Origin of the sequence: Candidatus Tisiphia endosymbiont of Dascillus cervinus (assembly GCF_964026405.1) — a bacterium.
Lineage (GTDB): Bacteria > Pseudomonadota > Alphaproteobacteria > Rickettsiales > Rickettsiaceae > Tisiphia.
In genome coordinates this window covers 1,268,772-1,384,114 of record NZ_OZ032146.1, presented here as the reverse complement: position 1 = coordinate 1,384,114, position 115,343 = coordinate 1,268,772, and the positions used below count along the sequence as shown (strand labels likewise).

The 115,343-nt window shown below is 32.1% G+C and carries 108 protein-coding genes, 5 tRNA genes, 1 other RNA gene and 8 pseudogenes (1 of these 122 only partly in view); 61 read left to right on the top strand and 61 right to left on the bottom strand.

All coding sequences use genetic code 11. The annotated features are described in order from the left end of the window. Positions 1-824: the 3' portion of an IS982 family transposase gene (locus tag AAGD19_RS06835; protein WP_341747213.1), read on the top strand. 55 nt of this gene lie to the left of the window's left edge; only the last 824 of its 879 coding nucleotides appear in the window; its start codon lies off the left edge, out of view; the stop codon is at positions 822-824. A 56-nt stretch (positions 825-880) separates the two neighbouring features. On the opposite strand, the gene AAGD19_RS06830 is transcribed toward AAGD19_RS06835, so the two are convergent. Further along, entirely contained in the window at positions 881-1,312 is a 432-nt protein-coding gene (locus AAGD19_RS06830) for a hypothetical protein (protein ID WP_341747689.1), read from the bottom strand. A gap of 202 nt (positions 1,313-1,514) precedes the next feature. Further along, positions 1,515-1,856, bottom strand: coding sequence for a hypothetical protein (locus tag AAGD19_RS06825; RefSeq protein WP_341747688.1), 342 nt, complete (start codon positions 1,854-1,856; stop codon positions 1,515-1,517). Between the two features lie 408 nt (positions 1,857-2,264). On the opposite strand from AAGD19_RS06825, the gene AAGD19_RS06820 reads away from it, so the two are divergent. Next, the gene (locus AAGD19_RS06820) at positions 2,265-3,218 is read left to right on the top strand and encodes a recombinase family protein (protein ID WP_341747687.1); all 954 of its coding nucleotides are present in this window, start codon (positions 2,265-2,267) and stop codon (positions 3,216-3,218) included. Further along, complete coding sequence (locus AAGD19_RS06815) at positions 3,197-3,358, top strand: hypothetical protein (RefSeq protein WP_341747686.1); 162 nt, start codon at positions 3,197-3,199, stop codon at positions 3,356-3,358. The genes AAGD19_RS06820 and AAGD19_RS06815 overlap by 22 nt, the downstream gene beginning before the upstream one ends. 398 nt (positions 3,359-3,756) lie before the next feature. Here the strand turns inward: AAGD19_RS06815 and AAGD19_RS06810 are convergent. Continuing rightward, positions 3,757-3,847 (bottom strand) — tRNA-Ser (locus AAGD19_RS06810). Between the two features lie 292 nt (positions 3,848-4,139). Between AAGD19_RS06810 and AAGD19_RS06805 the strand changes: the two genes are divergently transcribed. Next, positions 4,140-5,123, top strand: coding sequence for a transposase (locus AAGD19_RS06805; RefSeq protein WP_341747233.1), 984 nt, complete (start codon positions 4,140-4,142; stop codon positions 5,121-5,123). A gap of 175 nt (positions 5,124-5,298) precedes the next feature. On the opposite strand, the pseudogene AAGD19_RS07560 reads toward AAGD19_RS06805, so the two are convergent. Beyond that, positions 5,299-5,427, bottom strand: a pseudogene (locus AAGD19_RS07560) (transposase); the annotation flags it as partial. Between the two features lie 378 nt (positions 5,428-5,805). On the opposite strand from AAGD19_RS07560, the gene AAGD19_RS06800 reads away from it, so the two are divergent. Further along, positions 5,806-6,471 (top strand): IS110 family transposase, encoded by a 666-nt coding sequence (locus tag AAGD19_RS06800; RefSeq protein ID WP_341747685.1) that lies wholly within the window; start codon positions 5,806-5,808, stop codon positions 6,469-6,471. Positions 6,472-7,118: 647 nt separating this feature from the next. On the opposite strand, the gene AAGD19_RS06795 is transcribed toward AAGD19_RS06800, so the two are convergent. Beyond that, positions 7,119-7,373: a hypothetical protein gene (locus AAGD19_RS06795; protein WP_341747684.1), complete on the bottom strand. Its 255-nt coding sequence runs from the start codon at positions 7,371-7,373 to the stop codon at positions 7,119-7,121. A gap of 350 nt (positions 7,374-7,723) precedes the next feature. Between AAGD19_RS06795 and AAGD19_RS06790 the strand changes: the two genes are divergently transcribed. Beyond that, entirely contained in the window at positions 7,724-8,341 is a 618-nt protein-coding gene (locus AAGD19_RS06790) for an HD domain-containing protein (protein ID WP_341747683.1), read from the top strand. On the opposite strand, the pseudogene AAGD19_RS06785 reads toward AAGD19_RS06790, so the two are convergent. The 5 genes and pseudogenes from AAGD19_RS06785 to AAGD19_RS06765 all read right to left on the bottom strand — a co-directional run bounded on the left by AAGD19_RS06785 (position 8,328) and on the right by AAGD19_RS06765 (position 14,472). After that, positions 8,328-9,615: pseudogene (locus AAGD19_RS06785) on the bottom strand (MFS transporter). The gene AAGD19_RS06790 and the pseudogene AAGD19_RS06785 sit on opposite strands and share 14 nt — an antisense overlap. A gap of 47 nt (positions 9,616-9,662) precedes the next feature. Further along, positions 9,663-11,030: an MFS transporter gene (locus AAGD19_RS06780; RefSeq protein WP_341747682.1), complete on the bottom strand. Its 1,368-nt coding sequence runs from the start codon at positions 11,028-11,030 to the stop codon at positions 9,663-9,665. 96 nt (positions 11,031-11,126) lie between these two features. Further along, positions 11,127-11,750 (bottom strand): hypothetical protein, encoded by a 624-nt coding sequence (locus AAGD19_RS06775; RefSeq protein WP_341747681.1) that lies wholly within the window; start codon positions 11,748-11,750, stop codon positions 11,127-11,129. Between the two features lie 21 nt (positions 11,751-11,771). Then, positions 11,772-13,160, bottom strand: coding sequence for a hypothetical protein (locus AAGD19_RS06770; protein WP_341747680.1), 1,389 nt, complete (start codon positions 13,158-13,160; stop codon positions 11,772-11,774). A 328-nt stretch (positions 13,161-13,488) separates the two neighbouring features. Continuing rightward, the gene (locus AAGD19_RS06765; RefSeq protein ID WP_341747233.1) at positions 13,489-14,472 is read right to left on the bottom strand and encodes a transposase; all 984 of its coding nucleotides are present in this window, start codon (positions 14,470-14,472) and stop codon (positions 13,489-13,491) included. A gap of 142 nt (positions 14,473-14,614) precedes the next feature. Here AAGD19_RS06765 and AAGD19_RS06760 point away from each other — a divergent pair, with 142 nt between their 5' ends. Next, positions 14,615-15,961, top strand: coding sequence for an MFS transporter (locus tag AAGD19_RS06760; protein WP_341747679.1), 1,347 nt, complete (start codon positions 14,615-14,617; stop codon positions 15,959-15,961). On the opposite strand, the gene AAGD19_RS06755 is transcribed toward AAGD19_RS06760, so the two are convergent. Then, entirely contained in the window at positions 15,855-16,592 is a 738-nt protein-coding gene (locus tag AAGD19_RS06755; protein ID WP_341747678.1) for an HD domain-containing protein, read from the bottom strand. The genes AAGD19_RS06760 and AAGD19_RS06755 overlap by 107 nt on opposite strands. 270 nt (positions 16,593-16,862) lie before the next feature. On the opposite strand from AAGD19_RS06755, the gene AAGD19_RS06750 reads away from it, so the two are divergent. The 9 genes and pseudogenes from AAGD19_RS06750 (at position 16,863) to AAGD19_RS06710 (ending at position 29,495) form a co-directional block, all read left to right on the top strand. Then, entirely contained in the window at positions 16,863-19,970 is a 3,108-nt protein-coding gene (locus tag AAGD19_RS06750; protein WP_341747677.1) for an N-6 DNA methylase, read from the top strand. Between the two features lie 263 nt (positions 19,971-20,233). Then, positions 20,234-20,474 (top strand): annotated as a pseudogene (locus AAGD19_RS06745) (integrase core domain-containing protein); the annotation flags it as partial. Between the two features lie 482 nt (positions 20,475-20,956). After that, the gene (locus tag AAGD19_RS06740; RefSeq protein WP_341747676.1) at positions 20,957-21,811 is read left to right on the top strand and encodes an SDR family oxidoreductase; all 855 of its coding nucleotides are present in this window, start codon (positions 20,957-20,959) and stop codon (positions 21,809-21,811) included. Between the two features lie 9 nt (positions 21,812-21,820). Beyond that, the gene (locus AAGD19_RS06735; protein WP_341747675.1) at positions 21,821-22,831 is read left to right on the top strand and encodes a polysaccharide biosynthesis protein; all 1,011 of its coding nucleotides are present in this window, start codon (positions 21,821-21,823) and stop codon (positions 22,829-22,831) included. Continuing rightward, positions 22,824-23,951 carry a non-hydrolyzing UDP-N-acetylglucosamine 2-epimerase gene (wecB, locus tag AAGD19_RS06730; protein WP_341747674.1) on the top strand — a complete coding sequence of 376 codons (1,128 nt, stop codon included), beginning with the start codon at positions 22,824-22,826 and terminating at the stop codon, positions 23,949-23,951. Before AAGD19_RS06735 ends, wecB begins: the two co-directional genes overlap by 8 nt. Next, positions 23,948-25,018: a hypothetical protein gene (locus AAGD19_RS06725; RefSeq protein ID WP_341747673.1), complete on the top strand. Its 1,071-nt coding sequence runs from the start codon at positions 23,948-23,950 to the stop codon at positions 25,016-25,018. Before wecB ends, AAGD19_RS06725 begins: the two co-directional genes overlap by 4 nt. Before the next feature lie 503 nt (positions 25,019-25,521). Next, positions 25,522-26,493 carry a glycosyltransferase family 2 protein gene (locus tag AAGD19_RS06720; protein WP_341747672.1) on the top strand — a complete coding sequence of 324 codons (972 nt, stop codon included), beginning with the start codon at positions 25,522-25,524 and terminating at the stop codon, positions 26,491-26,493. Further along, positions 26,493-28,238 (top strand): glycosyltransferase family 2 protein, encoded by a 1,746-nt coding sequence (locus AAGD19_RS06715; RefSeq protein WP_341747671.1) that lies wholly within the window; start codon positions 26,493-26,495, stop codon positions 28,236-28,238. Before AAGD19_RS06720 ends, AAGD19_RS06715 begins: the two co-directional genes overlap by 1 nt. Positions 28,239-29,237: 999 nt before the next feature. After that, positions 29,238-29,495, top strand: coding sequence for a hypothetical protein (locus tag AAGD19_RS06710; RefSeq protein WP_341747670.1), 258 nt, complete (start codon positions 29,238-29,240; stop codon positions 29,493-29,495). On the opposite strand, the gene AAGD19_RS06705 is transcribed toward AAGD19_RS06710, so the two are convergent. Beyond that, positions 29,475-30,458, bottom strand: a complete 984-nt coding sequence (locus AAGD19_RS06705; protein ID WP_341747233.1) for a transposase — start codon at positions 30,456-30,458, stop codon at positions 29,475-29,477. The genes AAGD19_RS06710 and AAGD19_RS06705 overlap by 21 nt on opposite strands. 130 nt (positions 30,459-30,588) lie before the next feature. Here AAGD19_RS06705 and AAGD19_RS06700 point away from each other — a divergent pair, with 130 nt between their 5' ends. From AAGD19_RS06700 to AAGD19_RS06670, 7 genes and pseudogenes are all read left to right on the top strand, one after another. Beyond that, positions 30,589-31,275, top strand: a complete 687-nt coding sequence (locus AAGD19_RS06700) for a phosphatase PAP2 family protein (protein ID WP_341747669.1) — start codon at positions 30,589-30,591, stop codon at positions 31,273-31,275. Then, on the top strand, positions 31,262-31,672 hold the full coding sequence (locus AAGD19_RS06695; protein ID WP_341747668.1) for a phosphatase PAP2 family protein: 411 nt from the start codon (positions 31,262-31,264) through the stop codon (positions 31,670-31,672). Before AAGD19_RS06700 ends, AAGD19_RS06695 begins: the two co-directional genes overlap by 14 nt. Before the next feature lie 182 nt (positions 31,673-31,854). Beyond that, the gene (locus tag AAGD19_RS06690; protein WP_341747667.1) at positions 31,855-32,142 is read left to right on the top strand and encodes a hypothetical protein; all 288 of its coding nucleotides are present in this window, start codon (positions 31,855-31,857) and stop codon (positions 32,140-32,142) included. Between the two features lie 251 nt (positions 32,143-32,393). Next, positions 32,394-32,930: a demethoxyubiquinone hydroxylase family protein gene (locus tag AAGD19_RS06685; RefSeq protein ID WP_341747666.1), complete on the top strand. Its 537-nt coding sequence runs from the start codon at positions 32,394-32,396 to the stop codon at positions 32,928-32,930. A 20-nt stretch (positions 32,931-32,950) separates the two neighbouring features. Beyond that, a pseudogene (locus AAGD19_RS06680) lies at positions 32,951-35,428 on the top strand (UvrD-helicase domain-containing protein); the annotation flags it as partial. Further along, positions 35,429-36,139 carry a PD-(D/E)XK nuclease family protein gene (locus AAGD19_RS06675; protein WP_341748491.1) on the top strand — a complete coding sequence of 237 codons (711 nt, stop codon included), beginning with the start codon at positions 35,429-35,431 and terminating at the stop codon, positions 36,137-36,139. 26 nt (positions 36,140-36,165) lie between these two features. Next, the gene (locus tag AAGD19_RS06670; protein WP_341747665.1) at positions 36,166-36,474 is read left to right on the top strand and encodes a nucleoside triphosphate pyrophosphohydrolase; all 309 of its coding nucleotides are present in this window, start codon (positions 36,166-36,168) and stop codon (positions 36,472-36,474) included. 402 nt (positions 36,475-36,876) lie between these two features. Here AAGD19_RS06670 and AAGD19_RS06665 read toward each other — a convergent pair whose 3' ends face one another. Then, positions 36,877-38,751: a hypothetical protein gene (locus tag AAGD19_RS06665; RefSeq protein ID WP_341747664.1), complete on the bottom strand. Its 1,875-nt coding sequence runs from the start codon at positions 38,749-38,751 to the stop codon at positions 36,877-36,879. A gap of 79 nt (positions 38,752-38,830) precedes the next feature. Here AAGD19_RS06665 and AAGD19_RS06660 point away from each other — a divergent pair, with 79 nt between their 5' ends. Further along, positions 38,831-39,709: an IS982 family transposase gene (locus AAGD19_RS06660; protein ID WP_341747213.1), complete on the top strand. Its 879-nt coding sequence runs from the start codon at positions 38,831-38,833 to the stop codon at positions 39,707-39,709. A 13-nt stretch (positions 39,710-39,722) separates the two neighbouring features. Here AAGD19_RS06660 and AAGD19_RS06655 read toward each other — a convergent pair whose 3' ends face one another. Continuing rightward, complete coding sequence (locus tag AAGD19_RS06655) at positions 39,723-39,947, bottom strand: hypothetical protein (RefSeq protein ID WP_341747663.1); 225 nt, start codon at positions 39,945-39,947, stop codon at positions 39,723-39,725. A gap of 37 nt (positions 39,948-39,984) precedes the next feature. After that, positions 39,985-40,707, bottom strand: a complete 723-nt coding sequence (locus AAGD19_RS06650; protein ID WP_341747662.1) for an alpha/beta hydrolase — start codon at positions 40,705-40,707, stop codon at positions 39,985-39,987. 224 nt (positions 40,708-40,931) lie between these two features. On the opposite strand from AAGD19_RS06650, the gene AAGD19_RS06645 reads away from it, so the two are divergent. Both AAGD19_RS06645 and AAGD19_RS06640 read left to right on the top strand, forming a co-directional pair. Further along, the gene (locus AAGD19_RS06645) at positions 40,932-41,915 is read left to right on the top strand and encodes a transposase (protein ID WP_341747233.1); all 984 of its coding nucleotides are present in this window, start codon (positions 40,932-40,934) and stop codon (positions 41,913-41,915) included. A gap of 94 nt (positions 41,916-42,009) precedes the next feature. After that, positions 42,010-43,668: a hypothetical protein gene (locus AAGD19_RS06640; protein WP_341747661.1), complete on the top strand. Its 1,659-nt coding sequence runs from the start codon at positions 42,010-42,012 to the stop codon at positions 43,666-43,668. A 4-nt stretch (positions 43,669-43,672) separates the two neighbouring features. On the opposite strand, the gene AAGD19_RS06635 is transcribed toward AAGD19_RS06640, so the two are convergent. The 6 genes from AAGD19_RS06635 to dapD all read right to left on the bottom strand — a co-directional run bounded on the left by AAGD19_RS06635 (position 43,673) and on the right by dapD (position 49,191). Next, positions 43,673-45,748 carry an ATP-dependent DNA helicase RecG gene (locus AAGD19_RS06635; RefSeq protein ID WP_341747660.1) on the bottom strand — a complete coding sequence of 692 codons (2,076 nt, stop codon included), beginning with the start codon at positions 45,746-45,748 and terminating at the stop codon, positions 43,673-43,675. Between the two features lie 221 nt (positions 45,749-45,969). After that, positions 45,970-46,581, bottom strand: a complete 612-nt coding sequence (locus tag AAGD19_RS06630) for a ribonuclease H-like domain-containing protein (protein WP_341748490.1) — start codon at positions 46,579-46,581, stop codon at positions 45,970-45,972. A gap of 14 nt (positions 46,582-46,595) precedes the next feature. Beyond that, positions 46,596-46,913 (bottom strand): septum formation initiator family protein, encoded by a 318-nt coding sequence (locus AAGD19_RS06625; RefSeq protein WP_341747659.1) that lies wholly within the window; start codon positions 46,911-46,913, stop codon positions 46,596-46,598. Continuing rightward, entirely contained in the window at positions 46,891-47,571 is a 681-nt protein-coding gene (locus AAGD19_RS06620) for a phosphatidate cytidylyltransferase (RefSeq protein ID WP_341747658.1), read from the bottom strand. Before AAGD19_RS06620 ends, AAGD19_RS06625 begins: the two co-directional genes overlap by 23 nt. Then, positions 47,558-48,247 carry a polyprenyl diphosphate synthase gene (gene uppS / locus AAGD19_RS06615; RefSeq protein ID WP_341747657.1) on the bottom strand — a complete coding sequence of 230 codons (690 nt, stop codon included), beginning with the start codon at positions 48,245-48,247 and terminating at the stop codon, positions 47,558-47,560. The genes AAGD19_RS06620 and uppS overlap by 14 nt, the downstream gene beginning before the upstream one ends. Positions 48,248-48,369: 122 nt before the next feature. After that, positions 48,370-49,191 carry a 2,3,4,5-tetrahydropyridine-2,6-dicarboxylate N-succinyltransferase gene (dapD, locus tag AAGD19_RS06610; protein ID WP_341747656.1) on the bottom strand — a complete coding sequence of 274 codons (822 nt, stop codon included), beginning with the start codon at positions 49,189-49,191 and terminating at the stop codon, positions 48,370-48,372. Between the two features lie 95 nt (positions 49,192-49,286). Here dapD and AAGD19_RS06605 point away from each other — a divergent pair, with 95 nt between their 5' ends. From AAGD19_RS06605 to AAGD19_RS06585, 5 genes are all read left to right on the top strand, one after another. Next, the gene (locus AAGD19_RS06605; RefSeq protein ID WP_341747655.1) at positions 49,287-49,937 is read left to right on the top strand and encodes an MJ0042-type zinc finger domain-containing protein; all 651 of its coding nucleotides are present in this window, start codon (positions 49,287-49,289) and stop codon (positions 49,935-49,937) included. Between the two features lie 105 nt (positions 49,938-50,042). Further along, positions 50,043-50,528, top strand: coding sequence for an RDD family protein (locus tag AAGD19_RS06600; protein ID WP_341747654.1), 486 nt, complete (start codon positions 50,043-50,045; stop codon positions 50,526-50,528). Between the two features lie 364 nt (positions 50,529-50,892). Then, on the top strand, positions 50,893-51,492 hold the full coding sequence (recR, locus tag AAGD19_RS06595) for a recombination mediator RecR (protein WP_341747653.1): 600 nt from the start codon (positions 50,893-50,895) through the stop codon (positions 51,490-51,492). A gap of 279 nt (positions 51,493-51,771) precedes the next feature. Continuing rightward, complete coding sequence (locus tag AAGD19_RS06590) at positions 51,772-52,449, top strand: HAMP domain-containing sensor histidine kinase (RefSeq protein WP_341747652.1); 678 nt, start codon at positions 51,772-51,774, stop codon at positions 52,447-52,449. Between the two features lie 80 nt (positions 52,450-52,529). Then, complete coding sequence (locus AAGD19_RS06585) at positions 52,530-52,913, top strand: response regulator (protein ID WP_341747651.1); 384 nt, start codon at positions 52,530-52,532, stop codon at positions 52,911-52,913. A 79-nt stretch (positions 52,914-52,992) separates the two neighbouring features. Here the strand turns inward: AAGD19_RS06585 and grxD are convergent, their stop codons facing one another. Next, the gene (grxD, locus tag AAGD19_RS06580) at positions 52,993-53,325 is read right to left on the bottom strand and encodes a Grx4 family monothiol glutaredoxin (protein WP_341747650.1); all 333 of its coding nucleotides are present in this window, start codon (positions 53,323-53,325) and stop codon (positions 52,993-52,995) included. A gap of 50 nt (positions 53,326-53,375) precedes the next feature. Here grxD and nth point away from each other — a divergent pair, with 50 nt between their 5' ends. The 3 genes from nth (at position 53,376) to AAGD19_RS06565 (ending at position 55,389) form a co-directional block, all read left to right on the top strand. Continuing rightward, entirely contained in the window at positions 53,376-54,014 is a 639-nt protein-coding gene (gene nth, locus AAGD19_RS06575) for an endonuclease III (protein WP_341747649.1), read from the top strand. Positions 54,015-54,427: 413 nt separating this feature from the next. Then, positions 54,428-54,515 (top strand) — tRNA-Ser (locus AAGD19_RS06570). Between the two features lie 337 nt (positions 54,516-54,852). Continuing rightward, a complete protein-coding gene (locus tag AAGD19_RS06565; protein WP_341747648.1) occupies positions 54,853-55,389 on the top strand; it encodes a transposase in 537 nt (178 codons plus the stop codon). 482 nt (positions 55,390-55,871) lie between these two features. Here the strand turns inward: AAGD19_RS06565 and AAGD19_RS06560 are convergent, their stop codons facing one another. Beyond that, positions 55,872-56,063, bottom strand: a complete 192-nt coding sequence (locus AAGD19_RS06560; RefSeq protein ID WP_341747647.1) for a hypothetical protein — start codon at positions 56,061-56,063, stop codon at positions 55,872-55,874. 46 nt (positions 56,064-56,109) lie between these two features. Next, positions 56,110-56,736 carry a superoxide dismutase gene (locus AAGD19_RS06555; protein WP_341747646.1) on the bottom strand — a complete coding sequence of 209 codons (627 nt, stop codon included), beginning with the start codon at positions 56,734-56,736 and terminating at the stop codon, positions 56,110-56,112. 235 nt (positions 56,737-56,971) lie between these two features. Between AAGD19_RS06555 and AAGD19_RS06550 the strand changes: the two genes are divergently transcribed. Further along, on the top strand, positions 56,972-57,955 hold the full coding sequence (locus AAGD19_RS06550) for a transposase (RefSeq protein ID WP_341747233.1): 984 nt from the start codon (positions 56,972-56,974) through the stop codon (positions 57,953-57,955). A 98-nt stretch (positions 57,956-58,053) separates the two neighbouring features. Here AAGD19_RS06550 and AAGD19_RS06545 read toward each other — a convergent pair whose 3' ends face one another. Both AAGD19_RS06545 and AAGD19_RS06540 read right to left on the bottom strand, forming a co-directional pair. After that, a complete protein-coding gene (locus tag AAGD19_RS06545) occupies positions 58,054-59,325 on the bottom strand; it encodes a hypothetical protein (protein ID WP_341747645.1) in 1,272 nt (423 codons plus the stop codon). 64 nt (positions 59,326-59,389) lie between these two features. Further along, positions 59,390-60,397 carry a transposase gene (locus AAGD19_RS06540; protein ID WP_410520841.1) on the bottom strand — a complete coding sequence of 336 codons (1,008 nt, stop codon included), beginning with the start codon at positions 60,395-60,397 and terminating at the stop codon, positions 59,390-59,392. 1,082 nt (positions 60,398-61,479) lie between these two features. Between AAGD19_RS06540 and AAGD19_RS06535 the strand changes: the two are divergent. Beyond that, positions 61,480-62,823 (top strand): annotated as a pseudogene (locus AAGD19_RS06535) (IS110 family transposase). Positions 62,824-63,143: 320 nt separating this feature from the next. After that, positions 63,144-63,449, top strand: coding sequence for a hypothetical protein (locus AAGD19_RS06530; RefSeq protein ID WP_341747643.1), 306 nt, complete (start codon positions 63,144-63,146; stop codon positions 63,447-63,449). Positions 63,450-63,495: 46 nt separating this feature from the next. Here the strand turns inward: AAGD19_RS06530 and AAGD19_RS06525 are convergent, their stop codons facing one another. The 5 genes from AAGD19_RS06525 to AAGD19_RS06505 form a co-directional block, all read right to left on the bottom strand. After that, positions 63,496-63,723 (bottom strand): HU family DNA-binding protein, encoded by a 228-nt coding sequence (locus AAGD19_RS06525; protein WP_341747642.1) that lies wholly within the window; start codon positions 63,721-63,723, stop codon positions 63,496-63,498. A gap of 3 nt (positions 63,724-63,726) precedes the next feature. Then, the gene (gene sppA, locus AAGD19_RS06520) at positions 63,727-64,641 is read right to left on the bottom strand and encodes a signal peptide peptidase SppA (RefSeq protein WP_341747641.1); all 915 of its coding nucleotides are present in this window, start codon (positions 64,639-64,641) and stop codon (positions 63,727-63,729) included. 99 nt (positions 64,642-64,740) lie between these two features. After that, positions 64,741-65,199, bottom strand: coding sequence for an SsrA-binding protein SmpB (smpB, locus tag AAGD19_RS06515; protein WP_341747640.1), 459 nt, complete (start codon positions 65,197-65,199; stop codon positions 64,741-64,743). After that, a complete protein-coding gene (gene dapA / locus AAGD19_RS06510) occupies positions 65,186-66,082 on the bottom strand; it encodes a 4-hydroxy-tetrahydrodipicolinate synthase (RefSeq protein ID WP_341747639.1) in 897 nt (298 codons plus the stop codon). Before dapA ends, smpB begins: the two co-directional genes overlap by 14 nt. A 25-nt stretch (positions 66,083-66,107) precedes the next feature. Further along, positions 66,108-67,010 carry a branched-chain amino acid transaminase gene (locus AAGD19_RS06505; protein ID WP_341747638.1) on the bottom strand — a complete coding sequence of 301 codons (903 nt, stop codon included), beginning with the start codon at positions 67,008-67,010 and terminating at the stop codon, positions 66,108-66,110. 53 nt (positions 67,011-67,063) lie between these two features. Here AAGD19_RS06505 and AAGD19_RS06500 point away from each other — a divergent pair, with 53 nt between their 5' ends. From AAGD19_RS06500 to lpxC, 9 genes are all read left to right on the top strand, one after another. Next, the gene (locus AAGD19_RS06500; protein WP_341747637.1) at positions 67,064-67,744 is read left to right on the top strand and encodes a response regulator transcription factor; all 681 of its coding nucleotides are present in this window, start codon (positions 67,064-67,066) and stop codon (positions 67,742-67,744) included. Continuing rightward, on the top strand, positions 67,728-69,029 hold the full coding sequence (locus AAGD19_RS06495) for a sensor histidine kinase (RefSeq protein ID WP_341747636.1): 1,302 nt from the start codon (positions 67,728-67,730) through the stop codon (positions 69,027-69,029). Before AAGD19_RS06500 ends, AAGD19_RS06495 begins: the two co-directional genes overlap by 17 nt. Positions 69,030-69,227: 198 nt before the next feature. Beyond that, a complete protein-coding gene (locus AAGD19_RS06490; RefSeq protein WP_341747635.1) occupies positions 69,228-71,111 on the top strand; it encodes an LTA synthase family protein in 1,884 nt (627 codons plus the stop codon). A gap of 59 nt (positions 71,112-71,170) precedes the next feature. After that, a complete protein-coding gene (locus tag AAGD19_RS06485; protein WP_341747634.1) occupies positions 71,171-72,283 on the top strand; it encodes a ComEC/Rec2 family competence protein in 1,113 nt (370 codons plus the stop codon). Between the two features lie 104 nt (positions 72,284-72,387). Next, positions 72,388-73,371 (top strand): transposase, encoded by a 984-nt coding sequence (locus AAGD19_RS06480; protein ID WP_341747233.1) that lies wholly within the window; start codon positions 72,388-72,390, stop codon positions 73,369-73,371. 537 nt (positions 73,372-73,908) lie between these two features. Continuing rightward, positions 73,909-74,283 carry a cupredoxin domain-containing protein gene (locus AAGD19_RS06475; protein WP_341747633.1) on the top strand — a complete coding sequence of 125 codons (375 nt, stop codon included), beginning with the start codon at positions 73,909-73,911 and terminating at the stop codon, positions 74,281-74,283. A gap of 16 nt (positions 74,284-74,299) precedes the next feature. Then, complete coding sequence (locus AAGD19_RS06470) at positions 74,300-75,127, top strand: FTR1 family protein (protein WP_341747632.1); 828 nt, start codon at positions 74,300-74,302, stop codon at positions 75,125-75,127. A gap of 8 nt (positions 75,128-75,135) precedes the next feature. Next, positions 75,136-75,678 carry a septation protein A gene (locus AAGD19_RS06465; protein ID WP_341747631.1) on the top strand — a complete coding sequence of 181 codons (543 nt, stop codon included), beginning with the start codon at positions 75,136-75,138 and terminating at the stop codon, positions 75,676-75,678. A 229-nt stretch (positions 75,679-75,907) separates the two neighbouring features. Further along, positions 75,908-76,768: a UDP-3-O-acyl-N-acetylglucosamine deacetylase gene (lpxC, locus tag AAGD19_RS06460; protein WP_341747630.1), complete on the top strand. Its 861-nt coding sequence runs from the start codon at positions 75,908-75,910 to the stop codon at positions 76,766-76,768. A gap of 329 nt (positions 76,769-77,097) precedes the next feature. On the opposite strand, the gene AAGD19_RS06455 is transcribed toward lpxC, so the two are convergent. The 4 genes from AAGD19_RS06455 to AAGD19_RS06440 form a co-directional block, all read right to left on the bottom strand. Next, a complete protein-coding gene (locus AAGD19_RS06455) occupies positions 77,098-78,381 on the bottom strand; it encodes an MFS transporter (protein WP_341747629.1) in 1,284 nt (427 codons plus the stop codon). A gap of 168 nt (positions 78,382-78,549) precedes the next feature. Continuing rightward, on the bottom strand, positions 78,550-79,533 hold the full coding sequence (locus tag AAGD19_RS06450; RefSeq protein ID WP_341747628.1) for a transposase: 984 nt from the start codon (positions 79,531-79,533) through the stop codon (positions 78,550-78,552). Positions 79,534-79,610: 77 nt separating this feature from the next. Beyond that, entirely contained in the window at positions 79,611-80,420 is an 810-nt protein-coding gene (locus AAGD19_RS06445) for a transposase (RefSeq protein ID WP_341747627.1), read from the bottom strand. A gap of 48 nt (positions 80,421-80,468) precedes the next feature. Beyond that, positions 80,469-80,594, bottom strand: a complete 126-nt coding sequence (locus AAGD19_RS06440; protein WP_341747626.1) for a hypothetical protein — start codon at positions 80,592-80,594, stop codon at positions 80,469-80,471. Positions 80,595-80,797: 203 nt separating this feature from the next. Here AAGD19_RS06440 and AAGD19_RS06435 point away from each other — a divergent pair, with 203 nt between their 5' ends. Then, positions 80,798-81,088 carry a Panacea domain-containing protein gene (locus AAGD19_RS06435; protein WP_341747625.1) on the top strand — a complete coding sequence of 97 codons (291 nt, stop codon included), beginning with the start codon at positions 80,798-80,800 and terminating at the stop codon, positions 81,086-81,088. 123 nt (positions 81,089-81,211) lie between these two features. Here AAGD19_RS06435 and AAGD19_RS06430 read toward each other — a convergent pair. The 5 genes from AAGD19_RS06430 to AAGD19_RS06410 form a co-directional block, all read right to left on the bottom strand. After that, positions 81,212-81,288: transfer RNA gene (locus AAGD19_RS06430), tRNA-Arg, on the bottom strand. Between the two features lie 57 nt (positions 81,289-81,345). After that, a complete protein-coding gene (locus AAGD19_RS06425) occupies positions 81,346-82,194 on the bottom strand; it encodes a M23 family metallopeptidase (RefSeq protein ID WP_341747624.1) in 849 nt (282 codons plus the stop codon). Further along, positions 82,195-83,472: an APC family permease gene (locus AAGD19_RS06420; RefSeq protein WP_341748489.1), complete on the bottom strand. Its 1,278-nt coding sequence runs from the start codon at positions 83,470-83,472 to the stop codon at positions 82,195-82,197. Positions 83,473-83,801: 329 nt separating this feature from the next. Then, positions 83,802-83,876, bottom strand: a tRNA-Glu gene (locus tag AAGD19_RS06415). Positions 83,877-84,140: 264 nt separating this feature from the next. Then, positions 84,141-84,602 carry an outer membrane protein assembly factor BamE gene (locus AAGD19_RS06410; RefSeq protein ID WP_341747623.1) on the bottom strand — a complete coding sequence of 154 codons (462 nt, stop codon included), beginning with the start codon at positions 84,600-84,602 and terminating at the stop codon, positions 84,141-84,143. Between the two features lie 108 nt (positions 84,603-84,710). Between AAGD19_RS06410 and rpmF the strand changes: the two genes are divergently transcribed. From rpmF to AAGD19_RS06385, 5 genes and pseudogenes are all read left to right on the top strand, one after another. Continuing rightward, positions 84,711-84,911, top strand: a complete 201-nt coding sequence (gene rpmF, locus AAGD19_RS06405) for a 50S ribosomal protein L32 (RefSeq protein ID WP_341747622.1) — start codon at positions 84,711-84,713, stop codon at positions 84,909-84,911. Positions 84,912-84,917: 6 nt separating this feature from the next. Beyond that, positions 84,918-85,871 (top strand): beta-ketoacyl-ACP synthase III, encoded by a 954-nt coding sequence (locus tag AAGD19_RS06400; protein ID WP_341747621.1) that lies wholly within the window; start codon positions 84,918-84,920, stop codon positions 85,869-85,871. Continuing rightward, complete coding sequence (locus tag AAGD19_RS06395) at positions 85,865-86,164, top strand: HU family DNA-binding protein (RefSeq protein WP_341747620.1); 300 nt, start codon at positions 85,865-85,867, stop codon at positions 86,162-86,164. The genes AAGD19_RS06400 and AAGD19_RS06395 overlap by 7 nt, the downstream gene beginning before the upstream one ends. Positions 86,165-86,345: 181 nt before the next feature. Further along, a pseudogene (locus AAGD19_RS06390) lies at positions 86,346-86,453 on the top strand (hypothetical protein); the annotation flags it as partial. Between the two features lie 57 nt (positions 86,454-86,510). Beyond that, positions 86,511-86,648, top strand: coding sequence for a hypothetical protein (locus AAGD19_RS06385; RefSeq protein ID WP_341748506.1), 138 nt, complete (start codon positions 86,511-86,513; stop codon positions 86,646-86,648). Positions 86,649-86,801: 153 nt separating this feature from the next. Here the strand turns inward: AAGD19_RS06385 and AAGD19_RS06380 are convergent, their stop codons facing one another. Then, on the bottom strand, positions 86,802-86,960 hold the full coding sequence (locus AAGD19_RS06380) for a hypothetical protein (protein WP_341747619.1): 159 nt from the start codon (positions 86,958-86,960) through the stop codon (positions 86,802-86,804). Positions 86,961-87,388: 428 nt separating this feature from the next. Here AAGD19_RS06380 and AAGD19_RS06375 point away from each other — a divergent pair, with 428 nt between their 5' ends. Further along, positions 87,389-87,556: a palindromic element RPE1 domain-containing protein gene (locus tag AAGD19_RS06375; RefSeq protein ID WP_341747618.1), complete on the top strand. Its 168-nt coding sequence runs from the start codon at positions 87,389-87,391 to the stop codon at positions 87,554-87,556. Positions 87,557-87,667: 111 nt separating this feature from the next. Here the strand turns inward: AAGD19_RS06375 and AAGD19_RS06370 are convergent, their stop codons facing one another. From AAGD19_RS06370 to mnmE, 8 genes and pseudogenes are all read right to left on the bottom strand, one after another. Beyond that, positions 87,668-89,431, bottom strand: a complete 1,764-nt coding sequence (locus AAGD19_RS06370; RefSeq protein ID WP_410520840.1) for an ABC transporter ATP-binding protein — start codon at positions 89,429-89,431, stop codon at positions 87,668-87,670. 23 nt (positions 89,432-89,454) lie between these two features. Continuing rightward, positions 89,455-89,529, bottom strand: a tRNA-Thr gene (locus AAGD19_RS06365). Between the two features lie 201 nt (positions 89,530-89,730). Further along, entirely contained in the window at positions 89,731-90,066 is a 336-nt protein-coding gene (gene rpsP / locus AAGD19_RS06360) for a 30S ribosomal protein S16 (protein ID WP_341747616.1), read from the bottom strand. A 14-nt stretch (positions 90,067-90,080) separates the two neighbouring features. Next, the gene (rpmG, locus tag AAGD19_RS06355; protein ID WP_341747615.1) at positions 90,081-90,251 is read right to left on the bottom strand and encodes a 50S ribosomal protein L33; all 171 of its coding nucleotides are present in this window, start codon (positions 90,249-90,251) and stop codon (positions 90,081-90,083) included. A 130-nt stretch (positions 90,252-90,381) separates the two neighbouring features. Further along, positions 90,382-90,672: a SemiSWEET family sugar transporter gene (locus AAGD19_RS06350; RefSeq protein ID WP_341747614.1), complete on the bottom strand. Its 291-nt coding sequence runs from the start codon at positions 90,670-90,672 to the stop codon at positions 90,382-90,384. Between the two features lie 281 nt (positions 90,673-90,953). Then, positions 90,954-91,373, bottom strand: coding sequence for an RNA polymerase-binding protein DksA (dksA, locus tag AAGD19_RS06345; protein ID WP_341747613.1), 420 nt, complete (start codon positions 91,371-91,373; stop codon positions 90,954-90,956). A 63-nt stretch (positions 91,374-91,436) separates the two neighbouring features. Continuing rightward, a pseudogene (locus AAGD19_RS06340) lies at positions 91,437-92,381 on the bottom strand (tyrosine recombinase XerC). A gap of 3 nt (positions 92,382-92,384) precedes the next feature. Further along, the gene (gene mnmE, locus AAGD19_RS06335; RefSeq protein ID WP_341747612.1) at positions 92,385-93,806 is read right to left on the bottom strand and encodes a tRNA uridine-5-carboxymethylaminomethyl(34) synthesis GTPase MnmE; all 1,422 of its coding nucleotides are present in this window, start codon (positions 93,804-93,806) and stop codon (positions 92,385-92,387) included. 323 nt (positions 93,807-94,129) lie between these two features. Here mnmE and AAGD19_RS06330 point away from each other — a divergent pair, with 323 nt between their 5' ends. The 6 genes from AAGD19_RS06330 to AAGD19_RS06305 all read left to right on the top strand — a co-directional run bounded on the left by AAGD19_RS06330 (position 94,130) and on the right by AAGD19_RS06305 (position 103,661). Beyond that, positions 94,130-98,953 carry an NAD-glutamate dehydrogenase gene (locus tag AAGD19_RS06330; RefSeq protein WP_341747611.1) on the top strand — a complete coding sequence of 1,608 codons (4,824 nt, stop codon included), beginning with the start codon at positions 94,130-94,132 and terminating at the stop codon, positions 98,951-98,953. 6 nt (positions 98,954-98,959) lie between these two features. Further along, positions 98,960-99,304, top strand: coding sequence for a helix-turn-helix transcriptional regulator (locus AAGD19_RS06325; protein ID WP_341747610.1), 345 nt, complete (start codon positions 98,960-98,962; stop codon positions 99,302-99,304). A gap of 217 nt (positions 99,305-99,521) precedes the next feature. Next, a complete protein-coding gene (locus tag AAGD19_RS06320) occupies positions 99,522-99,839 on the top strand; it encodes a cell division protein ZapA (RefSeq protein WP_341747609.1) in 318 nt (105 codons plus the stop codon). A 42-nt stretch (positions 99,840-99,881) separates the two neighbouring features. After that, a non-coding RNA gene (gene ssrS, locus AAGD19_RS06315) (6S RNA) lies at positions 99,882-100,040 on the top strand. Between the two features lie 15 nt (positions 100,041-100,055). After that, positions 100,056-102,281, top strand: a complete 2,226-nt coding sequence (locus AAGD19_RS06310; RefSeq protein ID WP_341747608.1) for a DNA translocase FtsK — start codon at positions 100,056-100,058, stop codon at positions 102,279-102,281. A gap of 396 nt (positions 102,282-102,677) precedes the next feature. Next, on the top strand, positions 102,678-103,661 hold the full coding sequence (locus AAGD19_RS06305) for a transposase (protein WP_341747233.1): 984 nt from the start codon (positions 102,678-102,680) through the stop codon (positions 103,659-103,661). On the opposite strand, the gene AAGD19_RS07555 is transcribed toward AAGD19_RS06305, so the two are convergent. After that, positions 103,641-103,760, bottom strand: coding sequence for a winged helix-turn-helix domain-containing protein (locus AAGD19_RS07555; RefSeq protein ID WP_410520809.1), 120 nt, complete (start codon positions 103,758-103,760; stop codon positions 103,641-103,643). The two genes, AAGD19_RS06305 and AAGD19_RS07555, sit on opposite strands and share 21 nt — an antisense overlap. A 212-nt stretch (positions 103,761-103,972) precedes the next feature. Here AAGD19_RS07555 and AAGD19_RS06300 point away from each other — a divergent pair, with 212 nt between their 5' ends. Next, complete coding sequence (locus AAGD19_RS06300) at positions 103,973-104,326, top strand: hypothetical protein (protein ID WP_341747607.1); 354 nt, start codon at positions 103,973-103,975, stop codon at positions 104,324-104,326. A gap of 344 nt (positions 104,327-104,670) precedes the next feature. Beyond that, positions 104,671-105,072, top strand: a complete 402-nt coding sequence (locus tag AAGD19_RS06295) for an ATP-binding protein (RefSeq protein ID WP_341747606.1) — start codon at positions 104,671-104,673, stop codon at positions 105,070-105,072. Between the two features lie 506 nt (positions 105,073-105,578). On the opposite strand, the gene AAGD19_RS06290 is transcribed toward AAGD19_RS06295, so the two are convergent. The 11 genes and pseudogenes from AAGD19_RS06290 to AAGD19_RS06240 form a co-directional block, all read right to left on the bottom strand. Then, positions 105,579-106,127 (bottom strand): hypothetical protein, encoded by a 549-nt coding sequence (locus AAGD19_RS06290; protein ID WP_341747605.1) that lies wholly within the window; start codon positions 106,125-106,127, stop codon positions 105,579-105,581. 213 nt (positions 106,128-106,340) lie between these two features. Further along, a complete protein-coding gene (locus tag AAGD19_RS06285; protein WP_341747604.1) occupies positions 106,341-108,191 on the bottom strand; it encodes an AAA family ATPase in 1,851 nt (616 codons plus the stop codon). Between the two features lie 82 nt (positions 108,192-108,273). Continuing rightward, positions 108,274-108,525 carry a hypothetical protein gene (locus AAGD19_RS06280; protein ID WP_341747603.1) on the bottom strand — a complete coding sequence of 84 codons (252 nt, stop codon included), beginning with the start codon at positions 108,523-108,525 and terminating at the stop codon, positions 108,274-108,276. A gap of 218 nt (positions 108,526-108,743) precedes the next feature. Beyond that, positions 108,744-109,898 (bottom strand): ankyrin repeat domain-containing protein, encoded by a 1,155-nt coding sequence (locus AAGD19_RS06275; RefSeq protein ID WP_341748488.1) that lies wholly within the window; start codon positions 109,896-109,898, stop codon positions 108,744-108,746. A gap of 51 nt (positions 109,899-109,949) precedes the next feature. Then, positions 109,950-111,041 (bottom strand): ankyrin repeat domain-containing protein, encoded by a 1,092-nt coding sequence (locus AAGD19_RS06270; RefSeq protein ID WP_341747602.1) that lies wholly within the window; start codon positions 111,039-111,041, stop codon positions 109,950-109,952. A 3-nt stretch (positions 111,042-111,044) separates the two neighbouring features. After that, complete coding sequence (locus AAGD19_RS06265) at positions 111,045-112,028, bottom strand: transposase (protein WP_341747601.1); 984 nt, start codon at positions 112,026-112,028, stop codon at positions 111,045-111,047. 28 nt (positions 112,029-112,056) lie between these two features. Continuing rightward, positions 112,057-112,524 (bottom strand): hypothetical protein, encoded by a 468-nt coding sequence (locus AAGD19_RS06260; RefSeq protein WP_341747600.1) that lies wholly within the window; start codon positions 112,522-112,524, stop codon positions 112,057-112,059. A 212-nt stretch (positions 112,525-112,736) separates the two neighbouring features. Next, complete coding sequence (locus AAGD19_RS06255; RefSeq protein WP_341747599.1) at positions 112,737-112,880, bottom strand: hypothetical protein; 144 nt, start codon at positions 112,878-112,880, stop codon at positions 112,737-112,739. Between the two features lie 561 nt (positions 112,881-113,441). Continuing rightward, positions 113,442-113,897 carry a hypothetical protein gene (locus AAGD19_RS06250; RefSeq protein ID WP_341747598.1) on the bottom strand — a complete coding sequence of 152 codons (456 nt, stop codon included), beginning with the start codon at positions 113,895-113,897 and terminating at the stop codon, positions 113,442-113,444. A gap of 236 nt (positions 113,898-114,133) precedes the next feature. Continuing rightward, a pseudogene (locus AAGD19_RS06245) lies at positions 114,134-114,520 on the bottom strand (helix-turn-helix domain-containing protein). 247 nt (positions 114,521-114,767) lie between these two features. Beyond that, the gene (locus AAGD19_RS06240) at positions 114,768-115,052 is read right to left on the bottom strand and encodes an ATP-binding protein (RefSeq protein WP_341747597.1); all 285 of its coding nucleotides are present in this window, start codon (positions 115,050-115,052) and stop codon (positions 114,768-114,770) included. Positions 115,053-115,343 lie beyond the last annotated feature (291 nt).

The following is a 115,343-nucleotide window of genomic DNA, read 5'->3' as shown; positions in this document are numbered from 1 at the left end:
TGGAAAATAATTTGCCTACAATTAATAGTAGTAAATTTAAACCTGGTGTAAGTAATTATTTATCAATAAGCGAAGTATTAACCATATTAATTGGTTACTATGATTCATATTGTGATTGTTTTAAGCATTATTACAAACAAGTAATCTTACATAATTATACAGAAGATTTTAAACTTGTTAGTTATGAACATTTTACTAAATTGATAGGTAGAAGTATGCCTTATTTAGCAATATTACTGAATCATTTGCTTGCTGAATGCACAGGTCTGTCTTTTGTAGATGCTACAGGTATAGCCGTATGTAAGAATTATCGTATAAGTTCACATAAGGTTTTTAAAGGAATAGCGGCAAGAGGAAAAACCACTAAGGGGTGGTTTTATGGACTAAAGTTACATTTAATCATAGATTCCGAAGGTAATCTGATAAAGGTATCTTTCAGCAGTGGTAATAAGGATGATAGGAAAGGACTTAAAGGAATGATATTTGGTATATATGGCAAAGTTTTTGGCGATCGCGGTTATATATCTAAAGAATTATTTGATGATTTGTATGACAAAGGCATCCAACTTATTACTCGGGTTAAAAAGAATATGAAAAATATATTAATCCCTATTATAGATAAGGTTATGTTGCTCAAAAGAACTCTGATAGAAACCGTAATAGGCAAACTTAAATTTCTTGATAAGTTAGAGCATTCTAGACATAGATCAGTTACAAATGCATTTAGTCATATGCTATCCTGCCTAATCAATTATCAGTTGCTAGAAAACAAACCTTCTATCAAAACTTTGCTTCCTATAGAACTTTTTGATATACAAAATTAATTGGCAACTGGGGTTAACTAATATTGCTTTGCCATAATAGTATCCTCCAAAATTATTTATTTTTTATTATCTTCCTTTAACGTTCCTCTTTTACCTGTAACGTTAGGAGTGGGGTTCGATGAATCAATCACACATCTATTAGTAGTATTAGCATTAAATCTCACTGCTGCAATTAGTTTAGATTTTTTATCTTTAACCGGATCTTTCTGCATAGATTTCACTCTATCTTCTATAATTTTATCTCGATCCGGGTTTTTAACAAGCTCTGTTCCAGTGGTTATGGCAACATGTTGTTCTTCCATTAATTGTGCAAATCTTTTCAATTTTACTTTTTCTGGATGTGAATTTGATAAACTATCAGCAATTTTGTGATACATTTTATGTTCATCCACTTTTTGAGCTTGTATCTTTTTTATATTTTCCACATGTTCATCAGCTCTTTGCTTGATTGGAGCATGCTCCTTTTGCTGTTTTTGGACAAGTTTCAATTCATTGGCAATTTTCCATCCGATGATGCTGAGTTTTGAGTTTAAACTAGCTTCTGTGATTGTAGTTTAGCAAGTACCTCTAAAGCTTGATCATAACATTCTAAGGTTTGCTGTAATTTTCCTAACCAATGTAAGGATATAGCTTTGATGTGCCAAGTCTCAACATTATTACCGTCTTTATCTATGATAAATTGGCTAACTTCTAGTGCTTTTTGGTATCTTTCAAGTTTAAGCAGTAGATTTGCTTTTGATAGTAATCCGTTACTATTTTGGGATTCAGTGTTAAAAGATGATCAATATCTGATAAGTCGTCTTTACACCTATTAAGCAAAGCAAAGGTTATAGCTCTTCCAATCCATGCTTCTTCATACTTATCATCTAGTGAAATTAGTTTATTATATGATTGAAGAGCCTCTTCGTGTCGCTTTAAAATATTGAATGCTATAGCTTGATGTAGATAACTAATACCATCAGCAGGATTAAGTTCTATCGCTTTAGTGTAGTATATCAGTGATTCCTCTATCTTCTTAAGATCATACTGCAAAATATAACCCGTAGAGTAGTCAAAACTTACGCTATTTAGAACCTTACATAGCGTAAGTTTTGTAGTATAAACTATCCACTCTAGAATTAACAGTTATCCATTGGTCAATCGACTTAATTACTTCCTCATATAATCCAGCATTTTTTGAGGTAGATCGCTCAATTGCCCTTCGTTAGAATGGTTTAACAAATCATTAGTCATGGTGTACTCCTTAATTACTGCAAGTTAGTTTAGTCAGAACGCCCTCGCTTAGCGAGGGCGTTCTGACCAAAAATTATTAATGCTAAAAAAATGTGACACTTGGCTCTAATACTGAGGTTACTTGGATAATTTAATGCAAACTCAACTTGACTCATCCAGTATTTAATCTATCTCTGAATGCATAATACTTGTATCAAAGGGAAAAATATGACAGACAAAGCAACAAAATCAATAATTTTAGTTCGTGTTTCAACAAAAGAACAAGAAGAAGGGTATTCAATTGAAGCTCAAAAATATAGATTAGTAGAATATTGCCAACGTAAAAATCTTGAAGTTATCGAAACTTTTGAAATTATTGAATCTTCAAGCAGAGGTGATCGCAAACAATTTAAAGAGATGATCAAATTTGCTAAAAGCCATAGAGAAACAATTGCTATAGTTGCTGATAAAGTAGATCGAGTACAAAGAAGAATCTCAGAAATTTCATTACTAGAAGAACCAATAAAAGCTGGTAAGATAGAATTACATTTTAGAACAGAAGGTTATATAATAGATAAAGATTCTCAGTCTCATGCAAAGCTAATGTGGGGAATGAACGTATTGATGGCACAATCTTACGTTGATAGTTTAAGTGATAACGTTAAAAGAAGCCTAGATCATAAATTGCGTAAAGGAGAGTGGATAGGACCAGCTCCTCTTGGTTACCTAAATAGTCGAGATGAAAGAGGAAACAGTATAGTAATTCTCGATCCTTTAAGAGGTTCTATCATAAAAAAACTCTTTGAAGAATATGCAACAGGAATGTATACTCTTAATTATTTGACTGAAAAAGCTAAGAAGCTTGGTCTTAGAAGCAAAAACAATTGCTACGTCAATAAAACAGTAGTGCATCGGATGATCCAACAACCATTTTATTACGGTGAAATGAGAGTAAAAGGAGAGATGTGGTCACATGGTTACCAAGCAATTATAACAAAAGAGACTTTTATGGCATGTAAAGATGTACGTTTAGGGTGGAAGAAGAAGCCTTTTAAATATGGTGGTAAGGATTTTCTTTTTAGAGGATTAATCACCTGTGCAGTAACTGGTAAAGTTGTAACAGCTGAAACTCACAGCAAAACATATTCAGAGATGGCAAAGTGGACGAATGGACTTATTTAGGTACATGGGATACAAAGAATCCAAACAAAAAGATTTATGTAAGAGAAGATGAGGTTTTAAAGCAGGTAGAAGAGGTTTTTAAAAGAATAGGTATAAGAAGAGCTAAAAGAGACTCTAGCCTATTTAAAAAACACAAATGAGCTAAAGAAAGATGAGCATGGGCAAGCAACAGCTGCTTTAAAGAAAGAACATACCGAAAATGAGAATAGATTAAATTCATTAATAGATTTGCGACTCAATGGAGAACTTAGTACAGAAGAATTTCAAAGAAAAAAACAACAATTAAAAGATCGCCTATATGAAATTGCTCGTTTAATTAAAGTTTATGAGGAAGCAGACGATAAATTTACTGATACCACTACAACGCTGATAACTCTAGCATCTGAAGCCTATGAAACTTTTAAAGGTTCTGAAATGCCCCAAAAACGCAAAATGATAAATTTCGTATTTCAGAACCTCAAACTGAGGAGCAAAAAACTTGAGACCTCTCTACGTTTCCCGTTCGATATTTTTGAAAAAACAACAACTTGTACAAAAATGGCGGAGAGAGAGGGATTCGAACCCTCGATACGGTTAACCCGTATAACGGTTTAGCAAACCGTCGCCTTCAGCCTCTCGGCCACCTCTCCAAATCATAACATGATTATATTATGAGTCACTTATAGCATTGAATCGTTTATATTTCTATAATTATTTTATATAAGTTCAATAGGGTAATTTAAAAGTCACAATCAATAGTTGATGCACATAGTGTATACTAGGGTTCTGATACTGTCTTAAGAGTCAAGGATTAAAATAGGCAAAACTTACGCTATGAGAAAAAAAAATGGTACATTATGTTGAGTATAATTTACAAATGCCAAGAGGATAAAATTGCAAGCAATACCAGTTAATAGGACAGATTACTGTCAATTTCTAATAGTGAGTCAAAAGAATTATAGTTTGACCTACTATGCTGAACATGCCAAAAAATGTAGCCATGATGTTATTAATAGATTTTTAAAAAATGAAAAATATACACCTTCTTTGTTATGGGAACATATTAAGGATGATGTTATTTTATCGCCTAACGGATATACAATATTTGATGATACGGTGTTAAATAAAAGAAATACCAAGAAAATAGAAATTGCTAGATCACAGTACAGTGGGGCTACAGGTGGTATTACTACTGGTATAGGAGTAGTAAGTTTGGTATATTATAATCCGGATATTAATAAGTTTTGGGTAATAGATTACCGAATTTTTTCGCCCGAACATGATGGAGCGACAAAAGTAGAACACCTATTAAATATGTTAAATAATGCTGTGTATAGCAAAAAGATTCCTTTTCAAACTGTGCTTTTTGACACATGGTATGCTACGCATAAAATTATGCAACATGTTGATTCCTTGGGTAAATATTATTATGCTCCTATTAAAGCAAATAGAAACGTTACTAAAACTTCCTCTTCTAAGCCTTATAAAGCTGTTAGCAAGTTAACGTTTTCAGATGAGGAAATTAAGAGCGGAGTGGAGATTCATATAAAGGGCTTTGCAAAAGATAAGCATGTTAATTTGTTTAAACTTACTGTTTCTACCAACAGAGTTGATTATATTGTTACCAATAACAAAACTCAAAAATCTTCTAAAGCCGTACAAGATGAGTGTGGCTTTCGTTGGGTAATTGAGAGCATGCATAGAGAAATCAAGCAACTTACCGGTATAGAACGATGCCAATGCAGAAAACAACGCATCCAGCGTAATCACATTAGTTGTGCATTTTTAGTGTGGGCTTTTCTAAAAAGAACTGCACACAAAATAGGTAAGACGGTTTATCAAATAAAGTTAGGGCTTTTAGATCATTATATGCAACAGCAGTTACGTTCACCCTCTTTACGCTATTTAGAACCTTACATAGCGTAAGTTTTGTAGGATTAAAGATAGAATTATTTTTAATTACTCCAAAGACAATATGTAATAATTTACGCATAATAGCAACAATAATAGCCTTAGTAGGTTTACCCTTACTAGATAGCTTTTGGATAAATTGTTTAAATATAGGGTTATAATTTTTAGCTACTATAGCAGGAAAGTATAGTGCTTTACGTAGTTTAGCTGAACCAATCTTTGATATAGCACTTTTCCCCTTAACTGATGTACCAGATACTCTATGTTTAGCTGTAAGTCCTGCATAAGCAGCAAACTCCCTAGCACTATTAAAAGAAATCTAAATCTGGAGATTCTGCCAATATAGCAACAGCTGTAAGTTTACCTATACCTAGAATGGTTTGCATGTTATCTATTTTTTGTGTTAGTTCAATATTACTAACAAGTAAGCAATTGTAAGTAAAAAGTATGATATAATAGATATTAAAGTCAATATAAATTATTATTTATATTGACTTATAAGGAGGTGTTACAGCGATAGTCATTAATAATATAAATGACTATCGCTGTGCAGGCGTGAGCGACCGTGAAGCAATTGGTTTTAAGATCGTATAGATCCTGGTACTCTAGCCCAAATCCCCGAGACGTTTGAATAGTTGATTGGGATGCCTTTGCACTCCCGCTTACAATCGTAAACATTAAAAGTCTTCGAGGTATTATGCTATTATATAATAATTTTATCGGTCTTGATATAGGAAAATTCAATTTTGTTGTTACTATTCATGGAAAAAAAGAAACTAAAGAATATAATAACAACTCTAATGGAATAGCTGATTTTATCAAGGATTACAAAAAAGAGATTAGTTCTGGATTATGTGTTTTAGAAACCACAGGTGGATACGAAATGGAACTATTACTAACGCTTTTCAATCAGGGTTTTGCTGTACATAGAGCCAATACTCGCAAAGTTAAAAACTTTATTAGGTCTTTTGGTAATGCAGCTAAAACTGACAGTCTTGACGCTAAAGCTTTGGCACTTTATGGTTTTGAACGATCAGAAAGATTAGAGCTATTTAAAGTACAATCTAAGCAAGCTTTAAACTTGTATGAATTAGTAGGACGTAGGAACGACCTCAAGCAAATGTTGATTGCAGAAAAAAATAGGTTTCAATCTCCAAGAGCTGATTTAATCAAGTCTAGTTGTGTTAAAATAATCGAAGTACTAGAAGAACAAATTGCATCTATTACTAAAGAAATAGATGACTTAATAGCAAAAGATAAACTCTTGCAGGCTAAGAAAGAGACTCTGCAAACTATTAGTGGTATAGGCACAGTAGTATCTAATGAGCTTATAGCTTTGTTACCTGAACTTGGGACATATTGAACCGCAAACAAATAGCATCATTAGTAGGTGTTGCACCAATATCTAATGATAGCGGTAACCTCAGTTCGATATAAGACATAATCGTCTATTTGATCTTATACCATATAAGTAACATATTATTTGCATCTTAAAAAATAATACAGGCTCAATTGATGCACGAACATTTTTTAGTTATTTCATAGATAAAAGACAAGTCTAATTCTTTACTTTCATGAATTCTCACTAATAAATGATCATCAGGTATCATGCACCTTAAGCTAACTCTATCAGGCTCACACCTTCTTGATCAGATTTATAACCCTGCATCTTTACACCTTCATTTAAGCAAAAAAATACATCTTATTTCTTATCTTAACTTTCTTCCACTCTTTCTTATGACTTTTTCAACAGTCCGAAGATTTGATCTTAAATATTACTAACCATCATACCCTAAAACTAGACTAGAACGTTCTATGGATGGATCATCTATGGAAATAGTTAGTGTTCTTGGTAACTTTGCAATTTTTACTTTTTTCCTAAAAATACCATCTGATTTAAAGCGTTTCTAAAGTAACAAATTTTAAATCCATATAACAACTCTATCGCTCTTAAAAACAGTCTTATGTTGTCCTTTCAACCAATAAACTAATTTCTTTAGCCAAATCTACCTATTTTGCTGAGCTATTTGGTGTTGATATATTTTGACTTGTTTGTTCTTTTAGTAGTTTACTTTTTTCTTCTATTGAATTAAGAAAGAAATAAGTGAAGGTTAGGAAACCAACTAAAAGCGGTATAAATACAAAGAGAATTGCCTTTAGTTTCCTAGCTGATTCTTTACGATCCAGTCGTTTTTCTCTTTCTTCTTCTGTTTCAACAAATTTACTATCGGTATTTCTGCCAGTATCTAAATTATCTTTTGACATTTCTATAATCTAAAAATCGCATTAGTTACCTAGTATTATAACATAATAGCATAATATTATTATTTTTCAAAATGTTTTCTACATTTTTTTTTGTTTATCCTAAAAAGCTGATAATATTTGTCTAGTCACTTATAGTTTACACAACGATTTATAGGATATGTGAATATAAAGAAAGTAGCTGTTTATTTATACAACAACAAAATGCAAAAATATTCATCTTTTTCAAAAAATATAATAAATTCCTAGTAATATTCTAATTTTTAGTTTAACTTATATATTTAAAATATAGAGTATGGTTTTTTTATGGAAGAAGAAGAAATCAATTATTGGGACAACTCAAAGTATGCACCTTGTCAATAGCTACTAGGTTACTGGACAAATTACGTAAGATGAATGAGGAAGTAAACCGACCAATAGATATTGATGAGGTTAGAAAGGCTATTTATTACGCCAAGAAATATCATGGTAGCCAAATGCGGCAGTCAGGCGAGCCTTATTACTCCCATCCACTAGAGGTAGCATATATGATTTCTGATTATCTTTATCGCACTGACATTATTGTTACCAGCATACTGCATGACACCATTGAGGATACAGAACTTACCGAAAAGATGATTGCTTATATTTTTGGGGAGCAGGTTGCTAGTCAAGTAGAAGACTTAAGCAGGAACAAGCCACACGGGAAGATTAGCTCGGCGGAGATGATGGAATCGTTATATAGACAAAAGAAATATGATACCTTAATTATTAAGATATTTGATAGGCTTCACAATATTGAGACTCTAGAAGCTAAGTCTCCGGAAAAAGCGAAGAAGATTATTGAAGAAACTTTAAAGTATTCTTTAATTTTATGTGAAGTAGTAGAGCTACCATGGCTTTGTGATATCCTATACGAGAAATGTTATAAGCACAACATAAGATTGGGAGTTATAAAAAATAATGCTGATATTTTTACTAAACTACTATAAAAAAACCTATGCCCACAGGTACTAGAATTAAAAATAACCCCCAATAACCTAAGTATTCTGTAGTGAATACTAAACCAAAAGAGGTTATAAAATAAGTAAACAATTTGGCTATGGCACTTAATATACTAGCATGAGTAAATCTTTTGAAAACAGGAAAATGTCGATAAAATATTGGTGTTGCAGGCACATTATCAAACACAAATAAAGCAGCTAAACATTGAAAAATAAAAATATAATTCGAGTTTAGGCTATAGGATAACACCATGGGGAATAAAATAATTGAAGCAAAAAATAAATAGAGCTTTGCTTTAAGTATCTTTAAAGGATGGATTATATAGCTAAGATAAGCTAGCATAATTAAACCAAATAAATCTACCAGTGACACCCAAAAATTTTGATTAATAACTTGATTAGCCGAAAAACCACATTTTTGTTTTAATATGTCTCCATAATATATATAAATGAAATAAAAACATGGCGATCTAGCACATTGAATAAAAAAATATGCGATTGAAGTTGAAATTGGCACTGGCTGATTAATAATTTCTTCATTCAACTTTATTATCTATAAGTCTATTTTTTAACCTCTTTTTTCTATTTACAAACTCACGGGTTTCCTTTAGACTAGTCCTAGCAACAGAACCAATTAACGCAATACCAGACCCAAACCAAAAAGCTGTACGCCAGCTGAATTCATTCTGATAAATATGTGTACTAGTAAAAATTGAAGCAATTCCAAGTGCTGCTGTTGTTCCTACAGCTGAAAATACAGTTATTAAGGCAACTAATGAATATTGAATAGGCGGGCTTGAACTTTCAGTTAAATAAATCTCTGCTCCACATGCTTCAGCACTTGCTGCCAAACCTTGTATCATACAACAAATTACAAGTATCCAAGACGCAGTGATCCCTATTTGAGCATAAGTAGGTAAAGTCGCAATAATAACACACGAAATACCCATCAAAAAAGTAGTTATAATTACGACAGTCTTTCTACCTAAATAATCGCCAATATAACCAAACAATAACGCTCCAAAAGGTCTTAATACGTAAGTAGAAGAAAAGGCAGCAGCCGAAAGCAATGAAGTGGTAAAAGGATCATATTTGGGAAAGAATAATTCATTTAGTAATACTGCTAAATGTACATATAACATCAGATCAAAATACTCTAGAAACGTCCCTATTGAAAGTAACCCAACAGCTCCTTTTTGTTCTCTTGTTAGACTGGTTTGGGGATGGATAACCCTGCCATCTTCTCGTACAAATTTGCTCATATTAGTGTTTAAACCTTTACTTTATGTTATCAATATTTACCTATATATTATCCAGCCTTTGCTGCCAAATCAATTTTTGGTTGAAAATAATTTTTGCTCTTCTTCTCCAACTTTTCAAAATGTAATAACCCAAATGCGAATCCTATATTTATAGGGATCATAATAATCAATAACCCCCAATTGCCAAAATATTTAGTAAGGTAGGCAAAACCAAAAGAGGTAATAACATACATAAAAGCTCGAGATAGAGCAAATATGACGGTAATACTAGTAAAACGTTTAAAAACAGGAAAACTTTTATAAAAAATGGGATCAGCAGGTGCCTCACATTGGGCAAACAAAGTAACAATGGACTGAATCAAAAATAACTCATAAGGAGAATGAAGATTATTCAGCCAATATGGACAAAATAAAACAAAAATAGAAAATATTATCAGTATAATTTTCAGGATTACTAATGGATAAATTTTATAACTTAAGTAAGCTAATGTTAACACACTTAAAAACTGTATTATAGCAACAATAAAATTATGATGAATAACCTCAGATGTTGTATAACCAAAATTGGTCTTGAGAATAGTGCCACAATGCATATAGATAAAATAAAAACATACTGGTGTGACACATTGTATCAAAAGGAGGGCTATAAATGTTTTTTTCTTAACTTTTTCTTTCCAAATAGGATGGCTTTCTAAAGTACTGATATCTGTATTAGTTTGTGCAAAAACTTTTTTTAGTTGACGTTTGGCATCAGCAAATTCTGGTGTTTCTCGTAGTGTTGTTCTAGCAATAGAACCGATTAATGCCACTATTGCACCTAGCCAAAATGCTGCACGCCAGTTAAAAGCATAAGAAGTAACCAATGAAGCAATTCCTAAAGCAGCTATCCCCCCCCCTAGACAAGAGAAAGCTCCTATCAATGCCACACTTGCATATTGGGCTGGTGGATTGATTGTTTCAGTTATATATAGTTCTGCCCCTACTATCTCTCCCATAGAAGACATGCCTTGAGCAATACGGCAGATGGTTACTATCCAAGCTGCCAAGCTGCCTATTTGAGCATAAGTGGGCAGGTTAGCCATGACAAGACATGATGCAGCCATCATAAGAGTTGTGATGATCACTGTTGACTTACGTCCTATATTATCGCCTAACCAACCAAATATTAACGCACCAATAGGTCGGAAAACGTAAGTTGAACAAAAGGCAAAAGCCGTCATTAAAGAGGCTGTGTGAGGATCAGTAGGTTCAAAAAATAACTCATTAAGAAAAGCCGCCATATGAACATATAACATCAAGTCAAAATATTCTAGGAATGTCCCAATCGACAGCAACCCAACAGCTTGTTTTTGTTCTCTCGTTAGACTGGTTTGGGTATAGACAATCCTGCCATCTGGTTGTACAAATTTGCTCATATTAGTGTTTAAACCCTTAAGTTATATTGTCTAGAGTTGTATATAATTGTGTTAAAAAACCCCTATACCAATTGGCATAGGGGTATGGAATTGATACTACATAATTTCACAACACATATGAAGCTCAGTAGTCTTTCCTGCTAGTGCTGTACCTTCTTCTTCCGAGTCAGACTCAGGACAAGTTTCGTACGAAGCATTAAGCTGGGAAGAAGATGCTCCCGGATATGAGTGAGATTGTTGACAATGCGATTCTAATTGTTTATCAGCCCAAACTGAAGCAGACACAGAAATTTCTTCATCCTTGTTTGGATATCTTGTGGTAATGACTTTAATAGCCTCAAGCCATTTTTTAGCTTCCGAAGCAACATCTTTATGATCTCGTTGAGGCAGTAATTCTTTGCAAGATGGATCGCCTAATTTAGCCCCAATAGATACGTAAAGTTTATCCTTATATTCACTCTTTTCTACTCCTAAACCTTCGCGATAAAGGTAAGCAAGCCCAGCAGCAGATTCTGCTTTTCCAAAAAGTAAGGATTCATGCCAATATCCAGCAACTGCTTTGTACCCACTAATCACTTGAGGTACTAAACCAACATGTTCTTTTACACTCTCTGCTTTATCAAATTGTTCAGAAGCATATTCATATAAATTATTACTAGTATGTAATACTGTCTTTTTTGAGTCTATATAATTTTTTGATGAGTCTGTTGATTTTGCCATAATTTACCTATTATTTAATAATTACCTTTGTTTGTCATCCTTGTGTAGAGTAGTAAATTTGGGATTAGGAGTTGGCACAGGTTTTAGAGGAACAGCCTTTGCCTCAGATAATCCCTTAGTAATATGCTGATCTAAATGTTTTTCTGATACTTGATTCATTACTGCCACTTGGTCATCATATCCTAATTTTTGTATTATTTTATCCCCAAGCTTATGTGATTCGTCTTTTAGAGTTTTATTAAGATTGGTTGTTGGTGTTTTATCTTGTTCTTGGTCAATAGTTTTAGAATCTTGTGGTGTTTTATCATTTGCTACTTCAGTTAGCTTAGAGGGGGAAGATGGTGTGTTAGTTTCTGCTATTTCAGGTTCTAAATTTTCTGCATTTTTAGTTTTATCGGTAAATTCACTACGAAGTAATGTATCATTAACCACTCCATCATTAATAATAGCATCTTCTTGATTTTTAAGCAAAGTAGTAAATTTATTTAACTTCTTATATTTATCAGGATTTGTCTGTTGAAATTGTTTAGCTAGTTCATTAAGATCATCTATTCCTTTCTCAAAATCTTTGCGGTTCTCTATCTTCTGAATCTTAGCATCCACCTCATCTTTCTGCTTCTGAGCTTGTTCCACAACAAGGGCAAAATTCGTAATTTTCTTATCCTGATCTTTTATTTTTTGCGTTACTTCTTCAAACACACTTGGTGAATGGATTTCTTTCGGTTTTTGTTTCTCTTTCTCGGCTTCCTTTTCTAACCTTACCTTCTCTGCTCTTAATTTCTCATCGTGCTTCATTACTCCATCATAATGTTCATGTACTTTATCACGATGTTCAAGTAAATTTTTATATTCTGTATTTTGTTTTTTAATCTGATCTTCGCTTTTTACCAGTTTCTGCAGTTCACTTTCTATATCTTTGCCATCTTTAAGATCTTTAACCACATCGTGCAACTGATTTGTCCAGCCTTTCCTTGCGGTTAAAAATGCATCAGCATTTTTGTTAAACTCTGTATGTTGTTCTTTTAATTTTATACTGTCTTGGTGAAATTGTGCTGACCGCTTAGCTTCTAGCCTCTCAGCCTCCTTTTCTAAAAACTCTATTTGTTCTTGCATCTTAGTTGCGGCTTCCTCTTCTTGCCTGTAAGTAATATTTTGTTCAGCACGTTGCTCTTCTTTGGCAACAGCAGCTTGTAAAGCTTCCAAACTTTTTAGTATTTTTGCTGGAAGATTACTAGCTAACAAACTACTTATAGCACTATTGAGTCTCGCTAGCTCAGATGGGTTAGTAGTATGCAGCTGAGATTTGATATCATTAATAACATTCTCAAACTGAGTAAAATAAGCAGAGTCTTCTTTCTCTTCTTTGCCCATATCCCCAACATCAAAATCACTGACCATGTTATTTTTCATTTGTATTAATAAGTTTATTTATATTACCATAATTTAATTAGAATCAATTCTAAAATATTAGTCAACTTATTTTTAATAAAAATTAATTATTTTTTATAATATAAACAATATCCAATATTCTACTTACATAAACTATATTAATTCTGATATTTAACATTCTTTGATCTCAGCCTATATTTTTACCAAATATCTCCTTTCCCCTTTCTAATTTGTTTATAGAATTGTGATATTGTTACAACCAAGATTTATTATTTCAATTTTCTATATTATTTTTTCTTGCTATCGTTCAACCAAATCATCAATATCCATTAGTATTAATAAACAAAACTTACGCTATGTAAGGTTCTAAATAGCGTAAAGAGGGTGAACGTAACTGCTGTTGCATATAATGATCTAAAAGCCCTAACTTTATTTGATAAACCGTCTTACCTATTTTGTGTGCAGTTCTTTTTAGAAAAGCCCACACTAAAAATGCACAACTAATGTGATTACGCTGGATGCGTTGTTTTCTGCATTGGCATCGTTCTATACCGGTAAGTTGCTTGATTTCTCTATGCATGCTCTCAATTACCCAACGAAAGCCACACTCATCTTGTACGGCTTTAGAAGATTTTTGAGTTTTGTTATTGGTAACAATATAATCAACTCTGTTGGTAGAAACAGTAAGTTTAAACAAATTAACATGCTTATCTTTTGCAAAGCCCTTTATATGAATCTCCACTCCGCTCTTAATTTCCTCATCTGAAAACGTTAACTTGCTAACAGCTTTATAAGGCTTAGAAGAGGAAGTTTTAGTAACGTTTCTATTTGCTTTAATAGGAGCATAATAATATTTACCCAAGGAATCAACATGTTGCATAATTTTATGCGTAGCATACCATGTGTCAAAAAGCACAGTTTGAAAAGGAATCTTTTTGCTATACACAGCATTATTTAACATATTTAATAGGTGTTCTACTTTTGTCGCTCCATCATGTTCGGGCGAAAAAATTCGGTAATCTATTACCCAAAACTTATTAATATCCGGATTATAATATACCAAACTTACTACTCCTATACCAGTAGTAATACCACCTGTAGCCCCACTGTACTGTGATCTAGCAATTTCTATTTTCTTGGTATTTCTTTTATTTAACACCGTATCATCAAATATTGTATATCCGTTAGGCGATAAAATAACATCATCCTTAATATGTTCCCATAACAAAGAAGGTGTATATTTTTCATTTTTTAAAAATCTATTAATAACATCATGGCTACATTTTTTGGCATGTTCAGCATAGTAGGTCAAACTATAATTCTTTTGACTCACTATTAGAAATTGACAGTAATCTGTCCTATTAACTGGTATTGCTTGCAATTTTATCCTCTTGGCATTTGTAAATTATACTCAACATAATGTACCATTTTTTTTCTCATAGCGTAAGTTTTGTAAATATATTAAGGTGAATACAATGATAGGATATCAGCAGGAACAAAGAAGCCTAACTAAAGAACAAAAATCAGCTATTGGATTGCTTTCAATCGGGACGTTCTTGGAGTATTTTGATCTGATGCTTTATGTCCATATGGCAGTATTTCTTAATGAGTTGTTTTTTCCTCAAAATGATCCACATACTACAGCAATTTACTCTGCTACGGCTTTCTGTTCTAGCCTTATTTTTAGACCTGTTGGAGCGTTAATTTTTGGCTATATAGGTGATAATATAGGGCGTAAGACTACTGTTATCATAACAACTTTTATCATGGCTTTATCATGTATTACCATGGCTAATCTCCCTACTTATGCCCAAATAGGCATTACCGCCTCTTGGTTGATCACCATATGCCGTATACTACAAGGAATGTCCTCTATGGGAGAGGCAATAGGAGCAGCACTTTATTTAACTGAATCTATAAATCCACCAGCCCAATATCCAGCTGTTTCGTCAGTTGCGATTTTTGGTACTTTAGGAGAAGTTGCTGCTTTAGGCATAGCATCGTTAGTGACCTCCTATGGATTTAATTGGCGTATAGCCTTTTGGATGGGAGCAGGCGTAGCATTGATTGGCACAGCAGATCGAAGGAGTCTTAGAGAAACACCAGAATTTGCTGATGCCAAGCGTCAACTAAAAAAAACTTTTCAGCAGCCTTCAAATGTTGCCAGCATAGATCTCAAAAAACTAGAAAATAATCCAATATGGAAGGAAAAAGCGAATAAAACAACAATTTTAGCGTTGTTCTTAATGGAATGTATGTGTCCCGTATGTTTTTATTTTGCTTATATGCATTGTGGCAATCTTTTAAAAACTTCTTTTGGCTATAGTGCTGAACAGGTCATTCATCAAAATTTTATTCTCTCCATATTTTCCTTCTTAAGCACTTTGGTATTAACATATTTAAGTTATAGAATATATCCGTTAAAAATTGTAAAAACCTTATTATTGATATTTTGTCTATTTGCTTTAGCTTGCCCTTATTTATTAAATAATGTTAATAGCTCATTTGATGTATTTTTAATTCAAGTATTTATTATGTTATTTGTACCTATCGGTCCTAACCTAGGACAGTCAATATATTATAAACATTTTCCTGTTTTTAAACGTTTTAGCTGTGCTAGTCTTATCTTTGCCATATCTCGCGCCTTAATGTATGTAGTTACCCCTTTTTCAATTGTTTACTTAACTGAGTATTGGCATCATTGGGGGATAATGATTATATTGCTTCCAATTTGCATAGGTTTTGCATTCGGACTATTTCATTTTGAAAAGTTGGAGAAAGAGGCTGGGAATTATCCACAAAAGCCTTATGTAGAGGTATAGATAAATGTTGACAACATAATGTAATAATTCGTTTTGTTACTGTTGGTATTTTTAAATGCATAGCTAAAGTTAAAAAATGTATTACAGTTTCTTCTACTATCTTTTTAGCTTTTTCCAGCGATTTATCTCCTAGAGTTTCTAAATTGTGCATTCTATCAAAAAGTTTAATCAGTGCTACATCATGTTTTTTTTGCTGAATTAATAAATCTAGTGTTTCTGCCGAGCTAATCTTGCCATGAGGCTTGACCCTGGTCAGGTCTTCTACTTGACTAGCCACTTGACTGCCAAAGATGTAAGCAATCATCTTTTCGGTCAGTTGTGTATCCTCAATGGTGTCGTGTAGCAATGCAGTCACAATCATGTCGGTTCTAAACAATCGTGGAATTTCTAGGGCTGTGTACTGGGCTACCATATACGCCACTTCAATCGGATGTGAATAATACGGCTCGCCGGACTGCCTCATTTGACTGCCATGATATTTTTTAGCATAGTAGATGCCTTTTTTGACTTCATACATGTTTATTGGTTGCTTTACTTTTTCATTTAGCAAAATTAACTCATTAAGCAACCTCTCAGCATATGCACAATACTGGTATTTTGAATTATCCCAATAGTTATTAATATCTTCCATAAAAATCATAATATTTTAATTCTAAAGTTATTTAGAACTAAAATTTCGACTATTTAAAGCATTTACTGCTTGTTATTTTTAAAAAGATACAATATTTTCTAATCTTGTTGTATAAATCACAGTTTACCCGAATTCGCGTTATTGGACAATTTCATAAGGTTAGTAAAAAATATCTTAAATATCTATTGTCGATGAGTTTTGTTTTGGATATAACTAAAGGGACAATAATACTACTTTTGATTTGTTATTGAATAATTGTGTGATTTAGTTATGAGCGAAGAACTTCTGCAACGAGATTTAATCAAGAATCCCCAAAAAATAGGGACTTGGAATTTTTATGATATTGGTGCAATAACTATTAGTGCTTTAAAAAAAGCTGATATAATAAGAAGTATAGATTATGGGGATATATCAAACAAGAGAGTTGATGCCATTATCACAAAACAAAAAGAAGTTATTGCTATTGTGGAATTTAAACTACCTGAAAACTTTAATACCAAGGATAAAAAAAATAATGCCATTTTGCAAGAAATTGAGGTTGCCAAAAAACTAAAAACAAAATTAATTATTGCAACTGATACCCAAGAAACGGTATGGATTAATGTTGCTACTGGTAATAACGTAAAAAACGAAAAAGGTGATGATTTTAAGTATCTTTTTAACTCCAAAGATACAAACTTGCAAAAAGTTATCAATGAAATAATACAATCAATAAATGAAAAAAATGATAGAATTCTACCAAAAAAACTAATCAATCCAACCGACTTAGCAAAACAAATATGGCAAGATGTTTGGAGTGTTAGTGGTGCGACCCCTGAGAATTGCTTATACACATTTGTTGAATTATTTATATTCAAATATCTCAGTGATTTAAAAATATTGCAAGGTACTTATAATTTTTATACTTTACTGCGGATGTATGAAGAAGGCAATGAAACTAACACAGTTTTGCAACATTACGCAAATATTATCAGACCACAAATAAAAGAGCTGTTTCCTGAAAATGCCCTAGACAAGACCACCATAATAAATGGTAGCATATTTATCAGTAAAGAACAAAAAGCTGTAGATGGTTACGGAACAGTCTTTAAAAAAGTTTTACAAAAATTTAGAGATTATGGAAAACTTGAGCATGTTGACCATGATTTTAAAAGTAAGCTTTTTGAAAGTTTTTTGAAAGAAAGTATCAGTAAGAAAAATGGGGGACAGTTTTTTACTCCAATTAAAGTTGTTCGTGCTATCAACGAAATGGCAGAAGGTGAACTAAAAGATGGGATGACTATTTGTGATCCAGCATGCGGAGTGGGTAAATTTCCATTAGAATTTATAAAAGACAATCTTGATAAGCTTTTTAAAGTTGAAAACAATAAAATAATACAAAAAGTTAAAATAGTTGGTTTTGATAAAGATGAACAAAAAACCATCATTTTAGCAAAAGCCAATATGCTTATTTATTTTTGTGAACTGATAAAAGATAATATTGGACTAACTAGAGAATTTGCCAAAATATTTAATGAGAGTTTTATTTTAAAAACAAATTCAATACTTGGTACGCTTTCTGAAGCAGAAGAAGAGAAATATGATTTAATTTTAACAAATCCCCCTTATGTAACAAGTGGAAGTAGTAATTTAAAAAAAGAAATATCTACGAGTCTTACTTTAAAAAACCACTATAAAATCAATGCCATGGGTATTGAAGGGCTTTTTATGGAGTGGATCATTAAAGCTCTAAAAAAAGGTGGCAAGGCTTTTATAGTTGTACCTGACGGTATCTTTAATAGACAGAATGATAAAAATTTAAGGCAATATATTTTAGATAGTTGTTATATTGACGCAATTATTTCTTTGCCATTAAAGACATTTTTTACAACACAAAAAAAGACCTATATTTTAGCAATTACAAAAAAATCTGATATTTCTGATATTCAAACTGATCCTGTATTCACTTATTTAGTCAGTGAAATAGGTGAAAGTAGGGATGTAAATAGATTTGATATTGAGCAAGATGACTTAAAAGAAGCTGTTAATTTATATAATGCTTTTAAGGGCAATAAGAAGTATTTTACAACTCTTAATCATGATAAGAGGTGTAAGATAGTTTCGATAAATGAATTTGACAGTGAGAAAAATTGGTCTGTAGAAAGATGGTGGAGTAAAGAAGAAAAAATTGAATTAGGCATTGAAGGAATAGACCAAGTAGTTTCAATTAGTGAGTTTAGTGATATAATTAGCGATTTAGTAACGAGCTGTAATGAGTTTACTACATCTTTGCAAGATATTGGTTTTAATGTAACTCAAGAAAAAAAAAAGTACTTAGAAATACCTTTAAATGATTGTAGCTATTTTAAATTATTTATAGGTAAAAGAGTTTTAAAAAGGGATTTAATAAATATTAAAGCTGGCAATATACCCGCATATAGTGCAAATGTATTTAATCCAGTTGGTTTGATAAAAGATAGTAATATAAAAGATTTTGATAGTAATTTTGTTATATGGGGTATTGATGGTGATTTTAAATTTAATTTTATTAGAAAGTACATCCCATTTGCAACAACTGATCATTGTGGAACAATAAGAATATTAGAAGATACTATCTTGCCACAATATTTAATGATTGAGCTAGACAGAATTAAGGATGTTTATGGTTTTGATAGGGGATTAAGAGCTTCTCTAAAAAATATGCAGAATATCATTATTAGATTACCTGTAGATGTCGATGGGAATCTTGATATTGACATCCAACAAGATATTATAGAAAAATATCAAGTAATCTCTGAAATTAAGCAAGAAGTTGGGGAATACAAACATAAAATAGATAAACTTGTTATCAAAATTGATGATGCAATCGAGTATTGCCAAAGTGTAAAAATAGAGGATATTTTTAATATAAAAAAAGGAATAGCAAAATACACTAAGACTTATATTAAAAAACATAAAGGTTCGTATCCTATCTACTCAGCAAACACAAAACAAGATGGTGTTTTAGGTTATATAAATCATTTTGATCATGATGTTGAATCTATCCAGATTACTACCAATGGATATGCTGGCACAGTTTTTTATAGGTCAAAACATAAATTTAGCATAAATGGAGATGCAAGATTGTATATCCCAAAATGTGATAACCTTGATTGTTTATATCTATCGTTTGAATTACAAAAAGTATTAGATAAAAATAACTTTAACTGGGAATACAAGCCAACCATAGAAAGAACAAGAAATATTGAAATCAAAATCCCAATTACTGCAACAGGTGAATTTGATTTACCAAAACAAAAGGAGATAGCAGAAAAATATCGTAAAATCGAAGAAATAAAAAATAGTGTAAAAAGAGAACTTGAAAAAATAGAAAATATAAAAGTTGATATTGGTTTATAATTTTATCTATACTCAAATGATTTAAAGAATTGGAACGAAAAACAAGGAGTGAGTAAGCTCAAGAAGTGCAATGAGCTATGCGAGCATATCAATTATTCGTGCAAATATTTGTAGAGTCAATTTGATGTGGCAGAGGATTGCTAAGTGTTAGACTGTGAACAGAGCCTAACAGACCGGTATAAAATTATCTGAAACTAGTAGCACCATGGTCTCTAACAGTTGCTAAGGGTAGTTGTCTTTCTTGTGCCTTTATTTTCTGACCACTCTCAATAAACGGTAAAGGCAGGAGTATTGATAATATAATTATTGAGAGATTTTTTAGAACCTTGAAGTATAATTGTATATTTATTAATGATTTTAGCAATATTAAAGAACTAAAAGATGCTATTGATAATTATATGAATAAATATAATTATCAAAGATTCCATTCAGCTATTGGTTATAAAAAAACCTATGCATGTCTATCTTAATTATATGCAAAACTACATGCAAATTGCTGCTTAATAAAAATGCAAAATAGGAAACAAATTTATCTTTTTTTTGTCTAATTCTTTCAGTCCATTATAGAAGAAGGAGATTATATCATGAATAAAATAATAGGTCTAGATGTAAGTAAAAAATGGCTTGATATATGTGTATATATGTCAAATAATAAACCAATGTGCTTCTGATACTGTCTTAAGAGTCAAGGATTAAAGATAGAATTATTTTTAATTACTTCAAATCAAGTACTTATAACACCTCTCTTCCTTAAACTCTAGTTTCGAAGGCTATTGCCTCATTACAAATCTAACTACTCAATAACCGTTGCTTCATCCATTCTCCAACTGTTCCAATGGCTTGTATAGTGACAACTAAAATTACCGGATGGCGACAATATGACAAGATTTGGAAAAGTTATCTATTTTAAAGAATGAGTTTGGTGATATAATAACATAACCTCATGAATCCTAGCAAAAACTGAATAAAAGCTTGAAGAATAATCTATGAAAATATTAATCCTTGGTATAACAGGCATGCTTGGCAATGCCATGTTTAGGTTTATGGCTGAAGATCATAACCTTAACGTTTACGGGACAGCTAGGAATAATGGTGCTTGCCGTTATTTTTCTGAAGAGTCATCTAAACAACTCATTGCCCCAGTAAATATAGAAAATCATGATTCTCTTATTAAATTATTTGCAACAATTCGACCTGATGTGGTAGTAAATTGTATTGGGCTAATTAAACAACTAGAGGATGCAAATGATTACCTACAAGCACTATCAATTAATGCTTTGCTTCCTCATAGACTTAGTATAATATGTCAAGCTATAGGCTCTCGTTTTATACATGTTAGTACAGATTGTGTATTTTCCGGGTCTAAGGGTAACTATACAGAGAGTGATTTTGCAGATGCTAATGATCTCTATGGTCGCTCAAAGTTTTTAGGGGAAGTAAGTTATCCTAACACTATAACACTTCGTACTTCAATTATCGGGCATGAGTTATCAGGAGGTAAGAGTCTCATAGGCTGGTTTCTTGCACAAAAAAACCAAGTTAGAGGATTTGTCCAAGCCGTGTTCTCTGGACTTCCAACTATTGAATTAGCAAGGATAGTTCGTGACATCGTTATACCGCGACCCGATATGTGTGGACTTTATCATGTCGCAGCAAAACCGATCAATAAATATGATTTGTTAAAACTTGTGGCTAGTACTTATAAAAAAACAATCGAAATAATTCCATCTAATGAACTGGTCATTGATCGCTCACTTAATGCCGAGCTTTTTAATAAGGCAACGGGATATGCACCGCCTGAGTGGTCAGAGTTAATTCAACGTATGTATAAATTTCAATAAAAGGTAAGAATGTTTGTTAATAAAATTTTAATGATTACTGGAGGTACGGGGTCATTTGGTAACACAGTAATGAAACGATTACTAGAAAGTGATATTAAAGAAATTCGCATATTCAGTCGGGATGAAAAAAAACAAGAAGATATGAGGATTGCTTTCAATAACCCAAAGCTTAAGTTTTATATTGGGGACGTAAGAAATTATGATAGTATTTACTATGCTATGAAAAATGTTAATTATGTGTTCCATGCTGCAGCCTTGAAGCAAGTTCCATCATGTGAATTTTATCCGATGGAAGCAGTGCGGACTAATGTACTGGGAACTGAAAATATGATGAATGCAGCTATTGCCAATGGTGTTGAGCGGATTGTGGTACTCAGTACTGATAAGGCGGTATATCCTATCAATGCCATGGGGTTATCAAAAGCAATGATGGAAAAACTGTTGATAGCTAAAGCTCGAATGAGTTCTAAAGGAGATACCGTTCTGTGTTGTACTCGTTATGGTAATGTAATGGCTTCCCGTGGCTCGGTAATACCTCTTTTTGTTAATCAAATTAAAGAGGGAAAACCTCTAACTATTACCGACCCAAATATGACACGTTTCTTAATGTCACTTGAAGATTCTGTAAACTTAGTGTTATATGCCTTTGAACATGGGCAACAAGGTGATATTTTTGTCCAAAAAGCTCCGGCTTCAACAATTGAAGTATTAGCTCATGCTATAAAAGAATTATTTAATGCTAATAATGAAATTCGTTTAATTGGTGTACGTCATGGAGAAAAGATCTATGAATCTTTGATTTCTTGTGAGGAGATGGTCAAAGCTGAAGATTTAGGAAATTATTACAGGATTCCTGCCGATAATCGTGATCTCAATTATTCAAAGTTTTTTGTAGAAGGAGATCTAAACGTTGCTACTCTAAGTGACTATACATCAGGCAATACAGAAAGATTAAATATAGAACAAGTTAAAAAGCTTTTATTAACACTTGACTTCATTAAAGAGCAACTTAATGCTTAAAGTAATGACCATTATTGGTACTCGCCCAGAACTTATTAAAATGTCTAGAGTAATTTCTGAGTTTGATGAGTATACGAACCATATTTTGGTTCATACAGGGCAAAATTTTGATTATGAACTGAATCAGATTTTCTTTGATGATCTTAACATTCGTAAGCCAGATTATTTTTTAGAAGCTGCTGTTAGTGGTAATGCAACACAAACCATTGCACGCATTATTGAGAAAACTGATGAAGTTTTAGGAAAAGAACAACCAAATGCATTGTTGCTTTATGGTGATACAAATTCCTGCCTTTCGGTTATCGCAGCCAAAAGGCGAAAGATACCAGTTTTTCATATGGAAGCCGGCAACCGTTGTTTTGATCAAAGAGTACCAGAAGAGCTAAATCGTAAAGTAGTTGACCATTTAAGTGATATCAATATAGTTCTGACTGAACATGCTCGCCGTTATCTTATTGCCGAAGGAGTATCGCCAGAGCGAATTATCAAGTCTGGTTCGCATATGCAAGAAGTGTTGGGTTATTTTATGCCTAAAGTGCGTCTATCAAATGTGCTAGATAAACTAAAACTTCAAGCTCATCAATATTTTTTAGTCAGTATTCATCGTGAAGAGAATGTAGATGTGTCAGCCAATTTACAGGACTTACTTAATACTTTACAGATGTTGGTTAAAGAATATGATATGCCCGTGGTTGTATCAACACATCCTCGTACACGTCAGCTGTTAGAAAAATTAGGTATTAAAGGTTTGGATAAACAAATTCGCTTTTTAAAACCATTCGGTTTTCTAGATTACATAAAATTGCAAATGGAGGCTTTTTGCATTTTATCTGATAGTGGTACAATTACTGAGGAAGCTTCTCTTCTTAAATTACCAGCAATTACCATTCGTAATACTCACGAAAGACCTGAGGGTATGGATGAAGGTGTTTTAATAATGAGTGGTCTTAAAGTAGAAAAGGTTCTAGATGCTGTACGCATTGTAACCAAACAACATAGTAAATATAGTCATTTACAAACAATCGTTTCAGATTATAATGCTGGCTTAGTATCTCAAAAAATACTCCGTATCGTTTTGAGCTACGTGGATTATATTAATAGAGTTGTGTGGTTTAAGTGAAAAAAACTAATCAAATGCTAGAGTGGTGTGATAGCCAAACATTTTTTAAACGGGCTTCTGAGCTAATTGAAACTGTTTCTATTGTGATGGATATTGGTTGTGGTATTCGTCCGCAACAGTTTGTAATACCTGACTTTCTCATTTGTGTTGAGCCTCATCTTGAATATGTTGAGATACTTAAGAAAAACCTAGATGGAACAAATTCAATAATTATTTCGCTTGATGCGAAACAGGCACTATCAGCACTGCCTGATAATGCTGTTGATTCGATATTTTTAATTGATGTCATTGAACATATGACTAAGGAAATTGGCCTAGAGGTCATTAGTGAATCTGAGCGTGTTGCACGTAAGCAAGTAGTGTTATTCACTCCGTTAGGTTTTATGCCTCAGGAAACTCATGCTAGTAGTTTAGATGGGTGGAATTTACATGGTGGAACGTGGCAGGATCATAAATCCGGGTGGTATCCAGAAGATTTTTTAGATTGGCATGTGCTTGCATGCAAGCATTTACATATCGCTGATTTTAAAGGTCAGCCAATTAACCCTCCGTATGGTGGGTTCTACGCCATAAAGACTTTAGTCAAATCTATAAACTATTTCAACGAAATATATTCTCAAGAAGTTCTATTAGATAGCACAAGTAATTTAAATGCTATTCGGACTATTTTCCCTCAGTTTATAGATCAAGTAGTTTCTCGTGAGATTGAAAGGAGTAATATGAAATGTGCTATTCAGTCATGTCAAAGGACAACGATATTATTTATTGAACAAAAAGCTACGAAATCGGTAAATGAGATCTTTGATATAATAACTCTTGAAAAAACAGATAATTATTTGAAGGAAGCACGAGAATATAATGCAAAAATACGAGAATTTGCTTCTCAATTTCTAGATTTTAATTTCCGGGAATCTGAACTAAAGGTTCGTGATGAGCTACTTACGGCTCGTGAAGCTGAATTAAGAGTTCGTGATGAGCTAATTACGACTCGTGAAGCTGTTATCTCTAAAAATATATATGTAAGAATTTATAGGAAGCTTAAAAATTTATTTGATATAGCTAAATAAGAAGATAACTATGGACTGACTATTTTTCTAGGATATGGTCTTTTTATTTATATAATTTCAGATTTTTTTAACAAAAGGGTACTAGATATTCACAAAATTTTTACCTGAAACATAATTATATTTCTTAGCAGCAATAATTGCTTATTTTACCTGCATTAGGGGGTTGTTGACTTATGCTTTTGGAGGGGCGGTTAAGGAGATGAATATCATCCATGGGTTGCAATTTGCAAATCAAAGTAGCGTATTATTTCACAACTATGCACGACTAGCAACTATATTCCAATGTGAGTAACTACAAACTAATAGTATTAGGACTGATAAAAGATGTATTTCATCGTTTAACACAAACAAGCCTATTAATCCTCTTTTAGCGGTTTATATTATATGACAAACGCCCACTTTTAGTGGAGTGATTGTCTATGTTATGGTAAATTACTAGATACAATTTTGAGGGTGTTTATTTGGTTATATAATTTATCAAATATTTTATACAAGGAATTATTATGAATGTTAATATACCGCAAAAACAAGAGTATAACCCTATAGTTAGTGTGATTATACCTACGTATAATCGTGAGCAATTCATAGGTGAAGCTATTCGTAGTGTTCTTGGGCAAAGTTTTACAAACTTTGAAATTATAGTAGTTGATGATGGTTCTTCGGATAATACAAAAGAAGTTATAAAAATATTTAAAGATCCTAGAGTGTACTATTATTACCAAGAAAACAAGGGGAGATCTAGTGCAAGAAACTACGCTATACTTCTTTCGAGAGGTAAGTATATAACATTTCTTGATTCAGACGATCTTTACATATCAAGTAAATTAGAGTTGCAAGTTAATTATCTAGATTCACATCCAAACGTAAGCATGATATACACGTCGGCTAATTGTATTGATGAAGTTGGGAATTTCTTAAAACACAGATATAATGCTAGTTCTTCTGGTTACCTGTACCAAGAGATTGCATTTTTTGTACCATTAACCATAACTTTACCAACCGTCATGGTTAGGAAAGAGGTATTTAATCATGTTGGATACTTTGATGAAAAAATGCATAGGTTTGAAGATACTGATATGTGGCGTCGTATATCAAAAATCTATGAAATAGATGCTATACCAATATATAGCTGTCATCTAAGAACTCATAAAGACAATGAATTGTTAAATCAAGATCCGCAAGTAATTGAATCTGCTCTAAAATATTATTCTGCGAAGATTTTTCATGAAGATAATGAATTTGATCTTGAGTTACGCAAGCACGGCATAGCAAAAATGTATAGATATTACGGTTATGCATTGATTAGCATTCAACAATTTCAGGATACCGGAAAAAAGTTTTTGAAGATTGCGGATACATTTCATAGCCAACGAATATCATGGTTTCGTTTAGTTGTAAGATTTGTATATTATAGATCACTGCATTTAATCTATAAGTCTTATTGTCAATTTAGAAAATATATAAAGAGAAAATAGTGAATAAAATAATAAATATATACCCAAAGGTTTCACTTGTTATTCCCGTTTACAACGGTGCTAATTATATGCGTGAAGCAATAGATAGTGCGGTTGCTCAGACTTATAAAAATTTAGAAATTTTAGTTGTTAATGATGGATCAAATGATAATGGTGAAACGGAACGTATAGCTTTATCTTATGGTAACAAGATTCGTTATTTTTCCAAACCAAACGGTGGGGTAGCTTCAGCCTTAAATTTGGCAATTAAGGAAATGACAGGAGAGTATTTTTCGTGGCTTAGTCATGATGATGTTTACAATCCAAATAAAATTGAACATCAAATTAATATACTTAATACTCTTCCCAATCGTAATACGATTATTTACGGAGGGTATGAGGTTATAGATCATAACTCTAAGTCACTGTCTTTTATAAGACCAGATAAAATATTATCAGCAAAAAAATGTAATATCCCATTATTCCCTCTTATGCGAGGATTAATTCATGGATGTGCTCTTTTAATACCTATAAAATATTTTTGTGAAATTGGTACTTTTGATGAAACATTATTAACTACCCAGGATTATGCACTTTGGTTTGAGTTTTTACGGATAGCACCTATTCATTTTGATGATCATATTTTAATTAAAAGTCGTACTCATCTAGACCAAGGAACACACAAAATTACTAGCCATATGAATGAATGTAGTGAATTATGGTCTAGGTTTCTCAGAAGATTAACTTTAGAAGAAATGACTATAATGGAAGGATCACCTTATTTATTTCTGCATCGTACTAGTATTTTTCTTGCATATTACCAACAACCATCTAAGCTAGCTGAATCAATGGCTAATGCTCTTTTAGCTGACATTAAGATTAGTGTAATTATGCCAATTTATAATAGAATTGATTTAGCAATTGAGTCTATAAAGAGTGTTATTGCTCAAACTCATCAGTGTTTTGAATTGATTATAGTAGATGATGGTTCTGAAGATGATGTATCTAGGTTAATTGAGGAATGTAATAAAGATAGTAGAATTAAATATATTCGTAAGGAAAATGCAGGACCAGCGACGGCACGTAATCTAGGTATTAAACATGCAACTGGGCAGTACATAGCGTTCATTGATTCTGATGATTTGTTTTATGACAATAAACTTGAGGTTCAATTGAAGTTTATGGAGGATAATAGTTTGTTATTCTCGCATACTTCTTACCATAGGATAGATTGGGCTGGAAATTTGATAAAATATATAAGCTCTGGTACTTTTAGCAAGCAAGTCTTTCCAAACATTATTACTAAATGTCCAATAGCAATGTCTAGTGTGATGGGAAAAACCTCCCTTTTTATGTCAAACAAATTCCCTGAAAATATAGGAATTGGTAAAGATGTATGCTTATGTATCTCTATAGCAAGCAAATATGAGGTAGGAGCGATTGACATCGCATTATCGAAGGTTAGAGTTAATTACAGTACTACTACATGCTTAAATACTAAAAAAACAATAATAGGATTAATCAATATTGCATCATTTGTTATGAACGATGAATATTTAAGTCAATTTGATAAGCACGTTCAGTTGTTACTATTTTCTGCAGCAAATATATCTAGCTTGCCATTAGATAAATTAATAAAATTTAATGACTGCCCATCTGAGAGACGTAATCCTAATATAGTAGTGAAGTTAATTAGATCGTTGCGTGTAGATGGCTTTAGAATAACATGGAACAAAATTTGTAGGAAACTAGGTATACTCCAATGATGGTTTTGATACTGTCTTAAGAGTCAAGCATTAAATTAGGATTATAGTGATATCAAAAAAATATTTCATATCAACTTAATATATTTTGTGTTGAGCGATATAAGCTCTCCATTATATCACGGTCAGACTATATTTAGAAAAATGGACAGGGAACATCCAGTAGACTTACATCTTGCTGATATACCCGAGTTGCCAATTAATTATACTGGCAAAAGCTATATTTAACGCTGGTTTCATGTGAGGCTCGATACTAAAACATTTTTAATACAAACATATTTCTAAAAAATATAGTTTTTATTAAGTGTTTTAATGTTACAAATTAACTTCAAATGTTCATAAAACCTAGCTCTGCTCTTATAAATTAATTGGCAACTCGGGTTATTTAATTGGCAACTGGGGTTAAAAAAATATTTAAAATATTAATTTTCTAGAGATATTGTTACTTTTTTAGAGGGGGCATTTTCCGTTACAATCTTTGCTCTAAAGGGGGCAAAACCTGATTACAATTTACAGTGAATCACTAACTTTAACTGGTTGTGGAATTATGGATAACTTCTAACGAAGTTTCCCACAATTCCACAACCACAACCATCTAAATTTTAAAAAAAAAATTCACAATAAAACGGACAATTACCTTGTTACAAAACCCGAACATTTTAGAATGTTATTGACAAGATTTTTGAAAATTTTTTATAAGAAATTCAATTTTTATATAGAACTTAAGATTATTTATTAGTTGAAAATTTATTAAAATATCTATTTATTAAATTTATAATAGTTGTATTTTAGTAAATTTAAACTATTAATTGTTATTTGGGTGAAAACAACAACCATATTTATACTCCTGTTTATAATTTCTGTAACAAACAAGATTTATGCATCAGCTTGGTTAATTGACTCAGGAAGTACAAATATACGGTTACTGCTAGCAATATTGATAAAAATTCTAAAAATATTAAACAAGTAAGAGCCAATCTTTTTCTACAAATTCAGTGTAAATTGGCATATTTAAAAGATCGTATTAAGTTGGTTAATAATTCATCAGCTCTTTATAATAAGTTATTTAGGCAAATTCAATTTTTAGAGCGTAGATCTAGAGAAATATCCTCATACCAAGACGAATTAATGCGAATTTTTGCTATCGAATATGGAATTAATAAAAACCAAAATTTAGGAATTCAATTACTTTATAAAGAAAATAAATTCCAGGGAAGTAATGACATGAACTACCAAAACTTACGCTATGTAAGGTTCTAAATAGCGTAAAGAGGGTGAACGTAACTGCTGTTGCATATAATGATCTAAAAGCCCTAACTTTATTTGATAAACCGTCTTACCTATTTTGTGTGCAGTTCTTTTTAGAAAAGCCCACACTAAAAATGCACAACTAATGTGATTACGCTGGATGCGTTGTTTTCTGCATTGGCATCGTTCTATACCGGTAAGTTGCTTGATTTCTCTATGCATGCTCTCAATTACCCAACGAAAGCCACACTCATCTTGTACGGCTTTAGAAGATTTTTGAGTTTTGTTATTGGTAACAATATAATCAACTCTGTTGGTAGAAACAGTAAGTTTAAACAAATTAACATGCTTATCTTTTGCAAAGCCCTTTATATGAATCTCCACTCCGCTCTTAATTTCCTCATCTGAAAACGTTAACTTGCTAACAGCTTTATAAGGCTTAGAAGAGGAAGTTTTAGTAACGTTTCTATTTGCTTTAATAGGAGCATAATAATATTTACCCAAGGAATCAACATGTTGCATAATTTTATGCGTAGCATACCATGTGTCAAAAAGCACAGTTTGAAAAGGAATCTTTTTGCTATACACAGCATTATTTAACATATTTAATAGGTGTTCTACTTTTGTCGCTCCATCATGTTCGGGCGAAAAAATTCGGTAATCTATTACCCAAAACTTATTAATATCCGGATTATAATATACCAAACTTACTACTCCTATACCAGTAGTAATACCACCTGTAGCCCCACTGTACTGTGATCTAGCAATTTCTATTTTCTTGGTATTTCTTTTATTTAACACCGTATCATCAAATATTGTATATCCGTTAGGCGATAAAATAACATCATCCTTAATATGTTCCCATAACAAAGAAGGTGTATATTTTTCATTTTTTAAAAATCTATTAATAACATCATGGCTACATTTTTTGGCATGTTCAGCATAGTAGGTCAAACTATAATTCTTTTGACTCACTATTAGAAATTGACAGTAATCTGTCCTATTAACTGGTATTGCTTGCAATTTTATCCTCTTGGCATTTGTAAATTATACTCAACATAATGTACCATTTTTTTTCTCATAGCGTAAGTTTTGATTAGTAAGTATGTTATTTAATTTTGCTCTAAAAATTACATTTCAAGTACCACTATCCGCTCATATTGGTAAACAAGGTTTTGCTTTTCCAAGTGGTCATATGCAGTCTTCAGTTGTTTTGTGTGGTCATATGCAGTCTTCAGTTGTTTTGTATGGTTGGCTGATGACAAAAACACAAAGCCGTATATGTAAAATTCTGATAACTGGCTTGCTATTTGGAATAGGAGTGAGTTTAGTCTATTTTGGCTATCATAATTATTTTGATATTCTAGGAGCCATATTTTTTGGTTCTTTATTAATAGCCTTTTATACATTTCTTGCAAGCACAAAAAAGCAAATATTGCCACCAGTTTTATTGACTTTTACTACATTTTTGATGTTGTACATTGCATCTATACATAAGGTAGAAGAACATCTATATATGGCATATTACGCTCTTATTGGAGTAATATTTTCTGAAAACATTTTTACAAAAAAAATAACAATTATAAATCTACGAAGCAAAATATCAGCAACAATACTGTGTTTTTTCATGCTCTTTATAGTCAAAATGCTTTTTACAATTGGTTATATCTCCTCTTTACCATTAGCTATCAGGCAAATACAATGGGCTATAATCGGATTTTGTATCCCAGCATCAGTTTTTATTGTAAACTATATTAATCATTATAAGCGTTCTTTCCATGATAGATTCTAGTTGGATTGTAGAAATAAGAACAGATTTTCTAACAACCATGTTTAAGTTATTTCCATTTTTTGCTAGTGATTACTTTTATATTACCATTACTGCTTTAGGATATTGGTTAAATCCATCGGCATTATTATTTAGATCATTAGGATTTTTAATACCTTTTTGTACTTTACTTAATTGCTTGTTAAAGAATTTATTTAAAATATCGCGTCCTGACATATCTTTACATTTAATATCTGTGTATGATCCTTTTGGCTTTCCTAGTGGTGATGTTCAAGTGGCAACCACTTTTTGGCTAGCAATCTTTTTAAGTCTTAAAAATAGTCCTTTCAAGTATTTATGCTTACTGCCAATAATTGGTATTGGTCTTTCAAGAGTATATCTTGGTGTTCATAGTATATAACCCGAGTTGCCAATTAATTTATAAGAGCAGAGCTAGGTTTTATGAACATTTGAAGTTAATTTGTAACATTAAAACACTTAATAAAAACTATATTTTTTAGAAATATGTTTGTATTAAAAATGTTTTAGTATCGAGCCTCACATGAAACCAGCGTTAAATATAGCTTTTGCCAGTATAATTAATTGGCAACTCGGGTTATATATGATGTAATTGGTGGTTTGATATTTGGATTTTGTGTTTTACATATATGGAAAACATATTTAGAAAGAGCATTGCTTGTAGAAGTGTTTCAACATAGTTGCAAAAAATTTTGGTTTTTACTTGCTATAATAATTTCACTATACACCATAGTGTCTCAATCTTTACCATGGCCACCTATGATACCGATGGCAATAGGAGCTCTCATTGGCTTTGGGTTATCCTTACGATGGATAGAAAATCAGGCAGTTGGTCTACCAGCACAAAATTAGTATTCCAACCGCTCTAATATCCCTAGCCATTTTAATTGGCATAGCAAAATTCATACCTACTCTAAAAATAAACATTTTTATTTTCTATTGTAGTATTATATTAAAATATAGTGTTCTTGTTTTTGGAATTTTTGTATTAATTCCTAGTACTATCTCTAAGATCACTAGATCTAATAAAATTGATATATTATAAAATACCCGAATTCGCGTAATGCAATAAATTATCCGTTATTTAGATACTAAGGCAGCATATGGCAAGACCCGATTTCACCAATTCAGACAATATCATAAAAGAAATGATTAGAGTAAATCATGCTGGAGAATATGGGGCTAAACGAATTTATCAAGGGCAATTAAATTATTGCAAAAACCACGAAGATTCCTCTACAATAAAACATATGATGCAGCAAGAAGAAGTACATTTGAGCTACTTTACTAACTTGTTATTACAACATAATGTTAGACCAACTATTTTGATACCATTTTGGCATATTATTGGCTATGTACTTGGTAGTGGATCGATATTGATAGGAACAGAAACTGCCATGCTACTAACGCAAAGTGTAGAAGAAGTGATTGAACAACATTATCAGAAACAAATAGATTATCTCGAATTGTATAATTTAGAGAAAGAATTAGTAAATAGCATAAAACAATTTCAGGCTGAGGAAATTGAACATAAAGATATAGCTCTAGTACAAAGCAGTAAGGTAGTATTTGCTTCCTTAATTAATAAAGTTATTAAATTAATGTGTAATATGGCTATTAATGTGAGTAAAAAAGTTTAAGTTACTCAAATAGAAATAAAATGAATGAATTACAACAACAAGCATCTGACCCAGAATATTCTGTTTGGGTTTCTGCCTCAGCTGGTACAGGCAAAACCAAAATTTTAACAGATAGGGTGCTACGGTTACTAATTAAGGGAGTTCCATTTGAAAAGATCCTATGCTTAACTTTTACTAATGCAGCCACCCTTGAAATGCAGAGTAGGATTAAAAATAAGCTTGCTCAATTTGCTGCAAACGAAACCGCTAAATTAACTGAAGAGTTAGGTTTATTACTTACTAGAGAGCCTTTAGAAAGTGAGGTGCAATATACCAAAACTTTATATAACAGACTACTAAACTCTGAAGATGGTATTAATATTTACACTATCCATGCTTTCTGTCAGAAGATGCTTAAATTATTTCCTTTTGAAGTTGGCATTAATCCAGAATTTCAGGTTCTTGACGAGATTACAACACAAGGGGTTCTTAGCAAAATAAGAAACCAAATCTATTTAGATCCGACTTATAATGAGCTGATTAGTTTTTTTCTGACAAATTTCCATGAAACAACTATCAATGATATTTTCTCTGAAATAATCCAGCAGAAAATTAAGTTTAAGAAATTATTGGTCAAACAAATGGATTTTGTAGAGTACGATGCTCAAACTATTTTTGCACAATTATCAAATATTTATGACCAAGCTAGGCAATTATTGGCAAAATACTCAATAGCTGTTGACCTAGATCAAGAAATTCAACAATTTTTTCTTACTAAAGAAAACCTTAAGCGTAAGAATATATTGCCTAAATCTATGGCAATGAAGTACCCAAAGTTATTGAATGAACTTGAATATATTCAAGAGAAAATTTTTCAGCTAGATCAACAAGCTAAAATGCAAGATATGGAGAATTACTCAAATTCATTACGTAACTTGGCAAAGATTTTTCTTGATAAATATGATTCCTACAAAACCCAGCATAGTTTGCTTGATTATGATGATTTAATTTATCTTACGCAGTTATTATTAACGGATAATGCTGCAAAAAATTGGATAGCTTATAAACTTAATGGCGGGATTGACCACTTGCTTGTTGACGAAGCACAAGATACTAGCCTGGAACAATGGGACATTATCACTGCAATTATAGCAGACTTTACTTCTAGCACTAAGCAAAAAAGTACTATTTTTGTTGTAGGCGATGAGAAACAGTCGATTTTTAGTTTCCAAGGAGCAGATATTAGCTCTTTTAGTTATGTTAATGAAAATTTGTATAAAAACCTATCTGATGCAAATAAGAATTTCAGAAATATTACTCTCCAGTGGTCTTATAGATCTACTAAAGAAATTATTGATATTGTCTATCTAATTTTTCAACAAATTAAACATACTACTCCACAATTATTTACATCTGATAATCCTAAAATTTTGCCATTTCGTCAAACTCATAAAGGTAGAGTTGAACTTTGGCCATTAGTTAAGGGTGAAAAAGAGAGTAAGTTGTTTTGGCCTTTACTAGAAGAGCATAATAAATCCAAATCTGCTCAGCAATTACTTGCACAACAAATTGCTAGTTTTATAAAAAGCCAAATAGCAAGTAGAAGAATCCTGCCTGCTACTAATTCCGCAGTCAAAGAATCAGATTTTATGATTTTGGTACGCAAGAGAGATGAGTTGATTTTTGAGATTATTAACTGTCTTAAGCAACATGGTTTGCCAGTAGAAGATGTTGATCGGATCACTTTAAATAAAAGTTTGTCAGTATTAGACTTAATGAGCATAGCAAAATTTGTACTACTACCTCAAGATGACTTGAATTTGGCTAGTCTATTAAAATCACCAATAATTGGTATGAGTGAACAGGCACTACAAACTATTTCAGTTTCTCGGGGCAAGAATTCTATTTGGGGTTACCTACAAACTGTCCTAGACTATGCAAGTATATATAAGAAACTATGTCATTTCTTGCAGCTATATAAGGTTGCTAATTGTGAGAATTTTTTTTCACTTATTGTCGATTGTTTGGATGTTAGAAAAGTTTTAGTTGAGGCTAATGGATTTGATAGTAATGACGTAATAAATGAATTGATATATTTGAGTAGCAATTATGCTAATAATATAGATAGCTCATTGCAAAGCTTTGTTTATTGGTTTGAAAATAACAAAATTGAGATTAAAAGAAATTTAGAATCGTCAAGTAAGATAAAAATTATGACCGTGCATGCTTCTAAAGGTCTGCAAGCACCTATTGTTATTCTGTGCGATACTAGTTCAGTACCAACTAATAGTAATAAATTCATTTGGGACGAAAATCAAGTGTTCTCTACCACTCAATCAGCCAATAGCCCAGAATTCTTTAAAGTTCTCAAAGAAAAGGAGCAACAAAAAGACTTACAAGAATATATTAGACTACTTTATGTTGCAATGACTAGAGCCGAAGACCATTTAGTGATATGTGGTTATCAGCCAAGTAGTAAGCTACCACAAAATTGTTGGTATGAGTTGGTTGCTAGAACAATGAATATGCACGGGAAGGTACAGGAAAATGGTATTATAGTTTATGAATCAGTTATTGAAGGAAGTGGAAATGGGCAGGAATCTAAAGAAATAGACCAAAAAGGTGCTTTAGATATTCTAGATCCCGCACCAAAGCAGGATGACATTGAAGGCAGCCGGAATGACATTGAAGATTGGATACCAAACCTTTTTTTAATTAATAAAATCACCAAAAATACAAAGCAAAATTATTCAGTCAATTCTCCTCTTATAGTTAATGATCATTTGAAATATGGTAAGATATTTCATAAAATTCTAGAAGATGCCACAAAGATCAATGATTTTTCTATGATGAATAAACATCCGTTTATTCACAAGTTACCAACAACTCTGCAAGAAAAGATTCATAGCAATATTGATAAATTACTGAATAATATAGAATTTATGGCACTTATTTCCCAAGAGCTAAAAACTGAAGTGACGATAGGGACAACTCTAAATGATGAGGTTAAGATAGGAAGAATTGATTTACTTGCCATTGATACGGGAAAAATAACCATTATTGATTATAAATCCGATGCTGGGTCACCTAAAACCTGTCAATTAGTTAAGGAATCTTATATTGATCAGTTGAATTTTTACCGACATATAGTAGCAAAACTATATCCTAACAATGAAATTATTTGCAAAATTTTATGGCTAGAAAATGCCAATTTTATGACGATTGGTTAACCTTTAACCAATAATACACAGGTAATATGACAAAATTAGTGAGAGATTTAGTTCCGCAAATTATCTTAAAATCTGGTCGAATACCAGTCTTTCGTATTGCAGAATTGGCTGAGTATAAACAATTATTAAGACAGAAACTTTCTGAAGAGGTAGAAGAATTTTTAGAAAGTGAATCTATCGAAGAAATTGCTGATATCATAGAAGTACTTGAGGCAATATGTAATAGCAACTCTTATAAATTAAAGGATATACTAAACATTAAAAAGCACAAAAAAAATACCAATGGTGCTTTTGACAATAAAATAGTTTTAGAAAAAATAACCATAAAAACCTAAGCTACTCAATAACAATCAAGTGAGTCAATTATTAAAGGGCTGGTGACTAATTTCAAAGATTGTAGTGATAAGCTGGAAGACATGGCGGTTTAAAAGTCACAACTAATGATAGAAAAGTTTGTTTTTTTAAAATGCATAAATGTCATTGCGAGAAGGCGATGGAAGCGGCGACGTGGCAATCTTTTGAAGTAATACTTGTCCCTATTTCACAAGATTGCTGCGTTGGCGATTCCATCGCCTCCTTGCAATGACCTTGGTTATTTTTCTGCAACTTTTAAACTGCCATGATGAACTCTAAAACTGCTTCCTCTTCGAACTTTCGATAGCTCTGACCTACGATCCCTGAAGACGATAACGCAATTCTTGATTTTCTATCTGAGTATACCCTGCAAGGTCTTTTGTTTATCTTACTTTACCCATTCTAGCTTTTGGTGTAGATTTTACCGTTACAGGTTTTACTTTGGGTTCTAACAATATTTCTTTAATTTTTAGGCTTTCAGCTACAACCTTTTCTGTGTCATCTATCTTAGCCAATTTTTCAGGAGTAATTTTATGCATCAAATGCTTCGATAAACTAGGGAGTCCTATTCTTTCACAAAAATTTGCTGCCTTATAACATATCTTCTCTACATTAGTTAAATTAGGGGTCGTCATTCCCATTAGCTGAACTGTCTCTGCAACATCCATGATATAATATGGATCTTGCCTTATTTTCTTAACATCTTCATCAGTAAGGTAATTTTCTTTTTTAAGATGGGTCAATAATTTGTCATAGAAATTCTTTAGTTTTTCCATAATATTATCGTTACTTGCTGTTACTGTTTCTTTTATGAAATCCTCAACTTTCTTTCCAAAAGATTCAAGACGTTTGTCTATATCTGCAACATATTCTGTTGGATTCAAACTTGTTACACTTTTTTGAACCTTCGGCACCGAGACTTCTAGCTCTTGCCATTTACCATCTAGACTCTTTTGCCATTGTTGTTCTTGAACATTTATTGTTACAGGTTGAGTAGGAACTTTAATTTGATAATCATGTTCGCTAGCCCACTGTAAAGCACTTTTTCCTTCAATTTGAATATTATGGTGAGCTGCATAGGCTACTGGGTCTTTAATAGGAGATTCAGCAAAAGTTTCTAACCACTGACCGTTTTTAAATTCAGGAGATACATTACTAAATTTAGCTACTGTGTCTGCTGCTCTTGCTACCTCTTTCATATTATTGAGGTTTTCCTTGATATGTTCTTTATAAAATATACTTAATTCATTAAAATCATTAATTTGCTTTAATTCAAATTTATTACCTTCAAATCTAGCTGCTACAATGAGACCTTCTAGAGAGAACCCATGTTTTCTCAACTCATCAACTTTTTGATCAATTATAGCATCTATTTGCTGATCATTTAACTGATTGGTCATTTGTGCTAATGCTTTACTATATTTTTCAATGTTAAACGATAAGTTACCTACCTTAATAGCTTTAGTATAGTTAACTGCATTCTCTGAAAACATTTTATGTGTTGCCTCAATCATCGCACCAAAATCTTGGTGAAACATTTCAAAAGATCTACCGTGATCTATTTTAGTTACAGTCTTCCCATCCTGCACCATCAAATTACCGGCATGATAATCCAATTCCCCTAACATATGACAAGCAGCAATAACCTTTTCAAATCCTTCTAATTCTTTTAATTTTTGATCATTTGCTCCAACGCTAGTAGTATAAGTACCCTTAGCAAACTCTGCAAGCTGCACCACGTTATTAAAAAATTTAGAACGTATAGCAATTGATGGTGAATTGACCTGATCAGATACTACTAATGCCTCTTTAGGGGTGCGATCATATAATAAAAACTGATACATAGAAGAACCGATTAACTCCCGCACACCATCATCCTGATCTGCTAAAGCTTGCTGCTGTTTTTCTCCCTGTAGAGCTAAACAACTCCTATGATGTTTATAGAAACGTTTTAACATGAAAGTATTACCAGTTGCGGTTTCCTTAGCAATATATCCAGCAGATACACCAGCTTGCTTATTACCTTTTTTTGTAAATTCTGTATTTTTAACCGTTATTCTATCTCGTAGCATAGTTTCAAGCGGATCTTTTTTGGATTCTTCTAGCTTTTTTGGACGTGCTGGCTTATTTTCTGCAGCTAATGCATCCATAAGTGGAATATCTATTAGCTCTCTTAATATTTGATTTTGATCTCCAGGAAATGCTTCTTTTATTACCTTTAATGCTTCACTTACAATGTATTTAACCCCAGTTGCCAATTAAATAGGAGAGATGAAAGGTAGATTTTAAAAGGGACATAGGTTATTTTATCTTTTTCAACCAATAACAAAATAACCTATGAAAAAAGATTTTACCGCAATTTACTGTTTTGTCGACGATTTTATAAAGAATTTGGAAAATAATTTGCCTACAATTAATAGTAGTAAATTTAAACCTGGTGTAAGTAATTATTTATCAATAAGCGAAGTATTAACCATATTAATTGGTTACTATGATTCATATTGTGATTGTTTTAAGCATTATTACAAACAAGTAATCTTACATAATTATACAGAAGATTTTAAACTTGTTAGTTATGAACATTTTACTAAATTGATAGGTAGAAGTATGCCTTATTTAGCAATATTACTGAATCATTTGCTTGCTGAATGCACAGGTCTGTCTTTTGTAGATGCTACAGGTATAGCCGTATGTAAGAATTATCGTATAAGTTCACATAAGGTTTTTAAAGGAATAGCGGCAAGAGGAAAAACCACTAAGGGGTGGTTTTATGGACTAAAGTTACATTTAATCATAGATTCCGAAGGTAATCTGATAAAGGTATCTTTCAGCAGTGGTAATAAGGATGATAGGAAAGGACTTAAAGGAATGATATTTGGTATATATGGCAAAGTTTTTGGCGATCGCGGTTATATATCTAAAGAATTATTTGATGATTTGTATGACAAAGGCATCCAACTTATTACTCGGGTTAAAAAGAATATGAAAAATATATTAATCCCTATTATAGATAAGGTTATGTTGCTCAAAAGAACTCTGATAGAAACCGTAATAGGCAAACTTAAATTTCTTGATAAGTTAGAGCATTCTAGACATAGATCAGTTACAAATGCATTTAGTCATATGCTATCCTGCCTAATCAATTATCAGTTGCTAGAAAACAAACCTTCTATCAAAACTTTGCTTCCTATAGAACTTTTTGATATACAAAATTAATTGGCAACTGGGGTTATTTAGAATGTGTAAGTTTCCGCATTTTCTTTTTATACAAATCAATATTAGAGTCTGATGGCTCTTGAGCAAGTGCTATCACGCTACTAGCAAGTTTTTCACATTTTTTAGAGATTCTATCATTTACAACTTGATCTTTATCATTTGACTTTGTCAGTTTTATTAAAGTTGTAAATAATTGGGTATGTAAAGATTGTTTAATTTCTTCTTGGTTTGTTGCCATAAAAATCTAACTCTTTATAATTAATTGTTAATTGCAGTTAATCTAAAAAAACCTTTTGTAGCGGTTTGTTTGCTAAATTTTCTTCAGTAAAAAAATCCTTCTTTAAATGCGTAACCTGATTATTCAATAACCTTAATTGTAAGTAATCATTAATTGCTTGGGTAAATTCACCAAGCTTGTTTCGAAAAAAATGATCGGCTCCTTGGATAATCTTATAATCGACAGTTATATGTTTCTGCTTAGATAATTTATCTACTAGTTCAAGCACTGATTCTTCTGGTACAATACTATCATTGTCACCTTGTATTACAAAACCAGAAATAGGACATTGAGATAAGAACGAAAAATCATATTTATTCACTGGCGGAGATATCGCAATAAAATTATTAATCTCTGGCCTTCTCATGATAAGTTGCATGGCTATCCATGCTCCAAAAGAAAACCCCGCTATCAAATTTAGACTGCTAGTAGGATTGTTAAGTTGCAGCCAATCAAGTGCTGTTGCAGCATCAGTCATTTCGCCAATACCATTATCAAACTCTCCTTGGGAACGTCCAACGCCCCTAAAATTAATTCTGAGTACTGTGAACCCATTAGCTACTAATGATTTATATATATTGTAAATCACTTTGTTATTCATAGTACCACCGTAAAGCGGATGTGGATGTAATAATAAAGCAAGGGGGGCTTTAGGATTACTAGATTTAGTATAAAGCCCTTCGATCCGACCGGCAGGACCATTAAAAAAAACGTTAGCCATAATTATAACATATAATATATCAATTTATATCGATCACTAAGACCAAAAAATAAAATTATAACATGCCATTTTATAGATTTCAAGATAACTATATGTTAGTAATCAAAACTTACGCTATGAGAAAAAAAAATGGTACATTATGTTGAGTATAATTTACAAATGCCAAGAGGATAAAATTGCAAGCAATACCAGTTAATAGGACAGATTACTGTCAATTTCTAATAGTGAGTCAAAAGAATTATAGTTTGACCTACTATGCTGAACATGCCAAAAAATGTAGCCATGATGTTATTAATAGATTTTTAAAAAATGAAAAATATACACCTTCTTTGTTATGGGAACATATTAAGGATGATGTTATTTTATCGCCTAACGGATATACAATATTTGATGATACGGTGTTAAATAAAAGAAATACCAAGAAAATAGAAATTGCTAGATCACAGTACAGTGGGGCTACAGGTGGTATTACTACTGGTATAGGAGTAGTAAGTTTGGTATATTATAATCCGGATATTAATAAGTTTTGGGTAATAGATTACCGAATTTTTTCGCCCGAACATGATGGAGCGACAAAAGTAGAACACCTATTAAATATGTTAAATAATGCTGTGTATAGCAAAAAGATTCCTTTTCAAACTGTGCTTTTTGACACATGGTATGCTACGCATAAAATTATGCAACATGTTGATTCCTTGGGTAAATATTATTATGCTCCTATTAAAGCAAATAGAAACGTTACTAAAACTTCCTCTTCTAAGCCTTATAAAGCTGTTAGCAAGTTAACGTTTTCAGATGAGGAAATTAAGAGCGGAGTGGAGATTCATATAAAGGGCTTTGCAAAAGATAAGCATGTTAATTTGTTTAAACTTACTGTTTCTACCAACAGAGTTGATTATATTGTTACCAATAACAAAACTCAAAAATCTTCTAAAGCCGTACAAGATGAGTGTGGCTTTCGTTGGGTAATTGAGAGCATGCATAGAGAAATCAAGCAACTTACCGGTATAGAACGATGCCAATGCAGAAAACAACGCATCCAGCGTAATCACATTAGTTGTGCATTTTTAGTGTGGGCTTTTCTAAAAAGAACTGCACACAAAATAGGTAAGACGGTTTATCAAATAAAGTTAGGGCTTTTAGATCATTATATGCAACAGCAGTTACGTTCACCCTCTTTACGCTATTTAGAACCTTACATAGCGTAAGTTTTGTAATGTTATAAGACTGACTTTTAAACTTCCACTAGATATTAATTAGTGTTTCTGCTAGGGTTCTTATTATTTAAATTTGTATGTTTAAATGACCATGAAGAATATATTTTTTATTAAACTATTAATTTTATTATTTATAATTAAACCCGCTTTGGCACAGCCATTGTCAATTGATAGCATATATCAACATTTATTGATAACATATCCAAGTTACAACAATATTACCTATAATAAACCTTCAACCAATTATTTAATACCAAATAATTGGTTACTACAAACACCAAATATTTGGGGTGCTACTTTAGAAGAATATGGAGAAGGGCTTACGCCAGTTGCAGATAACGTGATAGATGCACAATTTTTTGTCCCAACATGCCGTACTCAATCAGACTGTCGTGGAATCAGTACTTGTAAAACTGCTGATTTTACTTTGGATAATAGAACATTATGTTTAACAAATGCATATAATGTGTTAAACACTATGTATAATACAATTATTAACGCTACTACATCTGTAGATATTACAACTCTTGGTAGAGATTACTTTAGTTCAGGAGCATTTACTGCTATGTTGCAAAATGCTATCATAACGCTAGGTAAAAAAAGCATTAATTCTCCTCATCTTATAACTATACGCTTATTATATGGTACGTATAAAGAAGTCCCACCTGAATGGATGAAAAGCTATTTAAATAATATTATTTCTAAATTACCAACCAATAATAAACTAATTATATCAATTGCTAATATTAGGTCATGTACATTTAAATCCAATTGTGGAAATCAAGAGAAACAACATGATATCTCTCTTGATTTCTCTTGGAATCATGGCAAAATTATTGCGGTGGATGGTAATACATTAATCACTGGTGGAGAAAATTTATTTGGTCAGGATTACACTCAAGCAGAGCCAGTTAATGATGCCAATATTAAAATATTTGGACCTGTTGTAAATGGGGCAACAACTTATGCTAATATATTATGGAAATATGTACAACATCATCGAGCTATAGCAGTAAACCGTTGTTATACATATAAGAAGGGGTATATTTCAACAAAATGTGCTAAAGCTATTTCCTTAAATAACGAATTTAATGTTAATAGTTCATTACCTGTACAGGCAATGTTTATTAGTAAATTGAACAATGGAATTGGCATTGGTGATGATGCTGATCAATCAGAAATTGCAAGGGTATTTGCTCTAAAAAATGCTACTCGCTCTATCAAAATTAGCCAACAAGCCCTATTTTTTAAAGAGAGTAATTATCCACTGCTAGATAAAGTACTGCCACCAATTAGTACTGTTAATGGCAATATTATTCAAGCAATAGCATATGCTATACATAATAATGCAGTAGATACATATATAGTGACCAGCAACTTATTCAGATTTAATTACTCAGATCATGTAGATTTACAATATTTATATGATTATATACTTAATACGATAGTTTCTAATTATCATGTTGAGAGTAAAATAGCCGCACAAGAATTAAAACAGCATCTCCATCTTGCTTATATAAGTTATAATCATATTATCAATACCAATGCAAGAAGCCATAATAAGTTTTGGATAGTAGATGACAAAGTTTTTTATTTTGGTAGTCATAATTTTTACCCAACATCATTACAACAATTTGGCATTATTGTAGATAGTATAGAAGCTAGTAAAATATTATTGGAATCCTATTGGAACCCTATGTGGGAATATTCTGCTAAATATAACTTCAGAATGAATAACGGTTGAACTGTTAGTTCAATTCATTAAACTCTACTCTAGCAAATAATTTTATTTGAAGTAGAGAGAGTTCAGAATGATCTTTTGAACCTTCTTCTGCTAATTTATTGGCTTTAGTTAAAAGGTCTAAATCTCTAGCTAGATCAGCGAAAAAGAATCTTATTTCACCACTTTGCTTTGTTCCTAATATTTCTCCGCTACCTCTTAGGAGCAGATCTTGCTCTGCTATATAAAAACCATCATTGCTATTTCTCATCACTTCAAATCTAGATTTTGCAACCATAGTTAATTTTTGAGGATCATATAGAAGAATACAATGAGATTGTAAAGTTCCACGTCCAACTCTACCTCTTATCTGATGTAACTGAGCTAAACCAAACTGTTCAGCATTTTCTATTACTATTAAGGTTGCTTCTGGTACATCGATACCCACTTCAATTACAGTTGTAGCAACCAAGATTTTAATATTACCATTCTTAAATTGGTGCATAATCATATCTTTTTGCTCATTTTTCATTTTGCCATGTATAGTACCTGTAATGTTAGGGTAGGCATTCTCAATGGTAACTAGTCTAGTGTTGATGTCGGTTAATCCTGTATTTTTTGCCTGTGTTGTTAACTCTTCATCATTTTGATCGATAAGGGGACATATCCAGTAAATTTTCTCTCCAAATTTTAGCTTTTTATCTAAAACTGAGATTACGTCATTTAGCTTGGTCTTTGGCAATATGCTAGTAATAATTGGTAGTCGATTTTTTGGTTTGCTTGTTAATTTAGCAATATCCATATCTCCAAACATGGTCAAAGTAAGACTTCTAGGAATAGGGGTTGCGGTCATCACCAAAACATCGGGATGAGAGGCTTTATTAATTAAATCTAACCGTTGTTGTACACCAAATTTATGCTGTTCATCAATGACGATATAACCTAAATTTTTAAAGTTTACTTTTTCTTGAAATAATGCATGAGTGCCAATTAATATATCAATATCTCCGTTTTCTAAGCTTGATAGAACTTTGTTTCGTTCTTTGGTAGATATTTTTCCAGTAAGTAAACCAAGCCTTATTCCGGTTTCACTTAAGGCTTTAACGAAGAATTGGTAATGCTGGTTTGCTAATAAATCGGTAGGGGCCATTAGTGCAGCTTGAAATTTATGGTATGCTACAGTGACCATTGTCAATAAAGCTACTAATGTTTTACCAGAGCCAACATCGCCTTGGAGTAAACACATCATTTCTGTAGGAGATAATTGATGTTTTTCAATTGCTTCTATTACTTTTTTTTGGTCGGATGTGAGTTCAAAGCCTAATGTCTTAAGTATTGATTGTTGTAGCTGACTAGACCCCGTAAATGAATTACCTTGTTTTAATTTTGTTTGCTGGCGGAGATATTGTAATGAAATTTGATTAGCAAAAAGTTCTTTTTCTGCCAATTGTCTTAAAGCTTGAGTATGTAATTCTTCTAATTGCTTAGTTTTAACCTGATATAAATGTAAAGTTTTTAAATCTTCTAATAATGATTTAGTATAGTCCTTCACTTCTTGAAAACTCTTAGGAATACAGCACCACTCTTTCTCAAACAAATCAAACCCCTTTATTATATAGGAATAAAGTTGCTTATTAATTATCCCATAGGTCAAAGGATATATTGGTTCTAGGGGGCTGGTAAGTTTTTGATCCAAAATAAATATTGGATGGACTATTTGAGGTAAGCTAGAAAAAACTTGTACCTTACCATTAATTGTATGTTTACTACCTACTGTAAGTTTACTTAGGATAAAATAAGAGGGTCTATTAAAAAATATCAGCAGAATTGAGCCAGTCTCATTGTATCCTAAGATTTTCAAAGGCTGTTTTTTGTTCTTAGGCACAAGCACTTCTTCAATTGTTATTTCAGTTTGAATTAACTGACCATTTTTTAGTGAAGATAAACTTGGTGAAATTATTTTAACTTGATAAGAAGTAGGGCGGTAAAATAACAAATCTCTTAAATTGATTATTCCCAATCTTTTAAGTCCAATAATTATATTATCACTAACGTTAATACGTGATTTAATTGGTAAGAAAAAAAACTTACTGATAGTTAACATATATTTTTTTAATTAACCTGAATTCGATGTAATATACTCAAATGATTTGAAAAATTGGATTTGAAAATGAATGGTGAGCAGGCGTAGCATACATATAGTATAGTTACGCATGCGAGTCCATGATATTTTCAAAAAACAATTCGTAGGAGCAGAAGAGTATATTAATTTGTTACATCGAACTCAGGTCAATAATAACTATATTTGTTCGCAGCATCTAGAGTTTAGTGCATAAAAATATCAATATCGTTCCATCCTACTAGGTCTAAGTTGGCTCTAATAGGTAAAAACTTAAAAATCTGTTTTGCAATATCTAACCTATTTTCGGCCAGTAACATATCTTGCAAGGTAGCACGAAGTTGATGTAGGTAAAGGACGTCTTTGGCAGCATATTCTTTTTGTTCAGCTGTAAGATCCAACCTTCCCCAGTAGGAAGATTGTTGTTGTTTAGAAATTTGGACTGAAAGTAATTCACGGCATAAGTCTTTTAAACCATGAGCATCAGTATAGGTTCTAACTAGTTTAGAAGATATCTTTGTACAAAATATGTTCTCCAAATCTATTCCAAGATATTTTCTTATTGCTGCTAAATCAAATCTAGCATAGTGAAATATTTTGCATCGATTCTTATCAAGCAATAGTTTTTTTAAATTAGGTGCTGCGTAATTCTTGTCAATAAAGTTTACTAAGTAAGCCTTACCATCTCCATTACTCAGTTGCAAAAGGCATAACCTATCCCTATGTAAGTTTAATCCCATCGTTTCTGTATCGATTGCTAGGTCTCCTGCAATATTAAAATCTTCCGGGAGATCATTCTGAAAAACTATAATACTGATAATAACCTCCTAAGTTATTTTATGGTAAAAACCTGTTCTTTTGGCGACGCTACCCCTAGAACTCTTCTTGCTTCTTGGTCAAGCATATCTCTATCTAGAGATTCTGGTCTAAGTAGTTTTACTTTATGTTCAAGTTCAATGCGTTCTGCCATTAAATTTTCTAGTTCACTATAGGTTTTTTCGAGTCGTTGATTTAATGTAAAATAAGCAATTATCCCTCTATTACCACAAATAGAATGGAAGATAAAATAAGCTAATAATAAAGATAGCAAAACATTAAATATTATCTTTTTGGAATTTTTAACTGAATCAATAAAATATTGATAATTCATAATATTTTAATAATAAAAATAATATTGGGGCGGTAAGAATTATGCTATCAAATCGGTCTAGAACACCGCCATGACCTGGTATTATAGTACCAGTATCTTTTATAGCAAATTTACGCTTAAAATATGAAATAAATAAATCGCTCATTTGTGCTATTAGTGCTAAACAAATAGCTGCTATAATTAAGTGCCGTTTGTTTAATAAATAGTCAGTTGGTAAGTCAAAGCTAGGTACTAAACTTAATAAAAACGCTGTAAGCCCACTAGCTAATACCCCTATGATTAATCCACTCCAAGTTTTGTTAGGACTAATCTTGGGGGTCAGCTTAGGTCCGCCTATATTCTTCCCACCAATCATAGCAAATATATCAACTGACCATATTATAATGAAATATAGTAATAATAGCCATCGATTTTTATCTTCAGTAGCAATTATTATTAAAGATATAGTGGGAATGGGAATGATAACAAAGCCCAGTAATATATGGGAAAAGGACGATTTTGTCATTTGATACCATTCATATGACATAATTATGGCAATTAATAACATAATTATATAAAATAATGACTTAATGAACATTATCGCTATAATAAATACTGGTCCTATTACTAGGGCTGATAATATTCTTACTACTATATTAGGCCTCTTATCTAGCACCAAAATTCCTTTTTCTTTTTGAATAATCGTTTAACGCTTCTAGTATATCTTGTTTGTTAAAGTCAGGCCAGTATTTAGGTAAAAAATATAGTTCAGCATAGGCAGCTTGCCATAGTAGAAAATTACTGATTCTACATAGACCACCAGTACGAATTAACAAATCTACATCAGGCATTCTTGGATCATATAGATAATTACCAAACTCATTCTCGCTAATTTGTGTTTTACTAGAATTGATGATTTTCTGACATGCGTCAACAATCTCTGCTCGCCCGCCGTAACTAAAAGCAATACAAAGAGTTATGTTATTATTATGTTTTGTTAATTCTATAGCATCATGGATTTGTTTTTGTAACATATTATCTAACATATCCAATCTACCGATAACTTTTATTTTGACTCCGTTTTCGTGTAGTAGTGTAGTCTCATTTTTTAGATAATAACGTAATAATTTTAGTAAAAATGTCACTTCAGTCTTTGACCTACGCCAATTTTCTGATGAGAAAGTATAAAGTGTCACGTAAGGTATATTAAGTTCTATAAAATCTGGTAATAATTTCTTTACTCTATTAGCACCTGCTCTATGTCCCTCAGATTTTGGTAAGCCTTTTTTTAAAGCCCACCTTGCATTACCGTCCATGATTATGGCTAAATGATTTACTGTGTTGATTATACTCATATTTATTGTATATACGCTGGGATGACTAGAAGTTATCACCATTACTATTGCTCAGGTTAGCTATATAATAACACAGAAATGCCATTAATGAACATATATTTGCGGTCAGTTATAGGAAATTTTCATCGTAATAGATCATTTATGGATACTTTACTTCTAGTTCCTTTATCCACCTGTTTAACGATTACTGCACAATATAAACTTGGTTTTCCTGAATCAGCAGGTAAGCTGCCTGGTACTACAACTGAGTAGGCCGGAACTCTACCATAAATTATTTTTCCACTTTCCCTATCTACTATCTTGGTAGATGCACCAATAAATACTCCCATACTAATTACACTTCCTTCTTCTACTAAAACCCCTTCTGCTATTTCTGATCTTGCACCTATAAAACAATTATCTTCAATTATTACCGGGGTATCTTGTATTGGCTCTAGTACCCCACCAATACCTGTTCCGCCGGAAATATGACAATTCCTTCCTATTTGTGCACATGATCCTACGGTGGCCCAAGTATCAATCATTGTTCCTTCTCCTATATATGCACCTATATTAATAAAAGAAGGCATAACAATAACGTTTTTAGCTAAATATGCCCCCGTTCTTATAAATGCTCCGGGAACGATACGACAGCCATGGGTTCTAAATAATTCTTCATTATGATTTGTAGCAAATTTGGGAGCAATTTTATCATACCATTTCATACAATCACCAGAATGGATTTGCGAATCAGTTACAATAAAATGTAATAAAATTGCTTTTTTTACCCAAAGATTAACTCGCCAATCAGCCCCTTCTTTTTCACAAACCCTAATTAATCCTTGATTTAAACCATCAATAATATTATTCAATATTTGTTTAGCGTAGTTAGTTTTTTCTGAATCCTTAGTTAATTTATCGCGTATTTGCCACAATTCTTCTATAGTATTGATATGTTTTTGCATAACGTCCTTGCTAAACTATTAAAAAAATCATAATTTACTTTATTTTTAAGTCAACCTATATACTCAAATTTGAGTATACAAATTAGATCACGTAAATGAGTATTGCTTGCCCAAATTGTAACACTACCTTTATAGTTTCAAAAGAACAAATAGGTATGACTGGTAGGAAGGTCAAATGTTCAAAATGCCACCATATATGGTATCAAAAGGCAGAGCTTGATCAGCAAGAACCTCCCATTATATCAGATAATAACACAAAAAACGCTAGCACTAATGAAAATAATAAAATATATTTAACCAAAGGTACTAACTTACCGGCTTTATTACCAACTAAAATTCCTGAGCAATCGCATATTTTATCTATATTATTGTGGCTTAGTTTAATTGTCTTCTTATTATTAATGTTATTTCACGAGAAGTTTAATATACCAGCTCTGTATAAAGAGAATAATAATATATTAACTATAAGAAATATACATGTTGAACAAAATAAAGAAATGGGACAAATTAAAGTTTCCTACAGGATAAGTAATACTTCTAACCATGATGTGACAATACCACTTATTCGGGTTAGATTGCTCAATAAAAAATATGTAACAGTAAAATCCTATATAATGAATCAAAAAAATATTAAATTGCCACCTAAGCAACATATCGACATCGCTACGTATCTTGATGTAGTTCCTCGTTCAAGTGAGTTGTTAAATATTATGCTTGGTAATAGTTTGGATTTCATATTACATTAGACTTCTTTTGAAAGAGACTTATAATCAATTCAAATACTCCCATAACATAACCGGAAGTTCGATGTAGCTTGTTACATCGAACTTCCGTGATATATATAGAAAAAAATGAATAAACAAATTATATACCCTAAACTAATTCCTAGGCTCTTTGCTTCTTGCCTAGATTCGTTTTTGTTGTCAATTTTTACAACTTCGATCACCCACTTTATGTTATCTAGACTGTCTTTATTTTTTTTTAAAGCTAGTATAGCGGACATACTAATAATGGGTAGCACGAAACCGGAGTTAGTTCAAAATGTAACTGCTAGTAATGTTCTTACATTATTTATTTTAATGTTTATAATTAATTTTGCCCTAGCTGCAACATATTTTATTGGTTTTTGGATTTATTTGGGTGCTACTCCAGGAAAAATGGTTATGCATATGAAAATAGTAGACGCAATCACTTTTGGAAAACCTAGTAAATGGCAATTAATTAAAAGATTTTGTGGATATGTATTAGTGCTAGTTGGTATTTGGTTTATACTCTTTTCTAAACAACGCCAAGCTTTGTATGATAAAATTGCTGGAACAGTGGTTATTAAAAGTTAAAACACAATAGTATTAATTTTAAAAGTTGTAGTATACTCTTCTGCTTTGAAGAATTGTTTTTTGAAAATATCATGGATTCGCATGCGTAACTATACTGTATGTACGCCTAGCATGCTCACCATTCATTTTCAAATCCAATTCTTCAAATCATTTGAGTATATCACTAGATTATTAGTAGTAAAAATGATGTCATCAACTATGATTTTTTTATTTTAAACCTTTTTTTAATTTCTTAAAAATCATAGTTGATGACATAGTAGCTAGCAGAGATGATATCTCATCTCTAATGAGGATGATACTGAGCCTAATATTAACTTGTTACATCGATATTTGAGGTTATTATAAGTAGTAAAGGTATGCTAAAATGAATAAACTAAATGAAATAGATCAGTTGATCTATCTTTTCTCCAAACTACCTAGTCTTGGTCAAAGATCAGCAAGGCGTATAGTCCTGCATCTTTTACAAGAAAAAGACGTTAGGTTAAAAGGTTTAATTTCAGCTCTTTCTTACGTAGATAATAATGTTGTCAAGTGCGATATTTGTGGCAACATAGATTCTCATCATATTTGTAGAGTATGTTCATCTGATGATCGCAACAAATCTATTATAGCAATTGTTGAAACAGTGACAGAATTGTGGGCAATAGAGCGTAGTGGCATTTTTAATGGATATTATCATGTACTAGGACATAATTTGTCAACTGCAAATAGCCATAATTCTAAAGCATTAAGACTACCAGAATTACTAGCTAGATGCCAAGAGAATAACATTAATGAAATAATTATTGCAACTAATTCCACCTTAGAAGGTCAAACTACAGCTTATTTCATTACTGAATATTTTAAAGATTATACTATCAAAATATCAAGATTAGCTAGCGGCATTCCAATAGGTGGAGAACTAGACTATTTAGATGAAGGAACTTTATCAGCTGCAATAACCTTAAGACAGCCTTTTGACTAATTTATTAAAAATTATTTATTGTGTTGAAAAATTTAATATAATATATAAGCTGTTGGTTATATATTATATTAAATTTTGTTAATAAATTATCAAAGATTACTAAATTAGAATTATTTATATGAAATGTTAATTTGAAATTTTTAGATATTTTCATTAGTTTATTTTATATTTTACCTTGCATATAATTATTTTAACTAAAGTAAGCATATGTACCAATTTTTTTGGACTATTTTAGTCATATTTTTGATTCCTGTAGTTCTTTATATTTGCAGGTACAAGATGTTTTCGTGGTTTAATTTAAGAAATAATTCAAAAACTAAAATATTAGAGTTAGAACAAAAGATATCAGAGCAAGATAATATTTTGAATCACGTTACTCACGAAATTAGGACTTCGATACATGGGGGAAGTAGTATCGCTCAGTTTTTATATGAAAATTGGGATAAAATGGATGAGCAAGAACACGTAAAGTATGTCAGTATAATAGCTAAAAATAATCAACGTCTTATAAAATTAATTAATGACCTACTAGACCTATCTAAGTTTAGTACCGGGAAAATGCAGTTTAATTTTGTTGCTATGGATCTATTATCTTCTATAAAAGAGACCGTGCAGCAACTTACAGAATTAAACATAATTAACGATCGAATTAATATTATTCTTATTGATCATAGTATTACAAAAGCAATGATTAATGGAGATAAAATTAGGATTAACCAATTATTAAATAATTTATTTAATAATGCACTCAAATATACTAAGGAAGGATTAATTATAGCGGTAATTGATTTAAAAAATCATGAAAATATTCCTTATTGGTGCTTTAGCCTAATCGATACAGGTATAGGAATTCCAGACTCAGAACTTGAGACTATTTTTGAAGTATTTACTCGTAGTTCACGAACTAATAATAATTTTCTTGGTACAGGTGTTGGTTTATCTATTTGCCGAGAATAACCGTAAAAGAGGAACAAAATTAGAATTTATGATTCCTGTATACGATAAAAAAGAGACATAAAATGCTTACAAAGGATAATATGGCAAAAGTATTTACTATACTTTTTGTTGATGATGAACCAATTTGCCATGACGTAATAAACTTAGTGCTACATTATGAACAAAAATATAAAATTATCAGTGCTTATTCCGGACAAGAAGCAGTTAATTTATCTAAAACACATGCTAATACAATAGAGTTAATATTTCTTGATATTTCTCTTCCTGATATGACAGGTTGTGAAGTACATAAACAAATAAGAAGTGATGAGAACCTTGCACATATTCCTATAATTTTTCAAACTGGTTTGTCTAGCAATCATCAGGAAATGCAAAAGCTCTTACAAGAACAAGCAACATACCTAATCCATAAACCTTATAAAAACGAAGAACTGCTTGAAACTATAAGGCAGTTCCATAACTAGATATATACTCAAAGCAGAAGAGTATACTCATTTATAAGGCAATTAGATATAAGATAAATATTCTTATATCTAATTGAGGTTACTTAGATATTATATGTTTATTTTTTAATAATGAAACAAGGTCACCGTTTTCATACATCTCACGTACTATATCGCAGCCACCTATCAATTCCCCTTTTATATAAAGCTGTGGTATGGTAGGCCAATCACTGAAAGATTTGATATCTTCACGTAAGCTAGGATTGGTTAAAACATTAATATCACGAAATTCTACGCCAAGTTTTTTTAAGATAGAAACAACGGTAGCAGAAAAACCACATTGAGGAAAATTGGCAGTGCCTTTCATAAATAATACAATATCATGATTAGCAATTTCATTTTTTATAAAATCAAAATTTCTATTCTCTAACATTCCTAAACCTGATAAAAATTATAACTTCTTTTACTCTTAAATGTTATATTATGCAAGCTCAAATAGTTGATAAAATTTTTGAAATTTTAAGCCAAAATAATCCTACTCCCCGAACGGAACTAGAATATGTTAATAATTTTACTCTATTAGTAGCGGTGATATTATCCGCACAAGCAACTGATGTTTCAGTTAATAAAGCAACTAGATTATTGTTTGTGAAGTATAATACACCAGAAAAAATATTAGAGCTCGGGGAAGAAGGGGTAAGAACCTATATAAGATCAATAGGTTTATTTATAACCAAAGCAAAAAATATTGTTGCACTTTGTCGAATTTTGATAGATAAGTATGACAGCAAAGTACCTAACAATTTTGATGACTTAATTAAATTGCCAGGTGTCGGAAGAAAAACTGCTAATGTAGTATTGAATTGCCTCTTTGGTAAGTTAACTATCGCAGTTGATACGCATGTATTTAGAGTTTCTAAAAGATTAGGACTGGCAAATAGTAATACTCCCAAAAAAGTAGAACTTGAATTAGTTAAAGTTATCGATAAAAAATGGTTACAACATGCTCATCACTGGTTGATATTGCTTGGTAGGTATATTTGCAAAGCACGAGTACCAAATTGCCCTGCTTGCCCAGTTAAAGAATATTGTGAATATTATGCTAATAATTTTCTGAAGTAGCAAACTGTAGATACACTTCTGCTTTAAAGAATTGGCTAGGAGTACGAGTGGCAAGTTAACTAATCGTATATTTAGTATGTGAGTACGCAAAGTCCCGATAGTAAGACAATGCTAACACTTTAAAGACGAATAGTATACCAAACCTATTGCTTACGTAACCTTAGTTCGATATAAGAATTAATAATTCTTATATCGATACTTGCTTTGTTATAAGGAAAAATGCACTCTTGAAGCGGCTGACGCGAGTGCATTTTAACTTTTTTCATCATTCAATATGTGATTTTAATTATTAAAATCACATATTGAATGGAGTATTATATTTTAACAATCAGGTGGGCAGCCGCTTCAAACCTGATTGTTTCTATATATAATACTGAATTCGATGTAACTTGTTATTCTGAATTCCCATAGATGGAGAGGTGGCCGAGTGGTTTAAGGCGCTCGCCTGGAAAGCGTGTTCACGGTAACGTGTCAGGGGTTCAAATCCCCTCCTCTCCGCCAGTTCTTATCAGGATTTCAGGATTTTTTTACTTTACTAAAAATTTCATATGTAATTCATATGTAACTTCTCAGACAAATTTCCTGAAATTTGACCTACAAAAAAATATATTCTTAACCCTATTACAAGGGGAGAATATGACAGAATCGTTAATTTTCCTCGCCCTATAGTTGAAAATCAAGATATTATCTTTTATAATTTTGTTGGTAATTTCATCCCGCCTGAGTGGCGAAATCTTACCAATAATTGTGGTAAACAATTAAGTAAAACGTCTCGTCAACTTTTATCGTTGATAGTTTCTTGCATGAAAACTGGTAATTTGTAAATTGTAATCAGGTTTTGCCCCCCTATTGTAATAGACTTCTTTCGAAACTCGCTTGTGCTGAGGGATTTGAAGGAGACGCTTCACCTCGAACCGCAGCGTACTCTAATTCCGTTACGGATTCGAGTACCGCATCGACGTACAAATCACCAGCAGAAGTAGAGTTTCGAAAGAAGTCTATTACAATAGGGGGGCAAAACCTGATTACAATTTACACAGGTTGGCTATTTGCTGATAAGGGGTATTTAGGACAGCCTATTATTAAGCAGCTTAAAAAGCAAGCAGTAGATATATTTACCAAAGTGAGAAAGAACATGAAAGTACGTATAATGACAGAGATTCAGGAGTTCTTTTTAGGTAAAAGGGGTATCGTAGAGACTGTAATAGATCAGTTAAAAAATTGCTGCCAAATTGAGCATTCAAGGCATCGAAGTCCAACTAATGCATTTGTCAATATAATCTCAGGGCTTATAGCTTATTGCTTCAAACCACGCAAACCAGCAATAAAGCATAATAAATTAAAAGCACAAAAATTGCTCCTTACGTCAAACTGAGGTTAAGTTATTATTTTTTTATTGACTTCCATTACGGATGCTTGCGTAAATTGTTTTAACTATGGCTTTCATCATGAGAAACTCCTGTACACTCTATGCTAGGATCGATAGGTATATCTTGCTGTATATCACGAGATAAACTTTTAAAGTAATGTTCTAAATTTAGGTCTGTTTCATTAAATTTAGGTATTTTTAATTGTAATAGTTCATTTATCTGTTGTTCCTAAATAGTGGCGATTCTTCCTCAACGATTTGATTTAATTTTGCCATCAAGGCCATCTTAATTTCTACAGGCTTTATATATATTAGGTTTTATAATAGACTCCTCAACTCTATCTTTTATATTTTTAGCTTCATCTTCTGAGCAACTTGTTTTTTTATCCATAGAGTTACGGAATGTTAATCTATCTGGTAGTTCTATTTTATGTTTTCGGGTTACTTTAATAAGCTTTAATACACCTACGACACCGTAGCAGTTTGGATCATAAGTCGCAGAGTTCTTTCTTCTTCTTTATGTCTAATGAATCTTGTACTTCTCTTAGTGCTGTTTTAAGATATCTCTTATCATGCTTTTCTAGTTCGCTGTAGTGTTGTGAATCTGCATAGGAACAAAGGTCTTGATATTCCTTTACATTTACTAATGATTTTTCTATATCAGTATGCTTTCTTTTCATAACTAATTACCTTAATTATTGATTGTATTTTTTCTAAAATTAAGTTTCAAAGATGGCTTTCAGCAAATTGCCAATTAATCATATGTTCTATATAAACTGAGACATAGTCCGGACGCTTATTGCGATAATCTATATAGTAGGCATGCTCCCAAACATCACAGGTAAGCAAAGGTTTCATAGATTTAGTAATAGGAGTTTCACCATTACTAGTTTTTACTATTTGTAATTTCCCATTATTAGAGACTAACCACGCCCAGCCGCTACCAAATTGGCTTACTGCTGCTTGCTTAAATTCAGTAGCAAAATTCTCATAACTACCAAAATCTTTATTTATCTGTTCCAATATCTTACCAGTAGGCTTCCCTCCACCTGAAGGCTTAATAGAATGCCAAAAGAAAGTATGATTCCATATTTGTGCTGCATTATTAAATATGGCTGCTTCAGTTGGTTTTATGCTTGTAGAAATTATTAATTCTTCCAAACTTTTTTTCTGCAATTCCTGATTATCTTGTAAAAAATTATTCAGGTTAGTTACATATGTTTGGTGGTGTTTCCCATGGTGGTAGTCAAAAGTTTCAGGGGAAAAATGCGGAACAAAATCACTTTTACCATAAGGTAATTCCGGTAAGACAAAAGGATAAGATGTTTGGTTAGATTGTTTGCAATATATCATAATTTCCTCAATTTTAGTATAAAATACTTACTTTTTTATTAAGCACTCTCGTTGTCATTCCAATTTTGGATTAATAAAATTAATCCGAAATTGAGGTTTAGTATATCATAACTATCAAAACTTACGCTATGAGAAAAAAAATGGTACATTATGTTGAGTATAATTTACAAATGCCAAGAGGATAAAATTGCAAGCAATACCAGTTAATAGGACAGATTACTGTCAATTTCTAATAGTGAGTCAAAAGAATTATAGTTTGACCTACTATGCTGAACATGCCAAAAAATGTAGCCATGATGTTATTAATAGATTTTTAAAAAATGAAAAATATACACCTTCTTTGTTATGGGAACATATTAAGGATGATGTTATTTTATCGCCTAACGGATATACAATATTTGATGATACGGTGTTAAATAAAAGAAATACCAAGAAAATAGAAATTGCTAGATCACAGTACAGTGGGGCTACAGGTGGTATTACTACTGGTATAGGAGTAGTAAGTTTGGTATATTATAATCCGGATATTAATAAGTTTTGGGTAATAGATTACCGAATTTTTTCGCCCGAACATGATGGAGCGACAAAAGTAGAACACCTATTAAATATGTTAAATAATGCTGTGTATAGCAAAAAGATTCCTTTTCAAACTGTGCTTTTTGACACATGGTATGCTACGCATAAAATTATGCAACATGTTGATTCCTTGGGTAAATATTATTATGCTCCTATTAAAGCAAATAGAAACGTTACTAAAACTTCCTCTTCTAAGCCTTATAAAGCTGTTAGCAAGTTAACGTTTTCAGATGAGGAAATTAAGAGCGGAGTGGAGATTCATATAAAGGGCTTTGCAAAAGATAAGCATGTTAATTTGTTTAAACTTACTGTTTCTACCAACAGAGTTGATTATATTGTTACCAATAACAAAACTCAAAAATCTTCTAAAGCCGTACAAGATGAGTGTGGCTTTCGTTGGGTAATTGAGAGCATGCATAGAGAAATCAAGCAACTTACCGGTATAGAACGATGCCAATGCAGAAAACAACGCATCCAGCGTAATCACATTAGTTGTGCATTTTTAGTGTGGGCTTTTCTAAAAAGAACTGCACACAAAATAGGTAAGACGGTTTATCAAATAAAGTTAGGGCTTTTAGATCATTATATGCAACAGCAGTTACGTTCACCCTCTTTACGCTATTTAGAACCTTACATAGCGTAAGTTTTGCTATATAACTTTTGTAGGCTATTTTTTGAATTCCCACTTTTAGCTAGGAATGACATCGAAGACTATTGAGCTGGATTGCACTGTTTTGTCGGTTACCTAGTATGTGTATCTGTTTTTTGTTTAAGCTTTACCCCCAAATTTGGTGTAGGTGCTTCTGTTTCTTTTTGAGGAGAAGTAGCTGCTTTCCTCAACCCTGCTAGTGCATTTGTGATATCTGCTGAGCCGACAACAAACCCCGGTCTCTTTTGCTCAGTCTGTGGCTTGGTTGTTGGAGATACTTCTACAGCTGTTTCTAATTTTCTAATATTAGGTAGCGAGTTTGTACTAGGCGAAGAAAGTGGAGGTGGTGGTGGTGGTGGAATTTCTCCAAGCTTAGATTGAGCCTTAGGAGGAGATAGTATCTTTTCAGCTGCTGCCTTCTTTTCCGCCTCTTCCTTTAGTGCTGCTGCTATCCTTGGAGCCTCTATCTCCTGTCTTTTTTGGCGTGCTTCTTCTTCTCTTCGCAGCCTTTCAAATTCAGCAGCGTCTTTAGCATATGTTGGAGATACCTTCTTATCGTCTTGTCCCTCAACAAATCCTCGACGTACTGCCAACTTTTTCTGCAACTCATTCATAAAGGGATCATCTGCTTGGTCTGCAGGTAATTCATTTAATGTTCGGTCTTCTACTTTGTTTAACTTAAAGTTACCTTTTGTTATAGCCGCCAACAAATCAGCTTGAGATATCTGTTGCAGCATTACATTAGAATGAAGAGGTGAAGGCGGAGGAGGTGGTGGCGGTGGTGCTGGTGGTGGCGTAACTGGATCGTTAGGAGGAGTAACTGTTGCCTGCACTGAGATAGTAAAGTGTGCAGTTTCATGTACTACTACCGGTGCTGTGGTAGCCGTCATTATATGAGGTTTCTGCTGAGTTTCTACCAAAGATGGGGGCAAAACCCCGGTTTCTTTTACTGGAATGCTTGTAGATATTTGTTCTTGCACAGGGGAAATAGCCTTATAGTAACTTTTTATAAGTCCAAGCTCTTTAATAAAATCTGATTCTACTTGTTTTAACTCTTCTTTATGTTGTTTACTAAATGGAAATTTTAAAAACTTAATAAGAGAACGAGTCCATTCCCTTGCTTTAATAACAATTGGGGAACGATTTTTACTGTTTTCCACCTTTTTGGTTAACGTTTCTATATTTTTCTGTAAGTTACTTCCATCCGCAACATTTATCGTACTAGTTATAATCTCAGCAACATCTTCTAAATTTTTCTTATCAGGAGAAGATGGTGGTAAGCTAACATAGGCTGCAATTGCAGCCTCAGCTAGCTTATTCACAGATTCATTGGCAAACCTTAAGTTTTCTTTACCACTTATCATACAACTACTCCTACTTAATTAATATTTCTTAAGTATACAATCAAAACTTACGCTATGTAAGGTTCTAAATAGCGTAAAGAGGGTGAGAACGTAACTGCTGTTGCATATAATGATCTAAAAGCCCTAACTTTATTTGATAAACCGTCTTACCTATTTTGTGTGCAGTTCTTTTTAGAAAAGCCCACACTAAAAATGCACAACTAATGTGATTACGCTGGATGCGTTGTTTTCTGCATTGGCATCGTTCTATACCGGTAAGTTGCTTGATTTCTCTATGCATGCTCTCAATTACCCAACGAAAGCCACACTCATCTTGTACGGCTTTAGAAGATTTTTGAGTTTTGTTATTGGTAACAATATAATCAACTCTGTTGGTAGAAACAGTAAGTTTAAACAAATTAACATGCTTATCTTTTGCAAAGCCCTTTATATGAATCTCCACTCCGCTCTTAATTTCCTCATCTGAAAACGTTAACTTGCTAACAGCTTTATAAGGCTTAGAAGAGGAAGTTTTAGTAACGTTTCTATTTGCTTTAATAGGAGCATAATAATATTTACCCAAGGAATCAACATGTTGCATAATTTTATGCGTAGCATACCATGTGTCAAAAAGCACAGTTTGAAAAGGAATCTTTTTGCTATACACAGCATTATTTAACATATTTAATAGGTGTTCTACTTTTGTCGCTCCATCATGTTCGGGCGAAAAAATTCGGTAATCTATTACCCAAAACTTATTAATATCCGGATTATAATATACCAAACTTACTACTCCTATACCAGTAGTAATACCACCTGTAGCCCCACTGTACTGTGATCTAGCAATTTCTATTTTCTTGGTATTTCTTTTATTTAACACCGTATCATCAAATATTGTATATCCGTTAGGCGATAAAATAACATCATCCTTAATATGTTCCCATAACAAAGAAGGTGTATATTTTTCATTTTTTAAAAATCTATTAATAACATCATGGCTACATTTTTTGGCATGTTCAGCATAGTAGGTCAAACTATAATTCTTTTGACTCACTATTAGAAATTGACAGTAATCTGTCCTATTAACTGGTATTGCTTGCAATTTTATCCTCTTGGCATTTGTAAATTATACTCAACATAATGTACCATTTTTTTTCTCATAGCGTAAGTTTTGCAATATAACGTTATTAATTTAACGAAGTCAAGGACTCTAAGCAAAAAAACACAAATTGCGATGTAATAAATTATCAGTATAATTCCCTTAGGGCTGAAGCATTGATTCCCTTTCGATGTCACCCCCCTGCTAGCCACAACTGTTGAAAGTTAAAAATCGTCTATTAGCGAAGTGCTGTTGTAAGGCTTAAACCGTCATTGCGAGGAGTCGCTGCAAGCGACGACTTATCTTCGGTGTACCAAGAGTACGAGTCACTGTAGAAGTGAGGAGTGGTGCTGTACTTAACATGGTGGTAGGTCCACCGGAATCGGCTGGTATGAGCAGATATCAAACTACCTTAAGCTGCTGTATTCTAAGGAATATGGTGGTGAGTGTTAAGGAAAAGGCTGGAAACAGTCAGGTATGACCTATGGAGGTGAACGAAAGTGAATCACTGTATTTAAGTATCGAGAGAGTCTTCTTTTTGTCAAAATTATGGGTTTCGAAGAGCTTGTAAGATAAGGTAACTAGCTGTCATACAATAGTCGAGTTACTGGCAAACGGTACATAGGTGGCACGAACATAGGTTAGGGTTAGGTATGGAACTTGGAAACCAATAGCAAATTTTCCATGCTATTGAGGCGGATGAAGTTGGAGTAGTGATGAAGCTCCTGTAATGGGAGTGGAGCGAAGGGCTTCATGTGGAAAGCACCAAACAAAATGCTTCGCATTATGTAATAACATAAACAAACTGTTATCGGTGAACTATCAACCACAAGGGGTGGTGTTTGCGGTTATCCTGTGTTAAAGTTTAAGTCAGCCGAGTTGGTTAAAGAGATATAACCGGTACTGTCAATGGTGCAATGCAAGTCCGTTGGGAAGCATGGTTTTGGAGCTGTTGGTAAAATCATTGATAGCATTATGTGTTCTATAATACATAAGTGACCTCGTTTAAGAGATTAATTTCACTAAACACTCCATCTTTAAATTAGCTCGGTCTAATTTAATGGAGTAGTAATTTTATGACAAATAATAAAGAGCAAAAATTGGCTGTAATTAATCCTGACGCAGCAGGTATCGATGTTGGTTCTAGAGTACATTACGTTTGCGTACCAGTTGATAGGGAAGAAAAGAACGTGCGAAAATTCGCCGCTTTTACCAGTGATTTGAGAGAAATGGCAGATTGGTTAAAAAAATGTGGAGTTAAGACGATAGCTATGGAATCAACAGGGATATATTGGATACCAGTATACCAAATACTCTAACAAAGAGGTTTTGAAGTATATTTGGTCAATGCTAAATATGTTAAAAATGTCCCTGGACGCAAAAGTGATGTACAAGACGCCCAATGGCTACAAAAATTACATAGTTGTGGTTTATTACAGTCATCATTCAGACCTGAAGATAGTGTTTGTGTACTAAGAAGTTATATACGTCAAAGAGAGCGTCTGATCAAAAACTCTACAACGCATGTATTTCGTATGCAAAAAGCTTTAACAGAGATGAATATGCAACTACGTAATGTAATTACCGACATCACAGGTACAACAGGTATGGCAATCATTAGAGCGATTATAGGTGGTGAGCGTGATCCAGTAAAATTGGCAAAATTTAGAGATTACCGAATCAAAAGTAGTGAAGAAACTATAATTAAGTCACTTCAAGGTGATTATCGCAAGAAACCTCTCTTTGTGTTGAAGCAGGAGTTTGAATTATACATGGATTATCTAAAAAAAATTGAAGAGATTGATATTGAAATAGAAGGACATTATAAAGATTTTGAACCGAAAGGGAATGAAGTAATAAAAGATGACTCAAAAAGAACCGGTAGCAACAGACCTAAATTTAATCTTAAGCAGGAGCTCTATAACATGACTGGTCTTGACTTTAGTACAATACCAGGACTTAATGTACTAACTATCCAAACAATTATATCTGAAGTCGGTACAGATATGTCGCAATGGAAGTCAGAAAACCACTTTGCTTCATGGTTGGGTTTAAGCCCTGCTAATAAAATAACTGGTGAAAAAGTCTTTAGTACTAGAACTCGAAAAGTAATCAACAGAGCTTCCACTGTTTTCAGAATTGCAGCTGCCGCAGCAGGTAAAACCAAAACCGCTATTGGAGCATTTATGCGTAGAATAAAAATCAGTAAAGGAACTCCAAAAGCTATCACAGCAACTGCCAGGAAAATAGCTTGCTTATTTTATAGGTTGTTGAAATTTGGACAAGTATATGTTGAGCAAGGTATAAGCAATTATGAACAAAAATACAAGACCAAATTAGTACAGACTCTTGAAAAACGTGCAAAAGAATTAGGATTTACTTTAACAGCAGAAAATACTGAAAATCAATATGTTATGTAGCAGTTTGTTGGAAGAGTAAGCAAATGAGCAAAGAAGTAACTGCTAATAATTATGAAACTAACCCTACTTCTATATCAAGGCATTTTCTACTTACATCTAGACCTATTATTTTATTCATGATATAATCTCCTTCTTCTTGTGCAAGGCTACTGTATTTCAAGCACCTTCTGCAATTTGTTCAAAGCAAACCTTGTAAGAGGGTACTTATTCTGTGAACGACTATTTCTGTCTAGAACCTATCAAGTCACCCTCTTATAACTACTTATAACATGTTTTTAAGATATAAGAGCCTAATTTGAGTAAGTAAAAAGTCAAAAAATATGCCAAATCCAATAACTTACACAATAGAAAACTTAAGCGATGCACGAGAGTTCTTATCCAAATTCCATGAGCCGGTTATTTTAACTAACAAAAGTGGTAGCACGAGATATTACGGTATGCTAGTGTGGGATTATATTTTTAAAAAACTAATTGAAGAATTTCCCCAAATCGTAAAAATTATTGTTAATGTAGGAAACGATCACACAGCTTTATTTACCGCTATCAAACTTAATTACCAAAATATAGTTTATACTGGTAAATCAGCAGAGGCTAGGAAGTTGGCTTTGGCTAATAGTATAACATGAGAACGCGAATTCGGGATAAGAATTATTCCCTCCCTTTTCCAAAAGCCTAGCGATGTCCACGATAATAGATAGTTTTATATGACCGCTCACTATTGGGAAATTTCCGCTCCCTAATTGAGAAGCTACCGAAGCCTCTAATTTCAATACGATTTTGCTCAGCGAGGCTAAACTGTAAATAATCAAATACCAAATCTATAGAATCTTTTATATCTTCCTTAGAAAGATAATTAAGTTCCTTAGATATTTTATCCACTAAATCAGACTTTCTTGCCATAAATTAAAAAATTGCTTTTATTCCTTGAAATTTATTTTTAAAAAAACTTGGTAAAACACTATCAAAATCCTCCATAATAATTTCAAGAAATTTTGATTTCGGTTTTATTTTAAATTCTTTTACCTTCAAATCTTTATCAATTTTTTTGACTTCCTGTAACCATTTAATCGCATCATCCTCAGAACCCACAGCATCAACAAGTTTTAGTTTCAAAGCTTGGCGACCAGAATATATCCGACCATCAGCTATTTTTTTAACTTCTTCAATTGCTAATCCCCTTCTTAAAGCAACGAGTTCAATAAAATAATCATAAGTATCCTGTACATTAGACATTATAGCTTGACGAACAGCTTTTGTAACTTTCTCAGTAGGATTAGGAGCAGCTTTTAATTCCCCAGATTTAAAATTATTGAAGGTAATACCTAGTGTCTTTGCTAAATCTGTTACTTCTAGAGTTTGGAAAATCACACCAATTGAACCAGTAATCGTTCCATTATGACTAATTATGTAATCCCCTCCTAATGATATCAAATATCCTCCACTCGCTGCCAATGTGCCCATAACAATCACTACCGGTTTTTTTGCTGATATTTTTCTGAGTATATTGTAAATTTTCTCTGATCCAACCACAGTTCCACCAGGAGAATTAACATTAACAATTAGAGCATTAATCTTATCATCATCAATGATTTTCTCCAATCTTTTATCACGTTTTGTATCCTCAAAAATTATATCTTCTATTGAAACTACAGCTATATAGTTACTATTAGTAGTTACATATTCAGAACTTGGCAAATTAAATTTCTTAATCATCACAACAATTAAAACTATAAACATTAAAATTGTTGCTAACTTCCACAGCCTTAATTTTAATTTATTTTGTTTTCTTTCAATTATGTAGTCAGGAGTTATTGTCATTAACTTTACCTATTTGTTTATATGGAAGTATAATGGGTGCTTTAGGCTCTAAGAAGTTAAGGTGCTGTGAGTTGGGTTCGCATAAAAATTATTTTTATCCTACTTCGCACGCATAATCCGACCTTGATCCCTCTTCCAATCTTGTTCTTTAATAGACTGTCTTTTATCATGTAATTTTTTACCTTTTGCTATGCCTAACTCAACTTTTACTTTATTTTTTTTATTGAAATATAAAGAAAGCGCAAGAAGAGTGTAGCCTTTTAGGCGAATTTTACCAATTATTTTCTTTATTTCACTAGAATTAAGAAGCAACTTACGAGTTCTTCTAGTCGAATGATTAAATCTGTTAGCTTTGTCATATTCCGCAATATGGCAATTATATAAAAACACTTCATTTGCAGAATTTTCTGCATGACTATCTTCTATACTAGCTTTTCCTTGACGCAGTGATTTAACTTCACTCCCGGTTAATATTATGCCAGCTTCAATTTTTTCTTCAATAAAGTAATTGAAATATGCTTTTTTATTTTGTGCTATTATTTTCTTATATTCCGACATAGTCCATAGCTTTATTTACTTTTTCCTCAGTAACTTTCAACGCTGAAGTTAAAGGAAGCCTTAACTCGTTAGAACATAACCCTAATCTGCACGCTGCATATTTCACTGGTATTGGGTTTGTTTCTGCAAATAATGCTTTATATAAGGGTAGTAACTGCTGCTCTATTCGCAGAGCTTCTTTATAATTACCAGCATGACAATTATCCTGTAATTTCTTGCACAAACTAGGTGCTATATTAGAGGCAACAGAAACGCACCCTACTCCTGATTGAGCATTATAAGATAACGCTAATCCATCATTACCACACAATAAGTTAAAATCTTTGCTTACAGCAGCCTTAATTCTCAAAGGACGTTCTAAATCATTACCTGCATCTTTAAAAGCTACAATACGTGGTAGTTTACTGAGCCTAACTATCGTGTCATCTGAAAAGTCAACCACAGTTCTACTAGGTACTGAATACAGCATTATGGGCAAATTACTTGCCCTATCTATAGAAGCATTATGTATAGCTTCAAAATGTAAATAAATTCCTTCTTGCATGGGTTTTACGTAAGAAGGAATACTACACATAAGCCCATCAACAGGAATTTTTGTACATATTTTTATCATATCTATGGCTATACTGGTAGTAATAGCGGAACAACCTGCTATTATTTGGGTACGGTTTTTAGTAATTTCTACAGCTATTTCTAACAAAGATTGATATTCCTGTAAACTTAAGCTAGGGCCTTCACCAGTAGAACCAGCAATCACTACTCCATCAACTTTATTATCAATTTGATAGTTAAGTATTTTCTCCAAAGAAACAAAATCTAATTTATTATCCTTAAACGGGGTTATAATAGCTGTAATAAGCCCTTTAAATATATTATTGTTCATCGCATCAGTTCCATTATATCACTATTTATTTACGCACTAAGCTATTATATTCTTTTTTTAACAAATTAGTAATTTTACTATCTTCAAAGATAATATTTTGATCACCACGGTTAATCGATTTAATCCCCTTAACTTCTGCAGCTGTACCAGTCATAAAACATTCATTAAACTCCCCTAACCTATCTAGAGTTATGTACTCTTCCTTAACCTCAAGATTTAACTCTTTAGCAAGTTTTATAACTGTTTGACGCGTTATGCCATTTAAAAAACTATCAGCTATCGGTGTAAATAATTGCTCTCCTTTTACAAAAAAGATATTTGTAGTAGTACATTCAGCAATAAATCCTCGCCAATCTAATATAACTGCATCACTATAACCCAAAGACTTAGCTTCTTTTTGGCATACTATCATCATATTGTAATGTCCTGACGATTTACACTGCGGCGGCAACGAGTTTGGATGGCATTTCCGCCAACGTGCAATATGCAAACTTAAATCATCAGAAGGTCTAGGAGTTGATGGAACAGCAGCAATTAATAAATTAACCGATAAATTCGTATTAGTCAGATTAAGAGATTCACTACCAAACCAAATTAATGGACGAATATAAGCATCTTTAATATTATTCTTTGTTATAAGTAACTGGTGAGCTGTTATAATATCTTCAAAACTATACGGTACCTCTATACTTAAACTTTTTGCCGACTCTATCAAACGTTGGGTATGTTCTTCTAATTTAAAGATTTTGCCATTATAGGCTTTTTCTCCTTCAAAAACTCCACCAGAATAATGTAAACTATGAGTAAGAGCGTGTGTCTTAGCCTCCTGCCAATCAATAAATCTACCATTAATCCAGATATAACCTGATAGTTGATTAAGATTTTTAAACGGCTTTTCAGTTAATGTATTTTCTTGTATTATTGTCATTGTCAATGTTCCACTATTAAACTATAGTAATTCTTATCACCGAAAATTTATTTATGCAAAGCTCAAAACCCCACATTCTTGTAGTCGATGATGATACTCGAATACAAAAACTTTTAAAACAGTTTTTGTATAAAAACAACTTTTTAGTATCAACAGCAGCTTCTGTCCAAGAAGCTGAGGAACTATTAAAATCCTCTATTTATGACTTAATTATTCTAGACGTTATGTTGCCGAATGTTACAGGGCTTGATTTTGCCCATACTATAAGATCAAGTAAAAACCTTATACCAATTGTTATGCTAACTGCACTATCACAACCAAGTGATCGTATCAAGGGATTAGAATCTGGTGCATCTGATTATCTGACCAAACCTTTCGAACCGAAAGAATTATTACTCAGGATTAATAACCTATTAAATAGCTATAATAATTATAAAAAACAAGATGAAATCAAGCGATTTGGCAATAATTATTATAATTTAGAATCAAAGGAATTTATAAAAAATAATCAACCTGTACAATTGAGTTCTACAGAACAAAAATTGCTAGAAGTATTATTAAAAAACATTGGGCAAGAAATGAAACGTGATGAATTATCAAAAATAATGGGCGGTCTTAGCCCTCGTTCTATCGACGTACAAATTGTCAGAATAAGAAGTAAGATTGAAGATGATCCTAAAGAACCTAAATATTTAAAAACCATTCGGAATAGCGGGTATGCTATCTATACATAAATTTATCCCACAAACATTACTGACCAGATTTGTACTCATTATCATTGTTCCGACATTAATAGGACAAATTCTAGCAGTGTTTTTATTTTATGATCGTCACTGGTATAATGTCTCTTACTATACTAGCAATATTATTGCTAATGAAATTATTTCCCTTCTTGAACAAGACGACAATAATCTATTAGAAAAAAACACAACAGAGACAAATTATTTAAATTTGTCGTATCAGTTTCATCAAAAATTAAACTTGCCACGCAAACAACCTAGAATTAGTGAAGAATTAGAGATTTTTAAAAATATTATTAACGTAAAAATTAATAAGAAAAATATAGTACAGATTAATGATGCAGGAAGAATTGAAGTATTATTCCAATTGACTGATGGTTTACTAAAAATCACTTTCCCCGCAAAATTATTGATGAATCCAACTGCTTATATTTTTGTTTTATGGTTAATCTTTTTAACTATTTTATTACTTTCTGTTTCTTTGATCTTCTCTAAAAATCAAATTAAGTCCATTTTAACTCTTGCAGATGCTGCTGATCAATTCGGACAAGGAATTACAAGATTACAAACATTTAAACCTTCTGGTGCAAAAGAAATTAAAAAGGCTGGTATTGCTTTTCTTAAAATGAAAGAACGAATTGAAAAACAAATCACTACAAGAACTAGAATGTTCGCTATGATTTCACATGATTTATGTACTCCTTTAACTAGAATGAAATTACAACTGGAGTTAATGAACAAATCTGAAGAAACAGAAGGTCTTAAGGAAGATATACTGACCATGCAACAAATGATAAAATCATACCTTGACTTTGCTAAGGGTGAAAATGGTGAAGAAGCTCAAATAATTGAGTTATCTTCTTGGATGTCTACTATCATAAATAAATGGCCTGTTGCCAATATTGAGTTGCTTGCAACAGAGCAGATAACAGCACAAATCAAGCCTATCAACTTTGAACGTGCAATATCTAACGTAATAAGTAATGCTATAAAATATTCTACAAAAATAAGAATTACTGTATATTCTAGTTCTACTAATGCCATAATAAAAATTGAAGATAATGGTATTGGCATAAAGGATGAAGAGAAATTATTAGTATTTAAAGCATTTTATCGTTCAGATAAGTCACGTTCGCTTAATAATTCAGGGAATGTTGGACTTGGTCTTGCTATTACTAAAGAAATAATTATTGATCATGGCGGTACAATATCTTTGCAGGATAGCAAAACTTTAGGCGGTTTATTGGTTGAAATTTCACTGCCTAATCTCAAGTGTTGATGTAAGGCATCGGTGTTTAATAGCCTAGGGTATCAATCCCTACGTAGGCAGCTTCCTATTACCCATAAGTTTTTCTTGACATTTATGGTAATAGGAAGACTAATAGCTAGGGAGATAAGTTAAAATCGTCCTTTTAAAGGAAAGAAATAAACCGTCATATATGGACGAAGTCCATATATGACGTTAATTTAGATATATATGATAAAAACACTGTTTCATTTTCCTATTGTTAGAATTTACCTAATATTTCAGTTTATTACTTGTATTCTATTAAGCTCATATGCTTTATGGCAACAACAAATAACCATATCTGATCTAGTGTCAATTTTTGTTATTGGTACATTTAATGATCTAATATCTCTTTGTTATTTTTTACCAGTAATTTTACTGCTGATCAGTGGCTTTTACAAATTATTGGCTCGGTATAAATTTTTGTATATAAGCTGCTCTTTTATCGCTTATTTTTGTACTATTGCACTACTAATATTTATTGCCATTGCCGAGATTATCTTTTGGGATGAGTTCGGTGTTAGATTTAATTTTATTGCTGTAGATTATCTAATTTATACCCATGAAATCATTGGTACTGTAAAGGAATCTTTGCCCTATATAGAAATATTACTAGGCATTATAATTATTACACTATTAATTGTTTTTTTCTTAAGAAAATATATAATTAATCAAGCAAGTACTATAAAAAATAGTAAGAAATATGTTATCTGCACAATAATGCTATTTTTGTTTAGCTTACTTGCTTTTAATTTCTATAACCCTAATAAAATTGCTTTTAATTCTAATAAATATGCTATCGAACTTGCTAAAAACGGTCCATATGAGTTTTTCTCTGCCTATTTTAATAATAGCTTAGATTATAATAAATTTTATCCAGTAATTGATAAAAACCAGGCTTTAAATATCGTTCGCAGCAATTTATCGAAAGAACAACAAATATACTCAAATGCTACTACTGTAGAACGTAATATCAGGGCAGGTTCTTTTAACAGTAATAAATATAATATTGTTTTTATTACCGTCGAGAGTCTGAGTAGCGAATTCATGGGTAAATTTGGCAATCAACAAAATATTACGCCAAATTTGGATAAATTAGCTGAACAAAGCATATTTTTTACCAATCTATATGCAGTAGGAACTAGAACAGTACGAGGTTTAGAAGCTATTACTTTATCAGTACCGCCAACTCCTGGCTCTTCTATTATCCGTCGTCCTGATAATCAGTCATTATTTAATATAGCTACTATTTTTAAGAATCAAGGCTATGCTATTAACTTCCTATTCGGTGGCTATAGTTACTTTGATAATTTACAAAATTATTTTCATGGTAATGGCTATAATATAGTTGATCAAGGCAATCTAAAATCCAACGAAATAAGTTTTTCTAATATTTGGGGAGTAGCTGATGAGGATATACTAATAAAATCACTGGAGTTAGCTGATCAAAATTATAAAGAAGGCAAAGCCTTTTTCTCATTAATTATGACTGTCTCTAACCATCGTCCTTATACTTTCCCCGAAGGTAGGATTGATTTGCCATCTGGTGGTGGACGTAGTGCAGCTGTTAAATACACTGACTATGCTATTGGTAAGTTTCTTGAATTAGCTAAAACTCACCCTTGGTTTGATAATACTATCTTTGTTATTACGGCTGATCATTGTGCATCAAGTGCTGGTAAAACTGATTTACCGGTTAATAAATATCACATACCTCTATTAATATATGCTCCCAATATATTAAAACCACAGATAGTTGATAATTTAGCCAGTCAAATTGATATTGCTCCTACTATTTTGGGATTATTAAATTTTTCGTATAATAGTAAGTTTTTTGGTCAAGATATATTAAACATGCCAGCAAACAGAGCTTTTATCAGCACTTATCAATTGCTTGGCTTCATGAAGGATAATCACTTAGTTATCTTACGACCACAGGAACAAGCAAAAACTTATAAATTAATTGCTGAAGATAAAATAGAGATTGAGAATATTCCTAGTTTAGTGGAAGAAGCTATTAGTTTTTATCAGGTAGCTCATGATTTATATATTCAGGGTGAAATGAGGGAATAGATTTCTTGAATTATATCTAATAGTAGTTTATTTTAAGTAAAAATCTACTATTAGATGCAATGACCCTAAGAGATTATAAATTAATTTTTAGACTTGCCAAAAGCATTTTAGAACAAGAATATCACAATCTCAGCCTTTGGTATTTTGTTAGTTTCATTTGCGGTATTGGTACTTATTTTACTTTAAGTAGCGAACCTTCCTTTATATCTATTCTAGCTATTTTCACAATTTCTTTGTCACTAATAACCTTAAGAAATAACATATTTGGGCGATTTATTGCGGGGATAATTATCGCTTTTTCCTGTGGTATGCTAGTTGGCAAATATCGTATATCAAATTTACATGTTGTTGGTATTAAAAAGCCAATAATTTCACAAATAGGTGGCACTATAGAATCGATGAAACCGACCACTCATGGTATGCAAGTTATATTATATCAGGTAAAAATTCAAAGACTTAATAGGTCTAATCAGGTTTTAGAGAAAGTTAGGATAAGCATGCCAGCAAAATATGCCCAGGAAATTAATATTAATGATAATATTAGCCTAGTGGCGAGGCTTTATAAACCGCAAACTAGTATTCTGCCAGGTGGCTATGACTTTGGCTTTTATGCATATTTGGCAGATATCAACGCCACTGGCTATGCACTGTCCCCCCCTCAAATTATAGCACATAGTAATCTTTATACTAATAGTTTTATCTATAAAATTAAAAAAAATATTTACAATCGCCTAATCCAAATACTTGGTCCTATTAAAGGTAATTTCGCCGCAGCAATATTACTAGGAGAAACCAAAGCCATCGATCGAAAATTAATGAAGGAAATGAGACAAAGCGGTATATCTCACATACTTTGCGTCTCCGGTTTACATTTGTCATTGGTAGCTATGCTGTTTTTCATATCAGCAAGATTCTTATTAAATCTATCAAATTATATTGCTTATAATTACAACATAAAGTCAATTGCAGCAATTTGTTCTTTAATAGGCAGTTATGGTTATTTGCAGCTAAGTGGCATGCAAATTGCTGCCACAAGGGCATTCATTATGACGGCAATTTTTATTTATGCAGTTATGATAGGACGGAAGCCCTACCCCCTAAGATCGCTCGCGATTGCAGCTTGCATAATATTATCGGTAAATCCCGAATATATATCAAAACTTACGCTATGAGAAAAAAAAATGGTACATTATGTTGAGTATAATTTACAAATGCCAAGAGGATAAAATTGCAAGCAATACCAGTTAATAGGACAGATTACTGTCAATTTCTAATAGTGAGTCAAAAGAATTATAGTTTGACCTACTATGCTGAACATGCCAAAAAATGTAGCCATGATGTTATTAATAGATTTTTAAAAAATGAAAAATATACACCTTCTTTGTTATGGGAACATATTAAGGATGATGTTATTTTATCGCCTAACGGATATACAATATTTGATGATACGGTGTTAAATAAAAGAAATACCAAGAAAATAGAAATTGCTAGATCACAGTACAGTGGGGCTACAGGTGGTATTACTACTGGTATAGGAGTAGTAAGTTTGGTATATTATAATCCGGATATTAATAAGTTTTGGGTAATAGATTACCGAATTTTTTCGCCCGAACATGATGGAGCGACAAAAGTAGAACACCTATTAAATATGTTAAATAATGCTGTGTATAGCAAAAAGATTCCTTTTCAAACTGTGCTTTTTGACACATGGTATGCTACGCATAAAATTATGCAACATGTTGATTCCTTGGGTAAATATTATTATGCTCCTATTAAAGCAAATAGAAACGTTACTAAAACTTCCTCTTCTAAGCCTTATAAAGCTGTTAGCAAGTTAACGTTTTCAGATGAGGAAATTAAGAGCGGAGTGGAGATTCATATAAAGGGCTTTGCAAAAGATAAGCATGTTAATTTGTTTAAACTTACTGTTTCTACCAACAGAGTTGATTATATTGTTACCAATAACAAAACTCAAAAATCTTCTAAAGCCGTACAAGATGAGTGTGGCTTTCGTTGGGTAATTGAGAGCATGCATAGAGAAATCAAGCAACTTACCGGTATAGAACGATGCCAATGCAGAAAACAACGCATCCAGCGTAATCACATTAGTTGTGCATTTTTAGTGTGGGCTTTTCTAAAAAGAACTGCACACAAAATAGGTAAGACGGTTTATCAAATAAAGTTAGGGCTTTTAGATCATTATATGCAACAGCAGTTACGTTCACCCTCTTTACGCTATTTAGAACCTTACATAGCGTAAGTTTTGTAATATTAAACATATTGCATTAAAAAACACTTTTTGCTCTAACCAAATATAGCCTAGTATCAGTAGTGGGATAATGACTATATCATGACTAAAACTTAAAAAAATCTTAGCAACATTGTCTAACATAAAAAATTGTAGAAGATTTGAACTTATAGACACTATTATTTACTTGGTTGTCAATTAATCTTCACCCATTGTACAGATACTATGTATACAAGATTTTATCATTTTATCAATAGCTAATTACTTATTGTACAAACTATCAGAGTTAGCTAGCTAATTCTAGAATCTTGTTCAGTTTAATCATTAATTGGTTAGAGGAGAAACAAAGTATTGTTATAAAAAATATTTGATTCTTGATGACTTAGTGGAAATCTAATATATTGTATAATATAGGGAGGGTGCTTATGAATTTACCCAAAAAAATGAAGGATCATAAAAAACAAAAAAACTACACTCTATTATATATGCTTGTAGCTATGATTGTATTGGTGTATTTTGTAACTTTAATAAAGCTTTCAAGTTAAAACTATGGAAAAAAAAACTATCCTTCAATTTTTTGGAGGTATTATTCTAGTGGTAGGTGTAATAATTTTTGCAATTAATCATAAAAGCACATCTAAGAATGATGTAGATACTAATATAGTAGAAATTGTAACGGTTATAAAGAATCATAGATTTGAGCCAAATATTATTAGAGTAGAAAGTGGTAAGAAGATTCGTTTTACTATCCACAACCAAGATAGTACAGTAGAAGAGTTTGAGAGTCATGATCTGCACCGTGAAAAGATTATTATGCCAAATGACTCTATAAATATCATCCTTGCCCCTTTAGCCCCGGGTAAATATGATTTTTTTGGAGACTTTCATCAAGAGACAGCACAAGGGTCTCTCATTGTTAATTAAATTTATTTAGGTTTAGATGTTTAAAATAGCATTAGTGGTATTCAGGGAATGCCTAGAAATAGCTTTGTTGCTTGGTGTAATACTTGCTGTGACAAAACAATTAGAAAAATCTAGAATTTATATAATTGCTGGAGTCATGCTTGGTACAGTTTCTGCTGCGTTATTCGCTTTCTTTACTCGTAGTATAACCGTAGCATTTAGTGGTCTAGGTGATGAGATATTTAACTCTGGAGTTATTTTGTTAACAGTTGCATTAATTGGTTGGACTATAGTATGGATGCAAGGTTATGGTATTAAGATAAAACAAAATCTTAATGATTTGTCTGTAAAAATTAGTAGCGGTGATAGTAGTTATATAATGCTAGTACTGATTGTTGCGGCAACTATTCTTCGAGAAGGAATGGAAATTATTATATTAGTTTATAGTATTTCTTCAGTCGAAATTATTGACAGTAATAGCTATCTATTAGGATTAATTATTGGTATAGTCAGTGGTCTAACTTTGGGTATCATTATCTATTTAGGTTTAATAAAAATAGTAAACCAACAATATATATTTCGTATATCTTCCATTTTATTAATGCTTGTTGCTAGTGGTTTTGCAGCAGAAGCTGCTGGTATATTGAGTTCTTCAGGGATTATTACTATTTTATCCGACCAGCTTTGGGATAGCTCTTGGCTCATTTCTGACAGAAGTATCTATGGTAAATTCCTAAAAATGATTACTGGATATATTGCTAGACCTAACGGATTACAAGTTGTTTTTTATGTTTGTACTCTAGGTTTAATTAATATCTTAATACAAATAAAAATCAGACACACAAAAGTAGTAACAGAGAAATAAAACTATTTATGATTAATTTTTTATCAGAAGTTGCTCCGCTTATAGCTTTTTTTATTGGCTATTTTTATGGTGGTAGTATACAAAGTGCGACGTTATATATACTTATTACTTCAATTATTTGTATTAGTCTGTGTTATCTTATAGAAGGCAAAGTTTCCAAATCCTCCTTAGTATCTTCTGGAGTGTTGTTAGTCTCAGCTAGTATAGTTTTGATTAGTGGTAACTCTATGTATATCAAAATCAAGCCAACTATTCTATATGTAATTTTTAGTAGTACATTTTTTATCAGTGCCATAAGAAATAAGGCCTTTTTGAAATATATGTTTAATCATTTTGTCCAACTTGAAGATAAGAACTGGAATATTTTAAGCTATAGAACCGCAGCTTTTCTTTTGCTCATGGCAGTATTAAATGAAATAATATGGCGTAATTTTGCAGAATCTACATGGGTTATATTTAAAATATTTGGAGCAATACCTATAATGTTCATTTTCCTATTGCTACAGATACCTTTTATTTTAAAGAACAAACTACCAGATTCAACAGAGTAAGGTATACTCTTCTGTTCCTACGAATTGTTTTTTGAAAATATCATGGATTCGCATGCTCACGTACAACTAGTCACACTACTACCATGATTTTAATTCTATCGTCTATCAACTCTTCATTTACGAGCAGTATATAGATTGATGAAATATTTTGTAACATAATGTAACTTGCATGTAATTGTTTAAGGCATTAAAATAAGTTGAATTTCTAAAATGTTAGCAAAATTAACCAATGCAAGTATCAATACTAAACCCAGTAAGTTGTTATGGTGTAGGCGTTCATTCTGGTAACATTACTCAGATGACTTTAAGACCAGCTGTAGAAAATACCGGTATTGTTTTTGTCAGAACTGATGTAAGGCAAGAGATAAATTTTATTCAAGCTAGTTGTTTAAATGTTTCAGAAACTTCTTTATCTACTACCATAAAAAATGAACATAATATTTATGTTTCAACTATAGAACATTTAATGGCAGCTCTTTGGGGATGTGGAATCGATAATTTAATAATTGAAATCGATGGTCCTGAAATCCCGATAATGGATGGTAGCAGTAAACCATTCGTCTTTATGATAGAATGTGCTGGTAGACAATTACAAAATACTCCAAAGAAATACCTAAAAATCTTAAAAGAAATTAGGGCAATTCACAAAGATTGCGAGTTAGTAGCTAGTCCTGCTCATAGCATGACAGTTGATATAACAATAGATTTTGCTAGTAAGGCTATTGGCAAGCAAAATTTAGTCTTCTCAGAGAATGAGTCTTTCAAAAATAACATTGCTGATGCTAGAACTTTTGGATTTATCCATGAACTTGAATATTTAAAAAGTAAGGGCTTAGCACGTGGAGCATCTCTCGATAACGCTATAGGTATAGATCAAGATATTATAATAAACCACGATGGACTAAGATATACTGATGAATTCGTGCGTCATAAACTTCTCGACCTATTCGGAGATTTATATACTACAGGAGGTCATCTAATAGCTGACATCACGGGTTATAAAACTAGTCATGCTCTGAATAATCAATTCTTACGACAAGTGTTTAGTGATCGCAGCTCCTATCAATGGGTTAGTGCTAGAGAAATTTAGGTTATTTTTTACCCAAAAACTTGAAAATTGGTTTACCAACTCTTCAAGTTTTTGCAGTATACTCGAATAATTTAAAGAGGGGATATTTATACGCCTTATGTACAGCTATCGTTAACTCTAGTATCGGTATTATGTCAATCGGGATAAGGTCATAATTTAGTGCTATAATAGGTCTCTTTTTTTTAACTAGCTATGGTAGAGGGATTGTGACCACAAAATTACCTCTTGAAACTAGTATTCAGATAATAAGAGGTTTATATGAGAAAAATAGTAGAAACGCTTAACACGTTACAAGATACCCGATATCTTAGAAAAATCATGCGTAAGGTCTATGGATTAATAAAACCAGCTTGCTTTTCTAACTTTTCAAAGTGATAGATGCCAAAAGCAAACCCTAGGGTTATTGGGATCATGAGAAATAATAACCCATAATTACCAAAATATTCTATTAGATATACAAGACCAAAAGAAGCAATAATATAGATTAAAGTACGCGATAAAGCGAAAGACAAACTAACGTAAGTACATCGTCTAAAAATAGGAATATGCCGGAAAAAAATTGTATCCGCTGGCATGGTACAGATACCAAATAGCCCCGTCATTAATTGGATTAGAAATATGGCAATTGGGGTTTTATAATGGTCTAGTAAATAAGGACAACTAACAATAAAAATACAGAATATTGCTAGTCTCACCTTAAGAATTATTAATGGGTATATTTTATAACTTAAATATGCATAAATTAAAGAGCTAACTAAAGATAGCATTATAAGAAGAAAATTATGATGAATTACTGCCTCCGACGAATAACCAAAAGAGTTTTTTAAAATGCTACTACAATGGATATAGGCAAAATAGAAACATATAGGCCATCCACACTGTATCAAGAAGTAAGATAACATTGTTGTCAAATTAAATTTTGTAGGCTCAATAGAATTATCCACTACTGATCTTTGCCTTAGCAATTTTGGTGTTTCTTTCAGCATTGTCCTAGCCATTGCTCCAACAGCGGCAATTAATGCACCTGCCCAAAAAGCTAGACGCCAACTAATTCCAAATGACGTACTAAAAGATGCTAAACCAAGTGCAAATATTCCTCCTATGATAGTACAAACTGAAACTAACGCTACAATTGGATATTGGATAGGTGGTTTGGTCATTTCAGTCAGATATAGTTCAGCACCTATTATCTCTCCTACGGAAGATATACCTTGAAGAATCCGACATATTATAATTATCCAAGTAGAGACAATACCTATTTGATCATAAACAGGTAAATTAGCTATAGTAATACATGAAATAGCCATTATAAACGTTGTTATAATGATTGTTGCTTTATAACCAACATTATCTCCTATATAACCAAAAATCAAAGCACCAACAGGTCTAAATATATAGGTCAAACAAAAAGTTAAAGCAGCTAGGAGTGAAGCAGCGTGTGGGTCAGTCTTAGGAAAAAATAGATCATTTAACAGAATTGCTAAATGAATATACAGCATCAGATCAAAATACTCTAAAAATGTACCTATTAAAAGTAAACCTGTAGTATATTTTTGCTCTATTGTAAGATGAGTCTGAGTAAGTGTTACCTTTGATTGAATAATTTCATCCATAGTTATACCCTTTACATACTAATTTTTAGTGTATCTTAACATTATTAATATTTAAGTTAAAATGAATTTCTTACTAATAGTATGTTAATAATAACAAATGTGTGTTATAAAAGTAATTAGATAAAAAAATAGAACTATGCACGTAATAGAAAAGAATATTAACAAAACTTACGCTATGTAAGGTTCTAAATAGCGTAAAGAGGGTGAACGTAACTGCTGTTGCATATAATGATCTAAAAGCCCTAACTTTATTTGATAAACCGTCTTACCTATTTTGTGTGCAGTTCTTTTTAGAAAAGCCCACACTAAAAATGCACAACTAATGTGATTACGCTGGATGCGTTGTTTTCTGCATTGGCATCGTTCTATACCGGTAAGTTGCTTGATTTCTCTATGCATGCTCTCAATTACCCAACGAAAGCCACACTCATCTTGTACGGCTTTAGAAGATTTTTGAGTTTTGTTATTGGTAACAATATAATCAACTCTGTTGGTAGAAACAGTAAGTTTAAACAAATTAACATGCTTATCTTTTGCAAAGCCCTTTATATGAATCTCCACTCCGCTCTTAATTTCCTCATCTGAAAACGTTAACTTGCTAACAGCTTTATAAGGCTTAGAAGAGGAAGTTTTAGTAACGTTTCTATTTGCTTTAATAGGAGCATAATAATATTTACCCAAGGAATCAACATGTTGCATAATTTTATACGTAGCATACCATGTGTCAAAAAGCACAGTTTGAAAAGGAATCTTTTTGCTATACACAGCATTATTTAACATATTTAATAGGTGTTCTACTTTTGTCGCTCCATCATGTTCGGGCGAAAAAATTCGGTAATCTATTACCCAAAACTTATTAATATCCGGATTATAATATACCAAACTTACTACTCCTATACCAGTAGTAATACCACCTGTAGCCCCACTGTACTGTGATCTAGCAATTTCTATTTTCTTGGTATTTCTTTTATTTAACACCGTATCATCAAATATTGTATATCCGTTAGGCGATAAAATAACATCATCCTTAATATGTTCCCATAACAAAGAAGGTGTATATTTTTCATTTTTTAAAAATCTATTAATAACATCATGGCTACATTTTTTGGCATGTTCAGCATAGTAGGTCAAACTATAATTCTTTTGACTCACTATTAGAAATTGACAGTAATCTGTCCTATTAACTGGTATTGCTTGCAATTTTATCCTCTTGGCATTTGTAACAAAACTTACGCTATGTAAGGTTCTAAATAGCGTAAAGAGGGTGAACGTAACTGCTGTTGCATATAATGATCTAAAAGCCCTAACTTTATTTGATAAACCGTCTTACCTATTTTGTGTGCAGTTCTTTTTAGAAAAGCCCACACTAAAAATGCACAACTAATGTGATTACGCTGGATGCGTTGTTTTCTGCATTGGCATCGTTCTATACCGGTAAGTTGCTTGATTTCTCTATGCATGCTCTCAATTACCCAACGAAAGCCACACTCATCTTGTACGGCTTTAGAAGATTTTTGAGTTTTGTTATTGGTAACAATATAATCAACTCTGTTGGTAGAAACAGTAAGTTTAAACAAATTAACATGCTTATCTTTTGCAAAGCCCTTTATATGAATCTCCACTCCGCTCTTAATTTCCTCATCTGAAAACGTTAACTTGCTAACAGCTTTATAAGGCTTAGAAGAGGAAGTTTTAGTAACGTTTCTATTTGCTTTAATAGGAGCATAATAATATTTACCCAAGGAATCAACATGTTGCATAATTTTATGCGTAGCATACCATGTGTCAAAAAGCACAGTTTGAAAAGGAATCTTTTTGCTATACACAGCATTATTTAACATATTTAATAGGTGTTCTACTTTTGTCGCTCCATCATGTTCGGGCGAAAAAATTCGGTAATCTATTACCCAAAACTTATTAATATCCGGATTATAATATACCAAACTTACTACTCCTATACCAGTAGTAATACCACCTGTAGCCCCACTGTACTGTGATCTAGCAATTTCTATTTTCTTGGTATTTCTTTTATTTAACACCGTATCATCAAATATTGTATATCCGTTAGGCGATAAAATAACATCATCCTAAATATGTTCCCATAACAAAGAAGGTGTATATTTTTCATTTTTTAAAAATCTATTAATAACATCATGGCTACATTTTTTGGCATGTTCAGCATAGTAGGTCAAACTATAATTCTTTTGACTCACTATTAGAAATTGACAGTAATCTGTCCTATTAACTGGTATTGCTTGCAATTTTATCCTCTTGGCATTTGTAAATTATACTCAACATAATGTACCATTTTTTTTCTCATAGCGTAAGTTTTGGTAAATTATACTCAACATAATGTACCATTTTTTTTCTCATAGCGTAAGTTTTGTTAAGCTACTTTGATATAGCTAATTACTTCTTGGTTTTAGTAGATAGAGAAGCTGGAGATACCATAACTCAACTAAAATTGCAGAAGTTAATTTATTTTGCACAAGGGGTAAGCCTTGCTTTATTAGATAGACCTTTGTTTAATGAAGAAATTGAAGCGTGGAAACAGGAGGCTGTAGTTAGGGTATTGCAGAAAATATTTGATAATTTTAAATATGTAAACATGTTGTACAATTTCAGGACGAATAACTTTGCCTTTATTATTTCTTGTAAATGCAGGAGGGGTAATTTTGTCTATAGCCTCTTTAGTAAAAGTAAATGAATTGTTTTGCATATATACTACCTAAATAAATTACAGTTATTAAATTAAATTGTTAAACTAAATCTAATTGTTCTAAAATATTAGAAAAAAATATGGAAATGTAGGGAATTTACTACATTTATTTGGTGAAGCCGAGGGGATTCGAACCTCCGACCTAGCGATTAGGAATCGCTCGCTCTATCCTGCTGAGCTACGGCTTCTTTTTTACTGTTTTTGAAGATTAATCATTAGACAAGAGGTCTATTATAGCAAAATTTTCAACAGTTACAAGCATGTGACACAAAATCAAAAGGATTGACATGTTTATTATTAAGCCAAATCTCAAAATGTAAATGTTCCCCCGTACTATTGCCACTATTCCCTTGAAGCCCAATCATTTGACCTTTTATAACCATATCTCCTTCTTTTACATGTATTTTTCTCAAGTGAGCATATTTGGTGATAAATTTATTTGAATGTTTTATTTCTATCAAATTTCCATAAGCACGTTCTCGCCTTATGGTAGTAATTATTCCATCAGCAGAGGCATAAATAGGAGAGCTACTATAGCCTTTTAAGTCTGTCCCACAGTGGAATTTTTTTTGTTTTTTCCTAGGATGTTTGCGTACGCCGTAATGACTGGTAATCTTTACGTTATTATATTGTGGTAACATTATAGGAATAGTAGCAGTTAGCTTATCTAATTGTGCTAGTTCATTAATATTATGGGAACTATTTTTATTACTAGCTTTTTGAACAAGCCGTAATTCTTCTTGGGATAAGAACTTATACTTACAATTTAATTTTAGTAGCAAGTCCTTAATTTTGGTTGACCGGATCATTGCTTGGTTATTAATATTCTCAGCACAACTGGCTTTAAATTTTTGTAAAAAAACCTTATTATATTGGCTATTATTAATAATAAGACCAAAATCTTTTGCATAGATGCAGTTATTTTTACTTAGTGCTGCTAAATTATATTGTATAATTAAAGTGCCGTGATTTAGTTTATGATCTTTTTGTAATTGCTGAGTAGTAATAGTTAAAAGCGTCTTGTTGGTAGATGAGGAGCTACATCCTTGTAATAATAATAGTATAGTTAACAACAATATACAAAATTTAAGCATTTATTGCCTTTTATACCAAAGAAAATAAACCGGTACACCGCTTAATATAAATGAGATAGCTGGTATTATGACCTTTAATGGTGTCTCACAAATAATCCATAGGCAAAAAGCAATTGATCCGAAAGCAATTAACCATTTATATAGTGAAGATTCTTCTAACTTTGCTAGCAGTAATTTTAAAAAAGCTACACTACAGGCTAGATATACAAATAAAAAAGAGATAACTGAAAAACTAATTATTGCGGTAACTTGTTCTGACAAATCTTCATTTGTTGTACTAATCAATAATAATAATATTCCAATGCAACTTACAAACAAACTCCAAATTGGAGCTCCATTTTTATTTTTCTTAGCAAAAAAAGATGGCATTAAACCGTCTTGTGCTAATCCTAAAGCAATTTGTCCGCTGATTAATACCCAAGCATTTAACGTTCCAATGCAAATAATTGAAGCAAGCAAAGAAATAAGTAGATGCCACTGACCGCTAAAAATTATTTGAGTAGCATCTACATAAGGGGCGTTAGAATGTATCAAATCTTCTCGTGGAATTAAACCAATTATTCCAATACTATTAATAAGGTATAAAATAGCCACACAGAGTGTACCCATTACTATTGCTCTTGGTATTGTTTTTGATGGGTTAATTACTGAACCAGCTTGAGCAGTTGCTGACTCTACACCAATAAATCCCCAAAATGTCAGTAACGTTACTTCACCAAGAATTTGAGAAAAAGTTAAATTAGTTATTCTCTTATCCATAACAAAATTATTACTATCAAACTGATATAATGCTACAACTGGTATTATTATTAATGGAATAAATTTTAACATTGCTAGTATAAATTCAGCACGCCCCGCTACTCCTATACCTTTAAAATTTAGTAACATAACAGCAAATAACAATAATATTTGCAGAATTAAGCATATAAAACTATTATGCACACCAATTAAAGGTGTTAAATATGTAACAGCTGAAATAACTACTACAGCTGTACTAACCCATGAAATAATCCAATAAGTCCAGCCAGTGAAGAATGCTACATCATTGCCAAATGCCTGCTTTAAATAAACATGAGGTCCACCTGTTTGTGGAAATCGTGCACAAAGTATACCAAATAAAAGTGCTATTATTATGGCACCACAGGAAGATACTATCCATCCAACTAAACTAAAAATACCAAATGGGGCTAAACCTGCTGGTAATATCAAAATAGCAGTGCCAAGTTGGCTACCAATAACTAAACCCAAAACTGACCAAAAACCAAGCTTTTGTGACATGTAATCTTGTGACATATAATCCTTAAGATGTAGTAATCATAAACTTTACATAAAAAAATAAAAACTTGAAAACTGATCTATCAATTTTCAAGTTTTTGCAAGCAATATATTACATTCGACAATTATATTGTTGTTTCTTACGACCGCATATAGCTTTGCCAGCGTAGATCATGAGTAGGTCATTCCTAGCTAAAAGCGGGAATCCAAAAAATAGCCTGCAAAGGCTATTAGATATTATAGATTTCCGCCATTGCTAAGAATGACATACTAGTGATCTACGTTGGCAAAGTTTACGCAAGGATGACATCATTTTTACCACATAAAGATACTGGTGACCCCTACGGGACTCGAACCCGTGTTTTCACCGTGAAAGGGTAACGTCCTAACCACTAGACGAAGGGGCCATAAACTCTTTGGTATAGCTAACCAAAGAAGGTTTTAGCCATAGCAATGGTGATAGCCTTAATATCATTCCCACGTAGGTAGCGGAATCTAAAAAAATAGCCTAAAAGACTATTAGATATTATAGATCCCGCTACCTTCGCAGGGATAACATATTTTTAACTAAGATATCAACATGCAACTAAAACATTCTCAGATTATCTAATATTCTCAGAATCAGAGCGTTCTAGTTTATACAGTATCTATGAAATATTGCAAGTATGATTTTATCGTTTCTTCTTATTTTTTCCGTCGGTAGTTTTATTAAACCTACCAATATTTTTTACAAACTTTTGTAGTCCATTTAATTCTGTACCATAAGTTTTAGTATATTCTTTAATTAACATTATATCTTCTTTATGTGAGTCATTAAGTACTAAAACTTCTTCAATTATATCATTTTTATTAAAAGTAATTCTTACTATTCTTTGTTCAATCACTTTTGGTTTAAACCATGCTCTCCTAGCTAAAGAACGTTGAATATAATACCAAGTATTCGGTGTATAGTCAGGTATAATTGTTGGTGTGCCAATTAAATCTTTTACCTCGGACTTACTAAGCCTCCTCTCCTCAAGCGTAGGTAATAAATTATCATCCACATACTGCCCTCTTGATTCTATAGTTTGACAACTACATAATGTAAAAAATATTGATGAAACAAGAAAAGTCCGAATTATAAAAAATTTCATAAAATTTATGTTTGAAATACCTAGATTTTGCAATGGAAGTATAATATACTGCTTCATCGATTTGACAAACACTTTTTTACAAATTAAGTATAATTTTTAAGAGGCTATATGGCAGTTCCAAAGAAGAAAACATCAAAATCAAGACGTAATATGAGACGCTCTCATCTTGCACTTGGTAAGATTAATGTAGTAGTAGATTCTCAAACAGGAGAATATAAACTTTCTCATCATATATCTTTAGCTGATGGCACATATAATGGTCGTCAAGTTATTGTGAAGAAAGAAGAAAAAGATGAAGAAGTAGCATAAACCAGTATGGCTTGTAAAATTCTTGGGTGTGGTGCATATTTGCCGGAACGTATTGTTAACAATGCAGAATTATCGTTATCGGTTGATACCAACGATGAATGGATTCGCTCAAGGACGGGTATATTACAAAGGCACATTGCCGGGAACGATGAATATACGTCACATTTAGCTCTTAAAGCCAGTCAGAATGCTCTAGATGATGCTGGATTAAAGGCATCATCTATAGATTTAATAATTACCTGCAGCACTACTCCAGATAATAGTTTTCCTTCTATAGCTTCTAAGTTACAAGGTTATCTTGGGCTTAATAATGTACCTTCATTTGATCTCCAAGCGGTATGTTCGGGTTTTGTATATGGTTTACATGTTGCTGACTCTTTGATTGAATCTAGAAAATATAGAACAATATTACTGGTTGGTGCTGAAAAAATGTCGTCTCTACTAGATTGGAGTGATAGAACTACTTGCGTCTTATTCGGTGATGGTGCTGGTACTGTAATTCTGCAATATAGTGAGGATAGTTCTGGTATAATAGATAGTAATATTTACTCGGATGGTCGTTATTTTGATATTCTTTACACTGATGGTGGTGTAAGTACAGATGGCAAAAGCGGTAAAATAAAAATGAAAGGACGGGAAGTTTTTAGGCATGCAGTAGAAAAAATGAGCAAATCAGCTGAATACATATTACATAATAATAATTTTACCATAGATGATGTTAATTATTTTATTCCACATCAGGCAAATATAAGGATTATAGATGCAGTTATAGAGCGACTAAAAATTAATCCAAGTAAAGTAGTAAAAACGGTTGCAGAACATGCTAATTGTTCTGCTGCTTCAATCCCTTTGGCTCTTGCTTCTCTTAAATCTTATGCTAATATCAAAAAAGGTGATATACTCCTTTTTACAGCTATCGGTGCTGGAATAACTTGGGGATCGGTTTTAATCAGATGGTAACAACTAAGACTATTACTAGAGAGAAAATTGCTCACATATTAAAATCTAAGCTAGGGCTATCAAGTATTATATGCGAGGAAATAGTCGATCAAATATTTAAGAATATTCAGCAAATGGCAAGCAATCAAAGATTGACGTTAGCAGGTTTTGGAAGCTTTTGTACTAGCACAAAAAAACCTAGACCTGGCATAAATTTTCATACAAAAGAGATAGTGATAATTCCAGAAAAAGAGGTAATGCGTTTTATACCAGCTAAAAAGTTAAAATTATTAATTAATTCACCTTACGTATAGCATTTAAAAATTGCAGAAAAGTACAAGACGTTATTAGAAGACCACGTGAGTGTAGTGGCAATCCACATTCATTAGATTGCTTCGTCGCCACAAAGTGGCTTCTCGCAATGACGCCAAGCTATTTTTCCTATGACTTTTAAATTGCCAGCAACAGTAGAATTATGCAAGAGGTCTATTAAAAATGCAGAATAAGAAATATTACTCCATTAGTGAAGTAACAAAACTTCTAAATATTCACTCTCACCAGCTAAGATATCTAGAGCGGCTACTACCAAATCTAACTATACATAAGATACGTAACAGACGATATTATACAAGACAAGATATTGAATATTTGAAAACCTATATGACAACCAAGAATACACCAATAGAATCGCAGCCTATTATCTCAAAGCTATCCCATAATCAAATAAATAAAATTGATTGCCTGATCAAAAATTTTTATGACTTATCGTTGACTATCCAGCGAATTATTTCTAGATAAAAATTAATAATTCTTACATAGAATTGCACTTAAATAGGAACATTCTGTACGAATTGCCAAAGAAAAGCCTTGAAAAGACTGAATACGATTAATAATCATATTACAAAAAAGCTGGCATAGAAAAACTCCACACCAGCTTTAGAAAACAGGGATTTATTTTTTCACTTCTTCTTTCTTCGGGTCTTTCTTGTTCATGTTGTTTTCATCCACGTTCACTTCGTCTTGCTGCGGATCTTTTTTCTCAGGAGTCGCTGCAGCAAAAGCAGAAATAGAGAAAGCTAAAGTTAGAAGAATAGTTAATAAATTTTTCATAATAAACCTCATTTTTTTGTATTGGTGATTCTAGCTTAAACTGTATAATATTCAAGTCAAAATAGGTAGAATTACCCTTTATTATAAAAATATATTATTAATGTAATAACTCTGTGTCATTTTGGTTAACATATTTATTTTAAACCTCAATTTCTGATTAATGAAATTAATCCAAAATTGGAATAAGAATGTAAACAATCAGGCTTAAAGCGGTTTTGCGAATGCATTTTAAACCTTGCTAAAGCTAAAAACATGATTTTAAAAAATTAAAATCATGTTTTTAGCAAAATGGATTGCCACGCTCACGTATGTTCCCTCGCTAATAGACATATACGTCTATAAAACGTCTATTACGAGGAGAGCGTAGGTCGACGAAGCAATTGTAAGTTAAAAGTATGATATAATAGATATTAAAGTCAATATAAATAATGATTTATATTAGACCTCTTTCGAAACTCGCTTGTGCTGAGGGATTTGAAGGAGACGCTTCACCTCGAACCGCAGCGTACTCTAATTCCGTTACGGATTCGAGTGCCGCATCGACGTACAAATCACCAGCAGAAGTAGAGTTTCAAAAGAAGTCTATTGACTTATAAGGGGGTATTACAGCAATAGTCATCTATAATTTCACCGAATTTGGGATAAGAATTGACAAATTCTTATCCCGAATTTGCGTAATGACAATTGTGAAGGACTATTATACTTACTTAAACTTGCACACTTGGTAAGTTTATTGACTGTTCTTTGCAAATTATTTTATAAATTTCACATTTCTCAAGCAGTTTAGCGTGAGTATCCCTTGCAATTAACCGTCCATGATCAATTACCAAAATTTCGTTAGCCTGCTCTATACTTGAAATACGATGAGCGATAGATAATATAGTTTTGTCTTTCATTATTTTTTGTAATCTATCTAGTAATTTTTGTTCACTCTCGCTATCTAAAGCACTCATTGCTTCATCTAGAAGTAAAATTTCTGGGTTATATAGAATTGCCCTACTAATAGCTATTCGTTGTTTCTGTCCTCCAGATAATTTAATGCCCTTCTCACCAATTTCGGTATCTAGTCCTTCTTGAAGATTTTGAACAAAATCCATTATTCCGGTATAATTAGCTGCTTTTATTATTTCTTCTTCACTAGCATCTGGTTTAGCAAAAACAATATTTGACCTAATCGTACCAGAGAAAATACTTGAATCCTGTGGGACATAGGCAATCATACGCCTTATCTGCTGGTCATTAGTCTCTGATATATCTTGCTTGGCAATTCTAATAATTCCTTTTTTAGGAAAATAAAATTTTAACATTAACTGCATCATGGTACTTTTACCAGCACCTGATCTGCCAACTATACCAATAAATTTACCTCTATCTATTTTAAATGACAGATCATCTATAACTAAACTATCTAATCTTGATGGATATATAAAGCTTACATTTTCAAACTCTATAATCCTAGAAGTCTTATTATCTTGATAATCACATATTTGGATATTGGTGTGTTGATTATTTTTGGAAGAATAATCTATAAGAGCAAAAACCCTTTCTGAAGCTATAAGAGATGAATGTACCTCACTTAGAAGCTCAAAAATACCCCCGCTGCTCATACCGGCGATTATAGCGTAATAAATAAATGATATCATCTGACCTGATGATAAATCGCCATGTACTATATCTCTGCTACCTACCCATATAACTATAGTGATAGAGAATAGTATAACTGAAATAGCTATCGCGAAAAATATAGAACGGATTTTTAAGCGATCTGCCGTATACTTTAAATAATCAGAAATTTTCCTATTGAAATCAGCTATCTTATTTGCCTGCTGATTAAAAGCTTGTATCGTGCAAATATTTGATACAGTTTCTTCTAAATTAGCTGCAATATTGGCTTGCGACTTGAGAGCATTTTTTGATAAATTTCTTACATATTTACCAAATTTCATTAGTGGTAACAATAATAATGGTATAATGGTAATGACAATCACAGCAAGTTTAGGGCTCTGAAAGAACATCAATATAATTCCACCAATTAGCATTATTGAGTTACGAACAAAGAAAGAGAGAAAATTGATAATCAACTTGGAGATAAGTTCTATATCTATAGTCAGGCGGGAGATGATATCACCAATTTTTAGCTCTTCAAAACAAGCAATATCAAAATTAATTATATTACTGTAAGCTTCTTGCCTAATTGTACTCACAATTTTTTCAGCAATATTATTAATGAAATAAGAACGGAAAAAACTACCTATACTAAAAATTACTATTAAAATAGTAATATATAATATCGATTGATCAATTGACAGCAGATAATGTGTTTTTAGACCATTATCAATTAACTGTCTAAAACTACTACCTATTGCTAGCAACGAAATTGACACACATAATAAGGCCAACATAACAATTGCTATATCTAATTTATAGAGCTTTAAGTAACTAATAAATCTATAAGGAATTGTCTTATGTATTGTAAACATAATTATTAAATAGCTGGTGCCGGATGTCGGATTTGAACTGACGACCTACCGCTTACAAGGCGGTTGCTCTACCACTGAGCTAATCCGGCAAATAAGAAAAAGCTCTAAAGTCAAGCACCTATTAAGGTTGTTGTCATCTTCGCGAAAGCTGAAACCCAAAAAATAGCCTACAAAGGTTATTAGATATTATGGATTCCCGCCTACACGAAAATGACATCGATTTGGGTGTTTTAGATTCCTGCCGCAACTCGAATGACATCCCCCTCACGGGGAACATATTTTTATCCACCTTAAGCTTTTTTTGACTCTTTCTTAGGAGGTTTTATTTTACGATTCTTAATTTTAACTTCCATTTTCTTTTTGATTGATGCCGGAAGTAATATACCGGCTTCTTCAATAAACCTAGCAACACGATCTGTAGGCTGAGCACCCGTACTTAACCAATATTCTATACGATCAGATTTTAGAACCACACGATTTGCATCACCTCTGACAAGCATTGGGTCATAAGTACCTACTTTCTCCAGAAAATCACCATCCCTAGGAGCTGTTGCATTAGCTACAACTACTCTATAATGAGGACGCTTCTTTGCCCCACCTCTTGCCAAACGAATTTTTGTTGCCATATACCTCTATTTCACTATTTAATCTTTTCTTCTTTAAAAGGAACATGCTTCCTGACTACAGGATCATACTTCTTAAATGATAACTTCTCAGTTTGAGTTTTAGGGTTGCGTTTCTTTACCAAAAAATACCCTGTACCAGCTGTACTAACAAGTCTTACCAAAACATTCTTATTTTTTTTAGCCACAACTATCAGACCTTTTTGTATTATTTATAAAATAAACTGCTGGTCATAATAAAGTAAGCTGGAAAATAGTCAAGAGTAAAATAACGGTTGTTCAACTGTTTATCGTCCTTAATTTATCCCAAGACCGAGTTCAAGAAGCATAAAGCAATATACCAATCACCACCATTATCATTCCTACTAATCCAACTATTTGAGCAACAATGATTGTAATGTTATGGTGGATTATACCATAAATTAACCAACTCAAAGTAACAATAATTATCACAAGAAAACCATCAAGAGATAAATCATCTGTACTCTTAGTAGTAAAAATTTTATAGACCTGAGTATAAAACAAATATTGTCCCATTGTACCAGCAAGTATCATATACCTATCAAAAAAAATAATTAGTTTATTTTTTGTTTTCTCTGTATATGCCATATATGCACCTATTTAACTATTAGAACCTAAATAACCTCAGTTTTGGATTAAAATTTTTAATTTTAATCCAAAACTAGCTAAAATATCAGAAAAATGCATTCTTGAAACGCTTCTACGAATGCATTTTAATCTATTATCGCTAATAATCTTATTTTTATTGGTATAAAAATAAGATTATTAGCAAATGAAATATTTAACAATCAGGCGTCAAACCGCTTTAAGCCTGATTGTTTACATTCTCATTCCAATTTCGGATTAATGAAATTAATCCGAAATTGAGGTTAAATATCTATATGCTGTTTCTCATAACTCTCATGTCGCTCTTGTGCTTCAATACACAAAGTTGCAACTGGTCTTGCCTCTAAACGTTTTAAGCCAATTGGCTCTCCAGTTTCTTCACAATAACCATATTCATTTTTTTCTATCCTTACCAAAGCTTCTTCGATTTTATCAAGAAGCTTACGATACCTATCTCTTGTCCTAAGTTCAATTGCTGTATCCGTTTCAATTGACGCACGATCATTTAAATCCGGCTCATTCCAATTTTCTTCCTTGAGATGGGTTAAGGTTTCTCGTGATTCCTCTAGTAAAGAACTTTTCCACTCAAGGAGTTTTTGTCTAAAATATTCTAACTGTTGAGGATTCATATATTCTTCATCATTGGAAGGTTTATACCCTTTTAGTAAAATAATTTTAGACATACAGGCTTCTCATATTCAAACATGGGATAATATAACCTATAATTAAAAAGCATGGCAAGAAGATTATAATACTTCCCCTTTAGATTTTGATATTGGGTGAGCATTATTATAAATATTTTCCAAATGTTTTAGACTAATTTTAGTATAACGCTGGGTAGTTGACAAACTTTTATGCCCAAGTAATTCCTGAATAGACCTTAACTCTGCTCCATTCTCAAGCAAGTGCGTGGCAAAACTATGTCTAAAGGAATGAGCTGATAAATGTTCTGATAATCCATAGAAGCGACGTAATTTTATCAGTTCACGATTAAATACTGGAGCTTATAATTTTTTACCCATTTTACCTCGAAATATCGGATCTTTTTCATCTATACTATAAGGTAATTTACTTAAATATTGTTCTATTAAATTTCTAGCAACTGGTGTCCATGGTATTATCCGTTCTTTTTTACCCTTCCCTGTTATTTTTATAAAATCTAAGTTTTGTAAATGAGATGTAGTCATAGATAATGCTTCGGATATTCTAAGCCCAGCAGCATAAATAAGCACTAAAAGGGCTTTATTTCTTAACTCCACCCATTCTAAATCAGCGAAATCATCAATATGTTCAATGGATAATTGAGCATCTGACTGCGATAAAGATTTCGGTAATATTTTAGCTTTCCTAGGATTTTTGACGGAGAAAATTGCATGGCAAGTGATATTAGCAGTCTTCTCTAGATATTTATAAAAATTCTTTATAGCAGACAAACTTCTAGAGTTAGAAGCTGTTAGGTAATTATCTTGTTGCCTTTTAGAAAGCCAGCTCCGTACTAATCTTATGTCAACTTGCCTTATAGAACTAATGGTTATGATTTCAGAATTATAGTGAGTCATAAAATTCAGAAAATGTTCTAAATCATTCTTATAAGAAATTATGGTATGTTCTGAACAATTTTTTTGTAATTTCAGATATTTTTGCCATTTATCTATTAGCTCTAATACTTCTTGTGTTTTTTTCTGAATCATTGATCATTTACCTATACAAAAATTACTAAATATCTCTCCTAAAATTTCTTCAACACTAATCTTACCAGTAACATTACTTAAACTTCTGATAGCCATTCTAACATCTTCTGTGGCTAGCACTAAGTCATTTTCAATATTAAAATTTTCTAAATATTCCAACGCTTTTTCTATACAGGTTCGTTGACGTTGTCTAGTAATATGCGGCGATCCGGTTAAACCTGCTATATTATGAGCAATATTTTCGATTTCCTTTAATAAAATATCCAGTCCTATTTTTTCTTTTATAGAGATTTTTAAATAATTTTTGTTTAATGGCAGCAACCTATCTTCCATGATGTCATTCCCGCGTAGGCGAGAATCTATATCCCGCACTGAAGCAGGATGACAATGCCCCAAACTTTTATCCAAAAGATCAATTTTATTGACCAGCATTATGCTATTATCATCTATTAAATCTATAATATCAGCCATCTCCTCAAAATATGAGGGTGAGTTGCTTAACTTTATAGCATCAAGCATAATTATTTTGATATCAGCCATTTTTGCTGACTCAATTGCACGTTTGATACCTTCTAGCTCTATTAGATCATTACTAGACCTTATACCAGCCGTGTCTTGTAATATAATTGGGTATCCTCCTATATCTAGATGCCCCTCAATTATATCACGAGTTGTACCTTCAATGTTTGATACAATAGCAACGTCTCTTTGCATCAAAAAATTAAGTAAGCTAGATTTACCAACATTAGGAGTTCCTAAAATAGTCAATTTAATACCGGTTCGAAGCAGTTCCCCCCGTCTATTATCGTTAAGGTGTTTTATTATAGCATATTTAAGTTCACCACTAAGAGTCATAACTCTATTTAATATTTCTTGTGGAATATCTTCATCGGGGAAATCAATATAAGATTCTAGGAAACCGATGATGGTCAGTAAAGTTTGTCTCCACCCATTGTAAAGTTCTTCAAGTCCTCCGCCAACTTGTTTAACCGCCTGCCTATGTTGCCAAACAGTTTCTGCTTCAATTAAATCAGCAATACCTTCTGCTGCAGTTAAATCAAATTTGCCATTTAAAAACGCCCTACGGGTAAACTCTCCAGGCTCTGCCATTCTTAAACCATCGATGGTTAACAATGTTTCAGTTAGCATGGCAGCAATTGCTATACTGCCATGTGTATATATTTCTACTACATCTTCTCCAGTAAAGCTAGCTGGAGCTTGGAAGTATACTACCACCGCATCATCAATTAATTCTTGATTCTTAGGATTTATGAGTTTTTTACAGTACATAATTCTTGGAACAAACTCTATATTATTATTCTTAAGCAAATGTTTTAAGGCAAATAGGCTTTTAGGTCCAGAGATACGAAAGACTGCAACACCAGCTTTTCCTAGTTTAGAGCTTTGAGCGAAAATAGTTTCCACAATAGTAGTGATCCTCTTGCTTAAGTAATTTATTTAATTATAATCAATAGCAAGTAGACAAGAATTAAACAACTTAAATTCTACACAAAGATGTCATTTCCGCTTTGACAGGGGACTATATTACTTAATGTCATTCGAGCTGCAGCGGGAATCTATATCCCTGCCTACGCAGGGATGACATTAAGGGAAGTAGGAATGATTGCATGAACTTTGTCCATATATGACATCGAGTATACTGTGATATTATTCCTAATTTAAGCTATTTAAATACTTGTTGCCTACTTGGTAATCTATTGAAACAATTATAAAGTTTGGTAACAGCTATGACAACAGAAAAGACATCTTTAGCTTTGAGTAAGCTTACTTGTCAAGTTCCTAATTATAAATCAGAAATTTTATCACTGAGTACAGTAAAAAATGGGAATCCATTTTATAGCACCCCTCTTTATAGTAAGTTTGTACAGAAATTTCTAGCTTATATCCCTGTAGACTATAGATTTAGAGATAGACTAGAATTATTTGATGAGTTTACAAATAAGGCCTTTCAGTTCTTTCAAGAAAAACAGCCTGATAAAAGAAAGTTGCAGATTGTCAGTACAGTAATTGAAAATGATCCTGCAATTAATATTTTGCTACTGAATGATAACAAATCATTTATAGTTGATTCGATCATTTGTTTATTAACAAGTCTAAATTTAAAAGCTAAATTTTTACTTCATCCTATTATAGCTTGTGTAAGGAACAATGATGGTAACTTACAAGAAATATTAGATATAAAGAAAGATAGAGAGGAATCTTTAGTCCATATCACTATTCTAGGAAGTTTTGATCAAAAAGATATTAGCTCTTTGAAAATGACTTTAAATGAAGTTCTAGATCAGGTAGATACTACTTATAATGTATGGTCTAAAATCTTAAACAGAGTGACGTTAATTTCAAACGATATCCAAAATAATCAGCAATTATATAATGAGAATCATTTAGATTATCATGAATCTATAAATTTCTTAGATTGGTTAAAAGATGATAATTTTACTTTTCTAGGTATGATTAACTTTGATCTAACTTCTAAAAATTTTTCATTGGAAGATGGTATTAAAAAGATATGGCAAAATAGTGGTGAAGTGCTTGATATTATAGAACGTTCAGCAAATTCATTACATGAAAATAAACTAATTATTTTAGGTAAAATTAATATCTTATCAAAAGTACATAGAAGTAACTTAGTAGATTATATTTTAATTAAGAAAATTGATCAGGAAAAAAAATATCATTCAGGTAGTATAATTTTTGGCTTATATAGCTCTGCAATGTATTATCAATTAGTTACTGATATTCCCATACTGAGACAAAAACTAAAATTTGTTGTAGATAAAGCCGCTTTCCCGATTGGTGGATATAATACCAAGAAACTTAAAAATATAATTCAATCTCTGCCTAAAGAAGCTTTGATACAAATTGATGAAGGTGATCTATACTGTATGTGCTTACACGTATTCTCAGGGATAACGAGTAAAAAACTTAAATTATTTATTCAGCAAGATTGGTCTGGTTCGTTTATTAATGTCATAATATTTTTACCAAGAGATCGTTTGACACTAGAAGTACATAGTAGCATAAATTATTATTTATCAAATATACTTAGTGGTCTAATACTTTTAGATTATACTGCAGAAGTGGTAGAAAATTTTTCATATTTATTTGTTACGTTGGAGCTACAGGATAAAAAGAATATTGATTTTGATGTTGAACTAATAGAGCAAGAATTAGATAAGCTCTCCACTCGTTGGAGTGAAGATTTTTACCAAAAGTTATGTAAAGAATTTGGTGAATACCAAGGGGGAGTAAATTTTAAGCTTTTTGACCCAATTTTTCCTATCGACTATAGAGAAAAATTTAATGGACAAACAGCTTTAATAGATATTGACTATTTAAAGGAAGCTAGTATTTATCGCAAACCGATATTTAATTTAATTGCTATAAATAATAAAGAGTTCCAGCTAAAAATTTATAGCCCAACACCTAAATTAGCTCTTTCAGACTTATTACCATCTATAGAAAATTTGGGATTCAAAGCTATAGATGAACAAAGCTTTACCATAAAAGGAGCAGGAGATATTGAAGAAAGTTGGATATATGAGTTCACTCTCGAAACATTGATAACTATTGAAAGCAATATTGATTTACTTAAAGCAAACGTAGAAGAGGCTCTAGATAAGATATATCTTGGACTTTTGGCTAATGATTCTTTAAGCAAATTAATAGTGTTATCGGGCTTTAATTGGTGGCAAGTTAAGTTGGTTAAAGCATTAACTAGATATTTACATCAAACCGGCTTTGTCTATGGCAAGGGCTACGTTCAGTTGACCTTAATAAAGCATTTTTTATATACTAAAATGTTGGTTGATTTGTTTGATACTAAATTTAATCCCGCAAATTGCTCAGATGAACGTTTAAAAACTATAAAAGATAGTATCTTTAACTATCTTAATACAATTACTAGCAGTAGTGAGGACAAGGTTTTAAGACAGATGTTTGATATTATTGAAGCTATTGTAAGAACTAACTGTTATCAGCCTAGCTCTAATGACTTAAAAAATTCAGCTAACAAGCATAGTACAGTCAGTAAAAATTATTTTTCTTTTAAATTTGACTCGCAAAAAGTTCCTCACTTGCCTTTGCCAGTACCATTTGCCGAAATATTTGTTTACGATAATGATTTTGAAGCTATCCATTTACGAGGGGGCGTCGTCGCTCGCGGAGGTATTAGATGGTCTGATAGATGTGAGGATTATAGAGTAGAAGTATTAGGACTAATGAAAGCCCAAATGACCAAAAATTCAGTTATTGTACCTGTTGGCTCAAAAGGTGGATTTTTCGTTAATTTCACTGATGATAATATGACTCGCCAAGAATATATGGCAAGAGTGGTGCAGTGTTATAAAAATTTTCTCCGTGGATTACTTGATATTACTGACAATATAATTGATGGTAAAGTTATTCAGCCAAAAAATACTATTATCTACGACCAAGAAGATCCATATCTCGTGGTTGCAGCCGATAAAGGTACGGCAACGTTCTCGGATTATGCAAATAGTGTGTCGGCTGAATATAATTTTTGGTTAGGCGACGCTTTTGCTTCCGGTGGATCAGTAGGTTATGATCATAAGAAAATGGCTATTACCTCAAAAGGAGCTTGGATTTCTGTAGCAAGCCATTTCCATGCTATGGGTATTGATGTACAAAAAGACCCTATTACTGTTGTTGGTATTGGCGATATGTCTGGGGATGTTTTTGGTAATGGCATGCTTAGGTCTAATACCATAAAACTTGTTGCGGCATTTAATCATAAACATATATTTATTGACCCACAACCTGATCCAATTATTAGTTTCAATGAACGTATGCGACTATTCAAGTTACCTACATCAAATTGGTCTGACTATAATCAACAATTAATTTCAAAAGGTGGCGGAGTTTTTGAGAGAAGCAGTAAGTCTATATCATTATCCCTAGAAGCCAAGTTATTGCTAAAGATAAACATTAACGAATCATCTCCTGAACATCTGATTAGAGCTATCCTACAAGCAGAAGTTGATTTGCTTTGGAATGGCGGTATAGGAACCTATATAAAAGCTTCAACGGAAAATCACCTAGAGATAGGCGATAAGGCAAATGATAATCTTAGAGTCAATGGTAAAGATATCAGAGCTAAAGTAATAGGAGAAGGAGGAAATATTGGCGTATCACAACAAGGTAGAATAGAATATAGCAAGCTAGGCGGGAGAATAAATACTGATTTCATTGATAATTCAGCTGGTGTTGACTGTTCGGATCATGAGGTAAATATCAAAATTGCTCTTAATCAGGCTATGTCCTCTAATAAGATTAGTTTAGAAGAACGTAATAAGTTCTTATTTACTATGACAAAACACGTCGAGGAACTGGTTTTAGTTGATAACTATAAACAAACTCAGGCACTTGATATAATGCAATTATCTAGTACTTCAACTATCGGAGTATTTAGCCAATTTATTGATACTTTAGAAGAAGAAAAATTAATTAATAGAACTGTTGAGTTCTTACCAACTCAGGAAGAACTCAGTAAAAGGGCAGTTAATAAGGAAAATATGACCCTCCCCGAGCTTTGTGTATTACTTTCTTATAGTAAACGCTCAGTCTATCATGATTTAATAACAGCAACATTTTCAAAAGATAAGTATTTTGAATCTTATCTGATTAATTATTTTCCAAAACTAATGCAAGAAAAATTCCGTGAGGAAATTTTAGCTCATCCGCTTAAGCATGAAATTATTCGAACCGTTGTAACAAATAAAATTGTCAATCAATTAGGCGGACCATCACTTAATCTTATAAAACGTGAAACTCAGGCTGCTCTTTGTGATATAGTTCGTTCGTATACTATTATCTGTGAAATTTTTGATTTAGATAATTTATGGGCTATAGTAGAATCTCTAGCAAGTAATATAGATCATAAAGTTAAAATTGACATGTTCACTGAGCTTGCTAAAATTATGCGTAGAGGTATCTCTTGGTTTCTAAAGCATATAAAACATCCTATCAATATTAGCAATACCATTGATGAATTTTATGAACCAGCTAGAATGCTTAGTAAAGTGGTTGGTAATCTTCTTTTAGGAGAAGCAAAAAACAAATTCGATAATAAAGTTAAGCAATATACTTTATCAGGAGTGACAGATGAAATAGCTCACAGGATTGCAACTCTTGACAGCCTAGTGTCTGTCTTTGATATAATATATATTGCAAAAAAGACAAAAGCTAAAAATAATGATGTTGCTAATTTATATTTCACTACTGGTAATAAATTTAGTATTGATTGGCTTCGTAAATCTTGTGATAAACAACTAAATGATTCCTACTGGAATAGATTATCAATTCAATCATTAAAAGATGACTTATATGATAAACAAAGACAATTATTGGCTAAAATAATTAACAACTCTAAATTAAATATTGATTTAGAGTTATGGATTGATAATAATATAGATGCCGCATGTATTTTTTTAGATTTTGTAAAAGGAATTAGATTGCAAGAAACTATTGACTTAAATATTTTAATTTTAGCAAACAAAAAATTTGAAACTTTTTTGCGTAAGCTTGAGTAATGCGTTATGTCGTCATCCCTAAAACAAGCGAGAATAGAATCTGGTAAAACTCTTGAAGAAATATCTAGCTATTTGAAGATTAGGAAGCAATATTTGGTAGCTCTTGAAGAGGAGGATTTTAGTTCGATGCCAGCGGAAGTTTATGTAAAAGGTTATCTTAAATTATACTCAAACTATTTAGGGATAGATGTAAATCTCAGTGAAAAAGACAATCAGGAATCTTCAAAAGATATTGACCTCAGAAATAGGTCATATCCAATGATATTGGACTATAAATGGAAAAAACAACTAATTATTATTTCTGTTTTAATATTAATAATAATTCCAATAATTTATCACTTAATATTATAATCTGAATGAAAATAACTAATGATTTATTACTTAAGTTAATGCAAGAAGTGGATCAAGGTCTTGAAGGTCTCTTATCAAATATCGCTAGACAGCATGAAGAAATCAATAAACTGTAGGATGAAAATAAACAGCTCAGGGATAATTATACAAAAATACTTGAGCAAATAGCCATATATATTGCTGAACTTGAAGCAATAAAACATAAAAATACATAAAGATGTCTATAGTAACAATAACACTTGGTAGCAAAACTTTCCAACTTGCATGTAGTGAAGGATCAAGAGAAGAATTATGCAATCTTGCAGCCAAATTAAATGAAAATATTGCTCAGATAAAAAAAGTTAACCCATCAGCATCATTTGAACTATTATTAGTTATGTCTGCATTGAGTTTACAGGAGCAAGTACAACACTTGACTAACAAAATTGCTAAAATTGATGGTGCTAATATACCTCCCGAAGAAGAAAAATTTGCAGAAACGTTAAGTACTATAGCAGGATATTTAGAAGACCTTGCGAGAAAGATTGGAAAGTGATATTATATAATCCCGTGTATGAAACATCAATGTTTGAAATGTAATGGGCTGCTTGGTTCGTGAGCTTAACGTATTGCCCCGGAACTATAATTTTTATTATTAGGAAACCGTCCCTGTCTGAATCTATTATACAGATATATGGATTCCACCTTACATACAGGTTCTTTGAGGATCTTAGGCAACGACCGAAGTGGTTCATTTTTTTAGGCAACTTTTGTGCTATATTACATAAACAGGATTTTTACTAATAATAGAGTGCAGTCTGCTTTATTAATGCTGGTGGGCTGTTCTACTGCTCTATTACTAGTGACTTATAATCCAAATGATCCTTCCTTTAATTCTGTCACAGACAAATATCCTAGCAATTTATTAGGTCATTTCGGTGCTTATTTGGCAGATATTTTTTACCAGTTTTTTGGTATAGCGTCCTTTATTTTACCAATTTGTTGTATTTTTTGGTCTCTGAGTGTATGGCATTTAAAGAAGAAATGGGCTACCGTCAGGATAATTGTGATGCTGCTGTCAATTATATCATTATCGATAGTCTGCACTAATATAAAAATTAATTATTTACCGGCAGGTGCAGGTGGGACAACAGGTACTATTATTTATCCAATAATCAAGCAATTGGACGCTAGAGCCGATTACGTTTTAATTATTACTACATTTATTTTATTATTTTTATTGACTGAAATAAAATTTTCAGTTTTTGGGATCGCTATAATTAAATTATTCAAACTAATACCTTATAAAAAATTTATACTTTTACCTACAATATCGACAAATACCAAGTCAACGAAACAAGTTTTGATAAAAAAGATACCTTTTATTAATCAAGAAGAAGCAACGTATGCTCATAAAATAGATGCATTACAAGAAAAAAATAATGACATACACTCCCATTTTTCAAAACAACAATCTCCATTCAAAAAAGAAAATGGCGAATTACCATACTTGCCCCCTATCGAATTATTAAAACAAGCTGACAACCAAAATATCAAAGTAGAAACTTCATCAGAACTACAACATAATGCCCAAGCATTATTAACTGTTCTAGGTGATTTTGGGGTTAAAGGTCAGGTAATTAATATTAGCCAAGGTCCAGTGGTAACGTTATATGAATTTGAACCAGCTGCTGGTACTAAATCTTCTAGGATTATAGGCTTATCAGACGATATTGCTAGGTCTTTATCTGCGATATCAACTAGAATAGCTGTAATACCAGGTAGAAACGTTTTAGGTATTGAATTACCCAATAAACAACGAGCTTTCTTTTGTCTAAGAGAATTAATTGAAACACCGGAATATCAAGATAGCAGTATTATGCTACCATTGATTCTAGGAAAGGATCTCGCTGGCAAACCTTTTGTTGCCGATTTAGCAAAAATGCCACATCTGTTAGTTGCTGGTACGACAGGCTCCGGTAAATCAGTGGCAATTAATGCTATGATAATTTCCCTACTTTACCGCTATACCCCGGAGGAATGCCGTTTAATAATGATCGATCCCAAAATGCTTGAATTATCTACCTATGATGGCATACCACATCTTCTAACTCCAGTGGTTACTGAGCCAAGCAAAGCAGTGGTAGCCCTTAAATGGGCGGTGAAAGAGATGGAAAATCGTTATAGGGCAATGTCAAATATTGGGGTAAGAAATATAGCAGGTTATAATGCTAAAATTTCAGAAGCTACATCGGCAGGTAAGATATTAGAGCGTACTATTCAAACAGGATTTGATCCAGAAACTGGTAATCCTATCTATGAAACGATTGAAATGAATATGGAAAAGTTACCATTCATTGTAGTAATTGTTGATGAAATGGCTGATTTAATGTTGGTAGCTGGCAAAGATATTGAATTGTCAATACAGCGTCTAGCTCAAATGGCAAGAGCAGCAGGTATTCATATTATCATGGCAACCCAAAGACCTTCTGTTGATGTTATTACTGGGGTAATCAAAGCTAATTTCCCAAGTCGTATCAGTTTTAAAGTAACCTCTAAGATTGATAGTAGAACTATTCTTGGTGAACAAGGGTCTGAGCAATTACTAGGTATGGGAGATATGCTTTATATGGGTAATTCTTCAAAGATTACTAGGGTGCATGGTCCATTTGTTGATGATAAAGAAGTAGAGAAGGTTACCCAATATTTAAGATCCACGGGAATGCCTGAATATATTTCAGCAGTGACCCAACAACTAGATGATGATGAAGTAAATGGCGAAAGTCCAGGAGATGATTCAAGCAGTGATGAAACTTTATATAAAAGAGCAGTACAAATCGTACAATTAGAACGAAAAGTATCAATTAGCTATATACAAAGATGTTTACGAATTGGCTATAATAGAGCGGCTACTCTTGTTGAAAAAATGGAACAAAATGGGGTAATATCTCCTCCTAACCATACTGGTAAGAGAGAAATATTATTGCCAGAAAATTAAGTTCTTATATATAACGCGAATTTGGGATAAGAATTGACAAATTCTTATCCCAAATTCGGTGAAATTATCGAAACCATCAGGTTTGAAGCGGCTGCCCACCTGATTGTTAAAATATAATACCCCAACTGAGGTTTTTATATCATTTATCCTTCCAAAACGAGACTCATCTTGAAACATCACTTGTAATTCAAGTCCCTGTGATTTAGATTGTGTATTTGCGGCGGTAACCACTGAGCTGAAGTTTTTTTAAAAGTTTCCATCTCATCTTTATTTTGTCAAAACTTACGCTATGAGAAAAAAAATGGTACATTATGTTGAGTATAATTTACAAATGCCAAGAGGATAAAATTGCAAGCAATACCAGTTAATAGGACAGATTACTGTCAATTTCTAATAGTGAGTCAAAAGAATTATAGTTTGACCTACTATGCTGAACATGCCAAAAAATGTAGCCATGATGTTATTAATAGATTTTTAAAAAATGAAAAATATACACCTTCTTTGTTATGGGAACATATTAAGGATGATGTTATTTTATCGCCTAACGGATATACAATATTTGATGATACGGTGTTAAATAAAAGAAATACCAAGAAAATAGAAATTGCTAGATCACAGTACAGTGGGGCTACAGGTGGTATTACTACTGGTATAGGAGTAGTAAGTTTGGTATATTATAATCCGGATATTAATAAGTTTTGGGTAATAGATTACCGAATTTTTTCGCCCGAACATGATGGAGCGACAAAAGTAGAACACCTATTAAATATGTTAAATAATGCTGTGTATAGCAAAAAGATTCCTTTTCAAACTGTGCTTTTTGACACATGGTATGCTACGCATAAAATTATGCAACATGTTGATTCCTTGGGTAAATATTATTATGCTCCTATTAAAGCAAATAGAAACGTTACTAAAACTTCCTCTTCTAAGCCTTATAAAGCTGTTAGCAAGTTAACGTTTTCAGATGAGGAAATTAAGAGCGGAGTGGAGATTCATATAAAGGGCTTTGCAAAAGATAAGCATGTTAATTTGTTTAAACTTACTGTTTCTACCAACAGAGTTGATTATATTGTTACCAATAACAAAACTCAAAAATCTTCTAAAGCCGTACAAGATGAGTGTGGCTTTCGTTGGGTAATTGAGAGCATGCATAGAGAAATCAAGCAACTTACCGGTATAGAACGATGCCAATGCAGAAAACAACGCATCCAGCGTAATCACATTAGTTGTGCATTTTTAGTGTGGGCTTTTCTAAAAAGAACTGCACACAAAATAGGTAAGACGGTTTATCAAATAAAGTTAGGGCTTTTAGATCATTATATGCAACAGCAGTTACGTTCACCCTCTTTACGCTATTTAGAACCTTACATAGCGTAAGTTTTGTTGTTTTGGATGATGGGGACGAGGGAAAACTTTACGCCAACAATGACGATGTAAAATTTTGTAGATTGCTGATTTAGTTACTTTCTTTTGCAAAACTTCTTCATATTTTTTCTATATTTCTCTGACTACTACAATTTCCCCTTGTGATGCTCTATGATTAAAAGATTCCTGTAAATTGTAATCAGGTTTTGCCCCCTTTAGAGCAAAGATTGTAACGAAAAATGACCCCTCTAAAAAAGTAACAATATCTCTAGAAAATTAATATTTTAAATATTTTTTTAAGGAGTTTTTAGGGAGTGTTTATCGTGGAATCAATTGCAAAAATACGCAAAATGTATCATGTTGATGGCAAAGCAATTAAAGCAATTGCCAAAGGGCTTAATATATCAAAAAATACCGTTAAGAAAGTTATACGCAGTGATGCAACCAAATTTGAATTAGCCAAATATACTAAAGCTAAGCCAGTTTTGGGTGGATATCTTGCGATGTTAAATCAACTATTAGCAGAGAATATCAAAGAACCAGTTAGACGTAGGATGACTGGTAAGAAGCTATACGAACAGTTGAAGATATCAGGTTATCAGGGTAGTTATGAATCTGTAAATCTAATCGTTAGGAGTTTTCGGAGAACCCATGAAGCAAAAGGTAAGCAAGTGTAAATTGTAATCAGGTTTTGCCCCCCTATTGTAATGAACTATTGCCCCCCTAACCACATTAAAAATTAGTTAATTTAACCCGAGTTGCCAATTAATTATACTGGCAAAAGCTATATTTAACGCTGGTTTCATGTGAGGCTCGATACTAAAACATTTTTAATACAAACATATTTCTAAAAAATATAGTTTTTATTAAGTGTTTTAATGTTACAAATTAACTTCAAATGTTCATAAAACCTAGCTCTGCTCTTATAAATTAATTGGCAACTCGGGTTAATTTAGGCACTTTTTAATTTAAATTCTAATCGAATCTAAATTAAAATTTAGATAATATTGATATACAAAAAGTGATTGATAATCATCAGAATATCATGCTCATAGGTGGTTCTGCAAAAACTCATCTAGCAATTGGCTTAGCGTTCACTGCAATTGAAAGAAATTACAGGGTAAGATTTTATACTTTAAATGAATTAGCTAGCCAATTGCTTAATGCTAAAACGCATAATTATGAAAGCAAATTCATCGATTCAGTTAAGAGATTACATCTGATTGTAGTAGATGAATTAGGTTATGTACTAATAAAAGTGGATGCTAGATTCCTGTTATTTGAGGTATTTGCTAAATTATATGAGCAGTCTTCGCTTATTATCACTAGCCATTTGAGATTTGAAGAATGGGGTGATATATTTGGTAATGCTAAAGCAACAAAAGTAATGTTCGATAGATTGACACATCATAGAAACTGGTAATAAAAGTTTTAGAGGAGGAAAAGATGTAAATTAGCAAAAAGTATAATTGAAAATCACTAATTGAGTGTAACTAAATATTATCTAAATTTTAATTTAGATTCGATTAGAATTTAAATTAAAAAGTGCCTAAATTAACTAATTTTTAATGTAGTTAGGGGGGCAATAGTTCATTACAATAGGGGGGCAAAACCTGATTACAATTTACACTTTAGCCTGTTTGGCAATATCACTGAGCCACCTAGGCAATTTCCCACTAGCTTCTTGCTCAGACCCGCTACCTCCCTGAATAGCCATCTGTTGAATCAGAATCTGAATCGTAATCTGACTCGTCATCAGTTGGAGTTGCCTCAGAAGAATTGCAGTCTGTGGAATTGCAGGGTAACGTTTCATTTACTGAGTTTACCGTTACCTCAAGTGGTAAATTAACGCTTTGCTCCGTAGTTGAATCAATATCTGACACAGTTTGTCCACAGACTTGTCCACAATTTTCTTGATTTTTTCCATATCTAGATATTATAGATATATATAGATGCGTTTTTTTGAAAATTTTTTTCAGGTTGACCGGAAATTTTTTGCTGGTTAGGTAGAATATTTTGCCATAAGCTGTAATTTATTTCAGGTCGCTTTGAAGATTTTTGTTGGTTAGAGTCGTCACTAGTTTTACAGAAACTGACAAAATTTTTAAGAAGTTTGATACATTGAATATGAGGACATCTCATATTATGTATAATCAGAGTGGTTGAATAAAAATCAATCAAACCACTGTCTTTCAGTTCTAACAGACATTGTTTTACCCGTTTTTGACCAACTCCTAGCTCTTGTTGGAAGAAAAGAAAGCCTTCCCGTAATTCTTCTACTGGTCTATCCCTCTTGTTATCAAATTGTAGACGAGAAACTATCAAAGACAAAAGTTGACGAGAAGTTGTACTTAATCGTTTACCACGATCGTTGATAAGATTCCGCCACTCAGGTGGGATGAAATTACCGACTATGTTATAAAAGATAATATCTTGATTTTCAACTATAGAGCGAGAAAAAGTTAACGATTCTGTCATATTTCCTCCACTTGTAATAGGGTTAAAAATAGATTTTTTTGTAGGTCAAATTTCAGGAAATTTGTCTGAGAAGTTACATATAAATTACATATGAAATTTTTAGTAAAGTCAGAAAATCTAGACGGCTGATAGGGATTGGCGGGGCGTAGTGGACAATTTCAGAACCACAACAGACATAAAATTACTGGTTATTCAAGCCATTACACTCTATTATTAGGGTTCATCAACTTGGTATTGTAACTCCATATTCTTACCGCAAAAAGCCATAGAAAGTTTAATGATTTTTTTGACATGAGAATATTCTTTTATCTTAGTGTCATATTGCTTATCTATAATCTGTTTTAATCCCATTTGGGCTACCAAGGCTAAATCTTCTGTATTTTTAGCTATCTTATACTCAATAATAATTGCTTTATCTCCTTTACCAGCTTTTGGGATCATGATCACATCAGCTCTGCCACTTCCTGACTCCTGTTCACTTGCTATTATGTAACTAGGTGCTAACATATTAATTAAACCAAGCATAAAGCCGCTATAAAATAATTCTGCCTTTTTCTCTCCTGTTTGATGAAAACTAGTAGAATTTAGCAACAATTCTTGTAAACGCTCTTTAAATTCCTCTACTTTACCTGTTGGCAATAAACTAATAAACGAATAATATCTAGAGCTATCAATTTTTAATTGATCAGTAACCCATTGCAGCACTCTTGTTTCATAGATATATTTTAGTTCATAATTAGGGATAGATAGCTCATAGATATTTTTTTCTGATATTTTGGCAGTAGGATTTAAATAACCGCTGAACAGTAATAAACTGAGCAATCCTACTGGTTTATTGATATCAGCAAAACTTATTTGTTTGGTAATAGGTGAGATAATACTTTTTCCAGCAGCTAAGCTCTGTAAATCTTCTTGCATTTCGTCTGACAATAATGCTTTATCAACAAGACCTGTGCCTCCACTATCTAGCCAATAATAATCAAGCTTACCTTTGTGTGCTAAACATTGCATTAGTGACCACGGATTGTAAATGACCTCTCCACCAAATGTATAACCATTATACCAATCCTTAATTTGTTCAGTATTAGTGTCGAGCGGTACTTTTGTAAGCAAATCATCTACCTCTGCTTGAGTGAAGCCATAGAACTTAGAGAAATCATCATCAAGTAAAGTATATTCAGTAACATTATTCAAGTCTGAGAACAAGTTAGCTTTAGCAACCCGTAATATGCCAGTAATTACTCCTTTCTCTAAGTAGGGATTCGTTTTTAAGCTGCTACCAAATATTCCTCTAAATAACTTAAGAATCTGCTCAAATTCTTTTGTTTTATGGCCAAATTCTAAATACGCATTATTAATTGGTGTATCATATTCATCTATTAATATGTATACTTTTTGTTTAAAATGTTTATACAATATTTGACTTAAAAACTTCAGGCTATTTTTTAAATAGCTTATATTAATATCACCACTTAGATAATTTTTTAACTTTACTTTTTGCGGAATACTGAAAAATTTATTATCTTCTTGAATATATTGTTCTAAATAATTAAATCTTTCGTATAATTCTATTAATTGATCTATAATGCTACTAACAATTTCCTTATAATTACTCCCCTTCACTTCTTTAAAATTTATATATATTACTGGAAATTGACCTTGACGCTTTATTATATTTTTATGAATGGATATTTTTAAAGGCTGTAACTCTTTGGTTTCATCAAAGTCCAAATCTACTATGCCTCCAGTAAAGAGTTTATGATTTACTCTCTTTTCTTGAGCTAAAGGCTTACCTATCTCATCTACTTCAATTTCAAAGAATTTCCGGAGCATATCCATATTAATACTCTTCCCCCAACGTCTTGGCCGGGTGATTAGAATTACTTCTCCACTATCTTCTAGTAATTCTTTGATCATTAAGCTTTTATCAACAAATACATCACTATTTAACAATAATGTTTTAAAATCATCAGTACCTACCCTCATTCTAGGTGGATTACTATTATCCTTAACAGGATCAGTATCTTTAAATTGTGTATTAGTATCCGAAAGTTTAACTATCATACTAGTTGATTATATTTGAAAATTACCATAAAGCCTTATATCTAACAAATTGTAGCACAAATAAGCTAGCATCACTAGTAATTTAAGCAAATACAGAATTACATCTAGTGACTATACCGCCTAATTTATCCATAATAAACGTCATATTGTACTCATTTAAAAAAAATATTGGATAAGGATTAAGATATTTTTCTAAAGTAGGATGCTTGATCCACCCCATTTTTACAGGCACGTCAAATAAACGCCTAGGTGCAAACCTTTTATCAAAATGCCGCAAGCCCGATACTATAACTTTATCAGACAAAACATCAGTAGAGAGTTCCGATAAAAACACTACTCCAATGTTTGGAATGCGGATGCATTCCAAATAACTTTTAAATATTGGTATGAGAATCATTATATATTTTTATTAAATTATAAAAACAAGGTCATCATAACATGATTATAACTTGCACTAAGTGTTTTATAAAAAAATAATTGTAGTAAAAATTAGCATCCATGAACTAAGATTGTTATCTTGTTCAAAAATATTATGAAGAAAGCAACCTAATATTAAATGCTAAAATCAGTTAAACCTATAATAGTTGCTTCAAACTCACTAAGTTGTGGCAAGTTCTCCGGATGTTCAAGGCAGGCTAGAGCTTCAGGGAAATTATCTTTTGCTAAATCAATGGCACTTTTACCTTCTTTATTTTTGATAGTAGCAGAAGCTGAACGCTCTAGTAGATATTTTACTGCTGTTAGCCTCTTATCTACTTCAGCCGTGTTTTCTGCATTAACTAAAAAATGTAAAGGTGTATTACCATCATTGTTAACTTCATTTATTGAGACTCCATGATCAAGTAATAATTTTATAGCTTTTACATCAGCTAAATTACTTGCTCGATGGATAGGTTGGTCTCCGAAGATTGTTTTTGCATGAATATTAGCATTATGTTCCAGTAAAAATTTGGTAATCGCAAGTTTATAAGCTTGATGCCAATAACCCAAGGAATAATATAATGGTGATGCTCCATCTAGATTCGTCTTATTAATATCTGCCTTACATTCTTCTACTAAAACCTTTATTACTGGTAGATGGTTGTTGACTATTGCTGTTTGTAAAGCAGTAGTCCCATCCCTCTGCCTTGCAATATTAACATCAGCACCAAGTTCTGCCAACCACTTGACTGTTTCAATATGTCCCTGTTGTGATGCTAACCACAAAGCAGTATATTGCCCAGCATCAGCTGTTTTTAAGTTTATGTCAGGATTTTTTAGGAAAAGTAATTGCATTATGTCTAAGAAGCCTTGATAACTAAGCCCGTGCCATAGATACCAACCCTCTTCACTCGGGATATTAACATCAGCTCCTCTAGCTAATAATTCTTTTACCACCGCTATCTGCTTTTTCTGCATCGCTACATACATAGGTGATGTACCATCCGTCGCTCGAATAATATTTAAGTCAGCTCCTAGATCTGCTAGCATTTTAACTATCTCTAACTTACCATCTTGAGATGCCAGCCATAAAGCAGTAACCTTATTTTCATCAGTAGTTCTAGCATTTATATCGCCATACTTAACTAATAAGTTAATTAGTTCTAATGAATTGTTATTAACAGCCAAATGTAATGGATGGCTACCATCTTTGGCTGAAACATTAACATCAGCTCCTCTAGCTAATAATTCTTCTACCACTGCTATTCGTTTTTGATGTGTAGCGATGTATAATGGAGAGGCTCCAGTATCTGCTCTAATAATATTTAGGTCAGCTCCTCAATCTGCTAGAGCTTTTACTATATCTAACCTACCATCTTGAGATGCTAACCACAAAGCGGTAATCTTAGTATCATTACTAGACCTAATATTTATGTCACCATACTTAACTAACAATTTTACTAACTCCAACGAATTAATATTAACAGCTAAATGTAATGGATAGATATCATTGTTTGGAATATTAACATCAGCTCCTCTGGCTAATAATTCTTCTACCACTGCTATTCGTTTTTGATGTGTAGCGATGTATAATGGAGAGGCTCCAGTATCTGCTCGAATAATATTTAAGTCAGCTCCTAAATCCGCTAGAGCTTTTACTATATCTAACCTACCATCTTGAGATGCTAACCACAAAGCGGTAATCTTAGTATCATTACTAGACCTAATATTTATGTCACCATACTTAACTAATAACTTTATTAACTCTAATGAATTAATTCCGACAGCCACATGTAATATATGGATACCATCATTGTTTGGAATATTAACATCAGCCCCTTTATTTAATAGGAATTCTACTATAGGTTTTTTATTATTATGAACCGCACAATATAAAGGTGTTCCACCACCACTATTTCTGCTATTAATATCAACACCCTTGTTTAAAATTAATTGTAAAATACTAGTATCTTCTAGAAGGGCAGCATAATGTAAAGCTGTCTGATCATTGAAATCTTTTATGCTAAAATCCAACCAAAATTGACTGACAAAGCAAGAAGCCAAATAGTTAAATTTATGAGTACAAGCCATAAAAAATGGTGTAAGTCCCTCATCGTTCTGTGCATTAATATCAGCTCCTCTGTCGGTTAGGAATTTGGTTATTCTTAAGGTTTTTTCTTGATTTACAGTGTAACCATCAGATAACCTAATACCACCAAGTCCAGCTAGGGTAAGATCTTCATCAACTACTACCAATTTTTGTCCACCTATATATACTTGATTTGCATCCCGTAACTCATTATTTAATTCACTAGAAAACATTATCTCTCTTGTGTTAGCAACTAAAAGGTGTAAGGCAGTGTTACCACTAAAACCTATAGCCTTATAATTAATATCAGTGGTTTTCTCAGCAATTTTTTTATATATCAAAACTTACGCTATGTAAGGTTCTAAATAGCGTAAAGAGGGTGAACGTAACTGCTGTTGCATATAATGATCTAAAAGCCCTAACTTTATTTGATAAACCGTCTTACCTATTTTGTGTGCAGTTCTTTTTAGAAAAGCCCACACTAAAAATGCACAACTAATGTGATTACGCTGGATGCGTTGTTTTCTGCATTGGCATCGTTCTATACCGGTAAGTTGCTTGATTTCTCTATGCATGCTCTCAATTACCCAACGAAAGCCACACTCATCTTGTACGGCTTTAGAAGATTTTTGAGTTTTGTTATTGGTAACAATATAATCAACTCTGTTGGTAGAAACAGTAAGTTTAAACAAATTAACATGCTTATCTTTTGCAAAGCCCTTTATATGAATCTCCACTCCGCTCTTAATTTCCTCATCTGAAAACGTTAACTTGCTAACAGCTTTATAAGGCTTAGAAGAGGAAGTTTTAGTAACGTTTCTATTTGCTTTAATAGGAGCATAATAATATTTACCCAAGGAATCAACATGTTGCATAATTTTATGCGTAGCATACCATGTGTCAAAAAGCACAGTTTGAAAAGGAATCTTTTTGCTATACACAGCATTATTTAACATATTTAATAGGTGTTCTACTTTTGTCGCTCCATCATGTTCGGGCGAAAAAATTCGGTAATCTATTACCCAAAACTTATTAATATCCGGATTATAATATACCAAACTTACTACTCCTATACCAGTAGTAATACCACCTGTAGCCCCACTGTACTGTGATCTAGCAACTTCTATTTTCTTGGTATTTCTTTTATTTAACACCGTATCATCAAATATTGTATATCCGTTAGGCGATAAAATAACATCATCCTTAATATGTTCCCATAACAAAGAAGGTGTATATTTTTCATTTTTTAAAAATCTATTAATAACATCATGGCTACATTTTTTGGCATGTTCAGCATAGTAGGTCAAACTATAATTCTTTTGACTCACTATTAGAAATTGACAGTAATCTGTCCTATTAACTGGTATTGCTTGCAATTTTATCCTCTTGGCATTTGTAAATTATACTCAACATAATGTACCATTTTTTTTTCTCATAGCGTAAGTTTTGCATATTTAATAGGTGTTCTACTTTTGTCGCTCCATCATGTTCGGGCGAAAAAATTCGGTAATCTATTACCCAAAACTTATTAATATCCGGATTATAATATACCAAACTTACTACTCCTATACCAGTAGTAATACCACCTGTAGCCCCACTGTACTGTGATCTAGCAATTTCTATTTTCTTGGTATTTCTTTTATTTAACACCGTATCATCAAATATTGTATATCCGTTAGGCGATAAAATAACATCATCCTTAATATGTTCCCATAACAAAGAAGGTGTATATTTTTCATTTTTTAAAAATCTATTAATAACATCATGGCTACATTTTTTGGCATGTTCAGCATAGTAGGTCAAACTATAATTCTTTTGACTCACTATTAGAAATTGACAGTAATCTGTCCTATTAACTGGTATTGCTTGCAATTTTATCCTCTTGGCATTTGTAAATTATACTCAACATAATGTACCATTTTTTTTCTCATAGCGTAAGTTTTGATAGGTAAGACGGTTTATCAAATAAAGTTAGGGCTTTTAGATCATTATATGCAACAGCAGTTACGTTCACCCTCTTTACGCTATTTAGAACCTTACATAGCGTAAGTTTTGACTATAGTTTCAGACAAATCCACCATTCTTTTTTCGTTTAAAGGAAAACTGTCATATTTAATAATAACTTTTTTGTTAGTAAAACTTATTTCCATTATTTTAGGAATTTCACTCTGCCTATCCATAAATTCCATTAAATTAAAAATAAGGCTAAAAATTAACTGATAAAAAACTTCGGTCGTACAATTAATATTAATTGTGTCTATATTAGCTTGTACCTTTAAGGCTATTGTAATGAAATAAGGAGAAAAATATTCTTCTAAATACTTTAGTTAAATTTACTATATCTATTTTTTCAGGAGATGTATCGTATAAGCACATTGGAAATAAATAGTTACTTGGGGATATATTCTGAATTATTTTCTTATCACTTATACCCATTTCTTGCTTGATATACATCTCGGTTGCTTTTTTTTATAAAGAGCTTCTTTAGTTTTTGATTAATTTTTTTGTTGCTCAACAATGTACTATTAATCTTTTTTTCTTCGTATAAATCACGCTCTAATATATAAAGTCTCTCTTCCCTTCTTTTTTTTATTCTGAGGTAAACATACAAAAACAATGAGCAAATTAAAAAAGTCAAAACTACAGTTATAAAAGTATATTGGTACACTTTATTGTTGTTTAAAAGATAAAATTTAGAATTTTTGTTAATTCCTACTTTTATGGTCAAAACTGTGTTTAAATCAATTTGATAATCTTTTTTTACATTTAAATTTTTTTTTATAGTCTAGACCAAATGCAACAGTATAATCATTGATTATGATTGCATAACCTATATAATGGGGAAATATTTTATTTAAATTATCCCTTAGTTCTTGTAAATCAAATATAAACTGCTCTGCTGAATTTTTAATAGAAATTGTATATGGTGTGATTTTTATTGTATTTTCGCTTATAACATTATTTGTTCTTGAAAAATTTTTAAATAAAAAAAAGGTTTTATTATAGCTAGATTTGTTGAAGACTGTTGTCAAATCATGAGATAATAAACTACCAACACTATCTAAATAACCAGCAAGCATTAATTTTTCCTTTTCTTTTTGTAGATGTAAAAGGTAAATATAAAAACCAATATTAAAAAATAAAAAAACAATAATAGCAATAATGAACGATTTGAATTGCTGTATTAATTGTTGCATGATATTAGTTTGAACCAAACTTGTACTCAATCTATCTATTGCTCTTCAAACTCAAACCTCATATAGATGGCAATAACATGTATTCATAATCTAGGCATATTTTCGTCTATATGCATTTAAAAATCATATCCGACTTAATTTTAACAAGATATACTAGTTGTTGTAAATCTTGTGTCTGTTTATTGCTTTCTCTTATTCCATGTCTTGTTTTTCAAGCACTATTACTAATTATAAGTTTATGATGTTTCAACTTCTTTAGTAATCAAAGATCGTATCAATGCATTAACAGCTTGCTGTTGCTCTGAACTACGAATTTTCATAAAATTCCTTGAAACTTCTATACATATACTATGATTTTCAACAAATACTGGCTGTACAATATCAGCATCTTCTAAATCTTTATAAAAATACTCTATATTTTTATCTAGTGCTTTAGCAATAAGAACTAGTCTACCTATTGATATTCTATTAATGCCTCTTTCGTATTTTTATAACTGCTGCCCCGTTACTTCTAGTATATCCGCCAGTTGTTGTCGTGACACCCCTTTAGCAAGTCTTAGAGAATAAATCTTTTCTCCAATAAGTTGATCGATCTTCTGTAAACAATCATTTTTTCTTGATATCATTTTTTTAACATTGATGGTATCATATCTTAAAAGCCTTCATTATACTCTTCAAGTTTTCTAGATTATGCTACGATAAGTTACTTAGCGTGTCAATAATTTAATTTATTATTATAAAAGTAACCTTATTTTTGCCTTTGATATATCACTAATTTGTTGTTTGTCATAATTCCTCCAAATTTTAGGCTTGTCAATATATATATTTATACTTTTTTTCAAATTAACGATGATTCCTTTCGCTTGTTACCTAGTAATATCGATTATTTTTGCTCCTTGGGTCTGTGTTGTAGTATTGTGGTACATAACCTAATTCATCTACTACAATCAGATGGAATCTCTTAACTGAATCGATGAATTTGCTTTCATAATTATGCGTTTTAGCATTAAGCAATTGGCTAGCTAATTCATTTAAAGTATAAAATCTTACCCTGTAATTTCTTTCAATTGCAGTGAACGCTAAGCCAATTGCTAGATGAGTTTTTGCAGAACCAGAACCACCTATGAGCATGATATTCTGATGATTATCAATCACTTTTTATATATCAATATTCTCTAAATTTTAATTTAGATTCGATTAGAATTTAAATTAAAAAGTGCCTAAATTAACTAATTTTTAATGTGGTTAGGGGGGGTAATAGTTCATTACAATAGGGGGGCAAAACCTGATTACAATTTACATGCAACTTGCATGTTTGCAAGCTGTACTTTAGTATTTTTTATTTGTAATGTATACATAATAATTGTATCTCTTACTTCAGCTATCGCTTCAAAAGTATTACAACTAGTATATGCTTAGAGTCAAGTTTAGTATCTATTCACGACC

Excerpts from the sequence above, each read along its gene's own strand:
- AAGD19_RS06285 (WP_341747604.1), bottom strand. The coding sequence starts at position 108,191 with ATGATAGTTAAACTTTCGGATACTAATACACAATTTAAAGATACTGAT.
- AAGD19_RS06395 (WP_341747620.1), top strand. The coding sequence starts at position 85,865 with ATGGTAACAACTAAGACTATTACTAGAGAGAAAATTGCTCACATATTA.
- AAGD19_RS06500 (WP_341747637.1), top strand. The coding sequence starts at position 67,064 with ATGCAAAGCTCAAAACCCCACATTCTTGTAGTCGATGATGATACTCGA.
- AAGD19_RS06545 (WP_341747645.1), bottom strand. The coding sequence starts at position 59,325 with ATGATAAGTGGTAAAGAAAACTTAAGGTTTGCCAATGAATCTGTGAAT.
- AAGD19_RS06660 (WP_341747213.1), top strand. The coding sequence starts at position 38,831 with ATGAAAAAAGATTTTACCGCAATTTACTGTTTTGTCGACGATTTTATA.
- AAGD19_RS06465 (WP_341747631.1), top strand. The coding sequence starts at position 75,136 with ATGATTAATTTTTTATCAGAAGTTGCTCCGCTTATAGCTTTTTTTATT.
- AAGD19_RS06325 (WP_341747610.1), top strand. The coding sequence starts at position 98,960 with ATGTCGTCATCCCTAAAACAAGCGAGAATAGAATCTGGTAAAACTCTT.
- AAGD19_RS06760 (WP_341747679.1), top strand. The coding sequence starts at position 14,615 with ATGATAGGATATCAGCAGGAACAAAGAAGCCTAACTAAAGAACAAAAA.
- AAGD19_RS06490 (WP_341747635.1), top strand. The coding sequence starts at position 69,228 with ATGATAAAAACACTGTTTCATTTTCCTATTGTTAGAATTTACCTAATA.
- AAGD19_RS06750 (WP_341747677.1), top strand. The coding sequence starts at position 16,863 with ATGAGCGAAGAACTTCTGCAACGAGATTTAATCAAGAATCCCCAAAAA.
- AAGD19_RS06330 (WP_341747611.1), top strand. The coding sequence starts at position 94,130 with ATGACAACAGAAAAGACATCTTTAGCTTTGAGTAAGCTTACTTGTCAA.
- AAGD19_RS06470 (WP_341747632.1), top strand. The coding sequence starts at position 74,300 with ATGTTTAAAATAGCATTAGTGGTATTCAGGGAATGCCTAGAAATAGCT.
- AAGD19_RS06800 (WP_341747685.1), top strand. The coding sequence starts at position 5,806 with ATGCTATTATATAATAATTTTATCGGTCTTGATATAGGAAAATTCAAT.
- AAGD19_RS06255 (WP_341747599.1), bottom strand. The coding sequence starts at position 112,880 with ATGGATAGGCAGAGTGAAATTCCTAAAATAATGGAAATAAGTTTTACT.
- rpsP (WP_341747616.1), bottom strand. The coding sequence starts at position 90,066 with ATGGCAACAAAAATTCGTTTGGCAAGAGGTGGGGCAAAGAAGCGTCCT.
- dapA (WP_341747639.1), bottom strand. The coding sequence starts at position 66,082 with ATGAACAATAATATATTTAAAGGGCTTATTACAGCTATTATAACCCCG.
- AAGD19_RS06600 (WP_341747654.1), top strand. The coding sequence starts at position 50,043 with ATGAATAAACAAATTATATACCCTAAACTAATTCCTAGGCTCTTTGCT.
- AAGD19_RS06650 (WP_341747662.1), bottom strand. The coding sequence starts at position 40,707 with ATGGCTAACGTTTTTTTTAATGGTCCTGCCGGTCGGATCGAAGGGCTT.
- AAGD19_RS06485 (WP_341747634.1), top strand. The coding sequence starts at position 71,171 with ATGACCCTAAGAGATTATAAATTAATTTTTAGACTTGCCAAAAGCATT.
- AAGD19_RS06685 (WP_341747666.1), top strand. The coding sequence starts at position 32,394 with ATGGCAAGACCCGATTTCACCAATTCAGACAATATCATAAAAGAAATG.
- AAGD19_RS06250 (WP_341747598.1), bottom strand. The coding sequence starts at position 113,897 with ATGCAACAATTAATACAGCAATTCAAATCGTTCATTATTGCTATTATT.
- AAGD19_RS06675 (WP_341748491.1), top strand. The coding sequence starts at position 35,429 with ATGAATATGCACGGGAAGGTACAGGAAAATGGTATTATAGTTTATGAA.
- AAGD19_RS06555 (WP_341747646.1), bottom strand. The coding sequence starts at position 56,736 with ATGATATATTGCAAACAATCTAACCAAACATCTTATCCTTTTGTCTTA.
- lpxC (WP_341747630.1), top strand. The coding sequence starts at position 75,908 with ATGCAAGTATCAATACTAAACCCAGTAAGTTGTTATGGTGTAGGCGTT.
- AAGD19_RS06320 (WP_341747609.1), top strand. The coding sequence starts at position 99,522 with ATGTCTATAGTAACAATAACACTTGGTAGCAAAACTTTCCAACTTGCA.
- AAGD19_RS06640 (WP_341747661.1), top strand. The coding sequence starts at position 42,010 with ATGACCATGAAGAATATATTTTTTATTAAACTATTAATTTTATTATTT.
- AAGD19_RS06775 (WP_341747681.1), bottom strand. The coding sequence starts at position 11,750 with ATGGCAAAATCAACAGACTCATCAAAAAATTATATAGACTCAAAAAAG.
- AAGD19_RS06455 (WP_341747629.1), bottom strand. The coding sequence starts at position 78,381 with ATGGATGAAATTATTCAATCAAAGGTAACACTTACTCAGACTCATCTT.
- AAGD19_RS06410 (WP_341747623.1), bottom strand. The coding sequence starts at position 84,602 with ATGAAATTTTTTATAATTCGGACTTTTCTTGTTTCATCAATATTTTTT.
- AAGD19_RS06385 (WP_341748506.1), top strand. The coding sequence starts at position 86,511 with ATGACAACCAAGAATACACCAATAGAATCGCAGCCTATTATCTCAAAG.
- AAGD19_RS06380 (WP_341747619.1), bottom strand. The coding sequence starts at position 86,960 with ATGAAAAATTTATTAACTATTCTTCTAACTTTAGCTTTCTCTATTTCT.
- grxD (WP_341747650.1), bottom strand. The coding sequence starts at position 53,325 with ATGTTAGAGAATAGAAATTTTGATTTTATAAAAAATGAAATTGCTAAT.
- smpB (WP_341747640.1), bottom strand. The coding sequence starts at position 65,199 with ATGTCGGAATATAAGAAAATAATAGCACAAAATAAAAAAGCATATTTC.
- AAGD19_RS06655 (WP_341747663.1), bottom strand. The coding sequence starts at position 39,947 with ATGGCAACAAACCAAGAAGAAATTAAACAATCTTTACATACCCAATTA.
- AAGD19_RS06400 (WP_341747621.1), top strand. The coding sequence starts at position 84,918 with ATGGCTTGTAAAATTCTTGGGTGTGGTGCATATTTGCCGGAACGTATT.
- dksA (WP_341747613.1), bottom strand. The coding sequence starts at position 91,373 with ATGTCTAAAATTATTTTACTAAAAGGGTATAAACCTTCCAATGATGAA.
- AAGD19_RS06560 (WP_341747647.1), bottom strand. The coding sequence starts at position 56,063 with ATGAAAAGAAAGCATACTGATATAGAAAAATCATTAGTAAATGTAAAG.
- AAGD19_RS06290 (WP_341747605.1), bottom strand. The coding sequence starts at position 106,127 with ATGACAGAATCGTTAACTTTTTCTCGCTCTATAGTTGAAAATCAAGAT.
- wecB (WP_341747674.1), top strand. The coding sequence starts at position 22,824 with ATGCTTAAAGTAATGACCATTATTGGTACTCGCCCAGAACTTATTAAA.
- AAGD19_RS06525 (WP_341747642.1), bottom strand. The coding sequence starts at position 63,723 with ATGGCAAGAAAGTCTGATTTAGTGGATAAAATATCTAAGGAACTTAAT.
- AAGD19_RS06420 (WP_341748489.1), bottom strand. The coding sequence starts at position 83,472 with ATGTCACAAAAGCTTGGTTTTTGGTCAGTTTTGGGTTTAGTTATTGGT.
- rpmF (WP_341747622.1), top strand. The coding sequence starts at position 84,711 with ATGGCAGTTCCAAAGAAGAAAACATCAAAATCAAGACGTAATATGAGA.
- AAGD19_RS06820 (WP_341747687.1), top strand. The coding sequence starts at position 2,265 with ATGACAGACAAAGCAACAAAATCAATAATTTTAGTTCGTGTTTCAACA.
- AAGD19_RS06375 (WP_341747618.1), top strand. The coding sequence starts at position 87,389 with ATGATTTATATTAGACCTCTTTCGAAACTCGCTTGTGCTGAGGGATTT.
- AAGD19_RS06635 (WP_341747660.1), bottom strand. The coding sequence starts at position 45,748 with ATGTTAACTATCAGTAAGTTTTTTTTCTTACCAATTAAATCACGTATT.
- nth (WP_341747649.1), top strand. The coding sequence starts at position 53,376 with ATGCAAGCTCAAATAGTTGATAAAATTTTTGAAATTTTAAGCCAAAAT.
- AAGD19_RS06670 (WP_341747665.1), top strand. The coding sequence starts at position 36,166 with ATGACAAAATTAGTGAGAGATTTAGTTCCGCAAATTATCTTAAAATCT.
- AAGD19_RS06720 (WP_341747672.1), top strand. The coding sequence starts at position 25,522 with ATGAATGTTAATATACCGCAAAAACAAGAGTATAACCCTATAGTTAGT.
- AAGD19_RS06585 (WP_341747651.1), top strand. The coding sequence starts at position 52,530 with ATGGCAAAAGTATTTACTATACTTTTTGTTGATGATGAACCAATTTGC.
- AAGD19_RS06755 (WP_341747678.1), bottom strand. The coding sequence starts at position 16,592 with ATGGAAGATATTAATAACTATTGGGATAATTCAAAATACCAGTATTGT.
- recR (WP_341747653.1), top strand. The coding sequence starts at position 50,893 with ATGAATAAACTAAATGAAATAGATCAGTTGATCTATCTTTTCTCCAAA.
- AAGD19_RS06780 (WP_341747682.1), bottom strand. The coding sequence starts at position 11,030 with ATGAGCAAATTTGTACAACCAGATGGCAGGATTGTCTATACCCAAACC.
- AAGD19_RS06605 (WP_341747655.1), top strand. The coding sequence starts at position 49,287 with ATGAGTATTGCTTGCCCAAATTGTAACACTACCTTTATAGTTTCAAAA.
- AAGD19_RS06495 (WP_341747636.1), top strand. The coding sequence starts at position 67,728 with ATGCTATCTATACATAAATTTATCCCACAAACATTACTGACCAGATTT.
- sppA (WP_341747641.1), bottom strand. The coding sequence starts at position 64,641 with ATGACAATAACTCCTGACTACATAATTGAAAGAAAACAAAATAAATTA.
- AAGD19_RS06350 (WP_341747614.1), bottom strand. The coding sequence starts at position 90,672 with ATGGCATATACAGAGAAAACAAAAAATAAACTAATTATTTTTTTTGAT.
- AAGD19_RS06530 (WP_341747643.1), top strand. The coding sequence starts at position 63,144 with ATGCCAAATCCAATAACTTACACAATAGAAAACTTAAGCGATGCACGA.
- AAGD19_RS06735 (WP_341747675.1), top strand. The coding sequence starts at position 21,821 with ATGTTTGTTAATAAAATTTTAATGATTACTGGAGGTACGGGGTCATTT.
- AAGD19_RS06590 (WP_341747652.1), top strand. The coding sequence starts at position 51,772 with ATGTTTTCGTGGTTTAATTTAAGAAATAATTCAAAAACTAAAATATTA.
- AAGD19_RS06425 (WP_341747624.1), bottom strand. The coding sequence starts at position 82,194 with ATGCTTAAATTTTGTATATTGTTGTTAACTATACTATTATTATTACAA.
- dapD (WP_341747656.1), bottom strand. The coding sequence starts at position 49,191 with ATGCAAAAACATATCAATACTATAGAAGAATTGTGGCAAATACGCGAT.
- AAGD19_RS06475 (WP_341747633.1), top strand. The coding sequence starts at position 73,909 with ATGGAAAAAAAAACTATCCTTCAATTTTTTGGAGGTATTATTCTAGTG.
- AAGD19_RS06625 (WP_341747659.1), bottom strand. The coding sequence starts at position 46,913 with ATGAATTATCAATATTTTATTGATTCAGTTAAAAATTCCAAAAAGATA.
- AAGD19_RS06695 (WP_341747668.1), top strand. The coding sequence starts at position 31,262 with ATGATAGATTCTAGTTGGATTGTAGAAATAAGAACAGATTTTCTAACA.
- AAGD19_RS06740 (WP_341747676.1), top strand. The coding sequence starts at position 20,957 with ATGAAAATATTAATCCTTGGTATAACAGGCATGCTTGGCAATGCCATG.
- uppS (WP_341747657.1), bottom strand. The coding sequence starts at position 48,247 with ATGAGTATAATCAACACAGTAAATCATTTAGCCATAATCATGGACGGT.
- AAGD19_RS06505 (WP_341747638.1), bottom strand. The coding sequence starts at position 67,010 with ATGACAATAATACAAGAAAATACATTAACTGAAAAGCCGTTTAAAAAT.
- AAGD19_RS06795 (WP_341747684.1), bottom strand. The coding sequence starts at position 7,373 with ATGTCAAAAGATAATTTAGATACTGGCAGAAATACCGATAGTAAATTT.
- AAGD19_RS06700 (WP_341747669.1), top strand. The coding sequence starts at position 30,589 with ATGTTATTTAATTTTGCTCTAAAAATTACATTTCAAGTACCACTATCC.
- AAGD19_RS06770 (WP_341747680.1), bottom strand. The coding sequence starts at position 13,160 with ATGAAAAATAACATGGTCAGTGATTTTGATGTTGGGGATATGGGCAAA.